Below are 112839 nucleotides of genomic sequence, written 5' to 3' on the forward strand. Positions count from 1 at the left end.
AGATCAACCACCACGCCTCCGTCACGCTCGCCAAGCTGGCCAGGGACGCGGGCGTGCGGCGGTTCCTCTACGCCTCCACCTGCTCGGTCTACGGTGCCGCGGGCGAGGATCTGGTCGGCGAGGACGCGCCGCTGCGGCCGGTGACGCCGTATGCGGAGAGCAAGGTCCGCGTCGAGGGCGACCTTGCCGAACTCGCCGATGACGACTTCAGCCCGGTGTACCTGCGCAATGCCACCGCCTTCGGCTTCTCGCCGCGGCTGCGGGCGGACATCGTGCTCAACAACCTGGTGGGCCACGCGGTGCTGACCAAGCAGGTGCGGGTGCTCTCCGACGGCACGCCGTGGCGGCCGCTGGTGCACGCCCAGGACATCGCCTCGGCGTTCCTGGCCTGCCTGGAAGGGCCGCGGGATGCCGTGCACAACACGGCGTTCAACGTCGGCACCGAGGTCAACAACGTCACCGTCGCCCAGATCGCCAACACCGTGGCCGAGGTGGTGCCCGGTGCCGAGGTCGTGATCACCGGCGAGGCGGGCGGCGATCCGCGTTCCTACCGGGTGAGCTTCGCCCGGATTCGACAGGCGCTGCCCAAATTTGATCCACTGTGGACGGTTCAGGCGGGGGCCGTCGAGCTCTACACCGCCTACACCGCGCACGGGCTGACCGAAGAAGACTTCCGGCAGCGCTACATCCGGCTGGCCCGGCTTGCCGAGCGCAGGGCGGCGGGCGAGATCACCGACGACCTCAAACCGGTATAGGCGGTGAGTCCCTTACCCCGCAAGCCGATCCCGCAACGCGACCCAGGTGCCCGCGTCGGCGTCGCGTCGGCTCAGCACGCTCACCGGCAGCGGCCAGTCGACGCTCAGGTCGGGGTCGTCGAAGCGGACCGCCAGGTCCTCGGCCGGGTCGTGCTCGGCGTCGATGCGGTAGCAGACGTCGGCCTGCTCGGTGAGCGCCTGGAAGCCGTGCAGGAAGCCCGCGGGCACGTACAGGTGCGCGAAGGCCACATCGTCCAGCAGGAAGCTCGCCTGCCTGCCGAAGGTGGGCGAATCGGGCCGGGCGTCCACCAGCACGTCGTGCACGGCGCCGCGGGCGCAGCGGACCAGCTTGGCCTCGCCGCGGCCCGCCCTGCCGTGCAGTCCCCGGAGGCCGCCGCGCCGGGTGCGGGACTGCGAGTCCTGGATGAACGAGGCCGGGTCGAGACCGTGCGCCGCCGCGATGGCCGAGTCGAAGGTGCGGGTGAAGAACCCGCGGTCGTCGTGATGCGGCTTGGGCACGAACAGCAGCGGTCCGGCCAGTTCACAGGTGCGCACGTCCACGGCTACATCCTGCGGGTGCCCCGATGAGCGCGGCGACCGGGGTGGCCTGCCGCTTCTGCCGGGGCGGGCGCGGCCAGGTGGTGCTCGACCTGGGCAGGCAGCCTGCCTGTGACGACTTCCCCGACGCCGCCGATCCCGGGCCCGACCCGGTGCATCCGCTGCGGCTCTGGCTGTGCGCGGGCTGCGGCCTGGCGCAGCTTGTGGAGGACCCGACGGTGGCCGAGGAGCCGCGCGGCGCCGAGCCGCTGGCGCTGGTGCGGCAGGCCGAGCAGGCCGTCGCGCTGGCCGCTGCGGCCGGGCTGCTGCCCGCGGGAGCGGTGGTGGCCGAGTACGGCAGCCCGCACGGGGGCTCCTGGCTCAAGCCGCTGTCCGAGTTGGGGCTGTTCCCCGCCGCCGAGCGGGAACCCGCCGAGGTCGTGCTGGACTGCTTCGGTCTGATGCACGCCCCCGACCAGGCCGCCGCGCTCGCCGAGCGGGTCGCGCGACTGGCACCGGCCGGGGTGCTGCTGCTCCAGTACCACCCGCTGGCCACGATCGTCCGGTGTGGACAGTGGAACGCGCTGCGCCACGGGCACTACGCCTATTACTCGACCGCCGCGCTCACCGGCATGCTCGCCGAGCACGGACTGGTGCCGACCACGGCCTGGGAATTCGACCTCTACGGCGGAACGGTGCTGCTGGCGGCGACCGCGGGCGGCGCGCCGGACGAGACGGTGCGGCGTCTGCTCGCCGCGGATGCCGCCGCCGGGCTGATGGCGCCCGCGGGCGTGCGGGAGCTGTCCCAGGCCGCCGAGCGCAGCGCGGAGGCGTTGGCGCGCTGGCTGATCGACGCCTATCGACAGGGCCGGAAGGTGCTGGGCTACGGCGCTGCCTCCAGGGCCGTCGCGCTGCTCTGTCGGGCCGGGGTGGGCCCGGAGGTGCTGCCCGCCATCGCCGACGCGGCCGCCGCCAAACAGGGACGGCGGATGCCCGGCAGCGGGATCCCGGTGGTCTCGCCCGCCCAGCTGCTGGCGGAGCGGCCGGACGAGGTGCTGCTGTTCCTGCCCGACCTGCTGTCGGAGGTGCGGGAAGCGCTGCCCGAGGTGGAGGCGGCCGGACGGCGTTGGGTGCTGGCCGAACCGGAGCCACGCGAGGTTGCGCCAATTGGAGTACTACCCTTGCCGCCAGGTGTCACGAAAGAGGCGCTGCCGGCGATAGCGGAGAAGTCTGGTCAGCTTGTCCGCACGGGAGTCCAGGTGAACAGCAACGTCAAGGTCAACCAGTCCGCCCGCTCAGCGCCGACGCTGGCGCGGGGTACCTCGGCTCCGCTGGCGGTGGGTCTTCCGGTCTACAACGGCGAGCCCTATCTGGCCGAGGCCCTCGGCACCCTGCTGGCGCAGCAGGATGTCGACTTCGAACTGTGGATCGCCGACAACTGCTCGACGGACTCCACCGAGGAGATCTGCCGCGAGCTCCAGAAGTCCGACAAGCGGGTGCGCTATCTGCGCCGCCCGCACAACGTCGGCGTGACGGCCAACCACAACCGGCTGGTGCACGAAGTGGGCAGCCCGCTGTTCATGTGGGCCGCCGCCGACGACTGCTACGAGCCCAAGCGGCTGCACCTGCTGGTCAAGGCGCTGGCCGACCGGCCGGAGGCGGTGCTGGCCTTCTCCGCGGCCAAGCAGATCGACTCCGACGGCACGGTGATCGGCTCCTGGCGCAACCCGTGCCGCACCGCCGACCCCGACCCGGTGGTCCGGCTGGCCGATTTGATCGGCCTTGAGCATGAGAACTATCACTGCTACGGCATCGTCCGGCGCGAGGTGCTGCTGCGCACCCAGCTGCTGCCGCCGGTGAAGAACAACGACCGCATCCTGATCGCCGAGCTCGCGTTGCACGGTCCGTTCGCCGAGGTCAACGAGGAACTGCTGCTGCACCGGCTGCATGATCACCGGTTGACCCAGTCGGTATCGTCGCGGGACTGGTACCGGACGCAGCGCACCGACAACCGCAAGCTCGTGCTGCCCAATGTGGAGGAAGCGGGCTGGTACCTGCGTGCCGTGCTGCACTCGCCGCTGGGCAGGCGGGAGCAGGTGCGCGCGATGATGGCGTTGCGCCCATGGTTTCGCGCCAACGCGTTGCCGATGGCCCGCAATGTGGCCCGAGCGGCCGTTGATGGCGCCCGCAGGATCGTCAAGCAGGAGTAGGCACGTACATGGACGCACTGGAAATCCTGCGGGTACTGCGGCGGCGCTGGGGACTGACCGTGGTGCTCGCCGCCGTGCTGGCCATCGTGCTCGGCTCGCTCGCCTTCATCGTCCCGCAGCAGCACCGGGCCAACGCCGAGGCGCTGGTGATCCGGCAGGCGGGCAACGACGGGCAGAACCCCTACGCCGTGGTGGACAAGGCCCAGGGCCAGGCGGCTTCGCTGGTGGTGCGGGTGCTGACCGCGCCGCAGACCAAGGAAGAGCTGGTCGCCAGGGGCGCCACCGCCGAGGTCGAGGCGACCAACGAGGGCGGGGCGCTGGACCCGGAGAGCCCGTTCATCACCCTGCTGGTGACCGGAAACGACCGCGAAGAAGTCGTGCGCACCGGGCAGATCGTGTTACAGCGGGCCCGTGACGAGCTCCGCCAGCGGCAGGACCAGGCCGGGGTGCCGCGCAACCAGCAGTTGGTGCTCACCGATGTGCTTCCGCCCGAGACCACCGCCACCACCAGGGCCGCGCAGCTGCGGGCCATCGGGCTGGGCGGCGCGCTGGGGCTGGTGCTGCTGGTGCTCGCGGTGGTGATCTACGACCAGGGCAGGCTCCGCAAGGAGATGCCGCTGCGGCCGCGCCCGCCGCTGGGCAGGCGACCCGGCATCACCGACACCGGCACCTTCCCGGCCGTTGGTCCGGCCGCGGTGCCGCGCAGGAAGGCCGCGCACCAGCAGCGCACCCAGCCTCCCGCCACCGAGAAGGTGCAGCGACCGGCCGATGAGTCCCCTACGCTGCAGATGCCCATCGCCGCCAAGGCCGACAGCGAACCGGAGCAGAAGTGACCCTGGCGCGTCCAGGGCATGCCAGAACCGCCGAGCCGCCACCGAGGCTGCTCAGCCTGCCCGCGCTCCGGATCTCACCGCAGCTCGTGCTCGCCCTGTTCGCGCTGCTGCTGGCGCTGCCGCAGAACAACGTGGTGGCGGGCGTCGGCGGCTCGGTCACGCCCGCCAGGATGATCGCGGGCGGCGCCGCGCTGTGGTGGCTGGTGGCCCGCCTCGGCGGCGGCTTCGGCCTGCGCCGCACCCGCAACCCGGTGCGCACCGTCATGCTCACCACCCTCGCCGTGCTGGCCGCCGCCAACGCGCTCGCGCTGGCGGGCGGGGTGCCGGACGCGCTGCTGTCCAACGGGGACAGAGCGACGCTGCTGTTGGTGCTGGCCTTCGGCGTTGGTCTGCTGGCCTGTGACGCGGTGGAGGGGCCCGCGGCGCTGCGCACCGTGATCGGCGCGGTGGTGCTCGCGGCCACCCTGTCCGCAGGTGCCGCGGCACTCCAGTTCGTCGGCTTCGACGCGCGGGCGCTGACCGCGCTGCCGGGTCTTGAGGTGCAGGGCCTCGGGGACGCCGACCTCGGTCGCGGCGGCCTGGAACGGGCGATGGGTTTCGCCAACCACCCCATCGAACTCGCCGCGATCTGCGCGGCAGGCCTGCCGCTGTGCCTGCACCTCGCCCGCTACGCCAAGCACCGGGTGCTCTGGTGGATCTGCGCGCTGGTGCTGGTCGCCGGGGCGCTGGCCACCATCTCCCGCACCGGCCTGTTGGGCATGGCCATCGTCGGAGTGCTGTTGCTGCCGCGGATCGGGCTGGTCACCTGGCTGCTGGCGATGTTCTGCGCCCTGCTGGGCACCCTCGTGTTCGGGCTGATCGAACCCCGGCTGGTCGAGGTGCTGAACAAGACGGTGCTGGGTTCCAGCAAGGACTCCAGCGTGCAGGCCAGGCTCGCCGACTACGAGTTCGTCTTCCAGCGACTGCTCAAAGCGCCGCTGGCCGGGCAGGGCTTCGGCACCTATCACGCACCGCCGCAACCGTTCCTGGACAACCAGTACCTGCTCACCATCGTCGAGTCGGGGCTGCTCGGGCTTGGCGTGCTGCTGGCGGTGCTGGTGGTGCCGATCGCGTTGATGTCGCGGGTCTGGCGGGGACACGGCGTGATCCCGGCGCGGCGCCGCGAGTTCCCGGTGGTGCGGGATGCCGCGTGGGCGGTGGGCACCGGCCTGACGGTGTGCGCGGTCAGCTTCGGTACCTTCGACGCCTTGGCGTTCCCCCAGTTCGAAGGATTCACCTTCCTGCTGGTCGGGCTGGCGGGAGCGGTTGCGGCACAGGCGCTGCCCGGACGTTCCGTCGGCGCACGCACCATCGTGGAGGAACCGAGTTGACGTTGCTGATCGCGGTGGTGACCTACAACTCGGCTGCCGAGCTGCCGGGTCTGCTGGCGAGCCTGCCCGCGGCGCTGGAGGGCGTTGCGCGGTGGAGATTGGTGATCGCCGACAACGCCTCCGCCGATGACACCGTGGCGGTGGCCGAGTCGCTGACAGGCGACCTGCCCGCGACGGTGGTGAGTACCGGCGGCAACCTCGGCTATGCCGCGGGCATCAACGCCGCGGCCGCCCACGCCGAACCTGATGACGCGCTGCTGGTGCTCAACGCCGACGTCCGGTTGGCGCCCGGCTCGGTGGCCGCGCTGCTCGCAGCCTGCCAGGACGATTCGGTCGGCATCGCCGTTCCCGTCGTGACGGATGGGGGCGGCACGCCCGAACCGACCCTGCGGCGCAGGCCGACCGTGCTGCGGGCCTGGGGTGAGGCGCTGCTCGGTGGCAGGGCAGGCCGGTTCGAGGCGTTGGGCGAGCGGCTGCCCGCGACCGCCGGGGAGGCGGACTGGGCCAACGGCGCGGTGCTGCTGGTGCCCGCCGGGGTGCGGCGTCGGATCGGGCCGTGGCGGGAGGACCTGTTCCTGTACTCCGAGGAGGTCGACTACTGCCGACGCGTCACCGACGCGGGCTGGCGGGTCCGGCGGGTGCCCGCGGCGCGGGCCGTGCACCGCGGCGGCGAGGTCACGTCATCGCCTGCCCTGTGGGCGCAGCTGAGCACCAACAAGGTCGTGCACGCCGCCCGCTGGGACGGCCAGCTGGCCGCGGTCGGGGTGTGGTCGGCGCTGGTGGCGGGCTCGCTGCTGCGGCTGCCGCTATGCCGTGGCACACATCGCGCGGCACTGGCCGCGCTGTGGTCAGGGCGTAGGGCATTGTTGCGGGGAGAGCCAACGAATCCGGCCGCGGGCGAGGACTTCCGCCGTCGGATCGCGGTGTCGGCGTTGGGAGGTGGCCGACGGTGAGCGCGCGCGACTACGCGTTGCTGCCGCGTCCGGTGAAGGACGCGCTGCGCCGCTGTGTTGGCCGCTACGTCATCGGCGAGCGCTGGTGGGCGCTGAAGTTCGCGGCCGAGCGGGCCGCCGCCCGAGCCGCCGAGGACGCCGAGGCGACCGGTCTCGCGGCGGGGCTGCCTGCACTGCCCTCGGCCACCGTCGCGGTCGTGATGCCCACCTATCGCAGGCAGGAGACGCTGGCCGCGGCCGTGCGCAGCGCACTGGCGCAGACCGTGCGGGACGTCGCGGTGATCGTGGTGGACGACGGGGGCGGCGAGACCGACGGACTGCCCGAGGACACCCGGCTGACGGTGTTGCGGTTGAGCCGCAACCACGGCAGCCCCGGGCTGGCCCGGAATGTGGCGATCCGGCTGTCCCGCTCGCCTTTTGTCGCTTTTCTCGACGACGACAACACCTGGCGACCCGATCACCTCGAGCAGGCGCTGGCTGGAATGAGTCGGACGGGCGCCGGACTCGTATACACAGCGGTGCGGAGGTTGCGCTCCGACGGCACGGAACTGGATGTCCTGGAAAAACCGTTCAGTCGGCGTGCCCACCGTGACGAGGCCTGGGTCGACGTGAATGCCGTTGTGGTTCGGCGGTGTCGTGAGCTGCGGTTCGACCCATGGGCGCGGCCGCGGTGGGTACATCCCCGGGAGGACTGGGAGATGGTGCACCGGTTGTCCGGGATACTGACCGTCGCCGCGTTGCCCGCGGTGACGGTGGATTATGTGGTGCACTCCGGCAGTTACTTCACGGAATGGGGCCAAGCGGCATTGGCGGCTGAGGCGTGACCGATACCGAGACCGGGCTGGGCGGACGCTTCCGCCGCGGGCTCGGTCTGAGCCTGCTGAACACGCTGCTGTCCAGGCTCGGCACGTTCCTGCTCGGCGTGGTCCTGGCCAGGTTGCTCGTCCCGCACGAATTCGGCATCTACGCCACCGCGCTGGTGGTGCAGAACCTGCTGCTGACCTTCAACGACCTCGGCGCGGCCGCCGCCGTGGTGCGGCGCAAGGGCGATGTGCGGGCCCTGCTGCCCACGGCGTGGACGGTGTCGGTCATCGGCGGTGTCGTCGCGTTCGGTGCCTGTCTGCTCGCCGCACCGCTGCTGGCCTCGGCGCTGGGCAGCCCCGACGCCACCGACATCGTGCGGCTGCTGTCGGCCAACGCGCTGCTGGACGGCTTCGCCGCCGTGCCCGGCGCGTTGCTCACCAGGGAGCTTCGCCAGGCGCGGCGGTTGGTCGCCGACCTCTCGGGCACGGTGCTGAACCTGCTGCTCACCGGCCTGCTGGCGTTCCTCGGCTTCGGCGCGTGGTCGCTGGCGATCGGCCACGTGTCGGGCACGCTGCTGGTCGTGGTGCTGCTGCTGATCCTGACCGGGCAGCTACCGCGGTTCGGCTTCGACAAGCGCTACTTCGGCGAGGTGTCCCGCTACGGCGTCACGGTGGTGGCCTCGGCCCTGCTGCTGGTGTTGTTGCAGAGCACCCCGCAGGTGGCGACCGGCAGCATGCTGGGCGTCACCGCGCTGGGCTTTCTGTACCTGGCGAACAACGTGGCGAACTGGCCGGTCTCGGTCATCTCCACCACAGTGGAGCGAATAGCACTGGCCACCTTCTCCCGGGCCAGGGAGTCGGGGGCTGACCTGGACAAGGCCGCGGGCGGGGTGGTCGGCTTAGTGGCCGCGGCGACCTTGCCGGGCTGCGCCGCGCTCGCCGTACTCGCCCATCCGATCGTGATCGTGCTGTACGGGCAGGCCTGGGCGCCCGCGGCCACCGTGCTGGCGGGGCTCGCGGTCGCGGCGATGGCCAGGGTGCTGGCCGAACTGGTGTTCAACCTGCTGGTGGCGGTGGGCTCGGTGCTGTCCTCGGTGCTGCTGCAGGCCATGTGGCTGATCGCGCTGGTGCCTACCACCGTGCTGGCCGCGATGTGGTGGGGTCTGCCGGGTGTTGGCTGGGCGCAGGCCGCCGTCGCGGTGTTCGTGGCCCTGCCCGCCCACGCCTGGGGACTGCGGCGGGCGGAGATCCATCTCCGAGTGATCAGCCGGAGCTGTGCGTTCCCGTTGGTCCTGGGATTACTCACCGCAGTGACACTTCTTGGCCTGCGCGCACTGTCGCTCAGTCCGGTACTCACGATCGTTCTCGGCGGGTTGTTTACGGCCCTGGTGGTGGCTTTTGGCTACCTTCGACTCAGGCACCGAGTGGAAGCCGCTCTCACTTCGGGCGAACCGGTTATTGAAACGGTCAAACAGCCTGCATAAAGTTCCTTAGCGCTGCCAGCAGGCACCGGTGGACGAGAGGATGATGGCTCTTGACCAGAACACGAAGACTGGTGGGGCTGTCGCTACTCGTCCCGTTGCTGGCCGTCGGCTGTCACGACGCCGCGCACAAACAGGCCGAAGACCTGCACGAACTCCAGCTGCTGGCGCCGCAGTCACAGACCGCGACTCCGACCGTGCCGACCACATCGCCCACCACCGTGAGCAGTCCGGCCCAGGCCGCCCCCGCGCCCTACAGTCCCTACGCCGTCACCAAGGGCTTCTACGTCGACCCCACCACGAACGTGGCGCAGTGGGTCCGGAAGAACACCGGTGACCCGCGAGCCCCCCGGATCGCCCAGCTGATCGCGAACAAGCCGATGGCCAAGTGGTTCGACAGCTGGAACGGGCAGGTCAAGCAGGCCATCAACGAGTACGTCAGCGGCGCCGCGGCCAAGAATCAGCTACCCGTCGTTGTCGGCTACAACCTCCCGCACCGCGACTGCGGCCAGCACTCCTCGGGCGGGGTGGGCACCCCCGCCGAGTACAAGGCGTGGGCCCGTGAGGTCGCCGCGGGTGTCGGCGACCGGCCCGCGGTGCTGATCCTGGAGCCCGACTCGCTGATCCACCTGCCCTGCCTGTCCACCCAGGCGCGGGAGGAGCGGCTCGACATGCTGTCCGACGCCGTCGCCGCGCTGGGCACCGGCGCCCCGAAGACCTGGGTCTACCTGGACGGCAGCGACGGCCGCTTCACCCCGCCGTCGGTGATGGCCGAGCGGCTGGCCGGGGCCGGGGTGAAGAACGCCCGCGGCTTCGCGGTGAATGTCTCCAACTTCAACACCACCGAGGCCGCCACCCTCTACGGCCAGCGCGTCCAGCAGGAACTTCAGCGACGGCACAACATCACCTCAGGGTTCCTGGTGGACGTGAGCCGCAACGGCAACGGCTCCGACGGCACCTGGTGCAACCCGCCCGGTCGCCGCATCGGCGGCAACCCCCAGGTCGGGGGACCGCGCGGGGTGGATGCGTTGCTCTGGGTGAAGAAGCCGGGTGAATCCGACGGCGACTGCGGGGCCGCGCTAGGTTCTGCCTCCGGCGAGTTCGTCCCAGACCTCGCGGCGTCGATGCTTGGAGGATGAGGTGCCGGTAGTCCAGGTTGGTCCCGCCGCCGTTCACGACCTGGACTTCGACCAGGCTCTACAGCGGATTCTCGCGCTGGCGCGGGCCACCGGTGGCGACCGCCAGGTGGTCGTCACGCCGAACGCGCAGCACCTCGACCTGCTGCGGCGCGACCCGGAGTTCGCCGCCGCCTACCGCGACGCCGCGCTGGTGCTGCCCGACGGCTGGCCGCTGGTGCTCGCGATGCGGCTGCGCGGGGCGTCCGTGGCAGGCCGGGTGACCGGCGCGGACCTGTTCCCGGCGCTGTGCGCGGCCGCCGCCCGCGAGGACATCCCGGTGGCACTGGTGGGCGGCCGGGACAACGCCGCCGAGGTGGCCGCCGCCCGGCTCACCGAACGCCACCCCGGCCTGCGGGTGGCCTTGATCGACTCGCCGCCGCTCGGCTTCGACACGGACACCGAGGCCACGGCGGCGCTGTGCGAGCGCATCACCGCCTCCGGGGCGGGCCTGGTCTTCTACGGGCTGGGCGCCCCCAAGCAGGAGCTTTTCGCCGCCAAGACCGCGGGCCGGACCGGTCCCGGGGTCGCGGTCTGCGTCGGTGCCGCCATCGACTTCATCGCGGGCGTGCAGACCAGGGCCCCGGAATTCTGGCAGCGCAACGGCATCGAATGGCTGTACCGCATCGTCAAGGAACCCCGCCGTCTTCTGTGGCGCTACGTCAGCGCGGCCCCGATCCTGCTCCGCGTCATCGGTTCCTCGGCCCTGCACCGCCTCCGCACCCGTTCCGCCTCCTGACCGTCAACCTGAGCCGAAGCAGACGAAGCCGTGCTCGTCGTGGGCGTTCTGCGCGGTGGCGATCGCTTGGGCGGGTGCGGCGCCTGCCGCCCGTGCCGCGTGGAATCGGCGCATCACCGCGGCCGTGGCCTCGTCCGACACCGGGGCGACGCCCGCGATCAGGGTCGCCGTGCCGCCGGTCAGCAGGGCCGCGGTCAGGCCCATGAGCTGCTGGCCCGGCTGGGAGCCCGATCTGCCCGCCTCGCACGCCGAGAACACCACGATGCGCGGCGCGGTGGCGATCCGTTGGAGGTCGTAGCCGAACAGCGGGCCGTCCGCCAACTCCAGGCTGGAGAACATGGGCTGGTCCTCGCGGAAGTGGCCATGGGCGGCGATATGCGCCAACTCGGCGCCCTCCAGCGCCGCCAGCACACAGTCCACAGTGGACGATTCGGCTGGTATCAGTTCGCCGCCGTGGTCGCGCTGGAGTGCGGTGACCTCCTCGGCGGCGTGGGTGAGCCGAGGTCCCGCCACCCAGATCTTCCGCCCACCGGTCGGCCCGCGGCGCTGGGCTTTCAGCCAGTGCGCCACCGATGGGCTCACCGTCACCGGTCGGCTCCGGCAGGACGGCAGGGCCGACCACGGGACGGCGTGCAATTCCGGGGGCGCCGCGAGCACCACGCCACGGTCACCGATCCGCCGCCACAGCGGGCCGAGCACCATCGAATCGACCGTCGCGGCCAGGTCGGGGAAAGCCGCCGCTGCGCAACCGCCACGCATTCGGTTGCGCAGCGCGAAAGCCAGACCGGAAAGACCCGCCGAGATTCGGGCGAACTTCCCGATCTCATGGGTCTCGGCGCGGTTGTCCACAACCGTCACAGCCATCAACAGGTCGTTGTGGATAAACGGCGAGATCAGTATGCGGCCGTTCAGAGCGGTGGTCAGCGTGCCGAGGGAGATGGCTTCGCCGCCGAGAGCCGATGGGCGGGTGGTTCTGGTGCGGATCAGTCGTTCCAACCGCGCCGCCCGCGGCGACGAACCGTATGGGGTCGCGGTGAGCGAGCGCAGCTCCGCCAGCTCGGCGGCCAGCTCCGGGTCCTCTGGTGGCAGCACGTGCGGGGTGGCCAACGACAGTGCCCGTGCCTTATCGACCCACCGCAAGACAGCAGCAGGACGGTTCTCCGCCAAGGCCAGCTCAACGGGCTCCCGGGTCAGGGCGGTGAGCGAGCCCACCGGCAGTCCGAGGCCTGCGGTGCCCGCCAGCAGCCGGACACCGCGGCGGCACGCGGCGAGCAGCGCCGAACGATCACCTGCCAGCTTGGCCAACCGCGCTTTCGCCACCTCGGTCAGCACCTTGGCTTGCGCGGTGCCGTTCCCGCGCCACCGGGCGGCCGCCTTCAACGCCGCGACCGTGCCGCCCGCCAACCGAAGCTCCATGGCGGGCACCAGCCAGCCGTGCAGTTCGCACGCCGCGGCCGCTGCCTCCACATCGCTCCCGCGACCGGCCGCGTGTTCGGCCTGGAGCCGACGGGCGGTCGCCAGGGCGAGCCAGCCCGCCCTGCGCTGCTCCCGGAACAGGTCCTCGGCTGCCGCCGCCAGGTCGCCCGCCTGCCAGGCATCCCCGGCGAGCAGGGCGCAGTGGGCTGCCGTGAGCGTGGCCTCGGCGAGCGCCGCCGACTTGCCCTGCCGCGCCAGCAGGTCGACGGCCGTGCGCAGCTCGCGGCGGGCCTCGCCGAGCAGTCCACCGAGGTTCAACGCCGCGGCGCGGTCCAGCAGCGCCTCGGGATGGACCGCGGGGTCGAGGCCGCTGCGGATGGCCGCGTCGAAACACGCCAGGGCACGGGGGATGTGGCCGTGCATCAACGCGATCCAGCCGCGGTTGTGCAGCAACAACGGCAGGCGCGCGGTGGCGTCGGTGCGGCGCAACGCGTTCTCGGCGGCGGCCAGATCCGCGTCCGCGGCGGCGAACTCGCCGAGGTAGCAGCGAGACAGGCCCCTGGCGTTGAGGGCGTTGGCCAGCCAGCGCGTTTCGCCCAGCCGTTCCAGCTTCGGGATCAGCGGTGTCAGCTCGGCCACCGCCCTGGCGTGGACACCGGAGGACCACCAGCTGATGCCCTCCAGACAGTCCGCCAGCACCCGGTCGACGTCGGTGGTGATCTCGGACCTTGGCGTCAGCAGTGCGCGGCAGGCCTCCGGGTCGCCCTGCTCCAGCCGGACCCAGGCCAGCAGGCGGCGCAGCCGGTCCGCGGTGACGTGGTCGCCCTGTGCCAGCGCCTTGCCGAGCGAGGCCTCGGCGATCTCGCCCGCCGTGCCGAGGTCGCCGCGTTCGATGTGGGCGGTGCACATGGCGTGCTCCAGCCCGAGCCGGTCCTCCGTGCCGCCGCTCAACGCGGTCGCCGCGCTGAGCAGTAGGTGCTCCGGTGCGGCGACCGCGAAGTCCTGCAGGTCCATCACGCCACCGTCCACTCGCCCGCCAGCGGGCCACCGCCCGGCACCAGCACCAGCAGCCGCCACGGACCGCGGATGAAGGACTCCACCTGGAAGGCGCCCGCGGAATCCAGTGCGGCGCGGACCGACGCGGACGGGTGTTGCAGCACGACGGACACGGTCCGCGGGACGGCGATCCCGGCGATGCGAACCGTACGGTCGTCCAGCCGGTGGACCTCCAACTCAACCGAGACGCCGTCGCCCGCGAAGGTCAGCAGGCGGCTCGCGGTCTCGCGCAGCGCCACCGCGGGAGTGGCGACCAGTTCCAGCGGGCCAGGACCTGCCAGGGCGTCGACCACGCTCGGAGCCAGCAGCGCGGCTTGGCGTACATGAGCGGGCATAGGGTCGCGGCGGCGGAACAGCTCGGCCAGCGCCGCCAGGGTCGGATCGGTCATCCAGCCGCCTCCTCGAACCCGGTGGCGGTCAGCCAGTTCTCCTTGAGCTTGCGCAGACAGCGCGACCGGGTCGGTCCGATGCTGCCGACGGGCATGCCCAAGGCGCTGCTCACCTGCCCGTAACTCCACGGGGGTGACTCGGCCAGCACCCTGAGCAGGATGCGGCACCGCTCAGGAAGTCGGGCGAACGCTCCCCACAGCTGCGCGTCCCGCTCGGCCTGCAGGATCTGGTGCTCGGGATGCATCGGGTCGACCCCGGCCGGGGCCGGGCCGGGATCGAGGTCGAGCTCGCGCCGGGATGCGGCGTGCACCCGTTGCGCCTCGCGGCGGGTGGTGGTGACCAGCCAGGCGGCGAGGCGGGGCGGATCGGCCAGCGTGCCCACCTTCTCGGCCAGCTTCAGCCAGGTCGCCTGGACCACGTCCTCGGCGTCGGAACCGGTCAACCCCGCGGAGCGGGTGACCGCCCACACCAGGTCGCCGAAGGTGTCCACGATCCGCCGCCACGCCAACTCGTCCCTGACCTCGGCTCGTCTGACCAACTCGGTCAGCTCTTCCCCGGTCACCCGTACCTCCTCCGCCCGCACCGCCAAGACGGGACTTGGAGTGGGAAAGCGCTGTCAGCGCTCCATGGCGGGGATCTTGTCCCCCGAAGGTGGACGTTGGGTGATCATCGGCAGCCGGTACTCCATCTCGGCGTTCGCACGGGCCGCGGTGGGGTTCTGACCTGCGCGGAGTCCGCAGGCCACGGCGCCTGCCACCTGCGGGGCGGCGAAGGAGGTGCCACTCCACCGGGCGAATGTGTACTCGCGGTGCTCGGTGTCCGGTGTGCTGCCCTCGCCGGATTGCAGCCGCACGAAGCTGCTCACCACGTCCACGCCCGGCGCGGCGGCGTCCACCCACCCGCCGCGGGCGGAGAAGGAAGCGAGGCCGCCGTCCGGGTCGGTCGCGCCGACGGCGCAGACCTGCGGCAGGGCCGCGGGCCAGAACGGGCGGCTGGAACCGTGGTTGCCCGCCGACGCCACCACCACCGTGTTGCCGTGGTGGCCGAGTTCGGCGCGCAGCGTGGCGGGGCAGCGATCGTCGGCGGTGTGGCAGCCCGAGGTCAGCAGCACCACGTCGATGCGTTCGCCGCGGGACTCAGCGGTGTGCCGCAGCCTGCGCAGGCCCGCGGTAATGGTCAGGTCGTCGGTGAAGCCCAGCGAGGACAGCACCCGCCGGTGCAGGACCGACACGCCCGGTGCCCGCTGGAGCAGCACGCCGGTCACGAACGTGCCGTGGCCCGCCTGCCGGTCCTGGCCGGAACCGTCGTCGGCGTCCAGCACCTCTGGCGCGTGGCCCCACGCCGAGAACCACTCCCGGCCCGCGAACCACGGGTGGGCGTCCAGACCGGTGTCCAGCACGGCCACCGTGACCGGCGGGTCCCAGTGCTCGTCGGCGGGCGCGGGCGGCGCGTCGGCGTCGCCCGCGATAGAGCCCGTGCCGAGCCCGATCGGGGTGCCCAACACGATCGGCGAGCCGAGGTGGACGTAGTTGGCCGCGACCAGGCCGTCACAGGCCGCGCCCGCGTCGGCGGCGATCTCCACGGCCCGGTCCTTCTCCGCGGGCCGCAGCCGGAGTCGGGCCAGTCGCAGATCCTCGAAGGTCTCCACCCCGTCAAGCCACCGGTCGAGGTGGGCGGTGGCGGGCTGGAGCGACTCCGCGGAGACGATCAGCTCACCGGGCCTGATCACACATTCGGCCGCGCCGCCGGGGTCGTACACGGCGAGGTCGGCCGCGTAGCGGCGCCAGCCGTCGACCAGCTCGGTCAGCGTGTAGCTCTCTCCCCCTACCTGCATAAACGTACTGTGCAGCAGTCGGGGTATGCCTGGGCGGACAAGCGGGGGGCGACACGCGTGCAACTCACCCGGAGGGGTGACGTGGACGGAACGTGATCACCTCAACCCGGATGGTGGCACCAAGGGCGCCTTACGGGTGGTTAGCACTCAAGAGGCTCCGAATACCGCAGGCCAGGACTACCGTTATGGAATCGCGACCATTCGTACCGGGTTTCGTTCCGCGCTCGGTGGAAAGGTCGGTTGTACGAGCAGGCTAGGTAAAGGGTTGGTGATCGCGGTGCGCGACACCGTGGCGGTGCGCGGCAGCCGAATTCGGCTGCGTGCTGTCGCGGTGAAGGCCGCCCTGGTCGGGGGTTTCGCCGCGGCCGCCTGGCTGACCGGGACGTCTGCCGCCGCCGCCGACGAGGGGTGCGGCGGGAGCGTCCCGGAGATCGGTCTGCCCGGGCTGAGCCCGTGCCCGGCGACCACACTGCTCCGCGGTCCCGTGCTGGGCGACACCGTATCGACGTCGACCCAACCCGCCGGGCCCGCGGGCTACCTGCTGAGCGAGCAGGTGACCGCGGTGCCGGACACGGCCATCGGCACGTTGGCCTTCGTGGTCCCGCCCCAACTGCTGCCCGCGACGCCCGCGTCCGAGCGTCCGATGCCGCAGTCCGCGACGGACATGGGGACGGGTGAAATCGGCCCGCAGTCGCCGATGGGCCTGGCAGCGGCGGACGGCGAGCCCGCGGCCGTGCCTGCCGATATCGCGAAAGGCCTTGGCGTCGACTCCGCCGCGTTGGCGGCGGCGGTCACCGCCGAGCAGGCACTGTCCGTGATCCACCAGGAGAAGGCGCTGCACTCGGTCAAGCACCCGCGCGGCAAGGCGTTCAAGGCCGTGCCGCGGCGGCAGGGTGCCGACCAGCAGGCGCCGCAGCGACCGCTGCCCGAACCATTCGCCCCGCTCCCGCCGTTGCCTGCCCCCTCGGCTTCGGCAAGCGCGGGCGGAGACAACACAGGCACCCGCGGTGGTCCGCACCCGGCCCTCGCCGTCCAACCCGAGTTGGCGGCCCCGGTGCCGTGCATGACCCCGCAGGGTGGCTCGGTCGGTGGTGCCGCGGGCACCTCGATCCGACCCGCCACCTCGCCTGATTAACCGACCTCGGTCAGGGGTCCGTGCCTGGCCTGCCCGCTGAGGCAGGCGCCGAATCCGGCACCGACAGGCAACAGGCTCCGCCCGTGGATGCAGGGCCCGACATCGGCCCCACACGGGTAACCCGGTGGGCGGGGCACCTCACCGCCCCGCCCGCCCTCAAAGCCCCCCTATCCGTCCGACCGCGCCCGGGCGGATCGGGGCGTAGCTCCGGCGCCGCGCTGCCCCCGCGGCGTCGGGGCTCTCCAAACAACCGCCGACCGGCGCGACGAGGGGCCGCGCCGGTCGGCGGATTCCAGCCGTTCACCTTGGCCGGCTACGTTTGTCTTGTGCTGCCCAAGATCGAAGTCGCCCAGCGCCCCGGCGCGCGGTCCATGGAAGACAAGGTCGTGGTGCTGGATTCGGCCGTGGTCGTGTTGGACGGCGCGACCAGCGTCCGCCCGCTGCCCTACAGCGGGGGCTGGTACGCCGAGAGACTTGCCGAGGACCTCGCGGAACGGCTGCCCCGCTCACCCGAGCAGGAATTGGCGCAGGTGCTGCACGACGCGATCGCCGCGGTCACCGCCGAGTACGGTCTGCGGCCCGGTGATTCGCCGTCCAGCACCGCGTCGCTGCTGCGGTGGACCGAGGACCGGATCGACATCCTGGTGCTGGCCGACAGCCCGGTGGTCGTCTTCAACGGGCATGGTCCGAAGGTCGTGGCGGACGAGCGGCTGGCGAGAATCCCCCGCAAACCGGGCGGCTACCGGAAACGCCTGCGCGACGGCGGCGGCTTCGGTGAGGGGCACCTCGCCGCGTTGCGGGCCAACTCCGACCACTACGCGGGCTGGCGCAACCGCGATGGCGGCTTCTGGGTCGCCGAGGCGGTGCCCGAGGCGGCGTGGGAGGCGATGCGCACCTCGTGGCCGCGCTCCGCGGTGCGGGCGGTGCTGATGGCCAGCGACGGCGTGTCCTGCGGGGTCGACGACTACGGCATCTACCCCGACTGGTCGGTGGTGCTGGACCTGGCCCGCCGCGACGGTGTCCAGGCGGTGCTGGACGAGGTCCGCGCGGCCGAGGAGTCCGATCCGGACGGTGCCCGCTGGCCCCGCCCGAAGTGCCACGACGACCAGAGCCTGGTGCTGATCGAGTTCTGAGCGGCTGGTCAGCCCGCGGTGGAGCCGGTCGTGACCGTGGACTGTGCCCGCGACCGGTGATCCTCGGCGAGGATGGCCCACAGGTCGTGGTCGGCGTACCGGCCGCCGACATGCAGGTAGCTGCGCATCAATCCCTCATGGTGGAAGCCGTTCCTGGTGACCAGCGCGGTCGCGGCGGCATTGCCGACGCCGATCGGGGCCATGATCCGGCGCAGTCCGGCGGGGCCGAATGCGTGGTCCAGCACCAGGTGCAGCGAGGTCTCCGCGGCCGCGGTGCCACGCAGGTCGGCCGCCACCCAGCAGCCCGCCTCGGCGGTGCCCGCCGCGCGGTCGACGCGGTCCAGCACGAACTCGCCCGCGAGCCTGCCGTCCACGGTGATCACGAACGGCAGCGCGAAACCTCGCCGGGCCGACCTGCGCAGCGCGCCGCACCGGTCACGCCACGCGCCGGGCGTGATGCGCTGTGCCCAAGGAAGATCCGAGCTTGGCCACCACGGTTCCAGCGACCGCTGGTCGGACCTGACCAGTCGGGTCCAGGCGGCGGCGTCGCCGGATTCGGGCGGGCGCAGGGCGACCAGCCTGCCGCCGCGGGCGACCGGGCCCAGCCGGGCAGGCCAGCCGGGATGTTCCGGACGCACTCGCCTGCGGACCGCGGCCAGCACCGCCCGTGGTGTCATCCGACATCACCCCACATTGCCCGAACACTCGCACAATTCCGGTCGGCTGCTTAACGATTCCGACCAATAAACGGCGTGGGCGAGCAGAACGTTGAGATCACCGCGACACAACTGTGGCGTGTTGGCGTCAGGGCGGAGAAGGGTCAGATTCGGCGGGGAGCGGCGGTGCTGCGCAACGCGGGCGCCACCGGCCTGCCGTGCAGCAGACCGTCCACCGAGCCTGCCTCCAGTGCCTTGCGGTACACCAGCAGCGCGCCGCGGAACGCGTCCACGGTCTGCTCGATGTCCTCGTCGGTGTGCGCGGCGGAGATCACCAGCGACTGGCCGAGGACGCCGCGGCGGAGCAACTCCTGCAACAGCAGCGTGCGGAAGGCCTGCGACGGCTTGCCCTCGGCGTCCTTGCTGGTGAAGACCAGGCAGGACGGCCTGCCGATGGCGGCCACCCGGTCCAGCACGCCGATCTCCGCCGCCGCCGCGTTGACCCCTTCGGCCAGACGCGTGCCCTGGCGCTCCATCACCGCGATGGGGTCCTCGGCCCGGTAGGCCGCCACCACCGCGCGGAAGGCGGCCAGCGAGACCGACTCCGGCCCGTGGGTGGTGGACATCAGGAACGTCCGCGGCGCGTCGGTGCGCAGCCCACCCAGTTCCATCAGCGAGCGCTTGCCCGCCAACGCGGAGACGGGGAAGCCGTTGCCCATCGCCTTGCCCCAGCAGGACAGGTCGGGGGTCACTCCGTAGACGGCCTGGGCGCCGCGCTCCGACCAGCGGAAACCGGTGATCATTTCGTCGAACACCAGCACCGCGCCGTGGCGGTCGCACAGTTCGCGGACCCCCGCCAGGAAGCCCGGCGCCGGTTCGGCCAGCGCGGTCGCCGCCTCCAGCACGACGCCCGCGATCCGGCCGTCGTGTCGCGCGAACAACGCGGTCAGCGAATCGAGGTCGTTGTAGCGGAACGACACGGTGAGAGCCCGAACGGATTCGGGAATTCCGGCATTCATCGGCACCTGGCCGATAAACCAGTCGTCAACGGAAAAGAACGGCTGATCCGCGCACAGGGCGATGAGGTCCCGACCGGTCGCCGCCCTGGCGAGCCGGACCGCGGCGGTGGTGGCATCGGAGCCGTTCTTGCCGAACTTCACCATCTCGGCACCGGTCACCAGGTCAAGGAAGTCCTCAGCCGCGGCCAGTTCCAACGTGGTGGGGCGGGAGAAGCTGAGCCCGTCGGCGAGGACCGCGCGGACCGCGTCGACCACCGGTGCGTAGCCATGGCCCAGGGTGACCGCCCGCAGGCCCATGCCGTACTCGACGAACCGGTTCCCGTCGGCGTCCCAGACCCGAGCGCCCTGGCCGCGCACCAACACCGGCGCCATGCCCTCCGGGTACTGGTCGGCGCCCCTGGCGTAGGTGTGCGCACCGCCCGGCACGAGTTCATGCAGCCGCGACTGCAGTTCACTCGACCGCTCGAAACCCGGCTGACCTGCGCTCATGGGCACATCATGCCCGGTGCTCAGCTCGCGGCAACCAGCGCGGGGGCGGCGGACGCCGAAGCACACCGCTCCTCCGCCAGGATCGCCCATAGCTGGTGATCGGTGTACCGGCCGCCGACGTGCATGTGGCTGCGCAGCAGGCCTTCCCGCCGGAATCCGGCCCTGGCCAGCAGCAGCGCCGCCGCGCGGTTGCCGACGCCGACCGGAGCGACGATGCGGCGCAGGCCCACCGGCCCGAAGGCGTGGGCCAGGGCGAGGGTCAGCGCCACGGCACCGACGGAGGTGCCGCGGAAGTCGGAGGAGATCCAGCCGCCGATCTCGGCGGTGCCGTTGGGCCGGTCGATGCGGTCGATCACCAACTCGCCCGCGATGCGATCGTCGGCCAGCACCACGAACGGCACGGTCTGGCCGCGGCGCGCGGCCCGACGCAGTGCCCCGCAGCGCTCCCGCCACGCGGTCGCGGTGATCCGCGCGTCCCAGGATTGGTCGGAGGTGGGCCACCACGGTTGCAGCGCGGCCTGATCGGCGTACACCAGGCGGACCCAGTCCTCGGCGTCGCCGGGAACAGGCGGACGCAGCCGCACGAATCGGTCATTGCTGAGGATGGGGCCGGGTTCGGCGGGCCAACCCGGGTGCTCCGGCGCGATCCGTCGGACAATCGCTCGCAGAATCGCCGATGGTGTCATCTGTGACCATCCACTGCGCGGAACTCCTAGTCAGCCGGTGCCGGTGTCGCCCCGACTGTTTATCGCGGCCGCATTACACAATCGAGTGTCGTTACCGTTCTGGTGTTGTCACGCAAGGCCCATAAAGTGGCCCCGCACCCGAAGAGCACGGCCCAGCGAGGAGGACCGGTGTCCGCACAGCCGTCCCAGGTCTGCCTGATCGCCCCGTACCCACCGGGCAGGAGGGCACTCGGCGGCGGTGGCTGGGTGGACCGCCGGGTGCTCGCGGCGCTGCGCGACGTGGATCTCACCGTGGACCTCATCACAGTGACCGGCCCCGATGGCCGCTGGCGGGAGGACGGCTTCGACGGCGAGTCGGCGGGCGGGGTGCCGCTGGAGGTGCGCGGCGACCGGGCGGCGCTGCTGCGCATCGCGGGCGGCATGCTGATCAGCCCGCAGCCCTACCTGACCCGCAAACTCACCGTCTTCCCCGGCTGGCCAAGGCTTGTCGACCTGGTGCGCCGCCGCGCCGAAGGGCGCCCGGTGATCACCAGCGGCTGGCCCGCCCTCGTCGCAGCCTCCGCCGCCAAGGTGCCGGTTGCCGCGCATATCGCGCACAACGTGGAGTCGGTGATCGCCGCCGAACACGCGCCGCGCCCGCTGCGGCTGCTCGGCGAAGGCCTGCGGCTGCCGCCGGCCGAACGCAGGCTGCTCCGCTCGGCGCGCCGGGTGTTCGCCCTGTCCCGCAACGACGCCGAGGTGATGCGCTCCTGGGGGGTCAACGCCGCGACGCTGCCGCTGCCGCTGACGGCGGCACCCGCCGCCGAGCGCCCCCGCACCGTCGGCTTCATCGGCAAGGCGGGCTGGCCACCCAACGCCAGCGCGCTGCGCGCCCTGCTCGGACCGGTGCACGAGGCACTGGCCGCGGCGGGCAGCGACGTGGAGTTCGTGCTGGCGGGCAAAGGCACCGAGGAGTTCGCCGACCACCCGAGGGTGCGTCGGGCGGGCTGGATCGAGCGGGAAGCGGACTTCTACCGAGAGGTCGGCCTCGTCGTGGTGCCGCGCTTCGGTGCCAGCACCGGCATCAGCGTGAAGATGCTGGAGGCCACCGAATACGGCGTGCCCGCGGTGGTGCCCGCCGCACTCGCCGACGCCGTCGACCCGGCGGGGCCATGGATCACCGCCGAGACCCCCGCCGAAACCGCCGAGGCGATCATGCGCTGGACCGAGCGCCCCGAAACCGGCGACCCGCGCCCCTGGCTGGCAGCCCAGGACCCGGCGAAAACCGCGGGCGCCCTGCGCGCGGTGCTTTAGCCGCAGAGACCGCTGGATGGCGTACGGCGGGTGCCCTAGCCCGCCAGCCGGTGCAGCCTGCGCAGGGCCTCGTCGATCACGTCGTCGCGTTTGCAGAACGCGAAGCGCACCAGGTGGCGGGCGGTGTCCTCGTCGTCGCAGAAGACCTGCACCGGGATCGCCGCGACCCCGATCTTGGCGGGCAGTTCGCGGCATAGCTGGTAGCCGTCGGTGAAGCCCAGCGGGCGGACGTCGGCGCAGACGAAGTAGGTGCCCTCGCTGGGGACCACGCCGAAACCAGCCTCGGCGAGGCCCTCGGTGAGGCGATCCCGCTTGTTCTGCATGTCCTTGCGCAGCGCCTCGACCCAATCCAGTTCGTGGCGCAGCGCGTGGGCCACCGCGGGCTGGAACGGCGCGGCGCCGACGAAGGTCAGGAACTGCTTGACGGCCAGCACCGCCGAGATCAGTTCGGCGGGCCCGCAGACCCAGCCGAGCTTCCAGCCGGTGACGCTGAACAGCTTGCCCGCGCTGGACACGCACAGGGTGCGCTCGGCCATTCCCGGCAGTGTCGCGAGTGGACGGTGCTTGCGGCCGTCGAAGGCGAGGTGCTCATAGACCTCGTCGGTGATGGCGATCAGGTCGTGTTCGCGGCACAGCCGCGCGATCTCGGCCAGCTCATCGGCGGTGAGCATGGTGCCGGTGGGATTGTGCGGGGTGTTCACCACGATGGCGCGGGTGCGCGGACCGACCGCGGTCCGCAGCGCGTCCAGGTCGAGGCGGAACCGCTCGCCGTCCGACAGCAGCGGGACGACCTTGCGCACCCCGCCCGCCATCGCCACGTTGGCGGCGTAGGAGTCGTAGTAGGGCTCGATGAGCACCACCTCGTCGCCTGGCTCGACCAGCGCCATGATCGCGGCGGTGAGCGCCTCGGTGGCGCCGACGGTGACCAGGATCTCGGTGTCCGGGTCGTAGGACAGCCCGTAGGACGCGCGGTGCTCGGCGATCGCGGCCCGCAACTCCGGCGTGCCGCGGCCGGGCGGGTACTGGTTCACGCCGTCGGCGATGGCCTGCCGCGCGATCTCCAGCATGCCCGAGGGCCCGTCCGCGTCGGGGAAGCCCTGGCCGAGGTTCACCGCGCCGTGCCGGACCGACAACGCGGTCATCTCGGCGAAGATCGTGGAGGTGAACGGGCGCAACCGGGACACGAGTCTGCTCACACCGTGAGATCCTGCCATCTCCCGCCGTGGCGGCGGAGTGCGTGATCGGCCGTACCGGTGTTCCTGCGGAACAATCAAGGTGTGGACACCCTGATGGTCAGCGAGGCCGCCAAGCGCGCGGGTCTGGTCAGAATGAAATGGGTCGCGACCGGATTCCTGGTGTTCGCGACCCTGGTCTTCGCGCTGGCGCGATGGCAGGAGCACGCGGGCGCCCCGGTCTGGGTCGGCTACGTCCGTGCTGCCGCCGAGGCGGGCATGGTCGGCGCGTTGGCCGACTGGTTCGCGGTCACCGCGTTGTTCCGCAGACCACTCGGCCTGCCGATCCCGCACACCGCGATCATCCCCACCCGCAAGGACCAGCTTGGCGACAACCTCGGAGACTTCGTCGGCCTGAACTTCCTGTCCGAGCACGTGGTGCGGGACAAGCTCGCCAGGGCGGAGATCGCGGGCAGGCTGGGCGCCTGGCTGGCCCGGCCCGAGCACGCCGAGCGGGTCACCGCCGAACTGGCCGCCGCAGTGCGCGGCGCGTTCGCGGTGCTCAAGGACGAGGACGTGCAGGCCGTCGTCGAGCAGATCATCCTGCGGCGGATCGTGGCGCAGCCGTGGGGCCCGCCGCTGGGCAAGCTGCTCGGGCAGCTTCTGCACGACCGCTCGCACCACAAGCTGGTCGACCTCATCTGCGACCGCGCCTACGAGTGGGTGCGGGACAACCACGACACGGTCATGCGGGTGGTCACCCAGCGGGCGCCGACGTGGTCGCCGCGGTTCTTCGACGAGCTGGTCTCGGACAAGATCTACAACGAGCTGGTGGCCTTCGCCTGGGCGGTCAAAACCGACCACGACCACGCGATGCGGCAGGCGGTCGACCGCTTCCTGATCGAGTTCGCCGAGGACCTGCAGACCGATCCGCACACCATGGCGCGGGCCGAGCAGATCAAGTCGCAGGTGATCAACCACCCCGAGGTGCAGAACCTGGTCGGCGCGGCGTGGGCGACGGCCAAGAAGATGATCCTGGACGCCGCCGAGGACCCCTCCAGCGAGCTGCGGCGCCGGGTCAGGGACGCGTTGATCCAGCTCGGTGAGCGACTGGTGTCGGACGCCGGGCTGCGCGGCAAGGTCGACGGCTGGCTGGAGGACGCCGCCGCCTACGTCGTGTTGAATTATCGGAACGAGATCACCACGCTGATCACGGACACGGTGCGCCGCTGGGACGCGGCGGAGACCTCCCGCAAGATCGAGCTGCAGGTTGGTCGTGACCTGCAGTTCATCCGCATCAACGGCACCGTTGTCGGCGCGTTGGCGGGCTTGGCCATCCACACCGTGTCCCAGTTGGTGCTGTAGCCGTCCGATGCCGGAGGTCCGTCGTGCGCGGACCTCCGGCACCGGACGCTAGGCGTGGCGTCGGCGCCAGCTTCTGGCTTTCTCCCGATTCCCGCAGACGCGCATGGAACACCATGTTCGTGATCGGTTGCGAGATCGGTCGAAGAAAGCCCATCCGCAGTCGTCCGCCGGGCAGATCTTGAATCTCTCCCAGAGCCCGCCGATCGCGAGCCGGGCGGCGGCCGCGAGCACCGCGCCGAGCCCACCCTGGGCACGGAGCACGGGAACGCCTTCGGCGAGTTCGACCGCGATGGTGGCGGAGACCCCGGCCAGCTGGGCTTCCAGCTTTTCGGTCGCGGAGTCATGGTTGGCGGTGACGCTTGCGCGCAGTCCCTCTCGGACGGCTCGCGCCCGGGCTACGTCCTCAGCTGCGCCGAGTCCTCGTTCGGTCACCCACGCACGCCACGTGGCCTCCTCGTCGAGAACATCGGTACCCGCTTCCCCGTCAATCGTATTGAGGAAGTCGAGGACTAGCTCTGTATCCCACTCGATGTTGGATCCGGCGGTCCATCCGACCGGATCGGCAACAGCCTGGCCAGTCACCCCTCCACTGTATCCAGTTACCGCCGAGGACAGCCGGGATAACCGTCATGAACTATATGCGAGTTAGGCCGCATCACCGGCATACGCGCAGGTCAGCACGAAAAAGGGAGCCAAAGTTCGAGCGGGTCACTTCGCGGTGACACCCGCGTGGGCCAGCATGGGCGGACAGCCCGCCGTCGCGTACGAGGCCTTGTACTCGAAGTGCCACCACTCGTTCTGGTATCGCCTGCACCAGCCGTAACGGCCCTTGGTGCGCTCCAGCCAGGCCGCGGCCGAGCTCGGCTTCACATCCACCGCGAGGCCCTTGACATGCGGCGACTTGTTCGGCGGCAGGACGAGCTTGTTCGCCTGGGCCTGTCCCTGCCTGGCGATCGTCTCGTTCATGATCTTCCGCTGTTCGGCCGCGGTGCGGTAGCCGGAGTTCACGCACAGGGTGATGCCCTTGACCTGCGCCGCCTGTTTTGCCTTGCGCCACGCGGCCGCGGCGGCGGGCTGCAACTTGGTCACCCGGACGTCGTTGGCGTCATCGGCCAGCGAGCAGACACCGTCGTCGACCGGCTCCTGGTCGCCCTCGGCGCCCGCCTTCTCCGACTCATCGTCGGGCTCCGGCGTCGGCGTGGAGGTCGTGGTGGTCGGCCGAGGAGTGGTCGTGGTGGTCAGCGCACCGGGGTCGGCGACGGCCATACCCCGCACCGCGTTCTCGGTGAGACCGCCTGCCTCCCAGCCGGTGGCCGTGCCCAGCAGGGTGATCACCACCCCGGCCAGCGCGCAGGCCACCACGAGCGGCACAAAGCGACGCATCGGTCCCTCCCCCAGGTCGACGCATCCCCCCGAATGCGTGTGATGCACCATGAACGCCGGTGCATGCTTCCTAGACGCCGCACCCTCGGCGGGGGTTGCTCAACGTCTCACAGCTGCCAGCGCAGACCGCTGTCCGGCCGGTCCAGCCACAGCTCCTGCCGCTGCGGGGTGACCGAGATGCCGAACCGGTCCCGACGCGGCTTGCCCAGCCGCAGCCAGTTCTCGTGCGCGAGTTCCACCAGATCCCAGAGCCTGCGCGGACCGCCCTGGCTCACCAGGTAGCGGCCGTGCTCGCTCCAGTGCCGCACCCACGAGCCGTCCGGGTGCACCAGCCAGTCCTGCTGGTCGCCGAACGACGGGCTCACACCCGGCAGCACCAGCCCGGCGTAGAACTCGAACGGGCTGACCGGGTCGGTCACCGCGGCCATGCCCAGCGGCGTGCGGCGGACCTGCGTCTGTTCACCGTCGACGCCCGCGACCAGGTCCGCGGTGTCCGGCCCGCTGTGCGCGCGCAGCGGCATGAACCGGCCGTCCTCGCTGAGCACCCGACCGACGGCGTGTCCGGCGTCGGTCACCGTCAACCGCACCAGCCCGGCGCCGACCGGCCGGTGCAGGGTGGTGACGATCAGCCCGCCGGGTGCGGTCTGCTCCAGCCAGGCGGGCGGGATGCCCGACACCGCGCAGGTGGCCAGGATCCGGTCGTAGGGGGCGCCCTCGGCCCAGCCGTCAGCGCCGTCGCCGCCGGCCACCGTGGGGTGCCTGCCTGCGGCTGCCAGGCTTGCCACCGCCTGCTCGGTGACGGCGGCGTCCACGTCGATCGTGGTCACGTTCGCATCGCCCAGCCGGTGGGCCAGCAGGGCGGCGTTGTAGCCGGTGCCGGTGCCGACCTCCAGCAGCGTGCAGCCCGCCCGCACCCGGAGGGCCTCCAGCATGATCGCCATGATCGTCGGCATGCTCGACGAGCAGGTCGCATGGCCTGCCACGCCGCCTTCCCGGCGGGCCTGCTCCCAGCGGTCGGGGTCGCCGTCGAGCTGGGTGACCCACACCCGGTCCGAGTAGACCAGTTCCAGCCAGCCCTGATCGCGGGAGTCCACCGCGGTCCAGCCCCGGTCGGCGTGCTGGCGGAAGAACCGCGGCAGGAACAGGTGCCGCGGCACGGCGCGGAAGGCCTCGATCCACTCCCGCTCGTGCAGCACTCGGTGCGCCACGAGTTCGGCGACCAGCCGGTGGCGCAGCAAGCGGGCACTCTCCGAGTCCATCACCAGTTCACCCGTTTTGACTCTATTGCTTGCCAACGCTTGAGCCCCGGCCGAAAGTGCCTGCCAAACGGGGGATGTGTGTGCAAGCACAGGCGCTTGCAGGAGCTAGCACTCCGGCGTACCGTCGGTATCGGGCGAAGGAGAGGTCCTATGACCGGCAAGGACAAGACCGTGAACCAGACGGTTGCCGATCTCGGCCGGGACATCGGCGACTACATCCGCGCCCAGCGCGGTCACGCGCAGATCTCGCTGCGGCAGCTTGCGAAGCTGGCCGGGGTCTCCAACCCCTACCTCAGCCAGATCGAACGCGGGCTGCGCAAGCCGAGCGCGGAGATCCTGCAGCAGATCGCCAAAGGGCTCCGCATCTCGGCCGAGGTGCTCTACGTGCAGGCGGGAATCCTGCAGGAGCGCCCCGGCGGGGCCGTCACCGATGCCATCCTCGCCGATCCCGACCTCAGCGAGCGGCAGAAGCAGGTGCTGCTCGACGTCTACGAGTCGTTCCGGCGGGAGAACGGATCCGCGGCGCCGTCCACAGACGCCACGGGCCAAGGCTCCCCGACCGACATCAAGCCCCCGCACCACGAGGAGTGATCATCATGCCGAACCTGCCCAACACGCAGGACGTCCGCAAGGCCAGGGAGCAGGCCGCCAACGCGGTCAGCGGCGTGGCGGCACATGCCCGCACCCCCCTGCTCGCCGCGCTCGGCGCGGGCGACCTGGCCACCAAGGCCCTCAACGAGGTGCTCCGCAACGCCAGGGAGCGCGTCGAAAAGGGCACCGAGACCGCCAAGAGCAACATCAACGACCTGCCCAACAAGGTCGACCCGGTCGAATTGCGCAAGCACCTCGACGCGTACACCAAGAGCGCCGTCGGCCTCTACGACTACCTCGCCAAGCATGGTGAGGAGACCCTCGACAAGCTGCGCAAGCAGCCCAAGGTCGCGCATGCCCTGGACACCGCGCAGCAGCGCGTCGACCAGGCGACGCACCGCGTCGAGGAGGTCGTCGTCGAGGTCAGGGACCTGGCCGATGACGTGCTGGGCAAGGTGACCCGCCGGACCCGCTCGGTCGGCGAGAAGACCGCCGTGGCCACCGAGAAGGCGAGCGCGCGGGCCGCGAACACGGTCGCCGAGGCCGCCGACACCGTCGGCGAGGCCGCGGACAAGGCCGCCGCCACGGTCACCGACCTCGGGGACAAGGCGGCCACCGCCACCCGCAGCACGGCCCGCAAGACGGCCAACCGCACCGCGGCCGCCAAGCCGTCTGCCGCCAAGCGCACCACGCCGCCGAAGAGCTGACGACGCGATATCGGCGACGGGCCGTCGAAGGGAATCCCCCTCGGCGGCCCGTCGGCGTCCGGGGTGCGTGAGACCACGGAGGCGGGCTGACGCATCAGCGGGCCGGGAACGTACTCTTTAGCCATGGACCCCGTCTTGGGCTGGGACTTGCTGATCCTGCTGGCGATAGACCTCCTGTCGGTGCCGGTGGGCCTGTTCGCGTTCGTGCACGCACTCATGCAGCGTTCCGACGCGTTCACGGCCGCGGACAAGCTGACCAAGCCCGCCTGGCTGGGGATCAGCGGCGGCGGCACCGCCGCGCTCGTGCTCTTCAGCCCGTCGGATTTCGGCCTCATGTTCTGGATCGCCGGTTTGGTGGCCGTGCTGGTCTATCTCGTGGACGTGCGTCCCAAGGTGATCGAGGTCCAGCGGGGCCCTCGCTACTGACGTGATCGCACCGCCGTCCCGGCTCCGCCTCACCGCCTTCGGTACCGGCCTGCCCCGAACGCTCATCGTGCCCGGCCTCGGCGCCACCATGGGCGAGGCCCGCATCGCGGCCACCGGCCTGCCCGGCACGAGGGTGATCGTGACCCTGCCCAGCCACGGCGATGCCCCACCCGCGCCCGCGGGGTACTGGACCTATCCGAGCATCGCCGCGGACGTGCTGGCGGCCGCGGACGCCGCGGAGGCCACCCACGCGCTCGGGGTTTCCCTCGGCGCGGGCGCGCTGACCCGGATCGCGGCGGAGCGGCCACACCGGTTCGAGCGGCTAGCGCTGCTGCTGCCCGCGGCGCTGGACCGGCCGAGGGAGACGCCCGCGGTGTCGGCGTTGGAACAGTTGGCCGATGCCGTGGAATCCGGTGACGCGGCGCTGGTGCGCGAGCGGGTGCTGGCGGAACTGCCCGCGGGCGTCGCCGTCGGCGACCACGTCGAGCAGCGCGTGGCGGCGTTGCTGCGGCTGGCACCGGCACTGCGCGCACTGCCCGGCGAGGTGCCCGTCGCCGATGCCGCGGCCCTCGGCGCCGTGACCGCTCCGACCGCGGTGGTCGGTGCGACCGGTGATCCGCTGCATCCCGAGGCGGTGGCCAGGGCAACGGCTCGCGCGCTGCCGAACTCGAGGCTGGCGGTGCTGCCCTCGGCCATGCCGATGATCACCCACCGGGCGGAGCTGCGGGCGTTCCTTCGTCCACTGTGGAGCTGAATCATCGCCGATTGCCGACGGCGTGCTGACATCGGTGTGTCCACCTGGTCAGCACGCCGCCGCGGCGTCGATACGGCGCGCGTCGGTCGGGGGGCTTGGTCTACGCGTGCCGATCGAACTCTCAACGTACGAGATGGGCAGCGCCCGGAGGCGGAGTGCCGGCCCCGTGTCCGGCTGCCGGGCAGAAGCTTGGCAAGTGCGGGCTGCTATCACAAGCAGATCTCTGCCGGAAGTGCGAATTTCGGTCTTCTGGGCTACAAAAACTACGCCTGCCGGACCCATCCGGGGTAGTCCACCGAATCGGTTGCGAACGGCAGGCCCGCCTGCGACATCGCGGCCCAGTAGCGGCAAATCCCTGCCTGGACCGGGTGAATCCTGCTGCGGATGGCGGCAAACCGCCACCGCGTTCAGCAGCAGAAGTTGGACCCGCGGGCGTCACTGCCTTTGGCGGCAGAGCTTGAAAAGTATGAGTAGTCGCTCAGGCCCGCTGCGCGTGGTAGCGCTCCAGCATGTCCACCACCTCCGCGACATCGTCGGTAACCATGATCCACCGCTCCGCCTCGCGGCCCCGCGCCAGCTGGCGGACCAGCGGTGCCGCGGGCACCTCGCTGGTCCAGAACTCCCGGCCGAGGAACACCATCGGCGCGGCCGGGCCTGCGCTGGTGTAGTGGTTCTGCGAGTAGTCCTGGAACACCTCCTGCACGGTGCCCGCGCTGCCCGGCGTGTACACCACGCCGCCCGCGGCGACGGTGAGCAGGCCGTCCTCCCGGACGGAGTTGGCGAAGTACTTCGCGTGCACCTCGCAGGCCACGTTGGGCGGCTCGTGGCCGTAGAACCAGGTGGGGATGCCCACCGTGCGCGGCAGGCCGTCCGGGGCGTGCCCGTCGAGTTCCACCGCCATCGCGGCGGCCAGCCACCGGCCGATCGCCGCCGAGTCCGAGATGTCCGCCCCGCTGCCGTGGAAGTGCGGCACCGCCGCCAACTGCTCGAGGACATCTTCGCGACCGCCGCCTCGGACCCCCAGCGGAACCGCCTCCATCGCACCGGGACCGCCGCCGGTGAGCACCGTGAACCGGGCGGGACTCGCCGCCAGCGCGGCGCCAAGCCGGGTGGCAAGCCGGTATCCCGCGCTGTCCCTGGCCATCGAGTGCCCGCCCATCACCGCCACCGGGGCTGCCCGGCCTGCCGCGGTACAGGCCGCGAGCAACTCGCCCAGCGCGTCGGTGATCGCGTGATCGTGCAGCCGCTCTGCCAGAGCGTGCAGCGGATCGGGGTGGCTGATGCCCACGACCTCCCTGCTGTGCCGGTAGATCCGGGCGTCGGGGGTCCGCGCGTAGGACTCCGGGTCGTCGGGGTGGAAGCCTTCGAACAGTTCGGCGGGGGTGTAGAGATCCGTCCGGTACGGCCGGTAGGGCAGGCCGGGGATGTCGGGGAAGATCAAGGCGCCGGAGGCCTCGGCCCGGTGCATCGCGGCCGGGGTGAGCTTGCAGCCCAGCAGCACCGCCTCGTCCAACCGGGTCCGCAGCAATTCGCCGCCCTCGCGTCCGGAGAGGTCGATACCGACCAGCACGGCCCGGCGGAGGTCGCCGCCCGCCGCGCGATGCGCACGCAGTAACTCAATGGTCGTGAACTCGTTCCGCACGCTCCCAGGCTAGAGCCTGGAATGGCCACCGCGATCAATGGCTATTGAATATCCGAACTTATTTCATGCAAGCGATGCTCGCGGATCCAATTCGTGATCGTGGTGTAGTCGCGGCTGAGCAGCACGCCGAAGTAGTGGCCGATCTGCTGCTCGAAGACTCGACCCGCGAAGGGAACCGAGGCGCGCACCTCGCCGGTCAGGTCCACCGCGCAGGACCGCGGCCCGGTGGGAGTCAGGAACACATCGGCATTCAGGTGGGCGGGCACATCGGCCATCACGACGTGCACCTTTGCCATTCCGCCGTCCTCGGTGCGGTCCCACCGCTCGGTGCACACGATCTCCAGGCCGTGCGGCACCAGCGCCCGCAGCGGCCTGGGCAGCACCGAGGCCTGGATCGCGAACGCCAGGTCGTACTGGCTGCCGCCGTTCGGCAGTACCTGCTGCGAGGTGATCCGGCTCGTCGGCCCGTAGGACTCCGCGCGCAGCAGCGAGCATTCCGGCGAGGCGAGTGCCGAATACACAACCGGCGCCGGGTAGTCGAACCTGTAGGCGAACCGAATATTCGCGGTCACCCGCAAAGCGTACATCTCTCATATAGAGAGTGAATGTTTTTGTGGAAAAGGATTCTTAAAAAACGACCGTTCGGTTACCGTGCGGCAACACCCGGTCTTCAAGATGCCAGCGCAGACCGCGGGCCAGCACCACCTTTTCGATGTCTCGGCCTTTGCGGACCATGTCGGCGACCGAATCGGTGTGGTCGACGCGAATCACGTCCTGCTCGATGATCGGGCCCTCGTCGAGATCCGGTGTCACGTAGTGGCAGGTCGCCCCCACCAGCTTCACCCCCCGGGTGTGGGCCCGGTGGTAGGGCCGCGCGCCGACGAACGAGGGCAGGAAGCTGTGGTGGATGTTGAGCACCCGGCCCGCCCAGGCAGCACACAGCTCCGGCGGCAGTACCTGCATGAACCGCGCGAGCACGACGGCGTGCGGGGCATGCGCGTCCACGATCTCTCGCACCTGGCCGAACGCGGCTTGCCTGCCCTCCGGGTCGTCGGCACCGGGGAACGGGATGTGGTGGAACGGGATGCCGTGCGCCCGGGTGATGTCGGCCAGACCCGAGTGGTTGCCGATCACCGCGGGCACGTCCACGTCCAACTCGCCCGAGGCGATCCTGCCGAGCAGGTCGTAGAGGCAATGCGCGGCGCTGGACACCAGGATCACCACCCGGCGGCGCTCCCCGGTGTCGCTGACCTTCCACTCCGCCTCCGCACCGAGTTCGGCGGCGACCTCGGCGAAGCGCTCCCTGAGCTGAGCGGCGTCGAAGGCCAACGAGTCGGCCCTGACCTCCTGCCGGGTGAAGAACCAGCCGGTGTCCGGGTCGGCGTGGTAGGACGCCTCGACGATCCAGCCGCCCGCATCGGCGAGGAAGGTGGCGATCTTGGCGACGATGCCCGTCCGGTCAGGGCAGCCCAGGGTCAGGATGTAGCGGCGTTCCGGCATGACTGCGCAGTCTGTCAGCGCGGGTGTTCGCGGTGCTCAGCGGGCCGGGATGGCCTCCACCAGCGTGGTGTCGCCGGTCACCACGGCCGAGCTGGGACGCCGCCACACCTTGCGGTACAGCGCGTCGGCGGTGCCCGCGACGGCGGCGTCGGACTCGGTGCCCAGCCCGCGCACGGGACCGATCCGCGGTGTCTCACCCTCGGGGAACTCGACCAGCCAGGCCCGCCCGGCGTCGGCGGCGTGGTAGAGCACCGTGCCCGTCAGCCCCAGTTCGCCGAAGTCGTTGCGGGGCAGCAGCCGCGTCAAAAACTCGTCGACGCCGTCGGCGGCGAACTCCGGGTCGAAGAGGAGCTGCTCCACCCGCCCGCCGGTGCTCTCCGCCAGCGCGTGCTCGGCGTCGAGGCGGTGGATGGCCGTCTCGTGGGCGCCGCGACGGGCCCAGAAGCCGCTCACCTGGTCCGCACCGGCGAAGTTCCACGCCGGGCTCGCAGGTCCGGCCTCCACCAGCCGCTCCAGCAGCTCCGCGGTCTTGGCCTCCCACCAGTCCAGCACCGCGTCGAAGTCCGCGGGCGGGGTCGGCGCGGCGGGCCGCTCGGTGCCGAGGGCCGCGGCTCCCGCGGCGATGATGCCCGCGCCCCAGGCGTGCACCCTGGCGGTGTGGCCGACCAGCCTGGCGACGGTCCAGCCAGGACAGGTCGACACCGGGGCGGTCGGACCCGCGGCCACCGCGGCGGCGCGCAGCGCGTCGGTCTGCAGGCGAATCTGCTCCAGGAAGAACACGTGATCCACAGCGTCGAGCCTACGTGGAACGGGGAGCCACCGCCGCCCAATCGAGGGTCACTTCGCCCAGCCGCCAACGTTTCCGGTTGTCCAGCACCGGCAGGCCGAGACCGGCCAGCAGGTCGACCGTGGCCACCCAGCGGGCCCGCGGCCCGAACGGGGCGACCGGCGCGGCCTTGGCCCAGCACAGGTCCAACTCCGCCAGCAGGTCGTGCACCGGCTCCCCCGGCACGTTGCGGTGGATCAGCGACTTCGGCAGCCGCTCGGCGACATCCGACGGGGTGTCGAGGTCGGCGGGCGAGCAGGAGATGGTGAAGGTGCGCGGACCGTCGGCGTCCAGCAGCACCCAGCAGCAGCGCCTGCCGATCTCGTCGCAGGTGCCTTCCACCAGCAGCCCGCCGGGGGCCAGTCCCGCACGCAGCGTCCGCCAGGCAGCCGCGGCCTGGTCCTCCTCGTACTGGCGCAGCACGTTGAACGCCCGCACCAGGGTGGGGGCGGTGCCCGCCAGCTCGAAACCGCCCCGGCGGAACTCCAGCCGCGGCGGGTCGGCGGCGTGCTGCGCCGCGGCGACCCGCTCCGGATCGATCTCCAATCCGAGCACCCGCACCTCGGGGCACACCGCGCGCAGCCGCCCGGCCAGCTCCACCGCGGTGATCGGCGATGCGCCGTAGCCAAGGTCCACCACCAGCGGGTCGGCCGCGGCCCGCAGCGCGGTGAGCATGGCGGGGTTGCCGGTCAGCCAGCGGTCCACCCTGCGCAGCCGGTTGGGGTTGGTGGTGCCGCGGGTGGCCAGCCCGAGCGCGCGGGCCCTGCCTGCGGCAAATCGCGGCTTGCGGCGCTGTCCGTCAGCGCTGCTCACGGAGCCAGTCGATGATCACTTGCTGTTCCTTCGCCAACACGGTCCCGACGTAATCCACGGCGAGCTTCTCCACCGCCCGCCCCAGGAAGGGTACGGAAACGCGAGCGGTGATCCGCATGACCAGGTCCGAGGTGTTCGAGTCGACGTCCAGCACCTGGGTATCGAACTCCAGGCTCAGCGGGGAGTCCCCGATGCTGACGTACACGTCGGCGGTGCCGTGATCGCCCAGCCAGTCCCACCGCTCGTTGCGCCGCACGGCCATGTGGCCGGGCAGCAGCGCCCGGATCACCGCGGGCAGTTCGGTCTTGTCGACCAGGTGCACCAGCACGATGTGGTGACTGCCGTCCTCGTGGACATCGTGGGCCACCAGTTCGCCATCGGGATGGCTCATCCGCTCCAGGCGCGTGCGCAGGCAGTCCGAGGAGACCAGCGCGTCGAACAGCTCCTTGGCCGAACACGGGTAGCGGTGGACGATCTCCGTGACGGTGCTCACCGGCCGAGACTACCGCTGCCATCCATAGTGGACAGCCCATGACGACGGGCTTTCCGGCAGGTCATGTGGCGGGTAGCCAGTCGATGATGACCTGTCGTTCGCGGCCGAGGAAGTCGACCGCGTAGTCGATGGAGATCTTTTCCACCGCCCGCCCCATGAACGGCACGGATGCGTGGCCCGCGATGTGCATCACCAGGTCCGTCGCCTCCGGGCCGGTCGGCAGCACCTGAAGGCCCACCTCCAGCGAGGCGGGGGAGTCCATGATCCGCGCCGTCACGTGGCCGGTCCCGTGCTCGCCAAGCCAGTTCCAGCGCTCGGTGCGGTGGAACGTCAGGTGCCGCGGCAACAGCAGGCGCACCTGCGCGGGCAGTTCCCGTCGGTCCAACCGGTGGATCTGCACGATCCGGTGGGTGCCGTCCTCGGCGAGGTCCTCGGCGAGGATCTCCCCACCCAGGGTGCTCAGCCGCTCCTGCCGCAGCCGCAGGCAGTCCGGGGCGATGAGGGCGTCGAAAAGCTCCTTGGCCGAGCACTCGTAGTGGTGGACGAGGTCGGTGACGGTGGGCACGGCGCGAGGTTAGCGGCGCCGGACCGGCAGCGGTGGGTCTCGCGGTCAGGAATTGTGCTTTTCGCGCAACCAGGTCTCGGTAAGATCGCGTTCCCGTGACAGCAAATCGCCAAGGTAGCCCGCGATGGCCTTCTCCACCCCTTTGCCGACAAAGGGAATGGCCACCTTCACCTCCGCGGTGACGCGCAGCGTTGCGGCGTCCGCACCGTCATCGGACAGCGTCATCGAACCGGTGATCTGGGCGGGCGAGCCGGGTACCGCGGCCCGGACCGAGCCCGCGCCGCCGGGAGACCACCGCTCGTTGCGCTCGATGACCAGCTCCCCCGAGGTGACCGAGCGGATCACCTTGGGCAGCTTCTCCGGCGGCACCGACTGGAACACCAGCAACGACACCGTGCCGTCGCCGTCGGTGTCGCGTCGGCCCAGTGCGCCCTTGGGGCCGCCCACCACGCGCAGCCGGTGCTCGATGGCCTCGGCCGAGGTGAGGGCGGTGAACACGGCTTTCGCCGGGAACGGGTACCGGAAGGTGGTCTCGATGCGGGTGGCCACAAAGCCCAGGTTACCGTTGGCGATCGTGACGACCCCGTTCTCCGGCATCGCAGGCGTGCGTACCGCCGTGTCGCTGGCGGACTACACCACCCTGCGACTCGGTGGGCCCGCCGCGAGCTTCGCCGAGGCATGCACCGCGGGCGATATCGCCGACGCGGTCCGCACCGCCGACGGTGCGGGCGAGCCGCTGCTCTTGGTCGGTGGCGGCTCCAACCTGGTGATCGACGACGCAGGCTTCCCCGGCACGGTGGTCCGGATCGCCAGCACCGGACGGCGGCTGGACCGCGTCGGCGACGGCTGCGTGCAGCTCACCGTGGAGGCGGGCGAGGACTGGGACGACGTCGTCGCCGACACCGTGAGCCAGGGCCTCGGCGGGCTGGAGTGCCTGTCCGGCATCCCCGGCCTGGTCGGCGCGACCCCGGTGCAGAACGTCGGTGCCTACGGGGTGGAGATCTCCGAACTGCTGGAGTCGGTTGACCTGCTGGACCGCGCCAGCGGCAAGGTGCACATGGTGCCCGCCGCCGACCTCGGGCTGGCCTACCGCACCAGCATGCTGAAGAACACCGACCGCGCCGTGGTGCTGCGGGTTCGCTTCGAACTGCGTGAGGACGGCGAGTCCGCGCCGATCCGCTATGCCGAACTGGCCAGGATGCTGGGCGTCGAGCTTGGGCAGCGGGTGCCGTCGGCGCAGGCGCGGATGGCGGTGCTCGGGCTGCGCCGCGGCAAGGGCATGGTGCTGGACGCCGCCGACCACGACACCTGGAGCGTCGGCTCCTTCTTCACCAACCCGCTGGTGCCCGAGGTCGAGTTGCCCGCCGTGCTCGCCAGGATCGCGCAGCGGGCCTGCGATGTGACGGTGCCTCAGTACCCCGGTGGCCACGGCACCGTGAAGCTCTCCGCCGCCTGGCTGATCGAGCACGCGGGCTTCACCAAGGGCCACCAGGGCCCCGGCGGCAGGGTCGCGCTCTCCCGGAAGCACACCCTCGCCCTCACCAACCGTGGCACCGCCACCACCGCCGACCTGCTGGCATTGGCCAGGGAGATCCGCGACGGAGTCCACCACGCCTTCGGCGTCGAACTCCGCCCCGAGCCGGTCCTCGTCGGCTGCGCCCTCTGACTCCATTCCCGGACGAGGTGTCCTCAGTCTGTTCAGAACGGCGTCATAGTCAGTCTTTGGACACCAAGTCCGGGCGTCCTGGGCCTACGTTGAGCCGTTCGTCGGAGTGACACTCGCCTGTTGGTGTGTGAAGTTGCTTGCAAACTCACTCAATCGCGCTTATTTGCGCAGGGGGTGTCATGGACAAGCACGAGAACGAGGTGTCCCGCCGGTCGTTGCTGCGGACCGGGATGGTGACCGGTGCGGCGTTGGGCGTGTCCGGATTGGCCGCGGGTGCGGCGTCGGCGGATGAGGCGGCGGCGCCCAAGGCGCGGGGCAAGACCATGATCGGGGTGCCGTTCCAGCGGTACGGCACGGTGCGGGTGGCCGTGATCGGGCTGGGCAACCGCGGCGAGAGCATGCTGCCGCTGTTCCTCGCGGTGCCCGATGTCAAGATCACCGCGCTCTGCGATGTGGACTCCGCCGCCGTGGAGAAGGCGGCGCAGACCGTCGTGAAGGCCGGGCAGCCGGAGCCCGCGAAGTTCACCCGCGGCGACCACGACTACGAGCAGCTGCTCAAGCGCGACGACATCGACTTCGTCTACATCGCCACTCCATGGGAATGGCATGTGCCGATGTCGCTGGCGGCGATGCGGGCGGGCAAGCACGTCGGCGTGGAGTGCCCGTTCGCGATGACCGTCGACGAGCTGTGGCAGCTGGTGGACACCTCCGAGGTGACGCGGCGGCACTGCATCCAGCTGGAGAACTGCTGTTACGGCCGCAACGAGCTTCGGCTGCTGCGGATGGTGCACCAGGGCCGGTTCGGCGACCTGCTGCACGGCGCGGGCGCCTACATCCACGACCTGCGTGAGCTGCTGTTCTCCGACGACTACTACGCCGCGGAGTGGCGCCGCGGCTGGCACACCAAGCTCAACGGCGACCACTACCCGACGCACGGCCTCGGGCCGGTGGCCAACTACATGGACATCAACCGCGGCGACCGGCTGGTCCGCATCACCGCCATGGGCACGCCCGCGCTGGGGCTGGCCGACTACCGCAAGGACCACGAGGAGCCGGGTGACAGCTCCTGGCACGAGCGCTACATCAAGGGTGACACCACGATGAGCCTCATCCAGACCGCCAAGGGCCGCGTCATCCGGCTCCAGCACAACGTGTCCAACCCCTACCCGTACAGCAGGCTGAACCAGATCGCGGGCACCAAGGGCGTGTTCGAGGACTACCCGCCCCGGATCTACCTCGAGCCCGACCACGGCGGCCACAAGTGGGGCGACTTCGCGGCCTACGCCAAGTACGACCACTGGCTGTGGACCGACGTCGGCCCTGGTCCCGGCGGCCACGGCGGGATGGACTACATCATGGTCTACCGCACCATGCAGACCATGAAGCTCGGCCTGCTGCCCGATATCGACGTCTACGATTCGGCCGTCTGGAGTGCTCCGGTGGCGCTGAGCGCCGCCTCGATCAGCAAGGGCGGTGCCCCGATGGCCATCCCCGATTTCACCCGAGGACGCTGGCAGCAGGCGCGGTCGGGTGTCGATTCGGTTAAGCCGTCGTAACCTCAGATATGTTGACTTTTGCTTGAAACTGCCGCGATAGTTGCAAAATCGAGCAACCCTGGCTTTGGCTCTCCGAGGTGATGACTCCATGAGTTCGACAACCCGGCGCTCGCGCGCACTGTCCCTGATCGCGCTCGGCGCCGCGTCGCTGCTGTTGTCCGCCTGCGGAGGATCCGGGTCGGGTCCGGGTGAGAACGCGCTGGCCGGGGCCGACGAGTACCTGTCGGCCCCGTGCCCGGAGCCGGGCGTGAAGCCCGCCGACAAGGAGTTCACCTACTGGTCGATGTGGACCGCGGACGAGCCCCAGGGCAAGGTGCTCAAGCACGCCGTCGACTGCTTCAACCAGAAGGCGGGCGTCAAGGTCAACGTGCAGTGGCTTGGCCGCAAGATGCTCACCCAGAACGTGGCGCCCGCGCTCAACACCGACACCGTGCCCGACCTGATCGATCAGGACATCAACCAGATGAAGGCCGCAGTCGTCGCGCCCGGCGGCACCCAGGGCCTCGACGACGTGCTCGACCTCAAGGTCGGCGAGGGCGAGAAGACGGTCCGCGACGTGCTGCCCGCCTCCTCCTACGACATCCCGGAGAACCGGGACGCGGGCGGCAAGCTGTTCCAACTGCCGTACGAGCAGATCGTCACGGCGTGGTGGTACAACAAGGACCAGCTCAGCGGCTTCACCCCGCCCAAGACCATGGACGAGCTGTACGCGGCCTTCGCCAAGTCCAAGCAGGATGGCCGCGCCGCGGTCAGCCACGACGGCGACATCAACCTCTACAACCTCTGGTACTACGCGGCGCTGGCGGGCAAGTTCACCGGGCCGAGCGGACTGGTCAAGGCCTCCGCCGACCGCACGGGACAGCTGTGGAAGTCCGACCCCGGCTACCTCTCGGCCGCGCAGCACGTGGAGAAGCTGGCCAAGGGCGGACACCTCATCGACGGCTGGGACGCCGCCAAGTTCCCGCAGGTCCAGCAGCGCTGGGCGGACGGCCAGGCGGACTTTTTGTTCATGGGCAGCTGGGCGCCCAGCGAGAACCGCGAGTACCTGAACAAGCAGGGCGGCGACGCCAAGATCAACTTCGGTTCGTTCCAGTACCCGCTGCCCGAGGGCGCAACGCACGACACCGTGGAGCAGCTGCCGATCGGGTTCTCGGTGACGGCGAAGGCCAAGCACCCCGAGGCCGCCAAGGCGTTCATCGCCTACATGCTGAACAAGGACATCCTGCGCGGCATCACCGCGGTGGCCAACAACCTCACGCCGCGCCCCGACCTCGACGTGCCGGACGACCTGAAGGACGTGCACGCCGCGCTGAACGACGCCAAGAAGGAGAAGGCGCTCTTCTACGGCGGCGTCGACGGGCTCTACGGCGGCCGGTACGTACAGGACGTGCTCTTCCCGGCCAACAACGACCTGCTCAAGGGCAAGATCACCGCCGCGGAGTTCATCGACCAGGTCGCCGCGGGCACCCAGTCCTTCTGGAGGAACCAGGGATGACCGCGGGGCTTCTCACTCCCGCCGCCGGAGCGCGCCCTCCGGCGGCGGGCGCCACTGCCGCCCACCTGGCCCGCCGCAAGCGCTGGTTCTGGCCCTTCGTGCTGCCCGCGCTGGGCCTGTACGTGGCGTTCCTGGTGCTGCCGACGGTGGCGACCGCGGTGCTCAGCCTCACCGAGTGGGCGGGCGCAGGCGACAGCCCGCGTTTCGTGGGCCTGCGGCAGTACGAGCAACTGCTGGGCGACCCGGCCTTCGGCTATTCCTTCGTCAACACGCTGATCTACGTGTTCTTCGGCGGGATCGGCACGTTCCTGCTGGCGTTCCTGTTCACGATGGTGCTGCGCGATATGCGCGGCAACAAGATCGTCCGCGCAATCCTGTTCTTCCCCAACATCGTCGCCCCGGTGGCGCTGGGCATGTTCTTCGGCTTCGTCTACAAGTACCAGCCGGGCAAACAGGGCATGCTCAACTTCGTGCTGGAGAGCTTCGGCGCGGGCGCGGTGAAGTTCCTCCGGCCGGAGAACGTCACCTGGGTGGTGATGGCCTCGCTGATCTGGGCGAGTTCCGGCTTCTACATCACGATCCTGATGGCCGCGGTGGACCGCATCCCGCCGTATCTGTACGAGGACGCCGATATCGCGGGCGCCTCGCCGTGGCAGAAGTTCCGTGCCATCACCCTGCCGTTGACCTGGGACGTCGTCGGCGTGGCCGGGGTGCTGTGGACGATCGGCGCGATCAAGATCTTCGAGTTGGTGTTCGTGCTGGCGGGTCCCGGCACCTACTCCCCGCCGACCCAGGCCTGGTCGCTTGGCGTGTTCGTGTTCGACCGGTCCTTCGGCACCACCGGCACCCCTGCCTACGGCGCCGCCTGCGCCTGCGCGGTGGCGATGATCGTCCTGGTCACCCTGCTCGTCATCGGTCTGCGCCGGTTGATGCGCCGCGAAGCGATCCAGTTCTGAGGGGGACTGCGGAGTGTCCATAGTGGAAGAAAGCCCGCCGGTCGTCCGGTCCACCCCGCCACGGCACCAGGCCCGCCGCCCGCCGCGCAAACCCAAGCCCGCACCCGGCTCGAAGCGGTTCAGCCCGATGCGGGTGCTGGGCACCGGTGTCGTCTGGCTGGTCACCGCGTTCAACGTGTTGATCCTGTACTGGCTGGTCGCCGCCTCGTTCAAGACGCCGGTGGAGATCTTCCGGGAGCCTTTCGCGCTGCCGAGCTACTGGTTCGAGGCGGGCAGGCCGTTCCGCAACTTCCTCTACGCCTGGAACCAGGCGGGCTTCGGCACCGCGTTCCTCAACACGGTGCTGCTGGTCGCGGTGTCCTCGGTGGCCATCGTGGTGGTCTCCGCGCCCGCCGCGTACGCGTTGTCCCGCTTCGGCATCCGCGGCTCAGGCCCGCTCACGAACTTCATCGCGGTCGGCATGGGGGTGCCGTTCCAGACGGTGATCATCCCGCTGTTCGTGGTGATGGCGAAGGCCTCGCTGACCAACAGCCTGTTCGGCCTCTTCCTGCTCTACCTGGCGCTGTCCATCCCGTTCACGGTGTTCCTGCTGACCGGGTTCTTCCGGTCGCTGCCCGCCGAGTTGGAGGAGGCCGCGGCGATCGACGGCGCCTCCCCGGTGCGCACGTTCACCACGATCATGCTGCCGCTGGCCCGTGGCGGCCTGATCACCGCGTTGATCCTCAACGCGATCGGGCTGTGGAACGACACCCTGCTGGCGATCGTGTTCCTTCAGGAGAACGCCAACTTCACCCTGGCCCGCGCCTTGTTCACCTTCTACGGCGCGGCCAGCTACCAGTCCGAGTACGGCGGCCTGATCGCGGGAGTGGCGATCGTGGTGCTGCCCATGCTCGTGCTCTACATCCTGCTCGCCCGCCGCATCATCACCGGCCTCACGCTCGGCGCCGGGAAATAGGGAGGCTTCCACCATGGCAACGGTGTCGTTCCGGGAGACCACCCGGTACTACGCGGGCAACGACCGGCCCGCGGTCGACCGGCTGGACCTCGAGGTCGCCGATGGCGAGTTCCTCGTGCTGGTCGGCCCGTCCGGCTGCGGAAAGTCCACCACCCTGCGCATGCTGGCCGGGTTGGAGGGCGTGGACGAGGGTTCCATCTGGATCGGCGACCGCGATGTCACCGAGGTCTCGCCCAAGGGCAGGGACATCGCGATGGTGTTCCAGAACTACGCGCTCTACCCGCATATGACGGTGCACGAGAACATTGGCTTCCACCTCAAGATCGCCAAGATGCCGCGCGACGAGCGAGACCGCCGGGTCCGCGAGGCGGCGAAGCTGCTGGACCTTGAGCCGTACCTGGACCGCAAGCCCGCCAAGCTCTCCGGCGGGCAGCGGCAGCGGGTGGCGATGGGCCGGGCGATCGTCCGCGCTCCGCAGGTGTTCTGCATGGACGAGCCGCTGTCCAACCTGGACGCCAAGCTGCGGGTGCAAACCCGCACCCAGATCGCCTCCTTGCAGCGCAGGCTGGGCGTCACCACCGTCTACGTGACCCACGACCAGGTCGAGGCGATGACCATGGGCGACCGGGTCGCGGTGCTCAAGGACGGCCTGCTCCAGCAGTGCGACACCCCGCTCGGCCTGTTCGCCAAGCCGCGCAACGTGTTCGTGGCGGGCTTCATCGGCTCACCCGCGATGAACCTGCTGCCCGCCCGGGTTGACGTCAACGGCGTGGTGTTCGACGGGCAGCAGGTCCCGCTGACCCGCGAGCAGCGCGCCGCCCTCACCGGCCCCGGCGTCGTCGTCGGCGTCCGCCCGGAGGGCTTCGAGCTGGTGGGCAGGCACGAGGGATTGCAGGCCACCGTCGAGGTGGTGGAGGAGTTGGGCTCCGACCAGTTCGTCTACTGCTCCGTGCCGGACAGCGCGCCGATCGTGGCTCGCGCCGCGGGCATGACCGCACGCTCCCGCGGCGAGAAGGTCGGCCTGCTGGCCCGCCCCGGCTCGGTGCACCTGTTCGACGAGGCCAGCGGCGAGCGGCTCCCCGACGCATGACGCGGGTGTTCCGCACCGAGTTGCGGCTCCCCGCGGCGGCGATCGGACCGGAAAACCCGCTGCCGCCGCTGCGTTCGCTGGAGAAGGCGCACGAGGTCCGCAACCTCGACGAACTGCCCGCCGACCTCGCCGCAGGCATCCGCTACGGGCGGCTGGGCAGCGTGTCGCCGTACCTGTTGCAGGACTCCTACGACCGCTCGCTCCGTGACACGGTGCTCCCGGCGATCGTGGTGGAGAACGAGCGGGTGCGCGCCACCGTGCTGCCCAGCCTCGGCGGGCGCCTGTACTCGCTGACGCACGACGGCCGCGAGTTGCTGTACCGCAACGAGGTGCTGCAACCCGCCAACGTGGCGTTGCGGGACGCCTGGTTCGCCGGTGGCGTGGAGTGGAACCTCGGCAGCACCGGCCACACCACGCTGACCTGCGCCCCCATGCACGCGGGCGTTGTCGACGGTCCGGACGGCATCCCGATCCTGCGGCTGTGGGAGTGGGAGCGCACCAGGAACCTGCCCTACCAACTCGACTTCTGGCTCCCGCCGGGTTCGGACTTCCTGCACGTGGGGGTGCGCATCCGCAACCCGCACCCGCACGCGGTGCCGGTGTACTGGTGGTCCAACATCGCCGTGCCGCAGACCGAGCGGACCCGGGTGCTCGCGCCCGCCGACGAGGCTTGGCGGTTCGGCTACTCCGGCCACCTCGAACTGCTGTGGCTGCCCGACCCGGCGGGCTTCGACATCAGCTACCCGGTACGCCACCACGACGCGGTGGACTACTTCTTCGACCTGCCACCCACCCGGCGCCCCTGGATCGCGGCACTGCACAACGGAACCGGGCTGCTCCAGACCTCCACCAGCAGGCTGACCGGCCGCAAGCTGTTCGTCTGGGGCACTTCCCAGGGCGGTCGCCGCTGGCAGGAATGGCTGTCCCCGGCCGGCGGGGAGTACCTGGAGATCCAGGCGGGACTGGCCAAAACCCAACTGGAACACCTCAGCCTGCCCGCGCGGAAGCAGTGGCATTGGGTGGAGGCGTACGGCCCCATCGACACCGCCGAGGGCGCGGGCGATTGGTCGGAGTCCTGGCAGGCGGTGGACCGCGTCGCCGACCGGTTGCTGCCCGCCGCGACGTTGGACCGTGCGCACCGCGACTGGCTGACCGTCGTGGACGCCACCCCCGCGCGAACGCTGGCAGACGGATCGGGCTGGGGCGCACTGGAACTGCGTGCCCTCGGCGTCGACCTGCCCGGCACGCTGTTTCCCGCCGAGCTTCTCGGCGCCGACCAGCGGCCCTGGCTGGATCTCCTGGCGGGCCTCGCGCCCGCACCCGCCGGTCCGCCGGGTGGTACCCCAACCGGTGCGCACTGGCTCGCCCTGCTGGCAAAGGCGGAGACGACCTGGTGGACGACCTACCACCTCGGCATCGCGAACTGGCTTGCAGGCGATCACGATGCGGCCCAACGCAACTGGCGGCACTCCTACGAACTGCTGGCCAACCCGTGGGCGCTGCGGAACCTGGCGGTAGCCGACGCGGCGGCGGGCAACCACGACTCGGCCGCCAACCTGCTGGTCGGCGCCTTGGTACTGCACCCGGGCCTCCCGCAGTTGGAGTGGGAGGCGGCCGAGGCGCTGCTGGCCGCCGACCGGCCCGGCGAAGCACTGGCGCTGGTCGCCAACCGTCCCGGCCGCTACGCCCTGCTGCACGCCAGGGCGCTGCTGGCGGTCGGCGACGCGGAGGGCGCGAAGGACGTGTTCGACCGGGGCTTCGACATCCCCGGCATCCGGGAGGGCGAAACGGCGCTCACCGACACCTGGGACGCCATCCAGAAGGCGCTGGGCACCAGCGATCCGCTGCCGGTCCGGTATGACTTCCGGATGACCAGCTAGGGCGTCACGGCGAGGAACAGGAACGAGCTGAACAGCATCAGGTGCACCGCGCCCTGAAGCAGCGTCGCGCGGCCGGACACCAGCGTCAGCACGCTCACCACCACGGTGAGCAGGAGCAGCACCATCTCCTTGGCCTCCAACCCGAGCACCAGCGGGCCGGTCAGCCAAATCGACGCGATGGCAATGGCCGGGATGGTCAGCCCGATGCTGGCCAGCGCCGACCCGAGCGCCAGATTCAGGCTCACCTGCAACCGATCCCGCAGCGCCGCCCGCACGGCGGCGACCGTTTCGGGCATCAGCACCAGCAGCGCGATCAGCACACCAACCAGCGACAGCGGCGCACCGATCGCGTCGACGGCGGACTCCAGCGTCGGCGACACCGTCTTGGCCAACCCCACCACGGCGATCAGACACACCACCAGCAACCCGAGGCTGACCAGCGCGGTGCCGGTGCTCGGCGCGGGCGCGTGGTCGTCAACGGAGGTGCTGTTGCGGGGCAGGAAGTAGTCGCGGTGCCGCACGGTCTGCACGAAGACGAAGACGCCGTACATGACCAGCGAGGCGACGCCCGCGAAGGCCAGCTGTGCCCCGGAAAACGTCGGCCCCGGCGTGGTAGTGGTGAACGCAGGCACCACCAGGCTGAGCGTCACCAGCGCGGTGATCACAGCCAGCGCCCCACCGGAGGCGTGTGCCCGGAACTCCTGCACCCGGTGCCTCAACGATCCCACCAGCAGCGCCAGACCGACGATCCCGTTGCAGGTGATCATGATGGCCGCGAACACGGTGTCTCTGGCCAGCGAGGCCGCCTTGCCGCCCCCGGAGGCCATCAGCGTGACGATCAGCGCCACCTCGATGACGGTTACGGCGATGGCCAGGATCAACGTCCCGAACGGTTCGCCAACCCGGTGCGCCACCACCTCCGCGTGGTGCACTGCCGCGACAACGGCCGCCCCGAGCCCAAGGCAGACCAGCAGCAGAAGCACCACACCAAGGTTCCGACCCCACGACAAACCCAGCACGACTAATGCGACAGGCGGGACAACCAGACTCCAACGAGGCAACGCGGTAATCGAGGCATTCACGGCTCCAGCCTAGGTTCGATTCGCTAGCGCCGCCCTGTGGGATGTGACCAATTGGCTTTGGAAAATTCAAATCCCGTCAGACCAATGGACTGAGACAATATCAACGATATATACCGAGGACATTTGTCTGATTTCGTATTCTACGATGACTCGACTATCAGCCATGGTTCTTTTCCACTCGTTTCCGTCTGATCCAGGACAGTATGGATTCTCGCTGAGTTGGGATTTGATGTAGTCGACTACCCTGCGTGCGCTGTAAGTCAGGCTGTCGTAGATGGCTTCGGTCTTTCGGGTAAATCTCACCTCGTATCGCACGGCTCGTCTCCAGTCTTGTCCCTGCCTTGGCCGTCCAGCTCTGCAAGGGTCAAATCCGGTACGTGCTTCTCAAGTACGGGATCCCACCGGTACGTCATCACCTTGTCGGGCTCTTCGCGCATGAGTCGTTGTTGTTCTCGGTAGTCGGCCCAGTGCCCAGGAGAGCGACGTTCTTCGCAGATATGTCCTGCCCACGCGAATATAAAGGTCATAAGCCTGTCAATGGACAGTTCTTCGCCCGCTTCTCTAAGGCAACGCTGAAATCCTTCATCAAATTCGACCAGTGCGTCGGTGTCAAGTTCGACGGGTAGGAGTTTGCGGATTGTCTCGATATTGAAGTCCACTGCATTGTGATCTTCGACTGGTGCAATTCCCCACCGCCACCACGGGCGGCTGGTTTCAAGTTCGTGCCTCTCGATTTGCTCGGCAGTCATGTAGTCGCCGAACTCTTCGGTAAACTTGCGTATGCGTTCTTGCTTCGTCTTTTGGCGTTCTTCCCGCGTCACAGATGGTCCCTTCTGCATGCTGGCGATGCGGAGGGACCAGTATCGGGGTGGCGAGGCTTGCGAGGGAGTCCCGCAAGGCTTTCGGGCTATGACTCGGACGAAGTGATACCCGAAAGCGGGCGTGGCGTTGAGCGCTCAGGCGCGGATGACCTCGACGCCTGCTTCGGTGAAGCCCGCGATGGACTCGTCGGGGGCCGAGGTGTCGGTGATGAGGACGTTGATCTGCTCGACGGGGCAGATGCGGGCGAAGGCGTGTTTGCCCAGCTTGGAGGAGTCGGCGACCACGATCACCTGGCGGGCGCGGGCGACCATGAGCTGGTTGATGCTGGCCTCGCCCTCGTTGTAGGCGGTCGCGCCGTCGGGGACGCTGACGGCGTCCACGCCGAGGAAGAGGTGGTCCAGGGTGAGTTCGCCGAGCAGGCGGGTGGCCAGCGGGCCGGTGAGCTCGTAGGACTGGGGGCGGACCACGCCGCCGGTCACCACGATCTTCACGTGTTGGCGCACCGTGAGTTCGTTGGCGATGTTCAATGCGTTGGTGACCACCGTGAGCGCCGGTTCGGTGGGGTCGGCGTGCAGGTCGGAGCGGGTGGCCAGGGCGCGGGCCACCTCGGTGGTCGTGGTGCCGCCGTTCATGCCGACCACCGATCCCTGGGGCACCAGGCCGCTGGCGACCTTGGCGATGCGGTCCTTCTCGGTGGCCTTGCGGGCTGTCTTGTACCGCAGCGGCAGGTCGTAGGAGACGCTGTTGGGCAGCGCGCCGCCCCGCGTCCTGGTGACCATCTGCTGCTGGGCAAGGCGATCGAGGTCGCGGCGGATCGTCGCGGTGGAGACGTCCAACTCCTGCGCCGCGCTCTCGACGTCCAGTCGCCCGTCCCGCGCGAGGATTTCCATCAGGGCGTTCCACCGTTCGTGCGACGCCATGTCTCCTCCTCACTGCTGCGGATGGCCCTCACAGTAGCTGTCACTGTGAGCAATCTCCGTCTCGACATGCGTTGCGCAAACATGTTTGTTTCTGCGTAAAATAAGGCATATTTGAGCATGATCTTTCAGGACGGAGAGGGCATGAGCCACGCCTCGGAGGAGATCGCGAGTCAGCCGGACTGCTGGCGCCAGGCCATCGAGCTTGCGGCGTCGGGGCCGGCGGGCCTTCCCGAGCCGGGTGAACGGGTCGCCGTCCTCGGCTGCGGCACCTCCTGGTTCATGGCCCAGTCCTACGCGGTGTTGCGTGAAAGCGCCGGTCAGGGCGAGACCGACGCCTTCCCCGCCTCGGAGTTCCCGGCAGGCCGCCGCTACGACCGGGTGGTGGTGCTGACCAGGTCGGGCACCACCACCGAGGTGCTCACCGCACTGCGCGACCTGCGGCCCGGTACCAAGAGCCTGGCGATCACCGGCAATGTCGACAGCCCCGTCACCGGCCTCGCCGATGACGTCATCGACCTCTCCTTCGCCGACGACGTGTCCGTGGTGCAGACCCGGTACCCGACCAGCCAGCTTCTGCTGCTGCGCGCGGCGCTCGGCGAGAACGTCGCCGACCTGCCGCTGCAGGCGGAGGCAGCGTTGAAGGCGGAACTGCCGGACGGCTTGGCGACGCTTCGCCAGCTGACTTTCCTCGGCACCGGTTGGACCGTGGGCATCGCCAACGAGGCCGCGCTCAAGGTGCGGGAGTCCGCGCAGGCCTGGGCCGAGTCCTACCCTGCGATGGAGTACCGCCACGGCCCGATCGCCGTGACCGCCGCCGACTCGCTGGTGTGGCTGCTGGGCGACCGCCCCGAGGGCCTGGTGGACGAGATCGTCGGGATCGGCGCAGGAGTCGAGTTCGGCCCGGCCGACCCGTTGGCCGAACTGGTCCGGGTGCACCGGCTGGCCATGGAACTGGCCGAGCAGCGGGGCCTGGACATGGACGCCCCGCGCAACCTGACCCGATCGGTCATCCTGGCCTGAGCGCATGATCCTCACCGTCGCCGTGAACGCGGCACTGGATGTGACCTACCACGTCGACTCGCTCACCGTGGGTTCCTCGCACCGCGTCCGCGAGGTGACGGCCCGCACGGGCGGCAAAGGCGTCAACGTGGCGCGGGTGCTGGCCGCGCTCGGCGAGGCGGTCACCGTGACCGGCCTGGTCGGCGGCCCGACCGGGGACCGGGTGCTGGCCGAACTGGACGGCGAGGTGGACACCGCGTTCAGCCGCATCGCGGGCAACACCCGCAGCACGGTGACGGTGGTGCCCACCGAGGACGGCAGGGCCACCGTGCTCAATGAGCCGGGGCCGGTGGTCTCCGCGCCGGAATGGGCGGACTTCCGCGAGGCCTTCCGATGGCTGGCGCAGACCGCCGAAGTGGTGGTGCTCTCCGGCAGCCTCCCGCCGGGCGTGCCCGCGGACGGCTACGCGCAGCTCATCCGGCTGGCCGGGGTGCCCGTGATCCTGGACGCCGACGGCGAGCCGCTGCGCCGAGGCGTCAAGGCGGGGCCGACCCTGATCAAGCCCAATGCCGATGAGCTGACCGTGTTGTTCGGCGGCGAACCCGCCGACTTCGCCGCCGCCCGCGCCGGACTGGGCGTGGACATCGCGGCCACCCTCGGCGAACGCGGCGCCGTGTTGTCCACATCGGACGGGCAGTGGACCGCGCTGCCACCCCCGGTCGCGGTGGCCAACCCGACCGGCGCGGGCGATGCGTTCACCGCCGCCCTCGCCAGGGGCATCGCCGGGGACCGCAGCGGCCCGGAGATGTTGCGCGACGCCGTCGCGCTGTCCGCAGCCTCGGTCGAATCGCCGGTGGCGGGTGCGGTCGACCTCGACACCTTCCACCGCTTCCTCGAGCTAGTCGACGTGAAAGAGGGCTGAGCGATGCCATTGGTACCCACCGCGTCGGTGATCTCGGCGGCCGCCCGCGCGGGAGAGGCCGTCGGCGCCTTCAACGTGATCACGGTGGAGCACGCCGAAGCCATCGTCACCGGCGCCGAGCACGCGGACCGGCCGGTGGTGTTGCAGATCAGCGAGAACTGCGTGAAGTTCCACGGCGGGCGGCTGCTGCCCATCGCCAGAGCGGCCGCCGCGGTGGCCGAGACCGCGGGCGTCGACGTCGCGCTGCACCTGGACCACATCGAGGACGACGCCCTGCTGCGCCAGGCGGTCGCGGCGGGCTGCGGCTCGGTGATGTACGACGCCTCGCGGCTGCCCTATGCGGACAACGTGGCCGCCACCCGCGAAGCCGCGCGGTGGGCGCACGACAACGGCCTCTGGTTGGAGGCCGAACTGGGCGAGGTCGGCGGCAAGGAAGGCGCCCACGCGCCCGGCGTGCGCACCGACCCCGGGCAGGCCAGGGACTTCGTCGCCGACACCGGAGTGGACGCCCTCGCCGTGGCCGTCGGCAGTTCGCACGCGATGACCGACCGCACCGCGCGCCTGGACCACGGGCTGATCGCCAGGCTGCGGGATGCCGTTCCGGTGCCGCTGGTGCTGCACGGTTCCTCCGGGGTGCCCGACGACGAACTGCGCGAGGCGGTCCGACAGGGCATGGTGAAGATCAATATCGGTACCGCACTCAACGTCGCCTTCACCGGCGCGGTCCGCGATCGGCTCGACGCCGACGCCAAGCTCGTCGACCCGCGGAAGTACCTGGCGCCCGCCCGGGACGCCATGGCCGAGACCGTCCGCAGGCTCCTCGGAGTACTGACCGGTTAGCGCAACCTTGCGCATACCTGTTCAAATCTGCGCGAAATTGAGCTAGAAAAGACACGATCGAGCATCCCTGCGCTGTGATCGGAGATCTTGTGGCCAGACCGTTGCGCATCGCGCTCGCCCTGCTGGTGGCGAGTTCGCTCAGCACCCCAGCCGCGCTCGCCGAGGACAGCGAAGCGGTCCACGGCCCCGTCCGCCTCGCGAGCCCCGAACTGGAGGTGCAGGTGGCGGCGGACTTCCCCCGCGTCATCGGCTACACCCACCGGGCATCCGGGGAACAGTTGCGCGGGCGGACCCAGCCACTGACCAGCCTGCTGATCAACGGGAAACCGCAGCGCACCGAGGTCCGCGCGGTCCGCCGACCGTTCGCGGTGGCCTACCGGCTCCGCTTCCCCGACCTGCCCCGCGTGTCGATGGACGCGAGCATCTCGCTGCGCGGCCGCACGGTCACCTTCGCGATCGACCGGATCACCGACACCGAGACGGCCCGCGTCGGCACCGTGGAGATCCCCGACCACGACCTCGTCTCGGTCGGCTCAACGGACCCCGCCGCGCAGGTCGCGGCCGCGCGGATCGAACTGGACAGCAAAGGAAGCGGCGACCGCATCCACGCCGTCACTGCCGAAACCCCCGCCGACGCCAAACCACTGGGCTCCGCCTACGCCATGGTCAGCACCGGAAAGCTGGCCGCCGCGGTGGAAACCAACTCCACCCACGACGCCAACGGCGGCCGCGGCGCCGACGACAACGGCAGGCTCTGGCGCCAAGCCCGCAAGAACGCGGGCGGCACCGAGGTCGGGCTCTGGAGCGGCGAGTGGACCCACCGGGCCGCGGGCGCGCCGGACACCGAGCCGCTGCCCTGGGCCAAGGTCGTGATCACACCCGATGCCAACGCCGACAACACCGTCAACTGGCAGGACGCCGCCATCGCCTTCCGCGAGATCATGTGGCAGCCGAAGGGCGCGGAGCACACCAAGGACCGCGTGGTGCCACATATCCCGTTCAACTTCGCCTCCCGCGCCACCCACCCGTTCCTACGCACCCTCGACGATGTCAAGCGGATCAACCTCGCCACCGACGGCCTCGGGCAGATGGTGCTGCTCAAGGGCTACCAGTCCGAAGGCCACGACTCCGGTCACCCGGACTTCGGCGGCAACTACAACACCAGGGCCGGTGGCCTGACCGACCTGAACACGTTGTTGGAGCGCGGCAAGAAGTGGAACGCCGACTTCGGAGTGCACGTCAACACCACCGAGTCCTACCCCGAGGCCAAGGCCTTCTCCGAGCAACTGGTCGACAAGACCAAGCCCGCCTGGGCATGGCTGGACCAGTCCTACCGGATCGACCAGCGCCGCGACCTGTCCTCCGGTGACGTGCAGCGGCGGTTCCGCCAGCTTCGCGAGGAGACCAAGGGCAACCTGGACCTGCTCTACATCGACGTGTTCCGCGAGACCGGCTGGACCGCCGACCGACTCCAGCGCGAACTGCGCGACCAGGGCTGGCAGATCACCACCGAATGGTCACACCGCCTGGAACGCGAAGCGCTGTGGACCCACTGGGCCAACGACATCGACTACGGTGCCGACACCCACCGCGGCATCAACTCACTCATCATCAGGTTCGTCCGTAACCACCAGAAAGACGTGTTCCTGCACAGCCCGCTGCTGATGGGCGGCCGGATCGTGGAGTTCGAGGGCTGGACCGCCGAAACCGACTACACGGCCTTCCTGCACAACGTCTTCGACCAGAACCTGCCCACCAAGTTCCTCCAGCGGGCGCCGATCGTGAAGCTGACCCCCGACCAGGCCCGGCTCGCCGACGGCACCGTGGTCGACACCGCGAGCGGCCGCAGGCAGATCCGCCACGACGGCGTCCTGGTCTACGACGGCGGAACGTACCTGCTGCCGTGGCCCGGCAAGCTCTACCACTACAACCCGGCGGGCGGCACCACAACCTGGACGCTGCCCCCGTCCTGGCGACACCGGCAGGTCACGCTCTTCGAACTCACCGACTCCGGCCGCCGCGACGCCCGCACCCTCCCGGTCCGCGACGGCAAGGTCACCATCGAGGCCAAGCCGAAGACCGCCTATGTGATCGGCCATAGCCGGCAGCAGAACCCGTCCTGGGGCGAGGGCACCCCGCTGCGCGACCCGGGCTTCAACGCGGGCGACCTGTCCGGCTGGACTGTCGACGGCACAGGCGCTTCCGTGGTGCGCAACAGCCTCGGCCAACGCGAAGCCGTTGTCGCCGCGGGCAAAGGCGTCACGATCAGCCAGCAGGTGAAGGGCCTGCGCCCCGGCACCTACGCCGCGTCGATTCAGATCGAGGTGCAGCCGGGCAAGACCCGCCGCACCGAGGTCTTCGCCGAACCCGCCGGGGGCACCCGCCAGACGACGGCGGTGGAGCGCTCCACCGTGCGCAACACCATCGGCGCCGAGGAGAAACACGGCACGAACTACCAGCGCACCAAGGTGTTCTTCACCGTCCCGCCCGGCAAGGACAGCGCCCGGTTCGGCGTCACCGTCGCCGCGGGTGATGCCGCCGTGCGCCTCGACGACGCCCGCATCGTCCGATCGACGCCGCCGCGCACCGAAGGCGCGGTCACGGCCTGGGACTTCGAGGACGTAGACCAGGGCATCGGCCCGTTCACCGACGGCGGCGAGGGCGCGGCCACCGACGGGCGGACCCACCTCGCCGAGAAGCACGCCCCGTTCACCCAGCGCGGCTGGAACGGCAAACGCATCGACGATGTGCTCGCGGGCACCTGGAGCCTCAAGTCGACGGAGTACGAGAAGAAGCTGATCTACCGGACCACCCCGGCCACCGTGCGCTTCCAGCCGGGCCACCGCTACCGGGTCACCTTCACTCACGCCGCGGCCGCGCCCGACTACGGCTGGGTCCTCGGCGTCGACGGCCCCGACGGAACACCGCGCGACCTGACGGTCACCCCCATCCCCGAGCAGCTGACGCCGGGAACGTGGACCCAGGAGTTCCAGACCGGCGCCGACGGCGATTACTGGGTGGGGCTGCGCAGGCTGGTCGAGGTGCCCTACGACAAGAGCACCGAGTTCAGCCTCGACGACTTCACCGTCACCGACCTGGGCCCGGTGAGCTGACTCACCGGAGCCCCGCGAGTCGGGTGCGGCACCTGTTCACCAGGGGGAGCGGGTGCCGCACCCGCGTCGAAACTCGATAGGCCGCACCCGGCGGCGGTCTTTACAGTGATCGAGTGCTTCCCCTGGTCAACGCCATCCGATATTGCACCCCGCTGCGCGAGGGCGGCTCGCTGCCCGGCGTGGTGGAGGCCGACGACCTCGGCACCTATGTGGTCAAGTTCCGCGGCGCGGGCCAAGGCCCGAAGGTGCTGGTCGCCGAGGTGATCGTCGGGGAACTGGCGCGGCGGTTGGGCCTGCCTGTGCCGGACCTCGTGCGCATGCGGGTGGACCCGGTGATCGGGCGCAGCGAGCCCGACCAGGAGGTGCAGGAGCTGCTGAAGGCCAGCGGCGGCATCAACCTGGGCATGGACTTCCTGCCAGGGGCGGTGGACTGCAATCCCCTTGCCTGGCAGCCCGATCCCGCGCTGGCCGCCAAGGTGCTCTGGCTGGACGCGCTCACCAGCAACGTGGACCGCTCATGGCGCAACGCAAACCTGCTGGTGTGGCACGGCGGGCTGTGGCTGATCGACCACGGCGCCGCCCTGTGGTTCCACCACGCCTGGTCCAACACCGCGCTGCGGCCCTACGACGCCCGCGACCACGTCTTCGCCGCGCTCGGCGGACCGGGCCTCGCGGCGGCCGATGCCGAGCTTGCCCCGCGCATCACCGAAGATCTCCTGCGGGAGGTGACGGCGTTGGTGCCCGACGAATGGCTGGACCCCGATCCACGCGCGGTCGAACTCGGCCTCGACTCGCCCGCGGCGCTGCGCGGCGCGTACGTGGACCACCTGCTCACCAGAGCCGCCGGTCCGCGGGCCTGGCTGCCGACGGCGGCCGCGGCATGAGCCATCGCGAGCCGTTCGACTACGCGCTCATCCGGCTGGTGCCGCGGGTGGAACGCGGGGAGTGTCTCAACGCCGGGGTGCTGCTCTACAGCCAGGCCTTCGACTTCCTCGGCGCCCGCACCGTGCTGGACGCCGCGCGGGTGTGCGCGCTGGACCCGAACGCCGACCTCGGCCAGATCCGCGCCGCGCTCACCGCGTGGGAGCTGATGTGCGCGGGCGGCGAGGGCGCGGGCCCCGCGGGGGCGGAGAAGCCGGGCATGCGGTTCCGCTGGCTCACCGCGCCCCGCAGCACCATCGTGCAGGCGGGGCCGGTGCACGGCGGCCTGACCGCCGATCCGGCCGCCGAGCTGACCAGGCTGTTCGAGCTGCTGGTGCTATGAGTGGCGGTGCGTGCGCATCGCCGAGGCCTGCTGCACGGGCTTGAGCACGATCTGGTCCAGGTTCACATGCGGCGGCCGGGTCGCGGCGAAGGCGATCACATCGGCGACGTCCTCGGCGACCAGCGGCACCACACCCTGGTACACCCCCGACGCGCGGTCCTCGTCGCCCGCGAAGCGCACCAGCGAGAACTCCGTCTCCACCATGCCGGGGCAGACTTCGGTGAACCGGATCGGATCGCCGAGGTGCTCGCCGCGCAGGGTGCGGTGCAGCACCGCCTCGGCGTGCTTGGCCGACGTGTAGCCCGCGCCGTTGTCGTAGACCTCCAACGCGGCGATCGAGGTCACGGTGATCACATGGCCCGCGCCGGAGTCGATCAGCTTGGGCAGCAGCGCCTTGGTGATGCGCAGCGTGCCCATCACGTTGGCCTCCCACATCCAGCGCCAGGCATCCTCATCGGCCTGCGCCACCGGCTCCAGGCCCTTGGCGCCGCCCGCGTTGTTGACCAGGACGTGGCAGCGGGGAATCGCGGCGCAGAACGCCGCCACCGATTCGGCGTCGGTCACGTCCAGCGGCAGGGCGGTGCCGCCGATGTCCTCGGCGATCTCCTGGCAGCGGTCCAGCCGCCGGGCACCGAGCACGACGTGGAAGCCGCCGCCCGCCAATGCCCTCGCGGTGGCCGCCCCGATTCCGGAGCTCGCACCCGTCACCACCGCGGTCGGTTTCTGTTCATCGGTCACAGCTGCGATCTTGCCCCAGTCGAACGGGTCCGGCCCGCGCTGTGAGTTAGGCCATCCGGGCGGCAAGCATCCCCACCCTGGGTGTCGACGTCTTTACCACGTAGCAGACTGACAGCGGGACACGAGCGGGTAGGTGATCACATGACGACGGTTACTCGGCGACTGGTGCTGGTGATCACCGCCGCCGCGCTGGTGCTCGCGGGCTGCGGCGGTGGCGACGACCCGGCAGCGGCCCCGCCCGTCGCGCAGGTCGACCTCAAACCGGGCGACGGCGCCAAGGACGTCAGCCCGCGCTCGGAGATCACCGCGCTGGTCCGCAACGGCACCTTCGACACGGTGGAACTGCGCAACTCCGAGGGCAAGGCCGTCGCGGGCCAGTTCGGCGTGGACAAGCGCAGTTGGAGCGCGACCGAGCCGCTGGGCTTCAACAAGACCTACACGTGGTCCGGGAAGGCCACCGGCAGCGACGGCAAGCAGGTCGACGTCAAGGGCGGCTTCGCCACCCAGCAGGCGGGCAAGCTGCTGCGGGCCACGGTCAACCCGATCGACGGCGCCACCGTCGGCGTCGGCATGCCGATCAAGGTGGAGTTCGACGACCGCGTCACCGACAAGGCCTCCGCGCAGCGGGCACTGACCGTGAACACCTCCGTCAACGTGGAGGGCGCCTGGGCCTGGCTCAACGACCGCGAGGTGCACTGGCGGCCCAAGGCCTACTGGCCGGCCAACATGAAGGTGAAGGTCATCGCCAACCTCTACGCCGTGCCGCTGGGCGACGGCGTCTACGGCAAGTCCGACCTGAGCTCCGAGTTCTCCATCGGCCGCAACCAGGTGGTCAAGGCACACACCCCGAGCCACGAGATGCGCGTCTACCGGGACGGCGCGCTGGTCGCGAGCTACGCGGCCAGCTACGGCAAGGTCGCCGAACCCGACCTCAACACCCCCAACGGCACCTACGTCGTGATGACCAAGGAGCCGGTCGGCGACTTCTCCAACCCGCGCTACGGCTACACCGACGTGAAGAAGAAGTGGGCGGTGCGGATCTCCAACCACGGCGAGTACATCCACGAGAACGAGGAGAACCGCGCCAACATCGGCCGCGCCAACACCTCGCACGGCTGCGTCAACCTCTTCGAAGCCGACGCCAAGCGCTACTTCGACAGCGCCATGATCGGCGACCCGGTCGAGGTCACCGGCTCCGCCGCCACCATGCAGCCCCGCTCCGACGTCTACGACTGGCTGATCCCGTGGAGTCAGTGGCTGTCCATGTCCGCGCTCAAATAGCGGAACCCGTGGCGCGCGGAAACGCCACGGAATGCCTTCGCCGGGAAGGATCCGGTCCGCCGCGGTGTTGGGGTGGGGAGCGGGCGGCGAAAGGGGATCCCTTGTCTGTGCGGACACTCCGGCATGAGGTCACGGGCGCGGGCGGAGCGGCGCTCCACGTGGTGGAGTCCGGTCCGCCGGGCGGTCCGCCGCTGGTCCTGGTGCACGGCTGGGCGCAGTCCGCTGACGCCTGGTCCGCACAGTTCGACGGCCCGCTCACCGACCGGTTCCGGCTGCTGGCGGTGGACCTGCGCGGCCATGGCCGCTCCTCGGTGCCCGAGGGCGGCTATGCCGACAGCGCCGCGCTGGCCGAGGACCTCGCCGCCGTGCTCCGGCTGGCGGGCTCGCCCGCGATGCTGGTCGGCTGGTCGTTGGGCGGCTTGATCATCGCCGACCACCTGCGGCACCACGGCACCGCGGGCATCGCCGCGCTCGGCTTCGTCGGCGCGATCACCGACATCGGACGGGACACCCCCGGCGGCAGGCTGGGCCCGGTCATGCGGGCCGCCCTGCCCGATGTGCTCGCCGAGGACCCGACCACCGCCGTGCCCGCGCTGACCCGGTTCACCGCGGGCTGCACCGCCAAGCCGCTGCCCGGCGAACAGGCCCAGCGGCTGCTCGGCACCGCCCTGTCCACCCCGCCGCGGGTGCGCACGGGCTTCTTCACCCGCACCGCGGCCAACGCCGAGGTACTGGCGGCGGTCGACGTGCCGGTGTGGGTCGCCCACGGCCGCCTCGACGCCGTGGTGGACCCCGCCTGCGCCGAGCACCTGCTGGCCACCGTGCCCCACGCGGAGCCACGCTGGTACCCCGACGCGGGCCACCTTCCCTTCGCCGAAGAGGCCGCGCGATTCAACGATGACCTCGCCACATTCGCAGGTCGGCACCTGCCCGCGCCCGGCAGGATGGGCTCGTGACGGGTCGACCGCGCATCCTCGGTGCCTCCCAGCACACACCGCCCTGTAGGCCGCTGCGTCAACCGCGCCGAGTGGCGGTGTTGTCGCTGCACACCTCGCCGCTGGAGCAGCCCGGCACCGGCGACGCGGGCGGCATGAACGTCTACGTGGTGCAGACCGCCCGCCGAATGGTCCGCCACGGCATCCAGGTGGAGATCTTCACCAGGGCCACCTCCTCCGACCTGCCCCCGGTCGTCGAGCTTGAACCGGGCATCCTGGTCCGCCACGTGGTGGCGGGCCCGCTGGACGGCCTCGCCAAGGACGACCTGCCCGCCCAGCTGTGTGCCTTCGCGGCGGGTGTGATGCGCGTCATCGCCCGGCACGAACCCGGCTACTACGACGTGGCGCACTCGCACTACTGGTTGTCCGGCCAGGTGGGCTGGCTGCTGCGGGAACGCTGGGGCCTGCCCCTGGTGCACACCGCGCACACCCTCGCCAAGGTCAAGAACGCCGCGCTGGCCGACGGCGACACCCCGGAGCCGCGGGTCCGGGTCATCGGCGAGGAGCAGGTGGTGCTCGAATCCGACCGCCTGGTCGCCAACACCGATGTCGAGGCCGCGCAGCTCATCGACCTCTACGACGCGGCACCCGAGCGGGTGATCACCATCCCGCCCGGGGTCGACCTGGAGCGCTTCACCCCTGGTGACCCGGCGGCCGCGCGGGCGGCGCTCGGACTGCCCGCCGACTCGATCGTGCTGGCCTTCGTCGGCAGGATTCAGCCGCTCAAGGCACCTGATGTGCTGTTACGCGCCGCCGCCGAGCTGGTGCGCAGGGACCGGTCCCTGCGCACCAAGGTCGTCGTGCTGGTCGTCGGCGGTCCTTCCGGGTCGGGGCTGGAGGAGCCGGAGGCCCTTCAGAAGCTGGCGGTGGAGCTGGGCATCACCGATATGGTGCGGTTCCTGCCGCCGCAGCCGGGCCCGGCGCTGCCGCAGGTCTTCCGTGCCGCCGATGTGGTCGCGGTGCCCAGCCACAACGAGTCCTTCGGCCTGGTCGCGCTGGAGGCGCAGGCCTGCGGCACGCCCGTGGTGGCAGCGGCCGTCGGCGGACTGCCGGTGGCGGTGGCGGACGGCGTGTCCGGACTGCTCGTGGACGGCCACGACACGGCGCGGTGGGCGGACGCCCTGGGCGCGGCGGCCCTTCGGGACCGCGAGACGCTGGCCGCGGGCGCGGTGGGACACGCCCACCGGTTCTCCTGGGAACGCACCACCGAGGCTCTGCTGGCAACCTATGCACAGGCGGCGGTCGCGCCGCGGGCGGGCGCCGGGCTCGATCCCGGGGTATGCGGGGCGCTGGCCGACAGGTTGAGCAAGGAGGACGGCGATCCTCCCGCGGAGGTGGCGGTGTGACTGTGGCGATCGAGCGGCTCGACGAACTCATCGCGTCCACGCTGGACGGCAGCGAGCTGAAGTACGAGCGGCCCGAGCCGGGGCGGTTCTTCGTCACGCTGCCCGGGGTGAAGAAGCAGCAGACCAACTGCTGGCTGATCGTGGACCGGCAGGCGCTGCTGGTGGAGGCCTTCGTCTGCCGCAGGCCCGACGAGGCCTTCGAGGACGTCTACCGCTACCTGCTGCGCCGCAACGCCCGGATGTACGGGGTGCACTACACGATCGACAAGGCGGGCGACATCTACCTGGTCGGCAGGATCGGGCTGCACGCCGTGACCGAGGACGAGATCGACCGGGTGCTCGGGCAGGTGCTGGAGTCCGCGGACGGCGACTTCAACCCCCTGCTGGAGATCGGCTTCGCGAGCGCGATCAAGCGCGAGTGGGACTGGCGGGTGTCCCGCGGCGAGTCGCTGGCCAACCTGCGGGCGTTCGAACACCTCGTCCAACGAGACGATGCCGCACCGCCGACCGGCCCTGCCGCATTCGGTGATTGACGTTCTTCGATCGAGCCCGGCAGGCGCAGTGGATTAGTCCACTGCTGTCCGCACCGGACAAATTGCGTCTTCTTCAGGCCGCTTGTGGAAAACGCATGCGACGATGCTCAGCCGATTCGAGATGAATTCGTTACTCGCCGGTCGGCAACGCGGTGTGCGGGACGGGCCGTCCCTATGTGTACCGGCCGGTAATGTGGCCGATCAGATGGGGAGCTGACGTGCGATCACACAGACGTGTTCTTGCCGTGGTGGGGTTGTTCCTCGCCCTTACGGCGACGGCCTGTACCGGAGAACAGAGTCGTTCGGTGACGGGCAGCACGGGCGAGGGGGCGGCGCCCGCGGGGCCTGGAAAGGCGCCCGAGCAGGCGTCGCCGGGCAACCTCGACCGCAAGGTCGTCCGCACGGCGAGCATGGACCTGGAGGTAACAGACCTCACCGACGCCGCGCGGAAGGTACGTGAGGCGGGCGCGGGACTGGGCGGGTTCGTCGAGCGGGAGAACGTGGCGGGCCAAGGCGGCACGCTGACGCTGCGGGTGCCATCCGACAAGCTCGACGCTGCGCTCAACCAGCTGAGCACCGGCGTCGGCGAGGTGCGGCGGAGAGAGTTGCAGTCGCAGGACGTGACCGAGCAGGTGGTGGATGTTCAGGCTCGGCTCGCCTCGCAGCGGGCCAGTGTGGAGCGGGTGCGGGCGCTGCTGGATCGGGCGGGCAGCGTATCCGAGATCGTGCAGATCGAGGAGGAGCTGACCAAGCGGCAGGCCGAGCTGGAATCGTTGCAGCGCAGGTCCGAGACGCTGGCCGGGCAGGTCGCGCTGGCCACGCTCACCGTTGGCCTGAAGACGCCGACCGCACCCGCGCCGCCGGTCGCGGACGAGGGCTTTCTCGGCGGGCTGAGCGCAGGCTGGGATGCCTTGGTGGCGTCGGTGCGGGTGCTGCTGGTGATGCTCGGCGCGGTTCTGCCGTTCGCGCTGGCGCTGGGCATTCCCGCGGGCGCGGTGCTGCTGTGGCTGCGGAGAAGGCGAGCTGCGCTCATGGCACCCGCGCCGGGCGAGCAGTAAGGAGCTGAGCTGCGCGGGACGGCTCGGGAGAGAGGGGAGTCGCGAGCTCGAGCCGTCCCACGTCAGGCGTCCCGTCGCCAGTGACAGGTGTCGTGACTCCCGTGGCGGGGGGCACCCCAGGAATCCTGGCGTCCGCGGCGCGACGGGGGGAGTGCGAACCGCGGAAAGGACTCGTGCTCTTTCAGATCGGGGAGTGCGTGGGAGCCGATCTGGGTGAGCTTTGCCAACTTGGCAGAAATCGCAGGGTCAGGACAAGACCGTTGGCCTGCTCCATTCGTGTGCTCTTGTCCCGTTGAATTACACGGTGGTGTCACATTCGCAGCGGTTGACCACTCCCGGTGATTCCAGTCACTATGCTGACAACCTTGCTACTCGCCGGTAACACGGAGGAACCATGGTTTTCCGCAGCCCCTATCCCGACGTCGTGGTTCCCGAAGTGCCGCTGCACGAATACCTCTTCGGCGCGGACTCGGGCCTCGCCGAGGTTGCCGACCAGCCCGCGTTGATCGACGGCATGAGCGGACGCACGCTCACCTACGCGCAGCTTGCCGACGCGGTCGACCGGCTGGCCACCGCACTGGCCGCGGAAGGCATCGGCAAGGGCGACGTCGTCGGCGTCTACTGCCCGAACGACCCGTACTACGCGGTGGTCTTCCACGGCATCCTGCGCGCGGGCGGCGTCGCGACCACGGTGAACGTGCTCTACACCGCCGAGGAGATCGCCACCCAGCTTGCCGACGCGGGCGCCACGATGCTGTTCACCGTCTCGGTCCTGCTGGAGCGCGCGGATGCCGCCGCCCAGGCCGTCGGCATCGGCCCCGACAAGGTCATCGCGCTGGACCCCGTGCAGGGCCGCCGCAGCCTCGGCGAGCTGCTGGCCACCGAGCCCGCGCCGCCGCGCATCGAGTCCGACCCGGCCGAGGACCTCGCGGTGCTGCCCTACTCCTCCGGCACCACGGGCCGGGCCAAGGGCGTCATGCTCACCCACCGGAACCTGGTCGCCAACATCGCGCAATGCCTGCCGATGCTGCGGATCGAGCCCGGCACCAGGCTGCTGGCCGTGCTGCCGTTCTTCCACATCTACGGCATGCAGGTGCTGATGAACTTCCCGCTGGCGGTGCGCGGCACCTCGGTGACCATGCCCAAGTTCGACCTCGCCGAGTTCCTGCGGGTGATCTCCGAGTACAAGACCCAGCGCGTGTACATCGCGCCGCCGGTCGCGGTGGCGCTGGCCAAGCACCCGCTGGTGGACTCCTACGACCTCTCCGCCATGGAGACCCTGTTCTCCGGCGCCGCCCCGCTGGACGCCGAACTGGCCGCCGCGGTGAGCAAGCGCATCGGCTGCCAGGTCTCGCAGGGCTACGGCATGACCGAGATGAGCCCGGTCAGCCACTGCATCCCGCACGACCGCACCGACATCTCGGTGGGCACGGTCGGCCTGGCCATCCCGAACATGGAGTGCAAGCTGATCGACCCCGCCACCGGCGATGAGGTCGGTGTCGGTGAACGCGGCGAACTGCTGTGCCGCGGGCCGAACGTCATGAAGGGCTACCTGAACAACGCAGAGGCCACCAAGCTCACCTTGGACGACGAGGGCTTCCTGCACACCGGCGACGTCGCGGTGCTGGACGAGCAGGGCTGCTACACGATCGTCGACCGGGTCAAGGAGCTGATCAAGTACAAGGGCTACCAGGTGCCGCCTGCCGAACTGGAGGCCCTGCTGCTCACCCACGACGGCATCGCCGACGCCGCCGTCATCGGCGTCCGCGACGACGAGGGCGAGGAGGTCCCCAAGGCCTTCGTCGTCCGCCAGCCCGACAGCGACCTGTCGGCGGAGCAGGTCATGGCGTTCGTCGCCGACCACGTCGCCCCGCACAAGAAGGTCCGCGTGGTCGAGTTCATCGACGTCATCCCCAAGTCCGCCTCCGGCAAGATCCTCCGCAAGGACCTCCGCGCCCGCGAAACCCCGCTCGTAGGCTGATCACGCGTCCGCCGCCGCGGGCGCCGTCACGGCACCCGCGGCGGACGAGCGCCTCAGCCCACCTTCTGGATGCGGTTCTGCGGGCCGGGCGCGACCGGCGTGCCGCTGCCCAGCAGGGCGACGATGGCGTCGATGTCGAAGCCCGGCGCGGTGGTGCGGTTGGTGCCCACCTTCAGGTTGGTGAAGCCGTCACCGCCGTTGGCCAGGAAGTCGTTGCTGGTCACCCGGTAGCTCGCGGCCGGGTCCACCGGCACCCCGCCCAGCGTCAGCGCCGACACCCGGGAACCCGCGGGCTTGCTCTTGTCGTAGGTGTAGCCGAATCCCGCCGACACCTGGAGGACGCGGTCCGCGATCTGCCCGCCGTAGCCCGCGAACTGCTGCTCCAGCACCTCCTTGAGCGCAGCGCCCGTCAGCGTCTGGGTCACCACCAGGTTGTTGAACGGCTGCACGGTGAAGGCCTCGCCGTAGGTCACCTCGCCCGCGGCCTCCCCGCCCGGCGAGAACGCGTGGCTCAGGTCGGCGCGGATACCGCCCGGGTTCATCAGCGCGAGCTGTGCCCCGGCCGATGCGGTGTAGGCGAGCTGGGCATCGGCGATCACATCGCCCAGCGAGCTCTCCCCCGCCGCGTTGGCGGCCCTGGTGAGGTCCGCGGTGATCCGGCCGACGACCTTGTTGGCCAGCGGCGCGACGGCCTTGCGGTACTTGTCCACCAGCGCCTTGGCCTGCGGGTCGACCAGCGCGGCGTCGCGGACGAAGTTGCCCGCGGCGTCCTTCTGCCAGCTGCCGTCGGGGTTGCGCACACCGTTCTCGGTGATCACGTTGCGCGCGGAGACCTGCGCGAACTTCCTGGTCTTGCGGTCGAGGGTGACCGCGATGTCGGTGACCAGCGTGCCGTTGGACCCGGCGCTGGTCACCACCGTGTTCGCCCCGGCGGAGTTGGGCAGCGCGCAGCTGTAGAAGCGGTGGGTGTGGCCCGACACCACGATCCCGTACTCGGGCGCGAGACCCTTGACGATGTCGGTGATCGGACCGGCGAAGTTGGCGCAGCTTGACGGGTCCTGCACCGGCGGCGGCGAGTTCTGCCCGCCGCCCTGGTGGATCAGCAGCACCATCGAGCGGATACCCGCGCGGCCCAGCAGCTTCGCGTAGGAGTTCGCGGTCTCCACCTCGTCGCGGAAGTCCACGTTCTTGATGCCATCGGGGTTCACGATGCCGGGGGTGTCCTCCAGCGTCATGCCAACGAAGGCCACCGGCACACCCTGTAGAACGCGGATGTCCACCGGCCGCAGGATCGGCAGCTTGGTCTTCTTGTCGGTGACGTTCGCGGCCAGGTATGTGAACTCGGCGCCGTCGAAGCCGTCGCCGTCCTGACAGCCGTCGGTGGGGTGGCAGCCGCCGCGCTGGAGTCGCCGCAACTCGGTGACACCCTCGTCGAACTCGTGGTTGCCCACCGAGGAGATGTCCATGCCGAGCGTGTTCAGCGCCTCGATCGCGGGCTCGTCGTGGAAGGCCGCGCTGATCAGCGGCGTCGCGCCGACCATATCGCCCGCGCCGACGGTGACGACCTGCTCACCGCCGCGCTCCGCCTCGGCGCGCAGCCGCTTGACGTAGGTGGTCAGGTACTCCGCGCCACCGGCGGGGTTGCCGTTGACCAGGCCGCCGGAGCCGATCGGAGGCTCCAGGGCGCCGTGGAAGTCGTTGAAGGCGAGCAGCCGCGCCTTTCCGGAGACGCCCGCGGCCAGTTCGTAGTCCACCGACACCGGAGACATCGGCGTCCAGTTCCCGGCGGCCGAGGGCTTCGCGGCCTTGTCGTCTTCGGGCAGCAGAGCGATCAGATTGACCGCCAGTGCGAGAACCGCCAGGTAGGGCACCCAGCGGCGTGCAAGTGTTCTCATCGGGTCCTCTCCCCAGAGACCGGTTTGCCCGCATCTTCCCAACGCCGCGAATCATTGCAGGTCGTTTATGCCTGAACTTCCCGTGAACGGCGGATGGGGGGAGAGGAGACAGTGCCGCGGCCGCCCCCACAGGGGACGGCCGCGGCCGGAAAGTCCTCGATTCCGCTCAGTATTGGTTCTCGCCGTAGCCGGGACGGCCTTCGCGTTGCTCGGCGGGCTGGTCGGTCATCGACTCGCCCTGCTGGGGCATACCTTCGCCGGTCCCGCCCTCGTCCTCGCGCATGCCGTCTTCCTGCATGCCTTGGGTGCCTTCGCCGGTTTCCTCGTCACGGCCCTGACCGCCGAACTGGTTGCCCGCGTAGTCGCGGCCCTTCTCGATCTGGTCGCTGTACTTGCCGCCGGTCTTCTCGTCGGCGAACTCCGCGCCCTTGTCCAGACCCTGCTTGATCTTGTCCTCGTGGCCTTCGGCCGCGTCCTTCATCTTGTCGAACATGCCCATCGCGGGTACCTCCGTTGGTCCATCGGATGGCCGATGCGCCTCAGTCGAACAGCCCAATTCGGATCCCGCATATCGAAGCGTCACCCACAGGAGTGACAACGGGCAAACCCGTGAGGTGAGTGACCTCGGCCTACCCCCGCTACTGCCGGGTTTGGCACCCTTGCCCGCATGACTGCAACGTTGGTGCTGCTCCGCCACGGCGAGAGCGTGTGGAACGCGGAGAACCTGTTCACCGGCTGGGTGGACGTCCCGCTGTCGGAGAAGGGCGAGACCGAGGCCCGGCGCGGCGGCGACCTGCTGCGCGAGGCCGGGGTGCTGCCCGACGTGGTGCACACCTCGCTGCTGCGCAGGGCGATCTCGACGGCGAACTACGCCCTCGACGGCTGCGACCGGCACTGGATCCCGGTGCGCAGGGACTGGCGTCTGAACGAGCGCCACTACGGCGCGCTGCAGGGCAAGAACAAGAAGCAAACCCTGCAGGCCTACGGCGAGGAGCAGTTCATGCTCTGGCGCCGCTCCTACGACGTGCCGCCGCCGCCCATCGAGCTCGGCACCGAGTTCAGCCAGGACGCCGACGTCCGTTACGCGGGCCTCGGCCCCGAGATGCCGCTCACCGAATGCCTCAAGGACGTGGTCGTCCGGCTGCTGCCGTACTGGGACGAGGCCATCGTGCCGGACCTGCGAGCGGGCCGGACCGTGCTGGTCGCCGCGCACGGAAACTCGCTGCGCGCCCTGGTCAAGCACCTGGACGACGTCTCGGAAGACGCCATCGCCGGGCTCAACATCCCCACCGGCATCCCGCTGCGCTACGACCTCGACGAGCAGCTGCGCCCGGTCACCCGCGGCGGCACCTACCTGGACCCGACCGCCGCCGAGGCCGCCATCGCCGCGGTGGCCAACCAGGGCCGCTGAGCTTCGCACCGCCCATAGCGCTTTGTCCGTTTTGTTTGTTCAACGCGCTATGGGCATTCGATTGCCCGGCTGATCGATTGTCCGAGCGATCACCCGATCGAACGGCACCCGCTGGGCTGATTGCCCCATTGGGGTTAACAACAGCTGAATCGGGGCGGAAATCTCGGCGTCTGGATGTCAGCGCCATCACGGATCTGGGTCGATAGCTGGATATGGCCCCCCACCTGCTGCTTACGATGCCGCCGTGACCGCATCGGGGTGGCTCGCTGTCGCTGGAGCCATGGCTGTACTCGCCATGCTCATCGGCTATTTCCTCGGCCGGTCGGCGGGCCGACGTGCCAGCCGCAAGCCAAGCGGGGTGACCGTGGCCGAGTTGGTGCAGCGGGTGGTCCACTCCGCGCACAACGGGCTGGTGGTGTTGAACAAGTTCGGCGACGTGGTGCTGCACAACCCGCGCGCCACCGAACTCGGCGTCGTTCGGGACAACCGGGCCGACGACCGGGCCCGCAAGGCCGCCGAGCAGTCGCTCAGCGAGGGCACCGTGGTGCAGGTCGACCTCTCCCCGCTGGAACACTCCGGCCCCGGACGGGTGGTGCCCAAGGCAGTGCTCGGCGAAGCCCGTCCCCTGGGCGACGGCTTCACGGTCCTGGACGCCGCCGACGAATCCGACGCGGTCCGGCTGGAGGCCACCCGGCGGGACTTCGTGGCCAACGTCAGCCACGAGCTCAAAACGCCGGTCGGCGCCTTGGCGCTGCTCGCCGAGGCGGTGCTGGACTGCGTCGACGACCCGGACGAGGTGCGCCGGTTCAGCGCCAAGATCCTGCACGAGGCCACCCGGCTGGGTGCGCTGGTCACCGAGTTGATCGCACTGTCCCGGCTCCAGGGTGCCGAGCGGCTGCCGGAACTGGCCGCCACCGACGTCGATGCCGTGGTGGCCGAGGCGCTGTCCCGGAGCAGGCTGGCCGCCGAGTCCGCGGGCATCGAGGTGACCGTGGACGCCCCGAGCGACCTGATGGTCGTCGGCGACCGCACGCTGCTGGTCACCGCCCTGAGCAACCTGGTCGACAACGCGGTGGCCTACTCGCCGCCGGGCAGCCCGGTGTCGATCAGCAGGCGGCTGGCCGACGGCTTCGTCGAGGTCGCGGTCACCGACCGCGGCATTGGCATCGCACCGGAACACCAGGTGCGGGTGTTCGAGCGGTTCTTCCGCGTCGACCCGGCCCGCTCCCGCGCGACCGGAGGGACCGGCCTCGGCTTGGCGATCGTCAAGCACGTCGCCGCCAACCACGGTGGCGAGGTCAAGCTGTGGAGCAGGCTGGGCACCGGCTCGACGTTCACGATGAGGATTCCGGCGGCGGTGGAGAACGGTTCCGTAGTGGGAGCTACGCCCGTCGTGCTGGCCACTTCGGTGCCGAAAAACGGCGCGGTGACCGTAGACAGTTCAGATGGCGTCAAACAGGGCTGGGTCGACAAGGCTGCCAGCGCCGAACATGGAGGAGTGTTGTGACCAGGGTGCTCATCGTGGAGGACGAGGAGTCCTTCGCAGACCCGCTGGCTTTCTTGCTCCGCAAGGAAGGCTTCACCGCCGCGGTGGCCGGGACCGGGCAGGAGGCGCTGGACGAGTTCGACCGCAACGGAGCCGACATCGTGCTGCTGGACCTCATGCTGCCCGGCATGAGCGGCACCGACGTGTGCAAGGCGCTGCGGCAGCGCTCCGCGGTGCCGGTGATCATGGTCACGGCCCGCGACAGCGAGATCGACAAGGTCGTCGGGCTGGAACTCGGCGCCGACGACTACGTCACCAAGCCCTACTCCGCCCGTGAGCTGATCGCCAGGATCCGGGCCGTGCTGCGGCGCGGCGGCGAGTCCGAGGAACTCCTCCCGCAGGTGCTGGAGGCGGGCCCGGTGCGGATGGACGTCGAGCGCCACGTTGTCACCGTTGAGGGCGGCGAGGTCTCGCTGCCGCTCAAGGAGTTCGACCTGCTGGAGTACCTGCTGCGCAACGTCGGCCGGGTGCTCACCCGCGGCCAGCTGATCGACCGGGTGTGGGGCGCGGACTACGTCGGCGACACCAAGACGCTGGACGTGCACGTCAAGCGGCTGCGCTCCAAGATCGAGCCGGACCCCGCGGTGCCGAGGTACCTGGTCACGGTGCGCGGACTTGGCTACAAGTTCGAGACGTGAGCGCGCCGCGAGCGTTAGACAGCACACGGTCACCGTCGGGTGGTCGAGTCCGACCGGTACCGTGCTGACGTGCGGCTCGGTGTACTCGATGTGGGATCGAACACGGTCCACCTACTGGTGGTGGACGCGCATCGGGGTGCCCATCCGACGCCGATGAGCTCGGAGAAGACCGTGTTGCGGCTGGCCGAGCAGTTGGACGAGGCCGAGCAGCTCACCGCCGACGGCGCCGACCGGCTGGTCAGCACCGTGGTGGAGGCAGCGCTCGCCGCGGACAAGCTGGGCTGCGACGAGCTGATGGCCTTCGCCACCTCGGCCGTGCGGGAGGCGGGCAACTCGACCTCGGTGCTGGACCGGGTGAAGCAGGAGGCCGGCGTCGACCTCACCGTGCTGACCGGCGAGGAGGAGGCTCGCTACACCTTCCTCGCGGTGCGGCGCTGGTATGGCTGGTCCGCGGGCAGGCTGCTGGTGCTCGACATCGGCGGCGGCTCGCTGGAGATCGCCATCGGCATGGACGAGGACCCCGACCACGCCTGGTCGCTGCCGCTGGGTGCGGGCAGGCTCACCCGTACCAGGTTCCGGAAGGACCCCCCGTCCCAGCGGGACGTCGGCGAATTGCGCGAGTGGCTGGACGACCAGTTGGCGCCGGTGGCCAAGCGGCTGCGCAAGGCAGGCAAACCCGATCGGGTGGTTGCCACCTCCAAAACCTTCCGCACTCTGGCCCGGCTGACCGGAGCCGCGCCTTCCTCCGCAGGTCCGAGGGCACGTCGGGTGCTCACCGCCGCCGGTCTGAGACAGCTCATCTCCTTCGTCTCCCGAATGTCCGCCGCCGACCTGGCAGAATTGGAGGGCGTCAGCGCCAGCCGAGCCCATCAGCTGGTGGCAGGCGCGCTGGTCGCCGAGGCGGCCATGCGAGCGTTGTCCCTGGAGTCAGTCGAGATTTGTCCGTGGGCCCTCCGCGAGGGTGTGATCCTGCGCCGTTTGGACCAGGCGGACTCGACGGTCCAGACTTCCGCAAGGATCGCGCCCGTGGTCGGAGATGCGCGGGAGATCCTGCGCGTTACTAGACGGACGGGCCAGTACAGGGCACGGTGGAAACGATGAGTCGGCAGAGCGGGTCGGGTGACAAGGCCCAGCGCACAGTGGCGGAGCTGCTCGCCCAGTACGGGAGCAGTCCCGACACCGCCAACCGCCGCCATCGACGGCGGGCCGAGTCGGAGAACGAGACCGCACCGCAGACGATCATCGAGCGGGTGCTGTCCGACAGCGGTCGAATGCCCAAGGTGGACGAGAACACCCCCGATCCCGCGGCGAACAGCCGACGGGCCCGCGGCAGGCAGCGGCCGGAGACTCCCGAGCCGCCGACCATGACCGGCGCCGCGCCGGTCGGCGAGTCCACCGAGCAGTTCCCCAAGGTCGACACCCCGCCACCGCCGCCCACCCCGACCCCACGTCCGGTGCCGCCACCGCCACCGCCACCGCCACCGTCGCCGCCGACCGGCTTCATGCCGATGCCGAAACCGGCGCCTCCCCAGCCGCAGCCCCAACCGCCCGCGCAGCCGCCGCAGCCTGCGCCCACCAACGCCGCCATACCGCGTCCGGTGCCGCCGGTCGCGCCTCCGGGCCAAGCGCCCCACCCCGGCCAGGACAGCTGGTTCGACGAGGAGAGCTACGAGGGCGACTACCCCGGTCACTTCGCGGGCCGCGGGGACGTCGATGCCAAGCAGCCGCCGCAGGCACCGCAGCCGCCCCGGGGGCTGGCCTCCGAAGAGGTGACGCAGGAGCAGCGGTTCCCCGCCTTCGGCCGCCAGTACCCGGTCGCCGAGCAGCAGACCGAGCTGCACACCGACATCCAGGGCGCGCTGGACAGCGCCGACCGCAACCGCGTGGTCGAGCACAACGGCGTCGAGCACCTCGGCCTCGCCGAGCACGACCGCCCGCAGATCAACGAGTTGGACGCCGACGACGAGCCCGAGGAGACCCCGCGCAAGCGGGGCTGGGGCTGGCGGGCCCGCAAGGACCGCCCCACGGACGACGAGGACCTCGTCGACGACGCGCCCGCGGGCATGTCCGGGCTGGACCTGGAACCCGAGGACGAGCCCGACGAGGACGCCGAACCCCGCACACCCGGCCAGGAGTGGCTGGCCATGGGCTACCAGCTGGGCGCGGGCGTGGTCGGCGGTGCCGCGCTGTGGCTGGGCTTCCAGTGGCTGTGGGAGAAGATGCCCGCGCTGGCCCTCGGCCTCGCGCTGGTGGTGATCATCGGCCTGGTGCTGGTGGTCCGGGTGATCCGCAAGGCCGACGACGTGCAGACGATGGTGCTCGCGGTGCTGGTCGGCCTGCTCGTCACGGTGTCACCCGCGGCCCTGCTGCTGGTAGGAGGGCGTTGACCAGCCGCGCGATCCCGATCGGGCTCTCCACCGCCTCGGTGTGGCCGCAGCCGGCCGCCGCGGCCTTCCGGCTCGCCGCCGAACTGGGCTATGACGGCGTCGAGCTGATGGTGTGGGCCGATCCGGTCAGCCAGGAGGTCGCGGGCGTCGAATCGCTGGTCAAGCGCTACGGGATGCCGGTGCTCGCGGTGCACGCACCCTGCCTGCTGATCAGCCAGCGGATCTGGTCGCCCGATCCGGAGGTCCGGCTGCGCAAGGCGGTCCGGACGGCCAGGGAACTCGACGCGCACACCGTTGTGGTGCACCCGCCCTTCCGTTGGCAGCGCCGCTACGGCGAGGGTTTCGCCGACCTGGTGGCCGAACTGGAGGACTACAGCGGCCTCGCGGTGGCGGTGGAGAACATGTTCCCCATGCGGCCGGTTGGCAAGCGCAAGATCCGCGTCTCCGGCTTCCGCCCCTCACCCGACCCCACCGAGGTCGGCTATGCCAATTACACCCTGGACATCTCGCATACCTCCGCCGCGCACGTCGACGCGCTGGAGATGGCCGAGCGGATGGGCTCGGGACTGGCGCACCTGCATCTGGCCGACGGCAGCGGCGCACCCCGCGACGAACACCTGGTCCCAGGCCGCGGTGTCGCGCCGTGCGCCGAGATCTGCGCCCGGCTGGCCGCGAGCGACTTCGCGGGCGCGGTGGTGCTGGAGGTCAACACCCGCCGCGCGGGCGGCCGCGAGGAGCGGGCCGCCATGCTCGCCGAGTCACTGGCCTTCGCCCGTCTGCACCTGGCGCGATAGGGCGGAAGTGCGACATTGCTCTCCCCCTGCCCAGGCGGGTGCGCGGGCATGCCGCTGACCGAACTACAGTCACGGCCGTGAACCCGCTCCGTTCCCTGATTCTGGCTGCCGCCGGTAACGGCAGCATCCGGCAACTGGTCGCCACCGCGCCGGTCAGCCGGGATGTGGTCCGCCGCTTCGTCGCGGGCGAGACCACCACCGACGCCGTCGCCGCCACCGCGGCGCTGGCCGCCGACGGTCTCACGGTGACGCTGGACTACCTCGGCGAGGACACCACCGACCGCGCCCAAGCCGAGTCGACCGTGCAGTCCTATCTGACGCTACTGGACGCGCTGCGCGCGGGCGGCCTCGCGGGCGCCGCCGAGGTCAGCGTGAAGCTGTCCGCCGTCGGCCAGGCACTGGACGAGGCGCTCGCACTCGAGAACGCGTCCCGGATCTGCGCCGCGGCCGAGCAGGCGGGCACCACGGTCACCCTGGACATGGAGGACCACACCACCACCGACTCCACGTTGCGGATCCTCGCCGAACTCCGGCGGACCTGGCCGTGGGTCGGCGCGGTGCTGCAGGCCTACCTGCACCGCACTCTGGACGACTGCAAGGCGCTGGCGGGCGAGGGCTCCCGGGTCCGCCTGTGCAAGGGCGCCTACGCCGAACCGGCCACGGTGGCCTTCACCGACCCGCACGAGGTGGACCTGAACTACGTCCGCTGCGCCAACGCGCTGCTGGCGGGCGACGGCTACCCGATGTTCGCCACCCACGACCCGCGGCTGGTGGAGATCATCGGCGAGCGCACCCGCTGGTTCGGGCGCAAGCAGGGCACCTACGAGTACCAGCTGCTGTACGGCATCCGCCCCGATGAGCAGCGCAGGCTGGCGGGCCTCGGCGAGACCGTGCGGGTGTACATCCCGTATGGCGAGGAGTGGTACGGCTACCTGATGCGCAGGCTGGCCGAGCGCCCAGCCAACACGGCGTTCTTCCTGCGCGCGCTGACCAGTCGCGGCTGAGGGCGGGCGTGAAGGCGTTCTCGGTGGTGAGGTTCTCGGCGGCGACATCGCTGCGCCCGCTCGGCGACGGCGTGTTCGCCGCCGACCTCTCCGCCGACTGGGCCATCGGCGGCAACAAGCCGCACGGCGGCTACCTGATGGCGCTGATGGCCAAGGCGGGCATCTTGTCCACGCCGGGCGAACACGCCTTGCAGCCCTTGGCCGTCAGCACCCAGTTCCTGGCCGCCCCCGAACTGGGCCCCGCCCTGTTGCGCACCGAGGTGCGCAAATCCGGGCGGACGGTGTCCTCGATCGCCGTGACCCTCGAACAACGCGGCCGAACCTGCGTCGACGCCACCGTGGCGGCAGGCACCCTGCCCACTGGCAGTCCTTTGTGGACGAACCTGCCCGAGCTGCCGCCCGAACCGCCCGAGGACGCACTCGACCTGGGCTCCTCCCCGTTCTCCGAGGTGTTCCGCCTCTCCCGGCCCTGTGACGTGTGGCTGGACCGCTCCACCGCGGGCTTCCTCACCAACGGCGACGGCGCTCCGCTGCAACTCCGCCTCTGGGCCCGCCCCCGCGGCGAGGAGACCGACCCACTCTTCGCGATCGTGGCGGGCGACATCGCCATGCCCGTCACCTTCAACCTCGGCCGCGTCGGCTGGTCCCCCACGGTGCAGCTCACAGCCCTGATCCGCGGCCGCCCCGCACCGGGCTGGCTCCGCATCCAGGTCGACTGCGCCACCGTCCGCGACGGCTGGTTCGACGCCGACGCCACCGTCCTCGACTCCGCGGGCAACCTCGTCTGCCAGGCAAGACAACTAGCTTTGACCGCCCGCTAGCCCCCGCCCGGCCCGCACCCGGTCGATATCGGCGATCAGCCGACGGTAATCGGACCTGCCTTCGGCCTCCGTACGCAGGGACACAAGCTTGTCCAGCACCCGCTGCGACCGGATCGCACTCGCGTCATGCAGGACCGCGCTCGCTGTTGGCAGCGCAGTTCTTGGCTCGTCCGCCCGCAGTGCAGCCATGACCAGGTCGATCTTCTCCATCAGCAGGCTGCGCGCGGTGGCTTCGCCGCGCAAGGCGATGGCCTTCGTGAAGCAGCTTGCCGCGAGTTCGGGGCTGCCCTTGGACAACGCGACCCGGCCCCGGCTCGCCAGTAGGTACGGCTCGGAGAAGAACGACGCCCAGCCCGATGCCGCGGAATCGGCGCCATCGAGGTGCCCGCGGGCCCGCCGCAGCACGTCATCGGCCTGCTTGCCATGTCCGAGTGCCGCGTAGGCAACTGCCGAGTCCGATGCGAGTACGGCCCTGGCGCGGCTGTCGCCGGAGGTCTCGGCCGCGAGTTCGCCAAGTTGGAAGAGCTTGAGCGCGTAATCGGTGGCACCGCGGTGCAACTCGAGGTCGCCCATCGAGTCCAGCACCGCCGCGATCAGGCTTCGGTCGCCCAGCGATTCGGCCAGGGACATCGCTTTGGTGTAAATGGCCACCGCGCGGTTGTGACAGCCGGTGTCGAAGGCCGTCCACCCGGCCGCCCGCGCGGCGGCGATCACTGCGTGCAGCAGGCGCCGCCGCACGGGGTCGGTGCACTTGGCGTCCAGCAGCTTCTCGCTGGACCGGAAGTGACCGAGAGCGGAATCGAGGATCAGGCCCCCGCCGTGCCGCATGTCGAACTTGCAGAGCGCATCGGTGGCCTCCTCGATGCGGAGCACATCGCTCATGCCGATATTCGCCGGGACCGGCGGCAGTTGGTGCGATTCAACGAGACCGGACCGCGGTCCGGTACGGGGCTCCGTAGCGATCCCCAGCGCAGCGGCAGTGGCCACCACCAGAAACCCTCGGCGCTTCACGTCGTCGTCTTCGTCGTCGGGCTCGTCCGGATCGCATCCGGGTCGATAAGCGAGTCCCATGAGGTCAAGCGGGATTCCCAGGCCACGGGCGATCCGACGCAGCACGTCGTACCCGAGAACGCGGCGGCCCTTGAGGATCTCGGTGATCTCGGACTGCGACTGCCCGGCCAACTCCCCGATGCGTCGCTGTGAGAACCCCTGTGCCTTGAGAAAGAGATAGATGGCCTGGATGTCGCGGCGAGCCAAGGCAGGGCGCACGGATGCGTCTTCCCACAGCGTGGCGGGAAGATCGGTGCTGTCCTTATTGTCCATGTCAGGCACATCGGCGGACCGGCTTGGTGGATGCAGGGGCAGTCCACCGACGCTAGCCGTCCCTGCGGTGAACGGCACTGGCGCGTTCGGGTGGACCCAAGTCCCGGCTGCTATCCGCCGCCGCTTGCCGACGGCTGATGCTCAGCTCTGCCGAGCGGGCTCCTTTTCGGGGCTTTTGTCTTCGGGGGCGTGGTGCTTGCCCTCGCCCTTGCTTGGCGGCGGTTCCTGGCCGTCGTCCTGCTTTGAATGCCTACCCATTGTTAGCACCCCCTCGTCCATTACCAACGGTATTGACCCAAGCACATAGCGTCAAGACAGTGCGAGTGATGGGACAGATGGCTCAACAACTTGAGAGACGTGGCAGGCTTTCAGGCATGACGAGGATCGCCGTGCTGGGTGCGGGAAAAATTGGCGAGGCCCTGCTGTCCGGGTTGCTTTCCGCAGGCCGCAGCCCCGATGACCTGCTGTTCACCGAACGCTACCCGCAGCGGTGCGCCGAGCTGACCAGCCAATACGGCGTGCAGGCCGTGGACGTGCCGACCGCGGCCAAGCAGGCCGATGTGCTGGTGGTCGCGGTCAAACCGCAGGACATCGAGCCGGTGCTGGACGAGCTTGCCGAGGCAGTGACACCCGACACGCTCGTCGTCTCGCTGTGCGCGGGCCTGCCGACCGCGTTGTTCGAACGCAGGCTGCCTGCGGGCACCCCGGTGGTCCGTGTGATGACCAACACTCCGCTGGTGGTCGGTGAGGCTATGAGCGCTGTGTCGCCGGGAAGCCACGCCGAAGGCGAGCACCTCGAGGTCGTGGCGGAGATCCTCGGCAGCGTCGGCAAGGTGGTGCGGGTGCCGGAAACCCAGCAGGACGCGGTCACCGCACTCTCCGGTTCCGGTCCCGCGTACTTCTTCTTCCTGGTCGAGGCGATGATCGACGCGGGCATCCTGCTCGGCATCCCGCGCGCGGTGGCCACCGATCTGATCATCCAGTCTGCGGTGGGCGCCGCGGCCATGCTGCGGGACTCCGGGGACCACCCGGTCACCCTGCGTGAGGCCGTCACCTCGCCCGCGGGCACCACGATCATGGCCATTCGCGAACTGGAGCGGCACGGCGTGCGAGCTGCCCTGCTCGCGGCCATCGAGGCCGCCCGGGACCGGTCGGCGGAGCTTGGCCGCGAACACGAGGCCTAGCCGCCGAAGCGGTCACTCCACGTGGTGGGCGATTCCATCATGGGAGTACCACTAGTGCCCGACAGTCGCAGTAGCCCCAACTGTCCCGCTACCCTCAAAGCCAAGCACGCGCGTGTCGATACCGTCGGGTGGGGAAGCCCTGCGGCGCGGCGCGTGCCGAAGGACGCGGTGACGATGCCGGCGAATGCTGACGCCGACCCGCCCCTGCTCGGTCAGGTGCAGTTTCTGACCGTCGCGGAAGTGGCGGCGATGATGCGTGTCTCGAAAATGACGGTCTACCGGCTCGTGCACGCGGGCGACCTGCCCGCGGTGCGGGTCGGCCGCTCGTTCCGGGTACCAAAGAAGGCCGTGCACACCTACCTCGAAGAGGCCTACTTCAACGCGGGCTGACCCGCCGCCGGAGGGTGTGCGGTGGACGGGTGACAATGCAGGCCAGGTAGGCTGTCACTTCACTGCCCTTGACCGGGCTGCCCCAAGGCGCCGCGGTCGGGCTACCAGACAGCTCGAATGTCACCGAAAGCAGGAGCGAGGACCCCCAGCATGGGCTCTGTCATCAAGAAGCGCCGCAAGCGCATGTCGAAGAAGAAGCACCGCAAGCTGCTTCGCAAGACCCGTGTGCAGCGGCGCAAGCTGAAGAAGTAGGACTCCTCGCACCCGGCCGACGGGATCGTGGACAACAACTTGTCCGATCCTGTCGGCCGGTGTCGTGAAAGCCCTGTTCGCCATCGCTTTGTGCGTGGTCATGACAGGTGACGGCGGTGACTTCGGCACTCCCCGGCCAAAGTTGGATGGCTAGACTCTTGCCATCCAGCCCGCAGGGAGACGCCCGAAGTGCCCAAGGTCGTACTCGTCACCGGTGTCAGCCGCTTTCTCGGCGGACAGCTTGCCGCGCGGTTGGCCGCCGATCCCGATATCGACCGGGTGCTGGGGGTGGACTCCATCCCGCCCTCCCGCGATCTGCGCCGTCACCTCGGCCGCACCGAGTTCGTGCGCGCCGACATCCGCAACCCGCTGATAGCCAAGGTGATCAGCACCGCGCGGGTGGACACCGTGGTGCACGCCTCGCTGTCCGCGAGCCCCGACGCGGGCAGCAGGACCGCGACCAAAGAGGTCAACGTCCTCGGCACCATGCAGCTGCTGGCCGCCTGCCAGAAATCTCCGCTGGTGACCAAGGTCGTCATCAAGTCGAGCAGCACCGTCTACGGGTCAAGCTCCCGTGACCCGGTGAAGTTCACCGAGGACATGCCCGCGCAGCAGGCTCGGCTGGCCGGCTACCCCAAGGACGTGGTCGAGGTCGAGGGCTATGTGCGGGGGTTCGCCCGCCGCAGGCCCGATGTGATCACCACGACACTGCGCTTCACCAACTTCATCGGCCCGCGCATCGACAGCGTGCTGACCCGTTACTTCGCGCTTCCTGTCGTGCCGACCGTGCTGGGCTTCGACGCCCGCATCCAACTGCTGCACTCCGATGACGCGATCGCCGTGCTGGAGCGCGCCACCCTGCACGACCTGCCCGGGGTGTTCAACGTCGGCGCCGACGGTGTGCTGATGCTCTCGCAGGCGATTCGGCGGGCGGGCCGCATCCCGTTCACCGTGCCCAACCAGATCCTGCCGATGGTCGCCGGGTTCTTCCGCGGCACCGGGCTGGTCGACTTCTCGCCCGAGCAGATGCGCTACCTCAACTTCGGTCGCGTGGTGGACAACACGCGGCTGCGCACCGAGTTCGGGTACACGCCGCGGTGGAACACCGAGGACGCCTTCCGCGACTACGTCACCGGGCGCGGCCTGCGCCCGCTGTTCGACCAGCGTGAGCTGGACGGACTGGAGAAGGCGGCCCTCGCCCTGGCCGCCAGACTGAGCCGGTGAGGAGGGGAGAGTGCCGGAAGCGCGAGTGATCCCGTTACACGGCGACGGTCGGCGGCGTAGACAGCCCGACCAGGAGCCTCACATCGATGCCGCGCCGCAGCCCGCGGAAGCCGCGGACTCGGCGCTGGAACGCAGGGTCGCCGAGATCTTCGCCTTCCTGCGCCGCAGGCTCAGCGGCGAGTACCACGTCGACGAGTTCGGCTTCGACGTCGAACTCACCGAGAAGCTGCTGCTGCCGCTGGTCCGCCCCCTGTACGAAAGCTGGTTCCGGGTCGAGGCGATCGGCCTGCACAACGTGCCGTCGCAGGGCGGTGCCCTTCTGGTCGCCAACCACTCCGGCACCATCCCGATCGACGGCGTGATGACCGCCCTCGCCGTGCACGACCACCACCCCGCGCACCGCCATGTGCGGATGCTCGCCGCTGACCTGGTGTTCACGCTGCCGGTGCTGGGATCGCTGTCCCGCAAGGCGGGTCACACGCTGGCCTGCGGCAGCGACGCCGAGCGGCTGCTGACCGGCGGTGAACTCGTCGGTGTGTTCCCCGAGGGGTTCAAGGGCGTCGGCAAGCCCTACCGGGACCGCTACAAGCTGCAACGCTTCGGCCGCGGCGGATTCGTGGCCGCGGCGCTCACCGCGGGGGTGCCGATCATCCCCTGCTCGATCGTTGGCGCCGAGGAGATCTACCCGATGATCGGCGACCTCAAGCCGCTGGCCCGCTTGCTTGGCGTGCCGTACGCGCCGATCACCCCGACGTTCCCGCTGCTGGGACTGCTGGGCGCGGTGCCGTTGCCGTCCAAGTGGTACATCGAGTTCGGCGAGCCCATCCACACCTCCGGCTACGGCTCGAACGCCGCCGAGGACCCGATGCTGGTCTTCAACCTCACCGACCAGGTCCGCGAGACCATCCAGCAGACCCTCTACCGACTGCTCAGCCAGCGCCGCAACGTCTTCTTCGGCTAGCGGGCGGGCGGCGGGCGCGGGAGACTGCGGCGGAAGGCTCGGCGAGGGGAGAAGGACGTGGCGAAGTCGCCGTACCGGCGGTCCCGGTCCTCGGCGCGGACCAGGCAGATCGCGCTGGTCATCGTGGTGGTGTTTCTCGCGGTCGCGGTGCTGGGCGCGTTGCTGTCGGGCAGCCAGGGCTGGTAGCGGCCCGGCGGTTACGATCACCCACATGGGCCAACCGATGCCGCCGCAGTTCCCGATTCTGATCACCACGATGAACGATGTGCCCGGTTACCGGATCACGCAGGTGTTCGGCGAGGTGTTCGGGCTGACGGTGCGCAGCCGCAACATGTTCTCCAACATCGGCGCGGGTTTCCGCGCGCTCGGCGGCGGGGAGATCACCGAGTACACCCAGATGCTCAGCGAGTCCCGCTACGAGGCCATGGGCAGGCTGTGCCAGTCGGCGATGGCCTACGGCGCCAACGCGGTGATCGCGATGCGCTTCGACTGCAACGAGATCGCGGGCACCATGAGCGAGGTCGCCGCCTACGGCACCGCCGTGGTGATCGTCCCCGCCGACCAGCAGGGCAATCAACCGCCGCAGGCACCCCCTGCCCAGCAGGGAAACCAGCCCCCACCGCCGCAGGCTCGGCAACAGCCGCCGCAATTCCACCCGCAGCCCGGTGCCCCTTACGGCCAGCAGCCGCCACCACCCCCCGGCGGCTACGGACCTCCGTCCGGCCCGTTCCCCCCGCAATAGCCGGTTCAGCGCACCAACCGGGGAGAACACCCTCGGATTGCGGGTTCAGGACGCTGAATCCAGGTCAGCGGGGGCGGCGCTTGTAGGCGATGCCCGCGGCGACGGCGCCCGCCAGGGCGCCCGCGCCGAGTACCGAGGGGACGCCGATCTTGGCGGCCTTGCGGCCGGTGCGGAAATCACGGATCTCCCAGCCACGGCGGCGGGCCTCCTCGCGCAGGCCCTGGTCGGGGTTGACCGCGACCGCGGTGCCCACCGCGGACAGCATCGGCAGGTCGTTCACCGAGTCCGAGTAGGCCGTGCAGCGGCGCAGGTTCAGGCCCTCGCGGACGGCCAGCGCGCGCACGGCGTGGGCCTTGGCCGCGCCGTGCAGCAGGTCGCCGACCAGTCGCCCGGTGAAGACGCCGTGCTCGCTCTCGGCCACCGTGCCCAGCGCGCCGGTCAGGCCAAGCCGCTGCGCGATGATCTGCGCCAGTTGCACCGGGGTCGCGGTGACCAGCCACACCCGCTGGCCCGCGTCCAGGTGCATCTGCGCCAACGCCCTGGTGCCGGACCAGATGCGGTCGGCCATCAACTCGTCGTAGATCTCCTCGCCAAGCGCCACCAATTCGCCGACGCTGCGACCGGCCACAAAGGACAGCGCCTGCTCACGGCTGGCCTTGACGTCTTCCTTGCTCTCCTTGCCGCCCACCCGGAACTTGATCTGCTGCCAGGCGAACCCGGCGAGGTCGGCGGTGGTGAAGAACTTCCTTGCCGCGAGGCCGCGGGCGAAATGGAAGATCGAGGCGCCCATCATCATCGTGTTGTCCACGTCGAAAAACGCCGCCGCCGTGAGGTCCGGCGGCACATCCGCCTGGCTTTCCTCCTGGGTCGGCACCGCCGTCAGCGCTGCCTGTGCCGAGGCCTGGCCCGCCAGTTCGGCGCTGCTCTGGGCCGCAGCACCGGCCGTCCAAGACTGTCCTGGCGCCGCGTCCGCTTCCACGCGTCAAGCCTAGCGGCCCGCACCGACGGTGTGCCTGGTGTCGTGCTCAAGCCCCGGCCTCCGGCGCGGGTAGCAGGAAATGCACTGCCGCCGCCCCGCGTGGCTCCCTAGGCTGAGCCGCGAAAACGGGGAACCACAGAAGGGGATCCATGGGGAAGCAACGTCTATCACGCCAAGCGGTGCTCGCCCTGGCCGTGGCGGTGGCAGTCGGCGGGCTCACGGTGCCCGCGGCCGCCGAGCCGGACCTGCCTCCGGGCGGGCTGCCAGGGGTGACCGTGCCGACACTGTCCTGGGGTCCGTGTCCGTCGGGCGTGCCGCAGCAGTGCGCCACCGCCGAGGTCCCGCTGGACTACCGCGATCCGGGTGGGAAGAAGATCACGCTGAAGCTCGGCCGCCAACGCGCCGCCGACCCTGCCAAGAAGGTGGGTTCGCTGCTGGTCAACCCCGGCGGGCCGGGCGGCTCCGGGGTCAGGATGGTCAGCCCATTCGCCCAGCGGCTGCCCAAAGCGGTGTTGGAGCGCTACGACATCGTCGGCTTCGACCCGCGCGGCGTCGCGGGCAACGACCGGGTGCTCAAGTGCCTGGACGAGGAGCAGACCAGGGCCGCGTTCGAGAACGTCACCGCCGGTGTCGAGCGGGACTCCTTCCGGCAGGGGCTGCGGCTGGCGGCGGAGTTCAACGCGGCCTGCGAGCGCAACAGCGCCGACCTGCTGCCCTACGTCGGAACCGAGTACGTCGCCCGGGACATCGACCTGCTCCGGGCCGCTGTCGGCGACGAGAAGCTGACCTACTTCGGCGCCTCGTTCGGCACCTTCATCGGCACGGTGTACGCCAACCTGTTCCCGAAGCGGGTCCGCTCGCTGGTACTCGACGGCGGCTATGACCCGGAGACCTACGCGAACCGGCCCTACGAGTACGACTACGGGCAGTACCTCGCCACCGACGAGTCGCTGCGCAGGTTCCTGGCCTGGTGCGCCCGCTCGACCTGCGCCTTCGGCAACGGCAAACCCGCCGACGCGTTCGACGCGCTGCTGACCGGGCTGGACGCCGACCCGATCCGCGACGCGGGCGGCAAGGTCACCGCCAACGGCGCGAGCGTGGCCTACGCGGTGATGTTCGAGCTCAACCGCGGCAAGCGCGGCTATCCCACGCTGGCCGGACAGCTGGCACAGGCCCAGCAGCGCACCGGTCCGCTGGTGGCCTCGATCGGCGCGGAGGCGACGTTCTTCGCGCAGAACACCGCGGTCGAATGCGCCGACCGGCGCTACCCGGCGAGCCGCGCGCTGCTGCGGTACCGGCTGGCCAAGGCCGCGCGGCACGCACCCGACCTGGGACCGACGGCGGCCTACGGCTCACCGGGCTACGACCACTCGCACGCGAACGCCTGTGTGCAGTGGAAGGCCCCGCGGGCCAGCCGCTACGCCGGGCCGTGGCACGCCAAGGGCACCCCGCCGATCCTGGTGGTCGGTACGACGGGCGATCCGGACACGCCCTACCGGGACGCGGTGGCGCTGGACCGCACGCTGGCCAACTCGCGGCTGCTGACGTTCGTGGGTGAAGGCCACACCGGTACCGGCCGCAGCCCCTGCGTCACCGCCGCGGTGGCCGCCTACCTGGTGGACGGCTCACTGCCGCCCGAGGGAACGCGCTGCGAGGACGAGCCGGTGTCCTGACCGGCTTTCCCGGCGGAGACAGCCCGATCAGTTTCCGCCGGGGAACCAGCCGTTGCTATCGCCCGAGCCGCCCTGGTCGGGGAAGATGTCGCTCGGACTGGGGATGGGCCACTTGCCGTTGTCCGAGCCGCTGCCGGGAATCCAGTCCGGCTTGGGAAGCTGGCTGGGGATGAGGTCGCCGATACCGGGGCTCTTGGGGGCCGGTGACGGGGCGGGCGCCGGGGTGCCAGCGATCGACGGCGGGGCGGGCGTCGGCGCGGGCTCGTTGCTGCACGGCTCGGTGGAGGGCTGCGGGCCCAACTCGTCCGAGGTGCCCGCGAAGATCTTCTCGCAGGGCTGGCGGGAGAGCAGCACGCCTGCCCGCTGGTGGATCGCGCCGAGCAGACGCAGATCGGCGAACGCGGCGGCCTGCACCGACTTCGGCATCCGCCGCTGCGAGGCGGCCAGCGAACTGCCCTGCTCGTCCGCCCACTTGCGCAGCCTGTCGACAAGCTGGAAGTCGCCCTCGGCCGCCATCGTGGTGATGAGCTTGGTGCCCTCCTTGGCGTGGTGGCCGAAGTCGCTCAGCGAGGAGAGGTAGAGCGCGTCGAGGTTGTTCTGGTCGGTCCGCAGCGACATCGAGTTGACCTCGCGGATGCGGGTGCCGCCGACCTCGAGATGCCGGAGCGCGTACTCGTGCTTGTCGAAGGTCAGCCCCAGCGAGGCGTCCTCCGCGGTCCGCTTCAGCCCGTAGAGGGTGTCGTCGGGCATGGCGTCCTTGCTGAGCAGCATGCCGACGCCGGAGAGGGAAAGCAGCAGACAGAAGGCCGCGCTCACCGAGAGCAGAAACCGGCCGCCCGGCCCGAACTTGGCCTGCCGCACCGGCTTTCGGCCGCGGGGCCTGCGCAAAGCATGCCGCCCGTCCCCGCGAGGGCTGGGGACGGGACGGCGTGGCCTTGGCAGCGGGGTGGTGACGTGCGGGCCCGCCTGAGCATGCGCCAGCTCGGAGAGGATGCGAGCGCGCATCCGCTCCTTCGCGGACTCGTCCGGACCCAACTCGTCGGCGGTGCGACGCAGCAGGGCGGCCACAGCCAGTTCTTCCTCCTGGCTGGGCTGCTCCTGGGGCCCTTGCTCTTCGTGCACTGTTCCACCCTGTCTCGATGATCCTGCACCGAGAAACGACCGAGAGACGTCCCTAGTTACGGCTATTGCAGGCCTTACCCCTGGAAACGCAATCATTCCGTTACTTGATCCGTGGCGCCAGGCCCGTGACCTGGGAGAACCGCAGGTAACAGTTAACGTGCTATTCCCAGAAGGCATACCCCCCGCCGGTGATACATCGGCGGCCAAATTTTGAGTTCTCAACCATAAAGACTCCCCCTGGCTGAATAACTGTCAACGAAAGTCGTGCGGCATGAGCTTGGCCAGTCTGCGCACCGCACGGTGCTGTAGAGCCTTGATCGCGCCCTCGTTGCGCCCCATGATCTTGGCGGTCTCCGACATCGACAGGCCCTGGATGAACCGCAGCACGATGCACTCCCGCTGATCGTCGTTCAGCATGCCGACGCATCGGAGCACCTCTGCATTGGTGGCTTCGGTGAGGACCTGGAGCTCGGGACCATTCTCGTAGTGCCGGTTGTCGCCGAGATCATCGGTAGGCACTTCCAGCCGGTAGCGGCTGGACTTCATGTGGTCGAAGATCAGGTTGCGGGCGATGGTGACGAACCAGGCGCCGACGTCACGGCCCTGGTAGCTGATGGAACCGATCCGCCGCAGCGCCCGGAGGAACGTCTCGCTGGTGAGGTCCTCGGCCAGAGCGCGATCGGCGACCCGGAACAGGACGTAGCGGAACACGATGTCCACGTAGCGGTCGTACAGCTGGCCGAAGGCGGCGGTGTCGCCGCCCTGGGCCGCGCGTACCAGTTCCCAGGCCTTCTCATGCTGCTCGTCGGGAACGCCCTGCTCCTCGGCAGCCGCGGTGTCCGCCGTGTCCCGCTCGGTCGCGGCGGGCGCCTGCTCGGGGGTGGTGACAGCGTCGGATGCACGTTCGTGCCCCTCATCGAGGGCGGTGCGTACCGTCCTCGGTCGGGCCCAAGAACTCATCGCGCGGCGTCCCTTCGTCGAGCGGGTGCGGCACCGGATCGGGGATCTCCGGCCGGGCGCCGTGCTAACCCGTCAGGCGATACCCCGTCCGGGTTCGCCCGTCGCCGCCAGCGTGCGCCACTCGCTTGCTCGATGCCCCGGATGGACGAGCCATCCAGAGCGGTACCGGGCACTATACGTGTCGTTACTTTCTGGTAGGTAGCCCAAAGTCGGCCCAAATTGACGAACTGTTGACGCGGCGTGCACGCCGTAACTGTGACGTGACACACTGCTTCCTCGGCTCTGGTGCGCGGAGGTTGATCATGGCGGATGCCGCAGACCTGGTTCAAGTCACTGCTTCCCACCTCGCTGATCTGGTGGCGGCCGCGGCGGCCCGCGATCCGGAACATCCGGCGCTGATCGATGCGAGCAGTTCCGTCAGTTTGTCCTGGTCGCAGGTGCATTCCCTGGTCAGGGCCGAATCGGATCGGCTGGCGGCGTCCGGACTGCGACCCGGTGACCGAATCGTCCTGTGCCTGCCCACCGGCGCGGCCTTCGCGGTCGGGCTGTTCGGCGCGCTGCACCGCGGCGCGGTGGTGGTGCCCGCCAATCCCAACTCGCCGGGGCCGGAGCTGGAATGGCTGGTCACCAACAGTGGCGCCACCTTCACGGTCGGGGGACATGACGGGGGCACTGGCCGGCATTTTCTAGATCCACCTCGACTGGAGCTCGCGACCTATTTGGATGACACCCAAACGAGTGACGGTGTTGCAGTTGGTGGCGGAGAAGATATTGCCGTACTGGCCTATACCTCGGGAACCTCCGCCCGCCCGCGTGGCGTGATGCTCTCGCACCGCGCCCTGCTGTCCAACGTCGCTCAGTGCGCGGCGTTGCGCCCCGCTCCGGTAACCGCCGCCGACCGCGTGCTCATCGCGCTGCCGCTGTTCCACGTCTACGGCCTCGGACCAGGCCTGTTGCAGACCACGGGCGCCGCGGCCACCGCGGTGCTGCTGGAGCGCTTCGACCCCGAGGCGGCGTTGGAGGCCATCGAACGGCACCGGGTCACGGTCATCACCGGCGTGCCGCCCATGTTCCAGGCCTGGCTGGACCTGCCGCCGGAGCGGCTGCGCCGGGCCTTCGGCACGGTCCGCCTGGTCACCTCGGGTGCGGCGCCGCTGTCGGAGAAGGTGCTGAGGGACTTCAAGCAGCACACCGGCCTGGACATCCACGAGGGCTACGGCCTCACCGAGACCGGGCCGGTGCTCACCTCCACGCTGGCCTCCGGGCGGGCGCGGCCGGGTTCGGTCGGCGCCCCGCTGCCCGGGGTGGAGTTGCGGCTGGTGGACTCCGACGGCGAGCCGCTGGACAGCGAGGACGACGACCTCGGCGACGAGGTGGGCGGCACCGGGCTGGTCGCCGCGCGCGGCCCCAACCTGTGCAGCGGCTACTGGCCCGACGGAGCGAACGGCCCCGACGCCGAGGGCTGGCTGCGCACCGGCGACGTCGGCTACTTCGACGCCGACGGCGACCTGCATCTGGTGGACCGGGTCGGCGACCTGATCATCGTGCACGGCTTCAACGTCTATCCGCACGAGGTGGAGCACGTGCTCTGCCTGCTGCCCGAGGTGGCCGAGGCCGCCGTGGTCGGCGTGAGCGACGAGCGGGCGGGCGAGGTGGTCAAGGCCGTGCTCGTGCTGCGGGAAGGCGCGCACCGCACGGCCGAGCAGGTCGTCGAGCACTGCGCGCACTGGCTGGCCAAGTTCAAGGTGCCCGCCATCGTCGAGTTCGCCGACGAGCTTCCGCACTCGCCCACCGGCAAGATCGCCCGCCGCCGCCTGCGGAGCAGCACCTAACGGTTTCCCGCGCGGAACGCCTCCGGCGAACGGGTGATTCGGGCGTTCCGTGCGGGGAAGACCGCTGTTCGCGGGTGTGGCCTCCGCTTCAGAGTCGGTCACCCGACAGTCGGCCGTCCTAGTATTCGGGGTGTCGGCAATGACGCCGTCGAGCCGCCCGTGCCGGAGGACTGTCGCGATGAGTGCACCCGTGATCGAGCGAGCGCTGCCCAACGACGAGGCGGTCGCACTGCTGGAACTGGCCAGGGACCTGGCCTCGCGTGAGCTGGCGCCCAAAGCGGCAAAGGCCGAGCAGGGCGAGAAGTTCCCGCGCGAGGTCTTCCGCATTCTCGGCGAGGCCGGGCTGCTGAGCCTGCCGTACCCGGAGCGCTTCGGCGGTGGCGGCCAGCCCTACGAGGTCTACCTCCAGGTGGTGGAGGAACTGTCCAGGGCATGGCTGGCGGTGGGCCTCGGCGTCAGCGTGCACACCCTGTCCTGCCACGCGCTGGCCGGTTTCGGCACGCCCGAGCAGCAGCAGCGGTGGCTGCCGGACATGCTGGGCGGCCAGGAGCTTGGCGCGTACTGCCTGTCCGAGCCGCACTCCGGCTCCGACGCCGCGGCCATGCGCACCCGTGCCGAACGCACCGCGGACGGCTACCGGGTGACCGGCACCAAGGCGTGGATCACCCACGCCGGGCAGGCGAGCTTCTACTCGCTGCTGGCCCGCACCGGGCCGGACGGTCCCAAGGGCATCAGCGCCTTCCTGGTGGACGCCGCGACCGAGGGCATCTCGGTGGCCCCCGCCGAGCGCAAGATGGGCATGCGGGCCTCCACCACAGCCCAGGTCGTCTTCGACGGCGCGCTGCTGCCCGTCGACCGCCTGATCGGCGCCGAGGGGGAGGGCTTCCGGATCGCGATGGATGCCCTCGACGCGGGCAGGCTCGGCATCGCCGCCTGCGCGGTGGGCGTGGCCCAAGCCGCGTTGGACGTGGCGGTGGACTACGCGGGCCAGCGCAAGGCGTTCGGCCAGGTCATCGGCGACTTCCAGGGCGTGTCGTTCCTGCTGGCCGACGCGGCGGCGGGCATCGAGGCCTCCCGGCAGCTGTACCTGGCCGCGGCCCGGCGCAAGGACGCGGGACAGCCGTACTGCACCCAGGCCGCGATGGCGAAGCTGATCGCCACCGACACCTGCATGCGAGTCACCACCGACATGGTCCAGGTGCTGGGCGGCGCGGGCTATGTGGAGGATTACCCCGTCGAGCGCTACATGCGGGAGGCCAAGGTGCTGCAGATCGTGGAGGGAACCAACCAGATCCAGCGCCTGGTGATCGGCCGCGCCCTGCTCAAGCGCTGAGGACCACGAGCGCGAGGAGAACCGCGGTGCCACCCACCGACCACGAGGTGACCCTGATGGTGCGGCAGGGCTGCCCGCCCTGCGATACGGCCAAATCGGACCTGCGGCGCATCTGCGGCGAACTCGGGGTCCCGTGGTCGGCGGTGGACATCGACACCGACCGCGAACTGCGGGCCGAATACGGCGACCGCGTCCCGGTGATCCTCATCGACGGCACCGAACACGGCTACTGGAAAGTCGAAGAGGCCCGATTTCGTGCCGCTCTAGCCTCCTGACGCGCCCCACCAAACAAACCCCCGCCCGCCCGGGGGGCGACCCCTCGGTCAGCCTATGGCCCAAGATCGGCGGGCGAAAGAGGGCGGGGACGATCTGTGGATAGGTCGCGCCCTTGTGGATAACACGCCGAGGAACACTGTTTCCGTTGCCTCGGTTCTGACGGAATCCTTACGGGTCCGTCGCGGCGGTGGCGAACCATTCGGTGCCCGGAGTCGAATAAGGGGTGTGACCGACAATCGCCCTGATCCTCCCGCCGAGCGGCCAAGCGCCTTGATTTCGGCCCTGATCGGGGTGATCGCCGCGGTCGCGGCACCAGCGGTCGGGCATCTCGTGGCCGCCGTGACCGTGCCCGCGGCCTCGCCCTTCCTCGCGGTGGGCGACGGCGCCATCGACCTCACCCCGGAGCCGCTCAAGCAGTTCGCCATCCAACAGTTCGGCGTGCACGACAAGCTGGTGCTGCTCATCGGCATGGCGCTCACCATCGGTGTGTTCGCGGTGCTCGCGGGCCTGCTGTCACACCGCCGACCCGGACCGGGACTGCTGCTCATCGGCCTGTTCGGCACGATCGGCATCACGGCGGTGCTCACCCGGCCGGGACTCGGCCCGCTCGCGCTGCTCGCGCCCGTCGTCGCCCTCGCGGCCGGGCTCGGCGTGTTCGCCTGGCTGCACCGGCTCGCCCACCGCCCGCCCGTGGCGCAGACCGGAGAAGCGGTCGCGGCGCCCGACCGGCGGCGATTCCTGCGTAACTCCGCCGCGATCACCGCGGGCGCCGGGGTGGCGGCCATCGCGGGCCACCTGCTGTCCGCGCGGGAGGGCGCGGAGGCCTCGCGCCGGGCCGTCGGCGAATTGGTTCCCAGGCTGACCCCGCCCACCATTCCGCCGGGCGCGGATTTCACCGGGCAGGGCACGCCGAGTTTCATCACGCCCAATGCCGACTTCTACCGGATCGACGTGAACCTGACGGTGCCGCGACTGCGCGCCGAAGACTGGGAACTGCGTATTCACGGAATGGTCGACCGGGAATTGCGGCTGCGATTCGAGGACCTGCTCGATCGCGAACTCGTCGAGAACACCATCACGATGACCTGCGTTTCCAACGAGGTGGGCGGACCCTATCTGTCCACGGCGAGCTTCGTCGGCGTTCCGCTGCGCGAACTGCTCGCCGAGGCCGGGGTCCGGCCCGGCGCGGAGCAGGTCCACTCCACCAGCGTGGACGGGTTCACCATCGGCACCCCGCTGAACGTGGTGACCGAACCCGACCGGCCCGCGCTGCTCGCGATCGGCATGAACGGCGAACCGCTGCCGGTAGAGCACGGCTTCCCGGCCCGGCTGGTCGTCGCGGGCCTGTACGGGTTCGTCTCCGCCACCAAGTGGGTGGTGGATCTGGAAGTCACCACCTGGGACCGGCGCAGCTACTGGGAGCGGCGGGGCTGGGCGAGGCAGGCGCCGGTCAAGACCCAGTCCAGAGTGGACCGGCCGCGGTCCTTCGAGACGGTGGCCGCGGGGAAGGTCACCGTCGCGGGCACCGCATGGGCCCAGCACACCGGAGTGGACCGAGTCGAGGTGCGCGTCGACGGCGGCGAGTGGCGACCGGCCGACCTCGGCGCCGAGGTCAACCGCGACACCTGGCGGATGTGGCGCATCGAGGTCGATCTGCCGCCGGGCGAGCACAAGCTGGAGTGCCGAGCCACCGACCGCACCGGCTACACCCAGACCGGCGATCACGCGCCGCCGGTGCCCGATGGCGCGACCGGGTGGCATTCGGTCGTGTGCACCGTCCGATAGCGCACATCCTGCGGAGAGGCGGGATATTCGGTATCTCTGGTGGACCAGATTCGGCGCGGTAGTGGACGTCCCATGCGCGACCCGATCAACCGGGTGCGCGGCAGAGGAGTGGTGTCACGTGAGGATGAATAAGCGGGTGGCTGTTCTCGGCGCTGTGCTGGCGGCCGTGCTGGCGGGCTGCACCAACAGCGAGCAGCCCTCGACCCAGACCAATACCACCACCCAGCCCACGACGACGAGCGCGGAGCCCGCCGCGGGTGGGGTCACCAAGCCCGAGGACACCTTCGGCGCGGCCTGCGCGGGCCTGCCCAAAGACGATGCCGCGGGCGGCCTGAACGCGATGGCTCAGCAGCCGGTGGCGACCGCGGCGAGCACCAATCCGCTGCTCACCCAGCTTGCCGCGTTGATCAAGCAGGCCCAGCTTGCCGACACCCTCAACGCCGCGCCGAACCTGACGGTGTTCGCGCCCGCCGACGCCGCCTTCCAGGCATTGCCCCCCGAGACGGTGGCCGCGTTGAAGGCCGATCCCGCGCAGCTTGCGACGGTGCTGAAGTACCACGTGTCCTCCACCCGCCACGATAAGGAGGGCCTGCTCAAGGGTGGTGAGATCGTCACGCTGGCCGACGGCAAGCAGGTCAGGGTCACCCAGGACGGTGACACGATCAAGATCAACGACGCGACCGTGCTGTGCGGCAACATCCCGACCCGCAACGCCACCGTGTTCGTGATCGACAAGGTGCTGCAGCCCGCGGCCTGAGCCGGCGGAACGTTCTCGTTCGGGGGGCGGGCTCACCGGGTCCGTCCACCGATACAGGCGCGTCTCGACACGGTGATCTGCGCCGCAAGCAACACGTCTGGGCTAACGAGCGACTTTGTGCATACGTTCACAAATGGCTACCGTAGAAAGAGTCAAGTCCCCGGCCGGGTTATCTCAGATCTCCGGTTCCGGGTTCGTCAGCCGCAACTTTCGCAAGGAGTCCAGGCGTGGCCGCACAGCGGGAAGAGGGTGGCGAGGTAGTGACCGGCCCCCAGGTCCCGCCCGGTGACCCGGTGATCCCCGTCGAGGGTCTCGATGTCCCGGCGGCACGGGCCAAGGCCATCCCGGAGGCCGCGGTCGCCAGGCTCGCGGTGTACCTGCGGGTGCTCTCCGGCCTCGCCGAGGGCGGCACCACCACGATCTCCTCCGAGGAACTCGCCGTGGCGGCGGGCGTGAACTCCGCGAAATTGCGCAAAGACCTGTCCTATATCGGCTCGTACGGCACCCGCGGTGTCGGCTACGAGGTCGAGGTGCTCGTGGACCAGGTGGGCCGCGTGCTCGGTCTCACCCGCAAGCACCGGGTCGCCGTGGTCGGAATCGGTAATCTCGGTCACGCCCTGGCCAATTACGACGGTTTCCCCAGCCGGGGCTTCCCGGTCGCTGCGCTCTTTGACAAGGACCCCGATCTGGTCGGTATCCAGGTCGGAGGCATTCCCGTCGACCACGTCGACGATATTCCGGAGGTCTGCGCCGCCCGCGAGGTCACCGTTGGCGTCATCGCGACGCCGCCTCAGGCCGCCCAGGGAGTTTGCGACCGTTTGGTCAAAGCAGGCGTTCGATGCATCCTGAACTTCGCGCCCGTCGTGCTCCAGGTCCCGGACGACGTCGAGGTGCGCAAGGTCGACTTGGCGGTGGAGATGCAGATCCTGTCCTTCCACGTGGCGCGGCGGGCCGATGAGCTGGCCGACGCCGCGGCAGGCAACGGTGCCATGCCGGACGGAGTGCTGCCGGAGGTGGTGCGCTGATGAGCCTCCTGGCCGTCGGGCTGTCCCACCGCACCGCGCCCGTCTCGGTGCTGGAACGCGTCGCCGTCACCACACCTGATCACCCCAAGCTGCTCACCGAGCTGCTGGGCTGCACCAACATCACCGAGGTGCTGCTGCTCTCCACCTGCAACCGCATCGAGGTCTACGCGGTGGTGGAGGCCTTTCACGGCGGCCTCGCCGACGTGACCGGCGTGCTGGCCCGGCATGCGGGCCTCGAGGTCAACGAGCTTGCCGAGCACCTCTACGTGCATTACGCGGGCGGCGGCGTCGAGCACCTGTTCTCCGTCGCGGCGGGCCTGGACTCCATGGTGGTCGGCGAGGCGCAGATCCTCGGCCAGCTTCGGGCCGCCTACGCCACCGCCGAAGAGGCGGGCACGGTCGGCCGCACGCTGCACGAGCTCACCCAGCACGCGCTGCGCACCGGCAAGCGGGTGCACGCCGAGACCGAGATCGACCGGGCGGGCGCGTCCGTGGTCTCCGAGGGCCTCGCGGACGCCGAGCGGGTGCTCGGCGAGCTGACCGGCCGCCGCGCGCTGCTGGTCGGCACCGGCTCCATGGGCGGGCTGACCGCCGCCGCGCTGCGCAGGGCGGGCATCGGCGAACTGCTGATCGCCAACCGCACCAGGGACAACGCCGAGCACCTCGCCGAACTGACCCGCGCCGAGGGCACCCCGGCCCGCGCCGTCGACCTCGACGCGCTGGACGAGCACCTCGCCGCCGCCGACCTGCTGATCGCCTGTACCGGCGCGCAGCAGCCGACCGTGTCGGCGGCCACCGTCGCCGCCGCCCTCGGCCGCCGCGCCACCCCCAAGCCACTGGTCGTCTGCGACCTCGGCCTGCCCCGCGATGTCGCACCCGAGGTCGCCGAGCTTGCCGGGATCACACTGGTCGATCTGGCCACGCTGCAGGAGAGGCTGCGCGGTGCGCCCTCCGGCGTGGACACCCACACGGCCGCCAAGCTGGTGGCCGACGAGGTGCGCAACTACCTGGCCTCGCAGCGCTCCGCCGCGGTGACGCCGACCGTGACCGCCCTGCGCCGCAGGGCCGCGGAGGTCGTCGACGCGGAGCTGATGCGCCTGGACTCGCGGCTGCCCGGCCTCGAGGACGAGGTGCGCGAGGAACTGTCCCGCACGGTGCGCCGAGTGGTGGACAAGCTGCTGCACGCACCCACCGTGCGGGTCAAGCAGCTTGCCTCCGCGCCAGGCGGCACCAGCTACGCCGACGCGCTGCGGGAACTGTTCGAACTCGACCCGAGCCTGCCCGCCGTGGTCGGCGAGGCGGCCTCTTTCGACTCCAAGGATCTGCTTGCCGCGGGCGATCACCCACTTCAGGACGGTGCACCCGAGTGAAGCGCACGTTGAGGATCGGCACCCGAGGCAGCACGCTCGCCATGGCGCAATCGGCGACAGTGGCCGCCGCGCTGGAGCGGGCGGGCGTGAACGCCGAGCTGGTCACGATCTCCACCCCCGGCGACCGCTCGTCGGCACCCATCGCCGAAATCGGCATCGGAGTGTTCACCTCCGCCGTCCGCGAGGCGCTGGTCGCCCGCGAGGTCGACCTGGTGGTGCACTCCTATAAGGACCTGCCGACCGCGCCCGAGCCGGGCATCTCGCTGGCCGCCGTGCCGCGGCGCGAGGACCCGCGCGATGTGCTGGTGGCACGGGACGGCATGGTGCTCGGGGAACTGCCCGCGGGCGCCAGGGTCGGCACCGGCTCGCCGCGCCGCGCCAGCCAGCTGCACGCGCTGGGGCTCGGCCTTGAGGTCGTGCCGATCCGCGGCAATGTCGAAACCCGCATCCGCAAGGTCACCGACGGCGAGCTCGACGGCGTCGTGCTGGCCAGGGCCGGACTGGCCAGGATCGGGCTGTTGGATGTCGTCACCGAGACACTCGACCCACTGCAGATGCTGCCCGCACCCGCGCAGGGCGCGCTGGCCGTCGAGTGCCGGGTCGACGACATGGACACCGAACACCTCCTTCGATCCACATTGGACGATGAAGACACCCGTGCGGCGGTCACCGCCGAGCGCGCCTTCCTCGCCGCTCTCGAGGCGGGTTGCAGCGCGCCGGTGGGAGCGCTCGCCGATGTGGTCGAGGACTTGACCGAAGACGGTCGTGTGGTCATGCGGCTGTCGCTGCGTGGAGTGGCCGCGGCAGGTCTCGATGCGGCAGCCGGGAACCCCGGCGCCGTCGAGTTGCTGCGCGCCTCCGCACTCGGAGAGATGACCGCCGCCGAGCAGCTGGGCCGAGGGCTGGCTGCGGAACTGCTCGAACTCGGGGCCGCGCTGCTCAGCGGTCCCGGTCAGTAGCTGGATCGGGAGAGCCTGATGACCCGTGCACGCAAGACCCCAGGACGTATTGCCTTCGTTGGCTCTGGTCCCGGAGACGCCGGATTGTTGACCGTCAGGGCGAATCAGCTCCTGTCGGCCGCCGAGCTTGTCGTCACCGATCCGGATGTGCCTTCCGAGGTGGTCGCGATGGCCCCCGATGGCGCCGAGGTTCGCCCCGCCGTCGGCGACCCGGCCGATGTCGCCAAGGACCTCGCCGCCGAGGCCAAGTCGGGCCGCAACGTGGTCCGACTGGTCGCGGGCGACCCGCTGACCGCCGACGCGGTGGTCGCCGAGGCGCAAGCCGTCGCCAAGACCGGTGCCGCCTTCGACGTGGTGCCGGGCGTGCCCGCCGCCACCGCGGTGACCGCCTACGCGGGTGTCGCGTTGGGCGGGGTGCACACCGAGGTCGACGTCCGCGGCGACGTGAACTGGGCCGCGCTCGCGGGCGCTCCCGGCACGCTGGTCCTGCACGCCGCGGGCAGCCACCTCGCCGAGGCGGCCTCCTCGCTGGTCGAGCACGGCCTCGCCCCGCAGACCCCGGTCGCGGTGACCACCGACGGCACCAACGCCTCGCAGCGCACCGTGGACACCACGCTGGCCTCACTGGCCGCCGACGCGGCGGAACTGCCCGGCCAGCTTGTGGTCACCGTCGGCTCCGCCGCGGGCGCCCGGTCGAAGCTGTCCTGGTGGGAGTCCCGCGCCCTGTACGGCTGGAAGGTGCTGGTGCCCCGCACCAAGGAGCAGGCAGGCGCGATGAGCGAGCGTCTGCGCAGCCACGGCGCGATCCCGGTCGAGGTGCCCACCATCTCCGTGGAGCCGCCCCGCAGCCCCGCGCAGATGGAACGCTCGGTCAAGGGCTTGGTGGACGGCCGCTACCAGTGGGTGGTGTTCACCTCCACCAACGCGGTCCGCGCGGTGTGGGAGAAGTTCCACGAGTTCGGCCTGGACGCCCGTGCGTTCTCCGGGGTGAAGATCGCCTGCATCGGCGAGGCCACCGCGGCGAAGGTCCGCTCCTTCGGCATCCTGCCCGAGCTGATCCCCTCCGGCGACCAGTCCAGCGAGGGTCTGCTGGCCGAGTTCCCGCCGCACGACGACATCCTGGACCCGGTGGACCGGGTGCTGCTGCCGCGGGCCGACATCGCCACCGAGACGCTGGCCGCGGGCCTGCGCGAGCGCGGCTGGGAGATCGACGACGTGACGGCCTACCGGACCGTGCGCGCCGCCCCGCCGCCCGCCGACACCCGCGAGATGATCAAGACCGGCGGCTTCGACGCGGTGTGCTTCACCTCGTCCTCCACCGTGCGCAACCTGGTCGGCATCGCGGGCAAGCCGCACGCCCGCACCCTGGTCGCCTGCATCGGCCCGCAGACCGCGGAGACCGCGCGGGAGTTCGGCCTGCGGGTGGACGTGCAGCCCGAGATCGCGCAGGTGGACACGCTGGTCGACGCGCTGGCCGAGCACGCGGCCCGGCTCCGCGCCGAGGGCGCGCTGCCGCCGCCCCGCAAGACCAAGCGGGCCCGCCGCTGATGTTCCCCTCCCACCGGCCGCGGCGGCTGCGCCGCACCCCGGCACTGCGGCGCCTCGTCGGAGAGACCTCCGTCGAGGCCCGGCAGCTAGTGCTGCCGATGTTCGTGCGGGAGGGCGCCACCGAGCCGGTGGCGATCAGCACCATGCCCGGTGTGGTGCAGCACAGCCTGGACAGCCTGCGCAAGGCCGCCGTCGAGGCGGTGGAGGCGGGCGTCGGCGGGCTGATGCTGTTCGGCGTGCCCGAAACCCATGACGCGACCGGGTCGGCGGGAGTCGACCCGGCGGGCATCCTCAACGTGGCGCTGCGCGAGGTGCGGGCCGAACTCGGCGATGCCACCGTGCTGATGGCCGACACCTGCCTGGATGAGTTCACCGACCACGGCCACTGCGGCGTGCTCGGCCCGGACGGCACCGTGGACAACGACGCCACGCTCCAGATCTACGGGGAGATGGCGGTCGCCCAGGTCGAGGCGGGCGCGCATCTGGTGGGGCCCAGCGGAATGATGGACGGCCAGGTCGGCTTCATCCGCGAGGCGCTGGACGCCGCCGGGCACACCGACGCGGGCATTCTGGCGTATACGGCCAAGTACGCCTCGGCGTTGTACGGGCCGTTCCGCGAGGCGGTGAACTCGCAGCTCACCGGGGATCGCAAGTCCTACCAGCAGGATCCGGCCAACGCACGGGATGCGCTGCGGGAGATCCGGCTGGACCTGGCCGAGGGCGCCGACATCATCATGGTCAAGCCCGCCATGTCCTACCTGGACATCGTGGCGGCCGCGGCCGAGATCAGCGACGTTCCCGTTGCCGCGTACCAGATTTCGGGCGAGTACGCGATGGTCGAGGCTGCCGTGGCCAACGGCTGGCTGGACCGGCGCCGCACCGTGCTGGAGACCCTCACCTCGATCCGCAGGGCGGGCGCGGACATCGTCCTCACCTACTGGGCCACCGAAGCCGCTCGCTGGCTGGCCGAGGACCGCCGCTGACCGCCTGTCAGTATTGAGCCATGGCAGACAGTGCCGTGCCCAAGACCATCCGCCGCGCCCAGGCCCTGTGGGTGATCAGCGCCGTGCTCGGCCTGATCCGGGCGGGTATCCGGTTGGCGGACCGGGAGATGCTGGTCGATGAGGTGCGCCGCGCCTCGCCCGAGTTTTCCCAGAACCAGGTGGACACCGCGGTGAACTCCTCGGTGCTGTTCGGGCTGCTGTTCGCGCTCGCCGTCCTCGGCGTCTACGTCTCGCTGGCCCGGCGGATGGCCCTGGGCCGCAATTGGGCCCGCATCGTGCTGACCGTCATCGCCGCGGCCACCGTGTTGTTCGGCAGCATCGGGCTGGTCGGCATCGCGTTGGGGTACGCGAGCAAGCTCGGCGTCAGCTTCAGCGCGGCCGAGATCGTGCTGGTCGCCATCGGCATCGCGGTGGAGGTGGCGGCGCTGGTGATGATGTACCGGCAGCAAGCCAACGCCTACTTCCGGTCCACGGCACGGCCCCGCGTCACGGGTTTCGACAACGGATTCCTGCCGACACGCTGAGTCGGGCGTGCCCGCGCGAGCGGGATGGACCAGACTTGCGGCCATGACGGACCCGCAGGTTCCCGCCGCTCCCCGGTCCATCCGCAATGCCATCGGGATCTGGCTGGCGCTGGCCGCCTTCGGGCTGTTCAACCTGATCTGGCTGCTGGTCAACCTGGGCAAGGTTCGGCAGGAGCTGCTCGCTGCCAAGGTGCCCGCCGACAAGCTCGACGGGGTGATCACCGAGCTTGTGCTCAACAACGCGGTGCTCAGCCTGCTCTTCGGCGGGCTGATCGTGCTCTTCGCGCTCAAACTGAAAGCCGCCCGGCCATGGGCCGCGCTCGCGCTGACCATCGTCGGACTGCTGTACCTGCTGGTGCTGCTGTTGTTCGGCGGCCCGTCCGCACTGAGCATCGTGGTGCTCATCATCGTGCTGGCCGCCCTGGCCTACACCTGGCTGCCCGCGTCCCGCGAGTGGCTGGCGGAGGTGCGCGCGGCCCGCGAAACGGCCGCCTGATCGGGAGGGAAGCGATGGCTGATCGACCGGCTGATCAACCGGGTGGGCTCGGCGGCCTGCCCCGCTTCGGCGAAGGCCAGGACCCGCCGCCGCGGCCGCCGATGCAGCAGGGCTGGACACCGCCCGAACAGGTGCCCACCGAGATCCCGCGGCCGGGCACCGTCACCGCGTCGCTGTGGTGCTGGCTGATCGGCGCCGCGCTGTCGGTGCTCGGATCGGTGTTGCCCGCCTTCACCGACCGCGGCTCGCTGGTGGACACCGCCCGGCAGGCCCCCGGCGGCGGTCCGCCGCTGACCCAGGAGCAGGCCGAGGCCTTCGCGATGGTCGCCGTGGTGATCTCCGCCGCGGTGGCCGTAGTGCTGGCGGCGGTGTTCGTGGTGTTCGCCATCATCGCCTGGCGTGGCCGAAACTGGGCTCGCATCGTGCTCACCGTGCTCGGCGTCATCGGGCTGCTGACCACCGTGGGCTCGGTCGGCGCCCACCTCGCGAACCCGGGGCTGCTGGAGCAGTTCGGCGTGCCGATGAACCCCGACCTGCTGTGGGTCAGCGCCGCCCAGGCGCTGGTGACCGTGGCCGCGATCGTGCTGCTGTACGTGCCGCCGTCGGCGGCCTTCTTCCGGGCGCACCAGCGGCGATGATCGAACAGGACGGCCCGGTGCTCTACCACGAACCGGGCGCAAGCTGGCTGATGCTGCTGTGGGCGCCCGCCTTCTGCGCCGTCGGCATCGGCGTGGAGGCGCTGACCGGCCCGGTGCACCTGCTGGGCTGGCTGCTGGGCCTCGGAGTGCTCGCCGTCATCTCGGTGGCCGCCGTCCACGCGCGCCGCCGGATCTGCTCGGTGGAGCTGACGCCGACGGTGCTGCGCCAAGGCCAGGAGTTGTTGCCGGTCGCGGAGATCGAGGCGGTGGACGAGGTGGGCGCCGACATCGGCGCCCGAGTGCTCGGCGGCGGCTGGACGGTGCCCAAGAACACCATCGCGGTCCCGCTGCGGCTGCGTTCCGGCAGCATCGCGCTGGCGTGGGCGCGGGACGGCGAGGCGTTGGCGGCGGCGCTGCGTCCCCTGGTCGTGGCGCCATGAGACCCTCTGTACCCGTGACAGCAGCGACACCCGAGGTCCCCAAGGACGCAGACCAACCGCCGCGCGTCCAGCGCGGTGTGAAACCCGTGGGGCCGCCCCCGCGGCTGCACCAGCCGTGGCGTTGGTACGTCGCGGGCGCCGAGGTGGTCGCGGTGGCCGCCCTGCTGCTAGGTGCCTGGCTCGCCTGGCGCGCAGGCGTGGTGACCACCGACTTCGCCACCTCCACCGGACAGCAGACGGTCGAGCGGTACCTCGGCCAGTGGATCGCGCTGGCCGTTGCGCTCGGCACACTGGCGGTGCTGCTGCTGATGGACTCCGTACGCCAACTGCTGCTCGCCTGGCGGGCCAACCGCAGATAGCCGGACGTGACGACGGCCACGCCCGCGCGTTTGTCAGACTGGGATCGTGACCGGTGACGGAATCCAGCTTGACCCCGCGGGCACACCCGGGGCGACCACGGCGGCCGACAGCACGAACTCGCAGGCACTGTTCGCCCGCGCGAGCGAGGTCATTCCCGGCGGGGTCAACTCGCCGGTGCGGGCCTTCCACTCGGTCGGCGGCGCCCCCCGCTTCATGGTTCGCGGGCAGGGCCCCCACCTGTGGGACGCCGACGGCAACCGCTACGTGGACCTGGTCTGCTCCTGGGGCCCGATGATCCTGGGCCACGCCCATCCCGCCGTGGTGGACGCGGTTCGCACGGCGGCGGGCGCGGGCCTGTCCTTCGGCACCCCGACCGAGGGCGAGATCGACCTCGCCGAGGAGATCATCCGCCGGGTGGCGCCGGTGCAGCAGGTGCGGCTGGTCAACTCCGGCACCGAGGCCACCATGAGTGCCATCCGCCTCGCCCGCGGCTTCACCGGCCGCCGCAAGGTGATCAAGTTCGCGGGCTGCTACCACGGCCACGTCGACGCGCTGCTCGCCGAGGCGGGCTCCGGCGTCGCGACCCTGGGCCTGCCCACCACGCCCGGCGTCACCGGTGCCACCGCCGCGGACACCCTGGTGCTGCCCTACAACGACCTGGACGCCGTGCGGGCCGCCTTCGCCGAGCACGGCCCCGACATCGCCTGCGTGATCACCGAGGCCGCCGCGGGCAACATGGGCGCGGTGGCTCCGCTGCCCGGCTTCAACGCGGGGCTGGCCGAGATGTGCCGCGGCGCGGGCGCGCTGCTGATCATGGACGAGGTGATGACCGGCTTCCGCGTCTCCGCCGCGGGCTGGTACGGCACCGAGGGCGTGGCCGGTGACCTCTACACCTTCGGCAAGGTGATGTCCGGCGGCCTGCCCGCCGCGGCCTTCGGCGGCCGGGCCGACGTGATGGCCCGCCTGGCGCCTGCGGGTCCGGTCTACCAGGCGGGCACCCTGTCCGGGAACCCGGTGGCGGTGGCCGCGGGCCTGGCCACCCTGCGCAACGCCGACGACGCCGTGTACCGGGCACTGGACCGCAACGCCCGCAGGCTGGGCGAGCTGCTCGCCGACGCGCTCACCGCCGAGGGCGTCGCGCACCGGGTGGCGTACGCGGGCAACCTGGTCAGCGTGTTCTTCACCGACACCCCGGTGAACGACTACGCCGCCGCCAAGGCGGCGCAGACCTGGCGCTTCCCACCGTTCTTCCACGCCCTGCTGGAGCGCGGGGTGTACCCGCCGCCGAGCGCCTTCGAGGCCTGGTTCGTCTCCGCGGCGATGGACGACGACGCCTTCGAGTTGATCGCCGCCGCCCTGCCCCACGCCGCGGCAGCCGCCGCGGCGGCCCAGCCTCAGGAGGCCTGAGTGACCGTCAAGACCACCGTGCACCTGCTCCGCCACGGCGAGGTGCACAACCCGGACGGCGTCCTGTACGGGCGGCTGCCGGGCTACCGGCTGTCCGAACTGGGCAGACAGCAGGCGAAGCTGGTCGCCGAGCACCTGGCGCAGAGCCCGATCACGCATGTGGTCGCCTCCCCGCTGGAACGGGCCCAGGAGACCGCCGGTCCCATCGCCGACGCGCACCGCCTCGACGTCGCCTCCGACGACGGCCTGATCGAGGCGGACAACCGGTTCGAGGGTCTGAAGGTCGCCGTCGGCGACGGCGCGCTGCGCTCACCCCGGCACTGGTCCAAGCTGGTCAACCCGTTCAAGCCGTCCTGGGGCGAGCCCTACCTGGTCATCGCCGAGCGCATGCTCGCAGCCGTGCACCGGGCCCGGATCGCCGCGGGCGACGGCGAGGCCGTGTGCGTATCCCACCAGCTGCCCATCTGGACCCTGCGCCGCTACCTGGAGGGCCGCCGCCTCTGGCACGACCCCCGCGCCCGCCAGTGCTCGCTGGCGTCGCTGACCAGCCTGTTCTTCGCCGACGAGAAGCTGGTGGAGATCGGCTACGGCGAACCCGCGGGCGCGACCGACCCGAGGCAGACCGGCGCATGATCGGCCGACTCACGGCGGTGCTGCTGGGCGGTCTGCTGCTGGCAAGCTGCGCCACCGGCACCGATGCCGTCGTCCACGGCGGTGGCCAGTTCCAGTTCGTGGCCCCCGGCGGCCAGAAGACGATCTTCTACGCACCCGCCGACCGCGGAAAGGTCGGCGAGTTGGCGGGCGAGAGCCTCACCGAACCGGACAAGCAGATCACGCTGTCCGACTACGAGGGCAAGGTCGTCGTGCTGAACCTATGGGGCGCCTGGTGCCCGCCCTGCCGCGCCGAGGCCGACGACCTGGAGCGGGTCTACCAGCGCCACAAGGCCGCAGGCGTGCAGGTACTCGGCATCGACCTGCGCGACCCGATCCGCACCGAGCCGCTGGACTTCGTCCGCGACCGCGGCCTGACCTACCCGTCCATCTACGACCAGCCGGGCCGTTCCCTGCTCGCACTGAAGGGCTACCCGCGCAACGTGGTGCCGTCCACGGTGATCCTGGACCGCCAACACCGCGTCGCCGCGATCTTCCTGCGCGAACTCAGCGAGAACGATCTCGACCCGGTCGTCAAGCAGATCGCCGAGGAAAGCTGAGCCCGCCCACAAGCTAGGCGGCGTCGAACTCGTTGCCCTCCGGGTCCCGCATGATCCACCACCGCCCGGCAGGCCCTTGGTCCACCTCACGGACACGGGTGGCGCCCAGCCCCTCCAGCCGTTCCACCAGCGCGTCAAGCCCGCCCGGCTCGCTGTGGATATCGATGTGCAGCCGGTTTTTGCCGGTCTTGCCCTCCGGAACGTCCTGGAAGAGCAGCCGCCTTCCCGCACCCACGCCGGTGGCCTCGTCGTAGGGATCGTCGGGGTGACGGATCGCCGCGTACCCACGGAAGATCCGCTTACCCCGGTGCTCGGCGACCGCCTCCTCGCTGACGTGACCCACCGCCAGCAGATTGTCGATAAGCGTGCTCTGGTCCTCCACCTCGTACTCCAGCGCGGCCGCCCAGAAATCCGCGAGCGCCGGCGCGTCCCTGCTGTCGATGACCAGCTTCCAGTGCAGTGCCATGCCGGTGGTTATACCGCCAGGCACCGACACTCCGAGGGTCAGCGCAACGGGCGGACGGGTGGGGACTTCTTGCCCGGAAGGGTGGAAACGACCCGCGGGCAGTGCGATCTGGGTCACTGCCTACCCTGGATCGTTGTGAACCTGGAAGAGCTTGCCGTCTCCGGGCCGCTGTTGCTGGCCACCGGGGTCGCGCTGCTCGCCGGGGCGGTCAGCTTCGCCTCGCCCTGTGTCGTTCCGCTGGTGCCGGGCTACCTGTCGTACCTGGCCGGGCTGGTCGGTGCGCAGGCGCCCGCGGTGACCTCGGACGAGCCCCGGCCGCAGGGGCGCTGGCGGCTCGCGGGGGCGGCGGGGCTGTTCGTCGCCGGGTTCACCGCGGTGTTCGTGGTGGTGCCGCTGGGCATCATCGGCGTCGCCGACGCCCTGCTGCGCAACGAGGACCTGTTGCAGCGCATCGGCGGGGTGCTGACCATCTTCATGGGCTTGGTGTTCGTCGGGCTGGTGCCCGGCATGCAGCGGGAGTTCCGCTCGCACCGGGTGCCCAGGATCGGGCTGGCGGGCGCCCCCGTGCTCGGCGCGTTGTTCGGGCTCGGCTGGACGCCCTGCCTCGGGCCGATGCTCACGGCCGTGATGAGCGTCGCGGTGGGCAGCGGCAGCCGCGGCGTGATCCTGCTGCTCGCCTACTGCGCCGGGCTCGGCGTCCCGTTCGTGCTGCTCGCCGTCGGCGCGGGCCGGGCGGTGTCGGCGGCGGCCTGGCTGCGCGATCACGGGCGGGCCATCCAGATCACCGGCGGGGTGCTGCTGCTCGTGGTGGGCACCCTGCTCGTCACCGGCCTGTGGGGGGACCTCATCGCCATGCTCCGCAACCCCATCAGCGACTTCGAGACGCCGATCTGATGCCGGTCCGGCTGTCCGACGCGTGGGCGTTCGCGCGCAACACCTGGCGCGGGCTGACCAGCATGCGCACCGCCCTGATCCTGCTGTTCCTGCTGGCCATGGCCGCGCTGCCCGGCGCGCTGCTGCCGCAGTACTCGCTGAACGCCGACAAGGTCGCCCAGTACCGGCGGGATCACCCGCAACTGGGCGAGTGGCTGGAGCGGCTGGGCTTCTTCGAGGTTTTCGCCAGCGTCTGGTTCGCCTCCATCTACCTGCTGCTGTTCATCTCGCTCATCGGCTGCCTGGTGCCCCGCACCTGGGAGTACGCCAAGCAGATGCGCGCGAAGCCGGTCCTCACCCCGCGCAACCTCAGTCGCCTGCCGCACTTCGCGACATCCACCGCGGACGTGACGCCGGAGCAGGCAGCCGACACCGCGCAGCGGCGGCTGAAGGGCTGGCGGCTGACCCGCCGCGAGGAGCCGGGCGGCGCGGTCACGGTCAGCGCGGAGCGCGGGTACCTGCGGGAGACCGGCAACCTGGTCTTCCACCTCTCCCTCGTCGGGCTGCTGGTGTTCTTCGCGATCGGCAAGCTGTTCGGTTACGAGGGCCAGGTCATCGTGGTGGCCGACGGCAAGCAGGAGTTCTGCAACACCGGACTGCTCAACTACGACACCTTCCGCCCCGGCCTGCGCGTCGACGGCACCAAGCTCACCCCGTTCTGCCTGCGCGCCAACTCTTTCGATGTGCGCTACCTGCCGGGCGGCCAGGTCGACGGCTTCCGCGCCGACCTGGAGTACCAGGGCGAGGACGCGCTGGCGAGCGGCCGCTGGGACAGCCACCAGCTGGAGGTCAACTCGCCGCTGCGGCTTCAGGGTGAGCGGGTGTACCTGCTGGACCACGGGTTCGCGCCCCGGTTCGTGGTGACCTTCCCCGACGGCACACAGCGCACCGGGCAGATCCAGTGGCGCAACTCCGACCCCTCGATGCTCTCCGAGGGCGCGATCAAGCTCGACACCCCTGGCGTGACCGACCCCGAGCAGCGGCGCAAGACCCAGTTGGCGATCGTCGGGCTGTTCGCGCCGACCGCGTCCTTCGACGGCACGCTGCTCACCTCCGGCTCACCGGAACTGCTCGATCCCGCGGTGGCGATCAGGGTGTTCCGCGGTGACCTCGGCAACGAGTCGGGCCGCGGGCAGTCCATCTTCGAGATCGACCAGTCGATGGTGACCGCCGGGCGGCTCAAGCAGGTGACCAGCGTGAACCTGCCGCTCGGCAAGGACACCACGCTGGAGGACGGCACCAGGATCCGCTTCGACGGCGTCGACCGCTGGGTGGGGCTCCAGGTCTCCCACGACCCTGGGCAACAGGGCGTCCTGCTGTTCAGCATCCTGGTGATTCTGGGGCTCGGCCTCTCCCTGACCATCAAGCGACGGCGCGTCTGGCTGCGGGCCACCCCGGCAGCCGACGCGGACGGTGCCGGACGTACCGTGATCGAGGTCGGCGGGCTGGCCCGCACCGACCAGGCGGGATACGGCGAGGAGTTCGGCAGGCTCTCCGCCGACCTGCTCGGCGGCAGGAAGGACAGTTGATGCAGGTCAACCAGACACTGGCGGTCTACAGCGACTGGGCCTACTCCAGCGCACTCGTGGTCTACCTGTTCGCTTTCATGCTGCACGCCGCCGAACTGGCCTTCGGCCGCCCCGCGGTGCGCAGGGAACGGGAACTGGTGGCCGCCGGACCGGTGCCCGCGCCCCCGCTGGAGCAGCCGGTCAGGGCCGAGCGGCCCCAGCGGTCCCGGCCGGAGCGGTTCGGCCGGATGGGCATCGCGCTGACCGTGCTGGCCGCGCTGGTGCACCTGGTGTCGCTGACCCTGCGCGGACTGTCCGTCGGCCGGGTGCCGTGGGGCAACATGTACGAGTACATCTCGGCGGTCTGCCTCGCCGCGGTCATCGCCTGGCTGTACCTGCTGCACCGCAACGCCCGCACCGCCGACGCCGAAGGCGCCCCGCTGCGCCACCTCGGCGCCTATGTGCTGCTGCCGATGACCATCCTGCTGTTCCTCGCGGGCACCTACCTCTACGCCGAGGCCGCGCCGCTGCTGCCCGCGCTGCGCTCGTACTGGATCATCATCCACGTCTCCGCCGCCATCATCGCCAGCGGCGTGTTCATGGTCTCCGGCGTCGCCAGCGTGCTCTACCTGCGCCGCGCCTCCTTCGAGGCGGGCGGCGGCAAGACCGGCGGGTTCGCCTCCCGGCTGCCCTCGGCCGACACGCTGGACCGGCTCGCCTACCGCAGCACGGTGTTCGCCTTCCCGCTGCTCACCTTCGGCATCATCTGCGGCGCCATCTGGGCCGAGGCGGCCTGGGGCCGCTACTGGGGCTGGGACCCCAAGGAGACGGTGGCCTTCATCGCCTGGGTCGTCTACGCGGCGTATCTGCACGCCAGGGCGACCGCGGGCTGGCGGGGCAGGCGGGCCGCGATGGTCAACATCCTGGGCTTCGCGCTCACCGTGTTCAACCTGTTCTTCATCAACCTCGTGACCGCCGGTTTGCACTCCTACGCCGGGGTCTGAGGCGGTGCATTTCGACTGGGTGAAGCCTCACAACCACGCCGAGCCCGGTTCGACTCACCGCGGCTCATACGGCTAACGTCCAGGTTGTCAGGTCGGGAGCAACCTTCGCGGGAGGCAGCACTGTGAGCGGCCAGGTTGAACCGTCGGGTCCGTACCAGGACGCCAACACCTCCGGTCCGCAGTCCGTCGGCGGCGGCCCGTCCGAGCCGCATCCCACGCCCTCCTACGTCGACCCCGATGCCGAGCAGTACCCGGCGCCCGGCACGCAGTCCGGCCCCTACCCGACCCAGGGCAACACCTCAGGCCCCTATCCTGTCGGCGGTTCCGGCCCCTACGCCGTGCCCGGCGCCACCTCAGGGCCCTACCCGGTCGGCGGTTCGGGTCCGCACCAGATCGGCGGCGGCCAGTCCGGCCCGCAGTACGTCGAGCCGACCCCGTCGGGCCCGCAGCAGGTGCCCGGCCAGGGCTTCGGGCAGTACCAGCGGCCGCCGGGTCGCCCCGGCGGCAGGCACGCCGCCCACGGTGACGAGCTGTCCTCGGCGCGGCTGATCCGCCAGACCAAGCGGCCACCGCAGACCGGGTGGCGCAAGACGCTCTACAGCGTCAGCGGCGGTGCCATCAACCTCGGCGAAAGCCAGGAGGACCTGCGTCGCAGGGAGCTCATCGCGCGGGTCAACCAGCCGCTGCACGGCTGCTACAAGATCGCGATGCTGAGCCTCAAGGGCGGGGTCGGCAAGACCACGACCACCACCACGCTGGGCTCCACGTTCTCCTCGCTGCGCGGGGACCGGGTTGTCGCGGTGGACGCCAACCCCGACCGCGGCACGCTGAGCCAGAAGATCCCGCTGGAGACCACGGCCACCGTGCGGCACCTGCTCCGCGACGCTTCGCGGATCACCAAGTACAGCGATGTGCGGTCCTACACCTCGCAGGGGCCGAGCAGGCTCGAGGTGCTGGCCAGTGAGCAGGACCCGGCGGTGTCGGAGGCGTTCAGCGAGGAGGACTACCGGCGCACCGTGCGGCTGCTGGAGCACTTCTACAACATCGTGCTGACCGACTGCGGCACCGGACTGATGCACTCCGCGATGAAGGGCGTGTTGGACGTCGCCGACTCGTTGGTGATCGTGTCCTCCGGTTCGGTGGACGGCGCCCGCAGCGCATCGGCCACGCTGGACTGGCTGGACGCCCACGGCTACGGCGACCTGGTGTCCCGGTCCGTCGCGGTGATCAACTCGGTGCGGCCCAAGTCGGGCAAGGTGGACCTCGACCGGCTCGCGCAGCACTTCGCGGCGCGTTGCCGGGCGGTGTGCAGGCTGCCCTTCGACGAGCATCTGGAAGAGGGCGCGGAGATCGAGCTTGACCAGCTGGCGCCCGCCACCCGGCTCGCCCTGCTGGAACTGGCCGCCACCGTGGCCGACGACTTCCCGCACGCGATCAGCCGCAGCCGCGCCCACTAGCCCCCCGGCGGCTCAGCCCGCCGGGTTGTCACCCGGCTTCTTGCGGCGCTGCTCCCTGGCGCGCTCACCGAGGCGGCGCAGGAAGTCCGGGTCGTCGTCCGGCGCCAGCGTCGTCGGCTTGGTCGGCTTGACCGGCTGCGGGCCGAAGGCACGCCAGGCCAGCACAGCCAGGCTCACGAAGCCGATAGCGGCCAGGATGTAGAGCATCGCCGCACCTCCCAAGTTCCTTCGATGACGCCGTCCGACGAGGCTAGCCCTTCCCAGGGTACGCAGCGGTGGGTAAGACGACGGTCACGTCGCGGCCCCACTCTCGAATCCCAGCCGAGCCTGCGTGTCCGTCCGGTGGTCTGGGCCAATCCTGGCTGGTCCGAGGCCATAACATCGGCGGCGAAATGATGTTGAGACAGCTTACAGAGCTTGCTTGATGAGAGTCGTTCGCGGCAAACGCGGCAGGTGAATCACCCTGAACGGCGGTTGACGGGTCAACGAAAGTCGACTTTCGGCCGCTCATGCCCGGTGGGTAGCGGTTTCCGCTGGTACGTCCGCCGGTCGTTGGGCTGAACGGGTGAGGCGACGGTAACGAGCAGGCAGAACGGCTGTCACCTACGGAAGCCGATCTCCCGCCTATCGAAAGATCGATTTGCCGCCGCCGTCGCGGTATGCTGACCGTGCGTAAGATTTGTTGCAGAATTTCTGAGCAAAACCTGGTGCTTGTACATGCGAACAGGTTATAGTTCCTAAACTATGGAGCTTGAGGTACGGCACCTCCGCGTACTGGTGACAGTCGCCGATGTGGGCAGTGTTTCCAAGGCTGCCGCCAAGCTGGGTCTGTCCCAGCCCTCGTTGTCAGGTCAGCTCAAGCGGATCGAGCGCGTGATGGGCGCTCAGCTGTTCGAGCGGTCACCCAGTGGTGTCGAACCGACGGCCTTCGGCCGGTTCGTCCTCGCCAAGGCCCGTACCGTCCTCGCCGAGATGGCCGAGTTGCGGCCGGACGCCCGTAGACAAACCGGGGAGCACCGCCAACGCGTGATCCGCATCGGCGGGGTGCCCGGCCCGATCATCGCCAGACTGGCGCTGTGCCTGCGTCGCAGGCTGTCCGCAGCCCCCGGCGTAATGGGCGAGACCGAGGTGCACAGCCACGTGGAGCAGTCCTCGCTGGCGCTGCTGCGGCTGATCGGCGCCGACCGGCTGGACGCGGCGATCGTGGAGGAGTTCTCCGGTCACGAGCTTCCCCAGGTGCCCGGGGTGCAGCGCACCGAGATGATCAGGCGAGAGCCGGTCTTCGTGGCGCTGGCCGAGCACCACCGGCTGGCCGACCGGCAGGTCATCGAACTGGCCGACCTCGCGGACGAGTCGTGGATCACCGATCCGCTGCAGGATTCCGGGGAGTCGTCGCACCTGCGCACCGCCTGCCAGGCGGCCGGGTTCGTCCCGCAGATCCGCCACCACGCCACCGAGGTCGCCGCCGCCCGCGGCTTCGTCTCCAGTGGGCAGTGCGTGAGCCTCGCGCAGGCCACCTCGACGGAGGGGTTCGGTATCCGGGTGCGGCCGCTGGCCGGCGATCCGATCTCGCGGAGGCTGGATGTCGTCTGGTCCGACCGCGGCGCGGTGGACGGGGAGATGATGCGGCGCGCGGCCGTCGAGGCCTACCTCGGCCTTGTCGACGTGAACCCGTCGTTCGCCTACTGGTGGTCGACGCACCCCGAGGTGCATCCCAAACTCGACTGAGCTTCTCGGCCGCTGCCCTGCGGATTGTCGGTCGGGGGAGCGTTCGCGCGGCGAGGGCGGGAAACACGGCCTGAGTGTGTTCCCGCGCTTCGCCCGCGACGCGTTTACCGACTCGCCATCCGCAGGCAGAGCAGCCAAGTGCCCGCTGGTCTACAGCGGGATCAGGCCCCGCCCGCCTCGGTGGTGAGGTTGGCGAGCAGTGCCTTGACCTCGGACTCCCGGAACCGGCGGTGCCCACCCGGGGTGCGGATGGAACCGATCCGGCCCGCGGTGGCCCACCGGGTCACGGTCTTGGGGTCGACTCGGAACAGACTGGCCACTTCGCTCGGCGTGAGCAGCTGCTCGCCAAGTTCCTCATGGGACTGAGCTGTTGCGGTCACCGGCTACCTCCTCGGTTGAGCAGAATGCGGCTTCACGTACATCGTGACCACATCGTGACACGTCACCCGTCAGGTACTCGAACGCTTGGGTGAAAGTAAAGGGTGAGTAAGGGACGAAAAGGCCGCTACCGGACAGTTTATGGAAACGCTGCGTATTCAAAACACGGGGGCGGTGTCCTACGGCGGGCCGGTGTCGACGGCCTCGTAGGCTGTCGGGCCATGGACTCCGTTGATCGCCAGATCATCGCCGCCCTGCGGGCCAACGGGCGGGCGACCTACGCCGACCTCGGCAGGCAGGTCGGCCTTTCGCCCTCGGCGGTGCACGAGCGGGTCGGCAAGCTGGAAGCGGCCGGTGTGATCATCGGCTACCACGCGATAGTCGACCCGAGCACCGTCGGCCTCGGGGTGACCGCGCTGGTCGGCATCGAGCCGAGCGACACCGGCGACGACGATGCCATCGCGGTCTCGCTCGGCGAGTTGCCCGAGGTCGAGTCCTGCTACGCGGTGGCGGGCGAGGAGGCCTTCGTGGTGAAGGTCCGGGTGCCCACCGTCGACGAGCTGGAACGCACCCTGGGCAGGCTGCGGCGCATCACCGGGGTGGCCAGGACCAGGACCACCGTGGTGCTGTCCACCCGCTTCGAGGGCAGGCCCAACACCCCCCAGTTGGAGCCGGAACCCAAGGCCAAACCCGGCAAGCCCGCACTCGGCGAGGACGTAGTCTGATGAGCGTGAGCACAGCCGAATCGAGCGGTCGGCGGACCGCCCTCGGCCGCGATCTGACGCTGTACACACTGGGCAGGCTGGCCATGGTGGCGGTCTTCGCGGTGGTGCTGATGCTGTTCAAGGTGCCGCTGCTGGTGGCCTTGGCGGTGGCGATCGTGGTGATGATGCCGCTCTCGCTGTTCGTGCTCGGTGATCTCCGCAGGCGGGTGGCGCAAGGCCTTGCCGAGCGCAAGGCGCGGCGGGACGCGCTGCGCGCGAAGCTCCGCGGCGAGGGCTGAATCTCGGGGTTACGGTGAGTTCGGACACGGATGTCCGTTACATCCCGTGACTGTCGTAGCCGGACGGCTTCTTGACTCATTCTTGGTGAATACAAATCCCCCAGGGCAGGCTCGTGCCCTCGGGGAGAGCATTCGTTAGGAATCGGACAGCCAAAACGCGAATCACTTTTCAGATTCGCGTTGCGACGCTGGTCACGTCCCGGTCAGGCGCGGAGCTTCACCGCGTAGCTCGCCAGACCGAACTCCAGGAACGACATGGCCTGGTCCACCCAAACCTGCCACTGGTCGCGGTCGACGGTCTCGTGATGGATGAGCCGTTCGAAGAGCGCGGTCAGCGTGCCGTACATGGCGGCGGCGGCGACCTGGGGCTCGACATCCATGACGTCCTTGCCCGTCTCCTCGGCCAGCACACTTGCCAGCACCTGCTGGTAGTGGGCGTTGATCTGCCGTTGTTTGGCGATCAGCGACGGGTTGCTCCGCAACTCGTCCATGACCCGCCTGGTCTCGGCCATGGAGAAGTCCTCGGCCTGGGCCATCCGCACTGTCATCAACGCCTTCCAGCCCTCCATCGCGGAGGCGCCCGGCGGGCGTTCGCGCATGACCTGGCGGAGTTGGTCGGCGAAGGTCTCGTCGTCCTGGACGAAAAGGTCTTCCTTGGTCGGGAAGTAGTTGAAGACGGTCTTCACCGAGACCTCGGCCGCCTCGGCGATCTCGGCCACCGTGACGTGCGCGAATCCCCGTTCCAGGAAGAGCTTCTTCGCGGTGTGCGCGATGATTTCCCTCGTGCGCTGCTTCTTGCGTTCCCTCAGCCCCGGATCTGGCACGCCTGCCAGTATAGTTCACCGCGAGAGAAATTACACTGGTTGTAAGTTTTCACTCGCTGTGGTTACAGTGGTCGCATGACATCACTGGGGCATGGCGGGGGCACCAGGCCACTCGTCGTGGTCGAGGGCCTGCGAAAACGCTTCGGCGAGACGCAGGCTCTTGACGGGATTGAGCTGCAAGTACCGCGGGGGACCGTGCTGGGCCTGCTCGGGCCCAACGGCGCGGGCAAGACGACAACGGTCCGGGTGATCAGCACGCTGCTGCGCCCGGACTCCGGCCGGGCCATGGTGGACGGCTTCGACGTGGTGCGGCAGCCGGACGAGGTGCGCAGCCGCATCGGCCTGACCGGTCAGTACGCGGCGGTGGACGAACTGCTCACCGCCAAGGAGAACCTGGTCATGATCGGCAGGCTGTCCCGGCTGCGGACCAAGCAGGCCAGGGTCCGCGCCGAGGAGCTGCTGGACCGCTTCCGGCTCGACGACCGGGCCGACTCGCTGGTCAAGGGCTTCTCCGGCGGTATGCGCAGGCGGCTGGACCTGGCGGCCAGCCTGGTCGTCGCGCCGCCGCTGCTGGTGCTGGACGAACCGACCACGGGGCTTGACCCACGCAGCAGAATCGAGGTCTGGGCAACAATCAAGGAGCTGGTCGACGGCGGAACCACTGTTCTGCTGACAACTCAGTACTTGGAAGAGGCTGACCAGCTTGCCGATCGAATCGTCGTCATCGACCATGGACGGGTGATTGCCGACGGCACGTCGGCGCAGCTCAAGCAACAGGTTGGTGGACTGGAGCTCGAGGTCGAGCTGGCAACGCCACACCCGCAGATTGTGGAGACAAGCCGGTGCCTGCTTCAGGTGTTGCTGGGGAAGGACGTCACCGTCGACCCGGTGGTGGGCAGGCTTACGGTGCCGGCCGAGGGGGTCCGGACCCTTACGGAGGCGATGCGCGTCCTCCAAGTGGCAAACATCGACGTGGCGGCGGCCGCGTTGCGGAGGCCGAGCCTGGACGAGGTCTTCCTCGGCCTCACGGGCAGCAAGCAGGAGCCCAGCGCCAACGGCGTGACCCACCCCAGCGGCAGCCGCGGGGGGACGAGGCCGTGACCATGGTGATCAGCGCCCAGCGTCCCTTCGGACCCTGGGCCAAACTGAGCTGGATTCTCAACGATTCCATCGTGATGATCGGCCGCAACCTGCGGCAGATCCCGCGGGTGCCGGAACGCCTCGGCGCCGCGACCTTCCAACCGCTGATGTTCGTGCTGCTCTTCGCCTTCGTCTTCGGCAGCGCCATCGAGATCCCCGGCGTGAACTACCGCGAGTACCTGATGGCGGTGATCTTCGTCCAGTCCGCGATCTTCGTGTCCGTGTTCACCGGGGCAGGCCTGGCCACGGATTTGCAGGCGGGGCTGATCGACCGGTTCCGCTCGCTGCCGATGTCGCGATCGGCGGTGCTGGTGGGACGAACCGTCGGCGATGTGGCCGAGTCGACGATCGGCCTCACCGTGATGGTGCTGTGCGGTCTGCTGATCGGCTGGCGGGTGCGCGGCACGTTCTGGGAGACGGTGGCGGCCTTCGGTCTGCTGCTGCTGATCGCCTACAGCCTGGTGTGGTTCGGCGCCCTGCTCGGCATGCTGGTCCGCAACCCGGCCGCGGTGCCGCAGATCGCGACCGCGGTGCTCTTCCCGATGGTGTTCCTCAGCAACGGCTACGCCGACACCTCTCGCATGCCGTCCTGGCTGCGCTGGGTGGCCGACCACAACCCGGTCAGCGCGATGGTCAGCGCGGAACGGCAACTTTTCGGCAATCCCGCGCCGCCCGCGCCGGACGTCTGGATGCTCCAGCACCCGGTGCTCGCCACGCTGATCTCCTGCACGGTGATCCTGCTGGTGTGCTGGCCGCTCGCGGTGCGCCGCTACCGCACGATCTAATCGCTCACCGGGGTCGAGTTGGTGTAGGCGACCTCGGTCAGCGCCTCGAAGATGTCGCGCAGCCAGCTCACCACGTAGCAGGCGTCATCGGCGAGGTCGAAGCACAGCGGCTGGTCCAGCAGTTCGGGCCTGCCCGCGGCGGTCGCGGTGGCCACCCCGAGGGCCTCGATGCTCCACAGCCAGCTGGTCAGGTCGGTGGCATCGTGCAACAGCACGGTGCCGCCGTCGGCCGGGATCAGCTCGATGCCCTCCCGGATCGCCAGCCGAAGCTGCTCGAACAGCTCGGGCTCCCACAGCAGCTGGACCTCGGCGGGCTCCTCGGGCATGTAGTAGCCGATCAGCGCCCGCAGCACGGCATCCTCAGTGGGCACCCGCGGCAGCGCGACGCCGA

The 112839-nt window shown here is 70.2% G+C and carries 114 protein-coding genes (2 of these 114 running past the window's edge); 79 read left to right on the forward strand and 35 right to left on the reverse strand.

Going from position 1 to position 112839, the window contains the following annotated elements; all coding sequences use genetic code 11:
- Positions 1-755, forward strand: the 3' portion of a protein-coding gene (locus tag ACU6XJ_RS12005) for an NAD-dependent epimerase/dehydratase family protein (protein WP_476309815.1). Its footprint begins 265 nt before the window's first position; the window shows 755 of its 1020 coding nt (coding positions 266-1020); its start codon lies off the left edge, out of view; the stop codon is at positions 753-755.
- A gap of 12 nt (positions 756-767) precedes the next feature.
- On the opposite strand, the gene ACU6XJ_RS12010 is transcribed toward ACU6XJ_RS12005, so the two are convergent.
- The gene (locus ACU6XJ_RS12010; RefSeq protein WP_476309818.1) at positions 768-1316 is read right to left on the reverse strand and encodes a dTDP-4-dehydrorhamnose 3,5-epimerase family protein; all 549 of its coding nucleotides are present in this window, start codon (positions 1314-1316) and stop codon (positions 768-770) included.
- A gap of 23 nt (positions 1317-1339) precedes the next feature.
- Between ACU6XJ_RS12010 and ACU6XJ_RS12015 the strand changes: the two genes are divergently transcribed.
- The 8 genes from ACU6XJ_RS12015 to ACU6XJ_RS12050 are packed head-to-tail and all read left to right on the forward strand — an operon-like array spanning position 1340 to position 10856.
- The gene (locus tag ACU6XJ_RS12015; protein ID WP_476309821.1) at positions 1340-3502 is read left to right on the forward strand and encodes a glycosyltransferase; all 2163 of its coding nucleotides are present in this window, start codon (positions 1340-1342) and stop codon (positions 3500-3502) included.
- A gap of 8 nt (positions 3503-3510) precedes the next feature.
- Positions 3511-4335: a hypothetical protein gene (locus ACU6XJ_RS12020; RefSeq protein WP_476309823.1), complete on the forward strand. Its 825-nt coding sequence runs from the start codon at positions 3511-3513 to the stop codon at positions 4333-4335.
- The gene (locus tag ACU6XJ_RS12025) at positions 4332-5705 is read left to right on the forward strand and encodes an O-antigen ligase family protein (RefSeq protein ID WP_476309826.1); all 1374 of its coding nucleotides are present in this window, start codon (positions 4332-4334) and stop codon (positions 5703-5705) included. Before ACU6XJ_RS12020 ends, ACU6XJ_RS12025 begins: the two co-directional genes overlap by 4 nt.
- Entirely contained in the window at positions 5702-6658 is a 957-nt protein-coding gene (locus ACU6XJ_RS12030) for a glycosyltransferase family 2 protein (protein ID WP_476309830.1), read from the forward strand. Before ACU6XJ_RS12025 ends, ACU6XJ_RS12030 begins: the two co-directional genes overlap by 4 nt.
- Positions 6655-7482 carry a glycosyltransferase family 2 protein gene (locus ACU6XJ_RS12035; protein WP_476309832.1) on the forward strand — a complete coding sequence of 276 codons (828 nt, stop codon included), beginning with the start codon at positions 6655-6657 and terminating at the stop codon, positions 7480-7482. The genes ACU6XJ_RS12030 and ACU6XJ_RS12035 overlap by 4 nt, the downstream gene beginning before the upstream one ends.
- Positions 7479-8945 (forward strand): oligosaccharide flippase family protein, encoded by a 1467-nt coding sequence (locus tag ACU6XJ_RS12040; protein ID WP_476309835.1) that lies wholly within the window; start codon positions 7479-7481, stop codon positions 8943-8945. The genes ACU6XJ_RS12035 and ACU6XJ_RS12040 overlap by 4 nt, the downstream gene beginning before the upstream one ends.
- Before the next feature lie 50 nt (positions 8946-8995).
- Positions 8996-10081: a glycoside hydrolase family 6 protein gene (locus ACU6XJ_RS12045; protein WP_476309837.1), complete on the forward strand. Its 1086-nt coding sequence runs from the start codon at positions 8996-8998 to the stop codon at positions 10079-10081.
- A 1-nt stretch (position 10082) separates the two neighbouring features.
- Positions 10083-10856: a WecB/TagA/CpsF family glycosyltransferase gene (locus ACU6XJ_RS12050; RefSeq protein ID WP_476309839.1), complete on the forward strand. Its 774-nt coding sequence runs from the start codon at positions 10083-10085 to the stop codon at positions 10854-10856.
- Positions 10857-10859: 3 nt separating this feature from the next.
- Here ACU6XJ_RS12050 and ACU6XJ_RS12055 read toward each other — a convergent pair whose 3' ends face one another.
- The 4 genes from ACU6XJ_RS12055 to ACU6XJ_RS12070 are packed head-to-tail and all read right to left on the reverse strand — an operon-like array spanning position 10860 to position 15552.
- Positions 10860-13286, reverse strand: coding sequence for a CHAT domain-containing protein (locus ACU6XJ_RS12055; RefSeq protein ID WP_476309842.1), 2427 nt, complete (start codon positions 13284-13286; stop codon positions 10860-10862).
- Positions 13286-13717: a hypothetical protein gene (locus ACU6XJ_RS12060; protein WP_476309845.1), complete on the reverse strand. Its 432-nt coding sequence runs from the start codon at positions 13715-13717 to the stop codon at positions 13286-13288. Before ACU6XJ_RS12060 ends, ACU6XJ_RS12055 begins: the two co-directional genes overlap by 1 nt.
- On the reverse strand, positions 13714-14280 hold the full coding sequence (locus ACU6XJ_RS12065) for an RNA polymerase sigma factor (protein ID WP_476309847.1): 567 nt from the start codon (positions 14278-14280) through the stop codon (positions 13714-13716). Before ACU6XJ_RS12065 ends, ACU6XJ_RS12060 begins: the two co-directional genes overlap by 4 nt.
- A gap of 54 nt (positions 14281-14334) precedes the next feature.
- A complete protein-coding gene (locus ACU6XJ_RS12070) occupies positions 14335-15552 on the reverse strand; it encodes a S8 family peptidase (RefSeq protein ID WP_476309849.1) in 1218 nt (405 codons plus the stop codon).
- A gap of 277 nt (positions 15553-15829) precedes the next feature.
- On the opposite strand from ACU6XJ_RS12070, the gene ACU6XJ_RS12075 reads away from it, so the two are divergent.
- Entirely contained in the window at positions 15830-16687 is an 858-nt protein-coding gene (locus tag ACU6XJ_RS12075; RefSeq protein WP_476309851.1) for a hypothetical protein, read from the forward strand.
- 329 nt (positions 16688-17016) lie between these two features.
- Positions 17017-17820, forward strand: coding sequence for a hypothetical protein (locus ACU6XJ_RS12080; protein ID WP_476313956.1), 804 nt, complete (start codon positions 17017-17019; stop codon positions 17818-17820).
- 8 nt (positions 17821-17828) lie between these two features.
- On the opposite strand, the gene ACU6XJ_RS12085 is transcribed toward ACU6XJ_RS12080, so the two are convergent.
- From ACU6XJ_RS12085 to ACU6XJ_RS12095, 3 genes are all read right to left on the reverse strand, one after another.
- Entirely contained in the window at positions 17829-18497 is a 669-nt protein-coding gene (locus tag ACU6XJ_RS12085) for a GNAT family N-acetyltransferase (protein ID WP_476309854.1), read from the reverse strand.
- Positions 18498-18640: 143 nt separating this feature from the next.
- Entirely contained in the window at positions 18641-19984 is a 1344-nt protein-coding gene (locus ACU6XJ_RS12090; protein ID WP_476309857.1) for a glutamate-1-semialdehyde 2,1-aminomutase, read from the reverse strand.
- 20 nt (positions 19985-20004) lie between these two features.
- Positions 20005-20568 (reverse strand): GNAT family N-acetyltransferase, encoded by a 564-nt coding sequence (locus ACU6XJ_RS12095; protein ID WP_476309860.1) that lies wholly within the window; start codon positions 20566-20568, stop codon positions 20005-20007.
- Between the two features lie 270 nt (positions 20569-20838).
- On the opposite strand from ACU6XJ_RS12095, the gene ACU6XJ_RS12100 reads away from it, so the two are divergent.
- Positions 20839-21963 (forward strand): glycosyltransferase, encoded by a 1125-nt coding sequence (locus ACU6XJ_RS12100; RefSeq protein WP_476309864.1) that lies wholly within the window; start codon positions 20839-20841, stop codon positions 21961-21963.
- A 35-nt stretch (positions 21964-21998) separates the two neighbouring features.
- Here the strand turns inward: ACU6XJ_RS12100 and ACU6XJ_RS12105 are convergent, their stop codons facing one another.
- Positions 21999-23159: a pyridoxal phosphate-dependent aminotransferase gene (locus tag ACU6XJ_RS12105; protein ID WP_476309867.1), complete on the reverse strand. Its 1161-nt coding sequence runs from the start codon at positions 23157-23159 to the stop codon at positions 21999-22001.
- Between the two features lie 93 nt (positions 23160-23252).
- Here ACU6XJ_RS12105 and ACU6XJ_RS12110 point away from each other — a divergent pair, with 93 nt between their 5' ends.
- On the forward strand, positions 23253-24500 hold the full coding sequence (locus ACU6XJ_RS12110) for a DUF445 domain-containing protein (RefSeq protein ID WP_476313958.1): 1248 nt from the start codon (positions 23253-23255) through the stop codon (positions 24498-24500).
- Between the two features lie 48 nt (positions 24501-24548).
- On the opposite strand, the gene ACU6XJ_RS12115 is transcribed toward ACU6XJ_RS12110, so the two are convergent.
- The 3 genes from ACU6XJ_RS12115 to tgmC all read right to left on the reverse strand — a co-directional run bounded on the left by ACU6XJ_RS12115 (position 24549) and on the right by tgmC (position 27142).
- Positions 24549-25082, reverse strand: coding sequence for a CGNR zinc finger domain-containing protein (locus ACU6XJ_RS12115; RefSeq protein WP_476309869.1), 534 nt, complete (start codon positions 25080-25082; stop codon positions 24549-24551).
- Between the two features lie 126 nt (positions 25083-25208).
- Positions 25209-25883 carry a D-alanyl-D-alanine carboxypeptidase family protein gene (locus tag ACU6XJ_RS12120; RefSeq protein ID WP_476309871.1) on the reverse strand — a complete coding sequence of 225 codons (675 nt, stop codon included), beginning with the start codon at positions 25881-25883 and terminating at the stop codon, positions 25209-25211.
- A gap of 107 nt (positions 25884-25990) precedes the next feature.
- Positions 25991-27142 (reverse strand): ATP-grasp peptide maturase system methyltransferase, encoded by a 1152-nt coding sequence (gene tgmC / locus ACU6XJ_RS12125; protein ID WP_476309874.1) that lies wholly within the window; start codon positions 27140-27142, stop codon positions 25991-25993.
- A gap of 150 nt (positions 27143-27292) precedes the next feature.
- Between tgmC and ACU6XJ_RS12130 the strand changes: the two genes are divergently transcribed.
- The 4 genes from ACU6XJ_RS12130 to ACU6XJ_RS12145 all read left to right on the forward strand — a co-directional run bounded on the left by ACU6XJ_RS12130 (position 27293) and on the right by ACU6XJ_RS12145 (position 29620).
- Positions 27293-27733 (forward strand): helix-turn-helix domain-containing protein, encoded by a 441-nt coding sequence (locus ACU6XJ_RS12130; RefSeq protein WP_476309876.1) that lies wholly within the window; start codon positions 27293-27295, stop codon positions 27731-27733.
- 5 nt (positions 27734-27738) lie between these two features.
- A complete protein-coding gene (locus ACU6XJ_RS12135; protein ID WP_476309878.1) occupies positions 27739-28440 on the forward strand; it encodes a hypothetical protein in 702 nt (233 codons plus the stop codon).
- 123 nt (positions 28441-28563) lie between these two features.
- Positions 28564-28866: a DUF2516 family protein gene (locus ACU6XJ_RS12140; RefSeq protein ID WP_476309880.1), complete on the forward strand. Its 303-nt coding sequence runs from the start codon at positions 28564-28566 to the stop codon at positions 28864-28866.
- Position 28867: 1 nt separating this feature from the next.
- Positions 28868-29620, forward strand: a complete 753-nt coding sequence (locus tag ACU6XJ_RS12145; protein ID WP_476309882.1) for an alpha/beta fold hydrolase — start codon at positions 28868-28870, stop codon at positions 29618-29620.
- A 478-nt stretch (positions 29621-30098) separates the two neighbouring features.
- Here the strand turns inward: ACU6XJ_RS12145 and ACU6XJ_RS12150 are convergent, their stop codons facing one another.
- From ACU6XJ_RS12150 to ACU6XJ_RS12185, 8 genes are all read right to left on the reverse strand, one after another.
- The gene (locus tag ACU6XJ_RS12150) at positions 30099-31262 is read right to left on the reverse strand and encodes an LOG family protein (protein WP_476309885.1); all 1164 of its coding nucleotides are present in this window, start codon (positions 31260-31262) and stop codon (positions 30099-30101) included.
- Positions 31263-31303: 41 nt separating this feature from the next.
- Positions 31304-31834, reverse strand: a complete 531-nt coding sequence (locus ACU6XJ_RS12155; protein ID WP_476309887.1) for a DUF2505 domain-containing protein — start codon at positions 31832-31834, stop codon at positions 31304-31306.
- A gap of 55 nt (positions 31835-31889) precedes the next feature.
- On the reverse strand, positions 31890-32762 hold the full coding sequence (gene purU, locus ACU6XJ_RS12160) for a formyltetrahydrofolate deformylase (RefSeq protein WP_476309890.1): 873 nt from the start codon (positions 32760-32762) through the stop codon (positions 31890-31892).
- 36 nt (positions 32763-32798) lie between these two features.
- The gene (locus ACU6XJ_RS12165) at positions 32799-33551 is read right to left on the reverse strand and encodes a maleylpyruvate isomerase N-terminal domain-containing protein (protein ID WP_476309892.1); all 753 of its coding nucleotides are present in this window, start codon (positions 33549-33551) and stop codon (positions 32799-32801) included.
- Between the two features lie 10 nt (positions 33552-33561).
- Positions 33562-34401 carry a class I SAM-dependent methyltransferase gene (locus tag ACU6XJ_RS12170; protein ID WP_476309895.1) on the reverse strand — a complete coding sequence of 280 codons (840 nt, stop codon included), beginning with the start codon at positions 34399-34401 and terminating at the stop codon, positions 33562-33564.
- Positions 34388-34894, reverse strand: a complete 507-nt coding sequence (locus tag ACU6XJ_RS12175; RefSeq protein ID WP_476309898.1) for a DUF2505 domain-containing protein — start codon at positions 34892-34894, stop codon at positions 34388-34390. Before ACU6XJ_RS12175 ends, ACU6XJ_RS12170 begins: the two co-directional genes overlap by 14 nt.
- 61 nt (positions 34895-34955) lie before the next feature.
- Entirely contained in the window at positions 34956-35459 is a 504-nt protein-coding gene (locus ACU6XJ_RS12180; RefSeq protein WP_476309900.1) for a DUF2505 domain-containing protein, read from the reverse strand.
- Positions 35460-35504: 45 nt separating this feature from the next.
- Entirely contained in the window at positions 35505-36008 is a 504-nt protein-coding gene (locus ACU6XJ_RS12185) for a DUF2505 domain-containing protein (RefSeq protein WP_476309902.1), read from the reverse strand.
- On the opposite strand from ACU6XJ_RS12185, the gene ACU6XJ_RS12190 reads away from it, so the two are divergent.
- The 7 genes from ACU6XJ_RS12190 (at position 35995) to ACU6XJ_RS12220 (ending at position 45057) form a co-directional block, all read left to right on the forward strand.
- Positions 35995-37125, forward strand: coding sequence for a UDP-N-acetylmuramate dehydrogenase (locus ACU6XJ_RS12190; RefSeq protein ID WP_476309906.1), 1131 nt, complete (start codon positions 35995-35997; stop codon positions 37123-37125). The genes ACU6XJ_RS12185 and ACU6XJ_RS12190 overlap by 14 nt on opposite strands.
- 179 nt (positions 37126-37304) lie before the next feature.
- The gene (locus ACU6XJ_RS12195) at positions 37305-38681 is read left to right on the forward strand and encodes a Gfo/Idh/MocA family protein (RefSeq protein WP_476309909.1); all 1377 of its coding nucleotides are present in this window, start codon (positions 37305-37307) and stop codon (positions 38679-38681) included.
- A gap of 88 nt (positions 38682-38769) precedes the next feature.
- Complete coding sequence (locus tag ACU6XJ_RS12200) at positions 38770-40176, forward strand: ABC transporter substrate-binding protein (protein ID WP_476309910.1); 1407 nt, start codon at positions 38770-38772, stop codon at positions 40174-40176.
- Complete coding sequence (locus tag ACU6XJ_RS12205; protein WP_476309913.1) at positions 40173-41132, forward strand: carbohydrate ABC transporter permease; 960 nt, start codon at positions 40173-40175, stop codon at positions 41130-41132. The genes ACU6XJ_RS12200 and ACU6XJ_RS12205 overlap by 4 nt, the downstream gene beginning before the upstream one ends.
- A gap of 13 nt (positions 41133-41145) precedes the next feature.
- Entirely contained in the window at positions 41146-42087 is a 942-nt protein-coding gene (locus ACU6XJ_RS12210; protein ID WP_476309916.1) for a carbohydrate ABC transporter permease, read from the forward strand.
- Positions 42088-42100: 13 nt separating this feature from the next.
- On the forward strand, positions 42101-43177 hold the full coding sequence (locus ACU6XJ_RS12215) for an ABC transporter ATP-binding protein (protein ID WP_476309919.1): 1077 nt from the start codon (positions 42101-42103) through the stop codon (positions 43175-43177).
- Entirely contained in the window at positions 43174-45057 is a 1884-nt protein-coding gene (locus ACU6XJ_RS12220; protein ID WP_476309922.1) for a DUF5107 domain-containing protein, read from the forward strand. Before ACU6XJ_RS12215 ends, ACU6XJ_RS12220 begins: the two co-directional genes overlap by 4 nt.
- Here the strand turns inward: ACU6XJ_RS12220 and ACU6XJ_RS12225 are convergent.
- From ACU6XJ_RS12225 to ACU6XJ_RS12235, 3 genes are all read right to left on the reverse strand, one after another.
- Complete coding sequence (locus tag ACU6XJ_RS12225; RefSeq protein WP_476309924.1) at positions 45054-46139, reverse strand: calcium:cation antiporter; 1086 nt, start codon at positions 46137-46139, stop codon at positions 45054-45056. The genes ACU6XJ_RS12220 and ACU6XJ_RS12225 overlap by 4 nt on opposite strands.
- 299 nt (positions 46140-46438) lie before the next feature.
- Positions 46439-46960 carry a hypothetical protein gene (locus ACU6XJ_RS12230; protein ID WP_476309927.1) on the reverse strand — a complete coding sequence of 174 codons (522 nt, stop codon included), beginning with the start codon at positions 46958-46960 and terminating at the stop codon, positions 46439-46441.
- A 135-nt stretch (positions 46961-47095) separates the two neighbouring features.
- Positions 47096-47881: a DeoR/GlpR family DNA-binding transcription regulator gene (locus ACU6XJ_RS12235; protein ID WP_476309930.1), complete on the reverse strand. Its 786-nt coding sequence runs from the start codon at positions 47879-47881 to the stop codon at positions 47096-47098.
- Between the two features lie 141 nt (positions 47882-48022).
- Between ACU6XJ_RS12235 and ACU6XJ_RS12240 the strand changes: the two genes are divergently transcribed.
- The 6 genes from ACU6XJ_RS12240 to ACU6XJ_RS12265 all read left to right on the forward strand — a co-directional run bounded on the left by ACU6XJ_RS12240 (position 48023) and on the right by ACU6XJ_RS12265 (position 55019).
- Positions 48023-48901 (forward strand): SIS domain-containing protein, encoded by an 879-nt coding sequence (locus ACU6XJ_RS12240; protein WP_476309933.1) that lies wholly within the window; start codon positions 48023-48025, stop codon positions 48899-48901.
- Between the two features lie 4 nt (positions 48902-48905).
- Positions 48906-49802 carry a 1-phosphofructokinase family hexose kinase gene (locus ACU6XJ_RS12245; RefSeq protein ID WP_476309936.1) on the forward strand — a complete coding sequence of 299 codons (897 nt, stop codon included), beginning with the start codon at positions 48906-48908 and terminating at the stop codon, positions 49800-49802.
- 3 nt (positions 49803-49805) lie between these two features.
- Positions 49806-50642, forward strand: a complete 837-nt coding sequence (locus tag ACU6XJ_RS12250) for a class II fructose-bisphosphate aldolase (RefSeq protein ID WP_476309939.1) — start codon at positions 49806-49808, stop codon at positions 50640-50642.
- Positions 50643-50731: 89 nt separating this feature from the next.
- A complete protein-coding gene (locus ACU6XJ_RS12255; protein WP_476309942.1) occupies positions 50732-53755 on the forward strand; it encodes an endo-alpha-N-acetylgalactosaminidase family protein in 3024 nt (1007 codons plus the stop codon).
- Between the two features lie 113 nt (positions 53756-53868).
- Entirely contained in the window at positions 53869-54639 is a 771-nt protein-coding gene (locus ACU6XJ_RS12260) for a HipA family kinase (RefSeq protein WP_476309944.1), read from the forward strand.
- On the forward strand, positions 54636-55019 hold the full coding sequence (locus ACU6XJ_RS12265; protein WP_476309947.1) for a DUF3037 domain-containing protein: 384 nt from the start codon (positions 54636-54638) through the stop codon (positions 55017-55019). The genes ACU6XJ_RS12260 and ACU6XJ_RS12265 overlap by 4 nt, the downstream gene beginning before the upstream one ends.
- Here the strand turns inward: ACU6XJ_RS12265 and ACU6XJ_RS12270 are convergent.
- On the reverse strand, positions 55014-55757 hold the full coding sequence (locus ACU6XJ_RS12270) for an SDR family NAD(P)-dependent oxidoreductase (protein ID WP_476309950.1): 744 nt from the start codon (positions 55755-55757) through the stop codon (positions 55014-55016). The genes ACU6XJ_RS12265 and ACU6XJ_RS12270 overlap by 6 nt on opposite strands.
- Before the next feature lie 141 nt (positions 55758-55898).
- Here ACU6XJ_RS12270 and ACU6XJ_RS12275 point away from each other — a divergent pair, with 141 nt between their 5' ends.
- From ACU6XJ_RS12275 to ACU6XJ_RS12300, 6 genes are all read left to right on the forward strand, one after another.
- Entirely contained in the window at positions 55899-57038 is a 1140-nt protein-coding gene (locus ACU6XJ_RS12275; protein ID WP_476309953.1) for a L,D-transpeptidase, read from the forward strand.
- A gap of 107 nt (positions 57039-57145) precedes the next feature.
- The gene (locus tag ACU6XJ_RS12280; protein WP_476313960.1) at positions 57146-57994 is read left to right on the forward strand and encodes an alpha/beta fold hydrolase; all 849 of its coding nucleotides are present in this window, start codon (positions 57146-57148) and stop codon (positions 57992-57994) included.
- Between the two features lie 53 nt (positions 57995-58047).
- Complete coding sequence (gene mshA / locus ACU6XJ_RS12285; RefSeq protein ID WP_476313962.1) at positions 58048-59379, forward strand: D-inositol-3-phosphate glycosyltransferase; 1332 nt, start codon at positions 58048-58050, stop codon at positions 59377-59379.
- Positions 59376-59912 (forward strand): type III secretion system chaperone family protein, encoded by a 537-nt coding sequence (locus ACU6XJ_RS12290; protein WP_476309955.1) that lies wholly within the window; start codon positions 59376-59378, stop codon positions 59910-59912. Before mshA ends, ACU6XJ_RS12290 begins: the two co-directional genes overlap by 4 nt.
- Before the next feature lie 305 nt (positions 59913-60217).
- Complete coding sequence (locus tag ACU6XJ_RS12295; RefSeq protein WP_476309958.1) at positions 60218-60970, forward strand: DUF4349 domain-containing protein; 753 nt, start codon at positions 60218-60220, stop codon at positions 60968-60970.
- A gap of 394 nt (positions 60971-61364) precedes the next feature.
- On the forward strand, positions 61365-62951 hold the full coding sequence (locus ACU6XJ_RS12300; protein WP_476309961.1) for an AMP-binding protein: 1587 nt from the start codon (positions 61365-61367) through the stop codon (positions 62949-62951).
- Between the two features lie 53 nt (positions 62952-63004).
- Here ACU6XJ_RS12300 and ACU6XJ_RS12305 read toward each other — a convergent pair whose 3' ends face one another.
- Together ACU6XJ_RS12305 and ACU6XJ_RS12310 are read right to left on the reverse strand one after the other, a co-directional pair.
- Positions 63005-64846, reverse strand: coding sequence for a bifunctional metallophosphatase/5'-nucleotidase (locus tag ACU6XJ_RS12305; RefSeq protein ID WP_476309964.1), 1842 nt, complete (start codon positions 64844-64846; stop codon positions 63005-63007).
- 166 nt (positions 64847-65012) lie between these two features.
- Positions 65013-65345 (reverse strand): antitoxin, encoded by a 333-nt coding sequence (locus ACU6XJ_RS12310; protein ID WP_476309967.1) that lies wholly within the window; start codon positions 65343-65345, stop codon positions 65013-65015.
- A 168-nt stretch (positions 65346-65513) separates the two neighbouring features.
- Here ACU6XJ_RS12310 and ACU6XJ_RS12315 point away from each other — a divergent pair, with 168 nt between their 5' ends.
- The 8 genes from ACU6XJ_RS12315 to ACU6XJ_RS12350 all read left to right on the forward strand — a co-directional run bounded on the left by ACU6XJ_RS12315 (position 65514) and on the right by ACU6XJ_RS12350 (position 73447).
- Positions 65514-66257 carry a phosphoglyceromutase gene (locus ACU6XJ_RS12315; protein WP_476309969.1) on the forward strand — a complete coding sequence of 248 codons (744 nt, stop codon included), beginning with the start codon at positions 65514-65516 and terminating at the stop codon, positions 66255-66257.
- Between the two features lie 280 nt (positions 66258-66537).
- Complete coding sequence (locus ACU6XJ_RS12320; protein WP_476309970.1) at positions 66538-67764, forward strand: sensor histidine kinase; 1227 nt, start codon at positions 66538-66540, stop codon at positions 67762-67764.
- Complete coding sequence (locus tag ACU6XJ_RS12325; protein ID WP_476309973.1) at positions 67761-68441, forward strand: response regulator; 681 nt, start codon at positions 67761-67763, stop codon at positions 68439-68441. Before ACU6XJ_RS12320 ends, ACU6XJ_RS12325 begins: the two co-directional genes overlap by 4 nt.
- A 69-nt stretch (positions 68442-68510) precedes the next feature.
- Positions 68511-69542: a Ppx/GppA family phosphatase gene (locus ACU6XJ_RS12330; protein ID WP_476309975.1), complete on the forward strand. Its 1032-nt coding sequence runs from the start codon at positions 68511-68513 to the stop codon at positions 69540-69542.
- The gene (locus ACU6XJ_RS12335; RefSeq protein WP_476309978.1) at positions 69539-70828 is read left to right on the forward strand and encodes a hypothetical protein; all 1290 of its coding nucleotides are present in this window, start codon (positions 69539-69541) and stop codon (positions 70826-70828) included. The genes ACU6XJ_RS12330 and ACU6XJ_RS12335 overlap by 4 nt, the downstream gene beginning before the upstream one ends.
- Positions 70825-71622: a sugar phosphate isomerase/epimerase family protein gene (locus ACU6XJ_RS12340; RefSeq protein WP_476309981.1), complete on the forward strand. Its 798-nt coding sequence runs from the start codon at positions 70825-70827 to the stop codon at positions 71620-71622. The genes ACU6XJ_RS12335 and ACU6XJ_RS12340 overlap by 4 nt, the downstream gene beginning before the upstream one ends.
- A gap of 77 nt (positions 71623-71699) precedes the next feature.
- Positions 71700-72626 carry a proline dehydrogenase family protein gene (locus ACU6XJ_RS12345; protein WP_476309983.1) on the forward strand — a complete coding sequence of 309 codons (927 nt, stop codon included), beginning with the start codon at positions 71700-71702 and terminating at the stop codon, positions 72624-72626.
- A 26-nt stretch (positions 72627-72652) separates the two neighbouring features.
- Positions 72653-73447, forward strand: a complete 795-nt coding sequence (locus tag ACU6XJ_RS12350; protein WP_476313964.1) for a thioesterase family protein — start codon at positions 72653-72655, stop codon at positions 73445-73447.
- On the opposite strand, the gene ACU6XJ_RS12355 is transcribed toward ACU6XJ_RS12350, so the two are convergent.
- On the reverse strand, positions 73427-74770 hold the full coding sequence (locus ACU6XJ_RS12355) for a helix-turn-helix domain-containing protein (RefSeq protein WP_476309985.1): 1344 nt from the start codon (positions 74768-74770) through the stop codon (positions 73427-73429). The two genes, ACU6XJ_RS12350 and ACU6XJ_RS12355, sit on opposite strands and share 21 nt — an antisense overlap.
- A 374-nt stretch (positions 74771-75144) precedes the next feature.
- Between ACU6XJ_RS12355 and proC the strand changes: the two genes are divergently transcribed.
- From proC to ACU6XJ_RS12390, 7 genes are all read left to right on the forward strand, one after another.
- Complete coding sequence (gene proC, locus ACU6XJ_RS12360; protein WP_476309988.1) at positions 75145-75954, forward strand: pyrroline-5-carboxylate reductase; 810 nt, start codon at positions 75145-75147, stop codon at positions 75952-75954.
- Between the two features lie 174 nt (positions 75955-76128).
- Positions 76129-76344: a helix-turn-helix domain-containing protein gene (locus tag ACU6XJ_RS12365; RefSeq protein ID WP_476309990.1), complete on the forward strand. Its 216-nt coding sequence runs from the start codon at positions 76129-76131 to the stop codon at positions 76342-76344.
- A gap of 150 nt (positions 76345-76494) precedes the next feature.
- Positions 76495-76596: a 30S ribosomal protein bS22 gene (locus ACU6XJ_RS12370; protein ID WP_018684825.1), complete on the forward strand. Its 102-nt coding sequence runs from the start codon at positions 76495-76497 to the stop codon at positions 76594-76596.
- Between the two features lie 189 nt (positions 76597-76785).
- Entirely contained in the window at positions 76786-77820 is a 1035-nt protein-coding gene (locus tag ACU6XJ_RS12375) for an NAD-dependent epimerase/dehydratase family protein (protein WP_476309995.1), read from the forward strand.
- A 10-nt stretch (positions 77821-77830) separates the two neighbouring features.
- Positions 77831-78781 carry a lysophospholipid acyltransferase family protein gene (locus tag ACU6XJ_RS12380; RefSeq protein WP_476309998.1) on the forward strand — a complete coding sequence of 317 codons (951 nt, stop codon included), beginning with the start codon at positions 77831-77833 and terminating at the stop codon, positions 78779-78781.
- 57 nt (positions 78782-78838) lie between these two features.
- Positions 78839-78967: a hypothetical protein gene (locus ACU6XJ_RS12385; RefSeq protein WP_476310000.1), complete on the forward strand. Its 129-nt coding sequence runs from the start codon at positions 78839-78841 to the stop codon at positions 78965-78967.
- A 25-nt stretch (positions 78968-78992) separates the two neighbouring features.
- The gene (locus ACU6XJ_RS12390) at positions 78993-79523 is read left to right on the forward strand and encodes a YbjQ family protein (protein ID WP_476310003.1); all 531 of its coding nucleotides are present in this window, start codon (positions 78993-78995) and stop codon (positions 79521-79523) included.
- A 64-nt stretch (positions 79524-79587) separates the two neighbouring features.
- Here ACU6XJ_RS12390 and ACU6XJ_RS12395 read toward each other — a convergent pair whose 3' ends face one another.
- Positions 79588-80502 carry an HAD family hydrolase gene (locus ACU6XJ_RS12395; protein WP_476310006.1) on the reverse strand — a complete coding sequence of 305 codons (915 nt, stop codon included), beginning with the start codon at positions 80500-80502 and terminating at the stop codon, positions 79588-79590.
- Positions 80503-80651: 149 nt separating this feature from the next.
- Here ACU6XJ_RS12395 and ACU6XJ_RS12400 point away from each other — a divergent pair, with 149 nt between their 5' ends.
- Positions 80652-82175 (forward strand): alpha/beta hydrolase, encoded by a 1524-nt coding sequence (locus tag ACU6XJ_RS12400; RefSeq protein WP_476310009.1) that lies wholly within the window; start codon positions 80652-80654, stop codon positions 82173-82175.
- A 27-nt stretch (positions 82176-82202) separates the two neighbouring features.
- Here the strand turns inward: ACU6XJ_RS12400 and ACU6XJ_RS12405 are convergent, their stop codons facing one another.
- Together ACU6XJ_RS12405 and ACU6XJ_RS12410 are read right to left on the reverse strand one after the other, a co-directional pair.
- Positions 82203-83297 carry a DUF5667 domain-containing protein gene (locus tag ACU6XJ_RS12405; protein WP_476310012.1) on the reverse strand — a complete coding sequence of 365 codons (1095 nt, stop codon included), beginning with the start codon at positions 83295-83297 and terminating at the stop codon, positions 82203-82205.
- A 252-nt stretch (positions 83298-83549) separates the two neighbouring features.
- Positions 83550-84257, reverse strand: a complete 708-nt coding sequence (locus ACU6XJ_RS12410) for a sigma-70 family RNA polymerase sigma factor (RefSeq protein WP_476310014.1) — start codon at positions 84255-84257, stop codon at positions 83550-83552.
- A 302-nt stretch (positions 84258-84559) separates the two neighbouring features.
- On the opposite strand from ACU6XJ_RS12410, the gene ACU6XJ_RS12415 reads away from it, so the two are divergent.
- The 18 genes from ACU6XJ_RS12415 to ACU6XJ_RS12500 all read left to right on the forward strand — a co-directional run bounded on the left by ACU6XJ_RS12415 (position 84560) and on the right by ACU6XJ_RS12500 (position 101222).
- Positions 84560-86089, forward strand: coding sequence for an AMP-binding protein (locus ACU6XJ_RS12415; RefSeq protein ID WP_476310016.1), 1530 nt, complete (start codon positions 84560-84562; stop codon positions 86087-86089).
- A gap of 178 nt (positions 86090-86267) precedes the next feature.
- Positions 86268-87422: an acyl-CoA dehydrogenase family protein gene (locus ACU6XJ_RS12420; RefSeq protein WP_476310018.1), complete on the forward strand. Its 1155-nt coding sequence runs from the start codon at positions 86268-86270 to the stop codon at positions 87420-87422.
- 56 nt (positions 87423-87478) lie between these two features.
- A complete protein-coding gene (locus ACU6XJ_RS12425) occupies positions 87479-87697 on the forward strand; it encodes a glutaredoxin family protein (protein WP_476313966.1) in 219 nt (72 codons plus the stop codon).
- A gap of 226 nt (positions 87698-87923) precedes the next feature.
- Complete coding sequence (locus ACU6XJ_RS12430; protein ID WP_476310020.1) at positions 87924-89483, forward strand: molybdopterin-dependent oxidoreductase; 1560 nt, start codon at positions 87924-87926, stop codon at positions 89481-89483.
- 124 nt (positions 89484-89607) lie between these two features.
- Complete coding sequence (locus ACU6XJ_RS12435) at positions 89608-90240, forward strand: fasciclin domain-containing protein (protein ID WP_476313968.1); 633 nt, start codon at positions 89608-89610, stop codon at positions 90238-90240.
- A gap of 293 nt (positions 90241-90533) precedes the next feature.
- Positions 90534-91265 (forward strand): redox-sensing transcriptional repressor Rex, encoded by a 732-nt coding sequence (locus tag ACU6XJ_RS12440; protein ID WP_476313970.1) that lies wholly within the window; start codon positions 90534-90536, stop codon positions 91263-91265.
- On the forward strand, positions 91265-92635 hold the full coding sequence (locus ACU6XJ_RS12445; protein WP_476310022.1) for a glutamyl-tRNA reductase: 1371 nt from the start codon (positions 91265-91267) through the stop codon (positions 92633-92635). The genes ACU6XJ_RS12440 and ACU6XJ_RS12445 overlap by 1 nt, the downstream gene beginning before the upstream one ends.
- Positions 92632-93594: a hydroxymethylbilane synthase gene (gene hemC, locus ACU6XJ_RS12450; protein WP_476310025.1), complete on the forward strand. Its 963-nt coding sequence runs from the start codon at positions 92632-92634 to the stop codon at positions 93592-93594. Before ACU6XJ_RS12445 ends, hemC begins: the two co-directional genes overlap by 4 nt.
- A gap of 18 nt (positions 93595-93612) precedes the next feature.
- The gene (locus ACU6XJ_RS12455; protein ID WP_476310027.1) at positions 93613-95142 is read left to right on the forward strand and encodes a bifunctional uroporphyrinogen-III C-methyltransferase/uroporphyrinogen-III synthase; all 1530 of its coding nucleotides are present in this window, start codon (positions 93613-93615) and stop codon (positions 95140-95142) included.
- Entirely contained in the window at positions 95142-96125 is a 984-nt protein-coding gene (hemB, locus tag ACU6XJ_RS12460) for a porphobilinogen synthase (protein WP_476310030.1), read from the forward strand. The genes ACU6XJ_RS12455 and hemB overlap by 1 nt, the downstream gene beginning before the upstream one ends.
- A 20-nt stretch (positions 96126-96145) precedes the next feature.
- Positions 96146-96670 (forward strand): hypothetical protein, encoded by a 525-nt coding sequence (locus ACU6XJ_RS12465; protein ID WP_476310032.1) that lies wholly within the window; start codon positions 96146-96148, stop codon positions 96668-96670.
- 43 nt (positions 96671-96713) lie between these two features.
- The gene (locus ACU6XJ_RS12470; RefSeq protein ID WP_476310035.1) at positions 96714-97166 is read left to right on the forward strand and encodes a hypothetical protein; all 453 of its coding nucleotides are present in this window, start codon (positions 96714-96716) and stop codon (positions 97164-97166) included.
- Positions 97167-97180: 14 nt separating this feature from the next.
- Positions 97181-97804 (forward strand): hypothetical protein, encoded by a 624-nt coding sequence (locus ACU6XJ_RS12475; RefSeq protein WP_476310038.1) that lies wholly within the window; start codon positions 97181-97183, stop codon positions 97802-97804.
- Positions 97801-98244, forward strand: coding sequence for a hypothetical protein (locus ACU6XJ_RS12480; RefSeq protein ID WP_476310040.1), 444 nt, complete (start codon positions 97801-97803; stop codon positions 98242-98244). Before ACU6XJ_RS12475 ends, ACU6XJ_RS12480 begins: the two co-directional genes overlap by 4 nt.
- Positions 98245-98258: 14 nt before the next feature.
- On the forward strand, positions 98259-98603 hold the full coding sequence (locus ACU6XJ_RS12485; protein WP_476314114.1) for a hypothetical protein: 345 nt from the start codon (positions 98259-98261) through the stop codon (positions 98601-98603).
- 61 nt (positions 98604-98664) lie between these two features.
- Positions 98665-100011, forward strand: coding sequence for a glutamate-1-semialdehyde 2,1-aminomutase (gene hemL / locus ACU6XJ_RS12490; RefSeq protein ID WP_476313972.1), 1347 nt, complete (start codon positions 98665-98667; stop codon positions 100009-100011).
- Positions 100012-100644, forward strand: coding sequence for a histidine phosphatase family protein (locus tag ACU6XJ_RS12495; RefSeq protein ID WP_476310043.1), 633 nt, complete (start codon positions 100012-100014; stop codon positions 100642-100644).
- The gene (locus ACU6XJ_RS12500) at positions 100641-101222 is read left to right on the forward strand and encodes a TlpA disulfide reductase family protein (RefSeq protein ID WP_476310046.1); all 582 of its coding nucleotides are present in this window, start codon (positions 100641-100643) and stop codon (positions 101220-101222) included. Before ACU6XJ_RS12495 ends, ACU6XJ_RS12500 begins: the two co-directional genes overlap by 4 nt.
- 13 nt (positions 101223-101235) lie before the next feature.
- Here the strand turns inward: ACU6XJ_RS12500 and ACU6XJ_RS12505 are convergent, their stop codons facing one another.
- Positions 101236-101688, reverse strand: coding sequence for a VOC family protein (locus tag ACU6XJ_RS12505; RefSeq protein ID WP_476310049.1), 453 nt, complete (start codon positions 101686-101688; stop codon positions 101236-101238).
- A gap of 135 nt (positions 101689-101823) precedes the next feature.
- Here ACU6XJ_RS12505 and ACU6XJ_RS12510 point away from each other — a divergent pair, with 135 nt between their 5' ends.
- The 4 genes from ACU6XJ_RS12510 to ACU6XJ_RS12525 all read left to right on the forward strand — a co-directional run bounded on the left by ACU6XJ_RS12510 (position 101824) and on the right by ACU6XJ_RS12525 (position 106590).
- Positions 101824-102582 (forward strand): cytochrome c biogenesis CcdA family protein, encoded by a 759-nt coding sequence (locus ACU6XJ_RS12510; RefSeq protein WP_476310052.1) that lies wholly within the window; start codon positions 101824-101826, stop codon positions 102580-102582.
- Positions 102582-104150 carry a cytochrome c biogenesis protein ResB gene (gene resB / locus ACU6XJ_RS12515; RefSeq protein ID WP_476310055.1) on the forward strand — a complete coding sequence of 523 codons (1569 nt, stop codon included), beginning with the start codon at positions 102582-102584 and terminating at the stop codon, positions 104148-104150. Before ACU6XJ_RS12510 ends, resB begins: the two co-directional genes overlap by 1 nt.
- Positions 104150-105133, forward strand: coding sequence for a c-type cytochrome biogenesis protein CcsB (gene ccsB, locus ACU6XJ_RS12520; RefSeq protein WP_476310057.1), 984 nt, complete (start codon positions 104150-104152; stop codon positions 105131-105133). Before resB ends, ccsB begins: the two co-directional genes overlap by 1 nt.
- Positions 105134-105255: 122 nt before the next feature.
- Positions 105256-106590: a MinD/ParA family ATP-binding protein gene (locus ACU6XJ_RS12525; protein WP_476310059.1), complete on the forward strand. Its 1335-nt coding sequence runs from the start codon at positions 105256-105258 to the stop codon at positions 106588-106590.
- A gap of 12 nt (positions 106591-106602) precedes the next feature.
- Here the strand turns inward: ACU6XJ_RS12525 and ACU6XJ_RS12530 are convergent, their stop codons facing one another.
- Complete coding sequence (locus ACU6XJ_RS12530; RefSeq protein WP_476310062.1) at positions 106603-106797, reverse strand: hypothetical protein; 195 nt, start codon at positions 106795-106797, stop codon at positions 106603-106605.
- Positions 106798-107334: 537 nt separating this feature from the next.
- Between ACU6XJ_RS12530 and ACU6XJ_RS12535 the strand changes: the two genes are divergently transcribed.
- The gene (locus tag ACU6XJ_RS12535) at positions 107335-108318 is read left to right on the forward strand and encodes a LysR family transcriptional regulator (protein ID WP_476310065.1); all 984 of its coding nucleotides are present in this window, start codon (positions 107335-107337) and stop codon (positions 108316-108318) included.
- A gap of 161 nt (positions 108319-108479) precedes the next feature.
- On the opposite strand, the gene ACU6XJ_RS12540 is transcribed toward ACU6XJ_RS12535, so the two are convergent.
- Positions 108480-108698, reverse strand: a complete 219-nt coding sequence (locus tag ACU6XJ_RS12540; RefSeq protein WP_476310068.1) for a BldC family transcriptional regulator — start codon at positions 108696-108698, stop codon at positions 108480-108482.
- 219 nt (positions 108699-108917) lie between these two features.
- Between ACU6XJ_RS12540 and ACU6XJ_RS12545 the strand changes: the two genes are divergently transcribed.
- Positions 108918-109421, forward strand: a complete 504-nt coding sequence (locus tag ACU6XJ_RS12545) for an Lrp/AsnC family transcriptional regulator (RefSeq protein WP_476310071.1) — start codon at positions 108918-108920, stop codon at positions 109419-109421.
- Positions 109421-109699, forward strand: coding sequence for a DUF4229 domain-containing protein (locus ACU6XJ_RS12550; RefSeq protein WP_476310073.1), 279 nt, complete (start codon positions 109421-109423; stop codon positions 109697-109699). Before ACU6XJ_RS12545 ends, ACU6XJ_RS12550 begins: the two co-directional genes overlap by 1 nt.
- Positions 109700-109902: 203 nt before the next feature.
- Here ACU6XJ_RS12550 and ACU6XJ_RS12555 read toward each other — a convergent pair whose 3' ends face one another.
- Positions 109903-110523, reverse strand: coding sequence for a TetR family transcriptional regulator (locus ACU6XJ_RS12555; protein WP_476310076.1), 621 nt, complete (start codon positions 110521-110523; stop codon positions 109903-109905).
- Positions 110524-110598: 75 nt separating this feature from the next.
- Here ACU6XJ_RS12555 and ACU6XJ_RS12560 point away from each other — a divergent pair, with 75 nt between their 5' ends.
- Positions 110599-111624, forward strand: a complete 1026-nt coding sequence (locus tag ACU6XJ_RS12560; RefSeq protein WP_476310079.1) for an ATP-binding cassette domain-containing protein — start codon at positions 110599-110601, stop codon at positions 111622-111624.
- Positions 111625-111626: 2 nt separating this feature from the next.
- The gene (locus ACU6XJ_RS12565; protein WP_476313974.1) at positions 111627-112448 is read left to right on the forward strand and encodes an ABC transporter permease; all 822 of its coding nucleotides are present in this window, start codon (positions 111627-111629) and stop codon (positions 112446-112448) included.
- Here ACU6XJ_RS12565 and ACU6XJ_RS12570 read toward each other — a convergent pair.
- On the reverse strand, positions 112445-112839 hold the 3' portion of the coding sequence (locus ACU6XJ_RS12570; protein ID WP_476310082.1) for a DUF2017 family protein. The gene runs 163 nt beyond the window's last position; 395 of the gene's 558 nt are visible here — the last part of the coding sequence; its start codon lies beyond the right edge, outside the window; it ends in the stop codon at positions 112445-112447. The genes ACU6XJ_RS12565 and ACU6XJ_RS12570 overlap by 4 nt on opposite strands.

The organism is Actinorectispora metalli (assembly GCF_056323685.1).

Excerpts from the sequence above, each read along its gene's own strand:
- ACU6XJ_RS12015 (WP_476309821.1), top strand. The coding sequence starts at position 1,340 with ATGAGCGCGGCGACCGGGGTGGCCTGCCGCTTCTGCCGGGGCGGGCGC.
- ACU6XJ_RS12020 (WP_476309823.1), top strand. The coding sequence starts at position 3,511 with ATGGACGCACTGGAAATCCTGCGGGTACTGCGGCGGCGCTGGGGACTG.
- ACU6XJ_RS12055 (WP_476309842.1), bottom strand. The coding sequence starts at position 13,286 with ATGGACCTGCAGGACTTCGCGGTCGCCGCACCGGAGCACCTACTGCTC.
- ACU6XJ_RS12060 (WP_476309845.1), bottom strand. The coding sequence starts at position 13,717 with ATGACCGATCCGACCCTGGCGGCGCTGGCCGAGCTGTTCCGCCGCCGC.
- ACU6XJ_RS12070 (WP_476309849.1), bottom strand. The coding sequence starts at position 15,552 with ATGCAGGTAGGGGGAGAGAGCTACACGCTGACCGAGCTGGTCGACGGC.
- ACU6XJ_RS12085 (WP_476309854.1), bottom strand. The coding sequence starts at position 18,497 with ATGACACCACGGGCGGTGCTGGCCGCGGTCCGCAGGCGAGTGCGTCCG.
- ACU6XJ_RS12090 (WP_476309857.1), bottom strand. The coding sequence starts at position 19,984 with ATGAGCGCAGGTCAGCCGGGTTTCGAGCGGTCGAGTGAACTGCAGTCG.
- ACU6XJ_RS12110 (WP_476313958.1), top strand. The coding sequence starts at position 23,253 with ATGGTCAGCGAGGCCGCCAAGCGCGCGGGTCTGGTCAGAATGAAATGG.
- ACU6XJ_RS12120 (WP_476309871.1), bottom strand. The coding sequence starts at position 25,883 with ATGCGTCGCTTTGTGCCGCTCGTGGTGGCCTGCGCGCTGGCCGGGGTG.
- tgmC (WP_476309874.1), bottom strand. The coding sequence starts at position 27,142 with ATGGACTCGGAGAGTGCCCGCTTGCTGCGCCACCGGCTGGTCGCCGAA.
- ACU6XJ_RS12130 (WP_476309876.1), top strand. The coding sequence starts at position 27,293 with ATGACCGGCAAGGACAAGACCGTGAACCAGACGGTTGCCGATCTCGGC.
- ACU6XJ_RS12135 (WP_476309878.1), top strand. The coding sequence starts at position 27,739 with ATGCCGAACCTGCCCAACACGCAGGACGTCCGCAAGGCCAGGGAGCAG.
- ACU6XJ_RS12140 (WP_476309880.1), top strand. The coding sequence starts at position 28,564 with ATGGACCCCGTCTTGGGCTGGGACTTGCTGATCCTGCTGGCGATAGAC.
- purU (WP_476309890.1), bottom strand. The coding sequence starts at position 32,762 with ATGCCGGAACGCCGCTACATCCTGACCCTGGGCTGCCCTGACCGGACG.
- ACU6XJ_RS12190 (WP_476309906.1), top strand. The coding sequence starts at position 35,995 with ATGCGGGTGGCCACAAAGCCCAGGTTACCGTTGGCGATCGTGACGACC.
- ACU6XJ_RS12195 (WP_476309909.1), top strand. The coding sequence starts at position 37,305 with ATGGACAAGCACGAGAACGAGGTGTCCCGCCGGTCGTTGCTGCGGACC.
- ACU6XJ_RS12200 (WP_476309910.1), top strand. The coding sequence starts at position 38,770 with ATGAGTTCGACAACCCGGCGCTCGCGCGCACTGTCCCTGATCGCGCTC.
- ACU6XJ_RS12205 (WP_476309913.1), top strand. The coding sequence starts at position 40,173 with ATGACCGCGGGGCTTCTCACTCCCGCCGCCGGAGCGCGCCCTCCGGCG.
- ACU6XJ_RS12215 (WP_476309919.1), top strand. The coding sequence starts at position 42,101 with ATGGCAACGGTGTCGTTCCGGGAGACCACCCGGTACTACGCGGGCAAC.
- ACU6XJ_RS12220 (WP_476309922.1), top strand. The coding sequence starts at position 43,174 with ATGACGCGGGTGTTCCGCACCGAGTTGCGGCTCCCCGCGGCGGCGATC.
- ACU6XJ_RS12235 (WP_476309930.1), bottom strand. The coding sequence starts at position 47,881 with ATGGCGTCGCACGAACGGTGGAACGCCCTGATGGAAATCCTCGCGCGG.
- ACU6XJ_RS12240 (WP_476309933.1), top strand. The coding sequence starts at position 48,023 with ATGAGCCACGCCTCGGAGGAGATCGCGAGTCAGCCGGACTGCTGGCGC.
- ACU6XJ_RS12245 (WP_476309936.1), top strand. The coding sequence starts at position 48,906 with ATGATCCTCACCGTCGCCGTGAACGCGGCACTGGATGTGACCTACCAC.
- ACU6XJ_RS12250 (WP_476309939.1), top strand. The coding sequence starts at position 49,806 with ATGCCATTGGTACCCACCGCGTCGGTGATCTCGGCGGCCGCCCGCGCG.
- ACU6XJ_RS12265 (WP_476309947.1), top strand. The coding sequence starts at position 54,636 with ATGAGCCATCGCGAGCCGTTCGACTACGCGCTCATCCGGCTGGTGCCG.
- ACU6XJ_RS12275 (WP_476309953.1), top strand. The coding sequence starts at position 55,899 with ATGACGACGGTTACTCGGCGACTGGTGCTGGTGATCACCGCCGCCGCG.
- ACU6XJ_RS12300 (WP_476309961.1), top strand. The coding sequence starts at position 61,365 with ATGGTTTTCCGCAGCCCCTATCCCGACGTCGTGGTTCCCGAAGTGCCG.
- ACU6XJ_RS12305 (WP_476309964.1), bottom strand. The coding sequence starts at position 64,846 with ATGAGAACACTTGCACGCCGCTGGGTGCCCTACCTGGCGGTTCTCGCA.
- ACU6XJ_RS12310 (WP_476309967.1), bottom strand. The coding sequence starts at position 65,345 with ATGGGCATGTTCGACAAGATGAAGGACGCGGCCGAAGGCCACGAGGAC.
- ACU6XJ_RS12315 (WP_476309969.1), top strand. The coding sequence starts at position 65,514 with ATGACTGCAACGTTGGTGCTGCTCCGCCACGGCGAGAGCGTGTGGAAC.
- ACU6XJ_RS12320 (WP_476309970.1), top strand. The coding sequence starts at position 66,538 with ATGGCTGTACTCGCCATGCTCATCGGCTATTTCCTCGGCCGGTCGGCG.
- ACU6XJ_RS12335 (WP_476309978.1), top strand. The coding sequence starts at position 69,539 with ATGAGTCGGCAGAGCGGGTCGGGTGACAAGGCCCAGCGCACAGTGGCG.
- ACU6XJ_RS12355 (WP_476309985.1), bottom strand. The coding sequence starts at position 74,770 with ATGGACAATAAGGACAGCACCGATCTTCCCGCCACGCTGTGGGAAGAC.
- proC (WP_476309988.1), top strand. The coding sequence starts at position 75,145 with ATGACGAGGATCGCCGTGCTGGGTGCGGGAAAAATTGGCGAGGCCCTG.
- ACU6XJ_RS12365 (WP_476309990.1), top strand. The coding sequence starts at position 76,129 with ATGCCGGCGAATGCTGACGCCGACCCGCCCCTGCTCGGTCAGGTGCAG.
- ACU6XJ_RS12370 (WP_018684825.1), top strand. The coding sequence starts at position 76,495 with ATGGGCTCTGTCATCAAGAAGCGCCGCAAGCGCATGTCGAAGAAGAAG.
- ACU6XJ_RS12390 (WP_476310003.1), top strand. The coding sequence starts at position 78,993 with ATGGGCCAACCGATGCCGCCGCAGTTCCCGATTCTGATCACCACGATG.
- ACU6XJ_RS12400 (WP_476310009.1), top strand. The coding sequence starts at position 80,652 with ATGGGGAAGCAACGTCTATCACGCCAAGCGGTGCTCGCCCTGGCCGTG.
- ACU6XJ_RS12410 (WP_476310014.1), bottom strand. The coding sequence starts at position 84,257 with ATGAGTTCTTGGGCCCGACCGAGGACGGTACGCACCGCCCTCGATGAG.
- ACU6XJ_RS12415 (WP_476310016.1), top strand. The coding sequence starts at position 84,560 with ATGGCGGATGCCGCAGACCTGGTTCAAGTCACTGCTTCCCACCTCGCT.
- ACU6XJ_RS12420 (WP_476310018.1), top strand. The coding sequence starts at position 86,268 with ATGAGTGCACCCGTGATCGAGCGAGCGCTGCCCAACGACGAGGCGGTC.
- ACU6XJ_RS12425 (WP_476313966.1), top strand. The coding sequence starts at position 87,479 with ATGGTGCGGCAGGGCTGCCCGCCCTGCGATACGGCCAAATCGGACCTG.
- ACU6XJ_RS12435 (WP_476313968.1), top strand. The coding sequence starts at position 89,608 with ATGAATAAGCGGGTGGCTGTTCTCGGCGCTGTGCTGGCGGCCGTGCTG.
- ACU6XJ_RS12445 (WP_476310022.1), top strand. The coding sequence starts at position 91,265 with ATGAGCCTCCTGGCCGTCGGGCTGTCCCACCGCACCGCGCCCGTCTCG.
- ACU6XJ_RS12455 (WP_476310027.1), top strand. The coding sequence starts at position 93,613 with ATGACCCGTGCACGCAAGACCCCAGGACGTATTGCCTTCGTTGGCTCT.
- hemB (WP_476310030.1), top strand. The coding sequence starts at position 95,142 with ATGTTCCCCTCCCACCGGCCGCGGCGGCTGCGCCGCACCCCGGCACTG.
- ACU6XJ_RS12465 (WP_476310032.1), top strand. The coding sequence starts at position 96,146 with ATGGCAGACAGTGCCGTGCCCAAGACCATCCGCCGCGCCCAGGCCCTG.
- ACU6XJ_RS12470 (WP_476310035.1), top strand. The coding sequence starts at position 96,714 with ATGACGGACCCGCAGGTTCCCGCCGCTCCCCGGTCCATCCGCAATGCC.
- ACU6XJ_RS12475 (WP_476310038.1), top strand. The coding sequence starts at position 97,181 with ATGGCTGATCGACCGGCTGATCAACCGGGTGGGCTCGGCGGCCTGCCC.
- ACU6XJ_RS12480 (WP_476310040.1), top strand. The coding sequence starts at position 97,801 with ATGATCGAACAGGACGGCCCGGTGCTCTACCACGAACCGGGCGCAAGC.
- ACU6XJ_RS12500 (WP_476310046.1), top strand. The coding sequence starts at position 100,641 with ATGATCGGCCGACTCACGGCGGTGCTGCTGGGCGGTCTGCTGCTGGCA.
- ACU6XJ_RS12505 (WP_476310049.1), bottom strand. The coding sequence starts at position 101,688 with ATGGCACTGCACTGGAAGCTGGTCATCGACAGCAGGGACGCGCCGGCG.
- resB (WP_476310055.1), top strand. The coding sequence starts at position 102,582 with ATGCCGGTCCGGCTGTCCGACGCGTGGGCGTTCGCGCGCAACACCTGG.
- ccsB (WP_476310057.1), top strand. The coding sequence starts at position 104,150 with ATGCAGGTCAACCAGACACTGGCGGTCTACAGCGACTGGGCCTACTCC.
- ACU6XJ_RS12530 (WP_476310062.1), bottom strand. The coding sequence starts at position 106,797 with ATGCTCTACATCCTGGCCGCTATCGGCTTCGTGAGCCTGGCTGTGCTG.
- ACU6XJ_RS12535 (WP_476310065.1), top strand. The coding sequence starts at position 107,335 with ATGGAGCTTGAGGTACGGCACCTCCGCGTACTGGTGACAGTCGCCGAT.
- ACU6XJ_RS12545 (WP_476310071.1), top strand. The coding sequence starts at position 108,918 with ATGGACTCCGTTGATCGCCAGATCATCGCCGCCCTGCGGGCCAACGGG.
- ACU6XJ_RS12550 (WP_476310073.1), top strand. The coding sequence starts at position 109,421 with ATGAGCGTGAGCACAGCCGAATCGAGCGGTCGGCGGACCGCCCTCGGC.
- ACU6XJ_RS12560 (WP_476310079.1), top strand. The coding sequence starts at position 110,599 with ATGACATCACTGGGGCATGGCGGGGGCACCAGGCCACTCGTCGTGGTC.
- ACU6XJ_RS12565 (WP_476313974.1), top strand. The coding sequence starts at position 111,627 with ATGGTGATCAGCGCCCAGCGTCCCTTCGGACCCTGGGCCAAACTGAGC.